Raw genomic sequence first — 89,259 nt, 5'->3', positions numbered from 1 at the left:
TTTACTTTTGGCGAAGCAAATTATAACCCTTTACCATGCTGCTCAAAAATCCATCGCGAAAGATCAACACGCCCTAGCATTAAGCACACCAATAAAAATTTTTCGTGACCGACTGCAGCCATTGGTAAATGCGGATGATGCTTATAAGTCAGCTAGATCAACATGAGGTAGGGTTTATACCCAATCAACCTGGAGATGCTTGATTTCAGCAAGCGTTACAGGCGTTTAGGCAAGGCATTGATGCAGATAATGGCTTTCCCCTTATCAAAATCACTTATTAGCGGTCATTTATTTTGCAGGGACAGATCTTTAGCTGGGGAAATAATTGGCCTAATTAAGCCACTTAAACCAATCAACACTTGAAGCTGTGTGCTGAAAGAAATCTCGGATATAAAAAAACCCAGCGAGGCTGGGTTTTTTAAAAAGAGAAGAATCAATTACTTGATCTTGCCTTCTTTGTACATTACGTGCTTGCGAACTACAGGATCAAACTTTTTGATCTCGAATTTCTCAGGCATGTTACGCTTGTTCTTGTCAGTCGTGTAGAAGTGACCAGTACCAGCGCTTGAGTTCAAACGAATTTTTTCGCGACCGCCTTTAGCTGCCATAATCTATCTCCTAAACCTTCTCACCACGGGCACGGATATCAGCTAATACTGTATCAATACCTTTCTTATCGATGATACGCATACCTTTAGTAGTAGTACGTAATTTTACAAAGCGGTTTTCGCTTTCAACCCAAAAACGGTGCGTTTGTAGGTTAGGTAGAAAACGGCGTCTTGTTCTGTTTTTCGCATGTGATACGTTGTTACCTACAGCTGGACGCTTACCGGTAACTTGACATACTCTTGACATGTCACTCTTCTCCAAATATAACTTTCTTGCTCGAGCAATATTAGTGCCTCGTGTGGCCGTCGCCCGAGGCACTACGAGGGCGCATTTTATACAGTAAAGCCCATATAAGATCAACACAATGTTCAAATCTGGTCGAATTTTCAGCTAAATCCACCCTCTTTCAGCAAAAGAAGCGGTTTCGCCGTCACCAACAACTAAATGATCTAATACTCTCACATCGATCAATGCGAGGGCTGCGACCAGCCTTTCGGTGATCCGTCGATCAGCCTGACTGGGCTCGCAAATTCCCGACGGGTGATTATGCACTAAAATAATCGCCGCTGCATTCGCTGTTAACACTTGTTCTACCACTGCACGCGGATAAACCGCTGCACAGTCGATGGAGCCATGAAATAACTCGACAAAATTGAGCACCCTATGCTGATTATCGAGCAATAAAGCAGCGAACACTTCATTTTTATAATCACGCATTTTCGCCATTAAATATTGCCGAGTAGCCTGTGGGCTGGTCAACGCGTCCTCTTTTTGCATTTTTTCTTCTAAATAGCGCCGACATATTTCAACCACGGCTTGCAGCTGCACATATTTTGCCGTTCCAAGTCCCTTGCCTTGGCAAAATACCCCTTGTTGAGCATTTAAAATTGCGCGCAGCGAGCCGAAATCATTCAGTAAATGGCGAGCTAACTGCACTGCATCAAGCCCAGCGCAGCCTGTACGTAAGAAAATCGCCAATAATTCAGCGTCCGACAACGCCTGCGCCCCTTTATCCAATAACTTTTCACGCGGCCGCTCGGCTGCGGGCCATTGCTTAATACCCATTTGCTCTCCCTGCACACTAAGGTGAACGAAATCACTAATCCCTTAAATCTAGTCGATGGCTATGATCCAAGTAGGGGAAATTGGCAATTAAGTTATGCTATCGTTGCGCTTTATTTTTTCTTGGGCTGAAACATGAACCTTCATAATAAAAATATTTTATTAGGCATTTGCGGCGGCATCGCCGCTTATAAGTGCGCAGAGCTGACACGTCGACTCAAAGATCATGGCGCCAATGTCCGTGTGGTCATGACCCAGTCGGCCAAGGCCTTTATTACACCGTTGACCATGCAGGCGGTCTCTGGCAACCCAGTGTCTGATAGCCTGCTGGATCCTGCTGCTGAAGCGGGCATGGGCCACATTGAACTAGCCAAGTGGGCCGATTTGATTTTAGTCGCCCCTGCCAGTGCCAACACCATTGCGCGTTTAACAGCTGGCATTGCCGATGATTTGCTGTCTACTTTATGCCTTGCCACGCCTGCGCCCATTGCTATCGCCCCCGCAATGAACCAGCAAATGTATTTAGCACCAGCAACCCAAGCTAACCTAACCACTTTAAAACAGCGTGGCACGTTGATCTGGGGGCCTGCACAAGGTCAACAGGCGTGTGGTGATGTTGGCCCTGGCCGCATGTTAGAGCCGGATGAGCTTGTCCAACATTGCCAGCAGCAACTTAACCCAAACCAAGACTATGCTGGCATTCGTGTATTAATCACCGCAGGCCCAACTCGTGAGCCAATCGACCCAGTGCGTTATTTATCCAATCACAGCTCTGGCAAAATGGGCTATGCCTTAGCCCAAGCAGCGCAACAAGCCGGTGCGACAGTCACGTTAGTGTCAGGCCCTGTTAACTTAACGCCACCAGCAGGCGTAGCAGTGGTCAATGTGATGAGCGCCCTTGAAATGCACCACGCCGCCACATCACGCAGTGCTGAACACGATATATTTATCGGCTGTGCGGCTGTTGCCGACTATCGCCCAGAATCAGTAGCAGATAACAAAATCAAAAAAAGTAATGATGAGCTAGTCGTAAAAATGGTAAAAAACCCTGACATTTTGGCCGATATCGCTAATAGTGAGCCGCGACCATTTTGTGTTGGCTTTGCCGCCGAAACCCAAGATGTGGAACACTACGCCAAAGACAAACTGACACGCAAAAAGTTAGACCTAATTGCCGCTAATGATGTAGCCAAAGCTGGCCAAGGATTTAACGCGGAGCAAAATAGTCTCACGGTATTTTCAAAAACAGACGCCATCCATATCCCATTAGCCAGTAAACTTGACGTGGCCAATGCGTTATTGAGTTTGGTTTTGATCCATTATAAAAAATAATAAGACAGCACAAATGAAACAAATAGAATTAAAAATACTCGACCCACGCATCGGTAATGAGTTTCCGTTACCTGCTTACGCTACGCCCGGCTCGGCAGGGATGGATTTACGCGCATGCTTGGACCAAGCGGTAACATTAGCGCCCGGTGATACGCAATTGTTGCCAACAGGGCTGGCAATCCACATTAACGACACCAGTCTTGCCGCCACCATTTTGCCGCGCTCAGGCCTAGGCCACAAACACGGCATTGTGCTTGGCAACTTGGTTGGGTTAATTGATTCTGATTACCAAGGACAACTAATGGTGTCGTGCTGGAATCGCGGTAAAACCACGTTTGTCATCGAGCCTGGCGAACGTATTGCACAACTCGTTTTTGTGCCTGTAGTGCAAGCACAGTTTGAAATAGTGGATGAATTTGCTAGCAGTGAACGCGGTGAAGGTGGCTTTGGTCACTCAGGCCGTCAATAAGCTTGTCGCTTAGAGTTAATTACGCACTAAAACGCATCGGTAAACACGCCTTTTAGGTAACAGTTTGGGTAAAGGAACATTCATGTCAGGAACCAATAAAACCAACCGCAAAGAGCAAATCTTACAAGCGTTAGCACAAATGCTTGAAACAGCGCCGGGACAACGGATCACGACCGCTAAGCTCGCTAAAGCCGTTGGTGTATCAGAAGCGGCTTTGTACCGCCACTTTCCTAGCAAAGCGCGTATGTTTGAAGGCTTAATCGAGTTTATTGAAGAATCGCTGCTGTCGCGAATAAACCTGATCTTAGAAGAAGAAAAAGACACGTTTAATCGTATTCATCACATACTGCACTTGCTACTTAGTTTTACCGAACGTAACCCCGGCATCACTCGTATTTTAACTGGCGATGCTTTATTGGGCGAAAACGAACGCTTACGTGAGCGCATTCAAGTATTGTTTGAAAAGCTAGAGATACAGCTCAAGCAAGTATTACGAGAAAAACGTTTACGTGACGGTAAGGGCTTCAACTTAGATGAAGGTATGTTGGCCAACTTGCTGTTGGCATTTGCTGAAGGGAAAATAAACCAATACGTGCGCACTCAATTTAAACGCAAGCCCACCGCAGATTTTGATGAACAGTGGGGCTTTATTCGCAATCAGCTACTCAACAGTTAATACCGCTATACTTAGCGCAGGGGTAGCATTGGCCTTATTTAACGCAAGGTACTGCATTACCTTGCGCTCACCGAATGATTAATCTGCTTCATAACAATTATAAAAAATGATTACCTTGGCAGAACTTGTTGCCTATTGTTTATATCATTTTTTGCGCTAATATACTGGCGAAAAATAAATCCCCAACCTTCTCCAAATTAAGGAACCATTTAAATGGACGAAATCATAAAAGAGTCTGGCTCTTGGTTGCAAAACAACCAAGGTCTACTAATTGAATACGGTGTAAACATTGCCGCTGCGGTACTGATCTTATTCTTTGGTTTTATCGCCGCTAAAATGGTTGCTGGCGGCTTAGCTAAAGTAATGGGTTCTAAAGGCCTAGACAAAACAATTGTTGATTTTGTTGCTGGTTTAGTTCGTTACGGCATCATTGCATTTGTCATCGTCGCCGCCCTTGGCCGTGTTGGCGTACAAACCGCCTCGTTCGTTGCTATTATCGGTGCCGCCGGTTTAGCGATTGGTTTAGCACTACAAGGCTCACTGTCTAACTTTGCATCTGGCGTGCTACTTATCCTATTTCGTCCTTTCAAGGCGGGTGACTACGTTGAAATTGCAGGCACTGCAGGTTCGGTAGACTCAATCCAAATCTTCTCTACCGTATTAACAACACCAGATAACAAGGTAGTTGTAGTACCAAACTCAGCTGTATTTGGTGGCAACATTGTCAACTACTCGCGCCTGCCTACCCGCCGCGTAGATATGGTGATCGGCGTTAGCTACAAAGCTGACCTAAAACAAACTCAAGATGTATTAAGAAGGATTGTAACAGCACATGAGAAAGTGCTAAAAGATCCGGCGCCGACTATTGAGGTTGTTGCATTGGCGGATTCATCCGTTAATTTCGTGGTTCGCCCTTGGGTGAAAACACCAGACTACTGGGCGGTTTACTTTGATCTCAATAAGCAAATCAAAATTGGCTTGGACGAAGCAGGTATCGAAATTCCATTCCCACAAATGGATGTGCATTTAAATAAAGTGGCATAAACCACTCCATGCCTGAAATAAAAAAGCCCACTAACGTGGGCTTTTTTATATTTTGGGTTATGGCCGTAATCGACTTTACTGCTGTTTGTAGACCATTGCTGACGAAGTATCATCGGTATCATGGGTTAGCGGCCCATCGGTACGACCTGCCGCAATCAGTTTATCGTCGAGTAATCCAACACTGTTAATATAGGTATTTCTGGTACCAGCAATATTAACAAATGACTTGGGATCCAAAAGCTGACCTTGCGGTAATACTTTGTAGAAGCCATCACCAGCGCTGAGCCAGCTATTACTATCAACCTGAGTAAAACCATTAATACCATAAAGGTAAAGATCTTGGTTTAACCAACTAAGCCCGCGCAGTAAGTCTTCCTTATTCAGGTCGAGAAAGTCATGAATATAGGTACGGTCTGCTAAATTGACGCGATAAAAGCTGATATCCCATTCGGTGGTATAATTATTACCGCTAGGGAATTTATCTCGACGACTATTGGCGCCGACATATAAGGTATTAGCCTTAATCAACGCATCGGCAATAACGTCACTTTCACCACTGTCGAGCAGCGTTTCAAACTCTAGCTCACCCGCGAAGTTGTAGCGTTTCAGTACAATGTGCGTATCCAGCAGTCTATCTAGATCGGGAGTAAATTTAGTTCCAAATCGGTGGTTATAAGCAGCTAATGAATTCATATTGCGACTGGACAAAGTAAAGATATGCCCTTGTTCATCAACAGCAATATGACTCAGGCCACCAAAGCTACCAACATAATAATCCCAAATAGAAACCACCTGACTCCATTGCTGAGCATAGTTTTCATCAAAAAGGCTCAATTTCAAGCCTTCGTAATTATACGAAACCAATAATTTTTCTTGTTGGCAATGTAGCTCCACATTACCAATATGACTGGAATAATTAATAAAATTAGTAAATGTTACTTTATGGTTCGGCGCCGGGGGGCGGGTATTTTCTTTAAGGGTAAACTCGCTGACCAGATACTCCTCCTTAGTAAAAGGAGGGAGGTAATAGTTTTCAGAATAAGGGTCGGTTAACAAGGTTTTATGCTCTAATTCACCCGCACGGGTGTACTTTTCTAGCTGAAGAGCAAACTCTTTCCCTTGTGAAGAATCAGCGCTATTTTCAACATACCTGGCTAGGCTATATTCACCCGAGTCATGGATACAAATATCTGCAAAACCCCCTGAAACGACCTCTTGCCTTAATACATTCTGCTCTTTATCCATTAAAGCAAAAAAGCCTTTACTATCTTTATAGTCATCTGAAGCAAGATATTGGCCTACGATGATTGACTGACCATCATTAAACTGCACCAATTTATTAATCGACGCATTTTTGCTCTTGCTAATATCACCAATTTTAACGAGTTGGTTATTGGTAAAGCCAGCATGCTCAATAAAACTAATTTTTGTTTCAATAGGAGGTTGCTCTGGGGTTGGGGTCACCGGAGCCGGTGTTGGCGTTGGCACGCTAGGCGGATCAGATGGTTTAGTCGGATCACTTCCCCCGCCGCCGCCACCACAAGCCGACAAAGCAAAGCACAGCGTTAATAAAAACAATGGTTTCATACTTCCCTCCACAATTAATGCCAAACAGCTGGCATAATAATGATATTGATTATCAGTTGATAAATTTACCCAAAATGCTCATTAATTGATACTTTTTTGCTCTCAATCTTACAATTTCTAACAAAAAATGTGGCTGGAAAACATCAGGCATAGCGCTTGAATCAGGTTACAAGATTTATCTGTTTGGCGCTTAACGGGGAGACTTAGATCGAACTGGACGAGCGGTATCAAGACTTGATGACAGCACCTTTGCTTTGACTGGATGCCATACCCTCGCTCATGTTTAAAATGACAAAGCCCACGCTTGTGAGCTTTTTGATATATTACAAGTTAACACATCGACCTAATGCACGCGAGGTGGGCCATTTCGCACCAACTCTTTGCCATTTTCATACACATCTTGCGATACCCAACGCCCTAACAACAGCTGATGTTGGCTATCGAGCACCGCAACAAAGGGTTTACCATCGGCATTACTCGTCGCTAACGCCACCCCTGCCACATCATTCAGCCCTAAGCTGCCACTTTCTACCGCTAGCAAAAACGCTTCTAACTCAGACAAGGTTTCAATCACATTTTGGTCATCAATCATTAAACTGCTCACTCTTTCGACTCGGCTCAATCGGCAACACTATACCGATAATAGGTAGGTTTAACAGACTACTGAAAATAATTTCATCTTTTATCCTGGTAATGACGTAGAGGTTTTTGTCCCCCTTTAGCGCAAATGTATAGCCGGTCCCAAATCTTCTCTAAGTGTTAACTTTTCATTAAAATTAAATTACTTAATTAGCAATAAACTAACTCTATTTTGAAGCCTTTCTAACTAGCACATAATGAAACATTTGCAAAACATATAATTCAAAACTACCCGAACGGGTAGTTTATGACTTACACGATATTGATATATTATTGACAACAAAATCTCAACATGGATATATCATGAAACTAACAAAAATTGCGAGTGCAATCCTACTGAGCTCAGCCTTAGCTGCGTGCGGCGGTAATTCTTCGAAAAGTACAAATGATGGCAACCCAGTCATCACCCCTAGCATTACACCTTCCGAGGAGCCAGCACCGGTCACTAATCAAAATATTGATGGTCAACTTGTGGTCCCCGTGAGCTTGACAACTAGCGCTCGCGCAGCAATAAAGCCTATCCAATCTCGTGATACTTCGTGTCCAGATGTTCCTGACGGCTATATGCCACTTAATGGTGCCACTGTACAGTTAAGGGATGTGGCAGGGAATACAGTTAGTGAAGATGTCATTACTGATATTTGTGGTAAATTCGTTTTTGTTGTTCCCGACAGCTTAGTTAGTAGCATAGAAAAAGTTGTCGCAAACAAAGAAGGCTTCCGACAGCTAATAAGTGATGTTGAAAACTTCTTAGCCAGCAATGCTTCAAAAGTCGTTTCAACGGTTGAGAATGATGCAAAATTTGTACTATCTGGTTTTAGAAAAACCAGCAACAACAGCATTAACTTCATTATCACTGACTCCAAATCCAAAAAAGCCGTATTAGGCTTACCTACGTCATCGTTTCAGTTCTCTCTAGACTCACAAGCTATTGCGGCGAAAAAGATTACCGGCTCACAAAATATCGCTGGTGACTCAACATCACTTGCCATTACTCTAGATGCTAGCGGTTCAATGAGTGTTCCAGTACTTGATAGCAATGGTAATTTCATTCCGGCCTCCGATTCGAATCCTCATACGCGTTACAGCCTTGTCGCCTCCTCTACTCATCAATTGATTGATATGACCAAGGCTAACGATCCTGATGCAGAAATTGCGGTTACTCTCTTCTCAACGACTATTTATTCAATGACAGACAGCACCATCGCGCAATATTTACAACTATTCGATAACAATGATACAGAGATTCAGTATTCTATAAACAGTACCACTGGATTTGTAAAAGATGTCCCAACACTGCATACACTAATTGATCTATATAATCCGCATTCAGATATCTATGACCCATACTTTACGCCTGTAGCCAGCCGCCATCCTGACCGCACCGACAATATTCACCATGCAAGTTGGTATCCTTTTGGCGGTGGAACTGCATTTTACGACAGTATTGATGCGGCTATTACACAATTAGCTAATGCTAATGTGGCAAAACCAATGATCGTTGCGCTAACCGATGGCTCTGATAATAATTCAAGCAATAGTGCAGATGATATTATTGCGAAAGCTAACCAATATAACATTCCCGTTAATATTATTGCCGCTAGCGATTCGTTTGATCAAACCAGTGTGGATGCAATGAAAAAAATTGCGAGCAACACTGGCAGTGAATACTTTGATGTTACTAACCTCGCTGATTTAGGTGGCTTCTTGTCAGGCATTTCGACTCGGGTCACTTTTAACTACAATGCAGACTTTAATGAAACCTTCGCTTCAGGCCAAAAACTAACTATCAGCTTAACTGCTAGCGATGGCAGTGTTATAACTTATCCAGAGCAGATTATCCCATAGTAAATAATAACTTAGTCATAATAACAAGGAGAGCAAGTGCTCTCCTTGTTATTTTTTCAGGGGCTTTCAAATCATTATCGCGATACGCTTTTAAAGACTCAATTAACGTCGCCATTTTTAGCTTTTGGCTAGCAATTCAATCTCAGCTCTACTTAAGCTTATCGCGATCAAATTGTGTATATTTTTTTACCGTAAAGTTGTTTTCAGAGATGACAACACAAAACGCATAGAGATATATCCAGCTCGCTTTCTTGGGAAGCATACTTGCCTTTTATATTAAGACCTCCATCTTATTCAATCAACTTACATATCAAAATGATTGTTTTTTGATATTTAAAAGGTAAGATTCTGTTTTTTACATTTTTGTGACTATTATTTTAAATGGAGTAACACATGAACCACAACTTAGTCTTTAGCACCTTAGCCTTATCTTTAGCGCTTACCGCCTGTGGCGGCGGAGGTGGTGGTTCAAGTGCAACCGATTCAAACCAAGGCACTACACCTCCCAGCGTCGCAACGCCAACACCGGTGCCAGATGTCACCCCAGTAAATAGCGTACAAGTAACAGTGATCGATGATTACCTACAAAACGCTCTAGTATGGTTAGATCTCAATGGCGACTTTATTTATCAAGCCGATGAGCCTTCAGCCACCACCAATGAAATGGGCCAAGCAACGCTAACCTACCCAGAGAATATTGACTGGACCGAATACCACCTTGTCGCCAAGGCCACTGCTGGTGCCACCATTGATACCCGTACTGGACAAGCCGTCACCCGTGATTATTACTTAACCACACCGAAACAAAAATCCGTCATCACACCACTCACCTCATTAGTGCAAGGTTATGTCGAGCAAGGTGAAACCTTAGAAAATGCTGAAAAGCTTATTTGCCAGCGCGTTAACGCTGAAAACTGCCGAATTTATGATGACTATATTGCCACCAAGGCGGATCAACTATTAGGCTACTCGCGTGCTTACATGCACATCATGCCCAATGGTAATAATAGCATCGATTTCGCAATAGCCCTTGATAATGCAGCCAGTGTCGATCTTGCCATGAATAATTGGCTGAAAGACAACAATCTCAACATTAATGGCGTCAACTGGGCAGCCCTTAACATTATACAAAACAGCCTTGACCAACTCGTTTTCAGTAGCCAGTTTAGTTCGGCATATAACAATGGTCGCAATATGGTGCTGTTACAGCTAGCAGGCGAGCTGCACAGTGCCGTTGCAGACAGCATTAAACTAGGCCTCAGACAAGACTGGCAAATCGCTGAGACGAACATCGGAACCTTTAACTGTACTAACGGCGGCACCCAAACTAACACCGGCGCAATCAATTCAGCAACCCAAGGTGGCGCAGGCGCGATTGTTGAGAAAGTCGTACAAAACAATTGCTCATTTTACCAAGGTGGCGAAGTGTTTAATTCAACTAAAGACTTCCAAAGCCAGTTAACCCGTAATGCACAAGGCAAGCTACTTAGCCAAACTAACACTTTATCGTTTACAAACAACTACACCGCAGGCCTAGCCGGTATTGCTAGCACACTCAAATTAACTGGTGAAGCAAACTATCAATCAGCAGGTGCTAACTACCAAACCAGCATCAATGGCTACGCTAAGCTGAGCTACAAAGGGGAAAATTATCATTTTTCATTCAGCAACCCTACAAACCAACCTTTAGTCATAAACGGCCAAATATCATCAGGGAAAATCATTATCCGTGAAAATAACCAAACCACCGAACTGATTATTAATGAATCAGGTTGGTGGCTTGATGGTGAAAAAGTGCATAGCCCAATCAGCTACTAATTCTAAAAAGCAGCCACTCCCGTTAGGCTTACCTAAGCTAACGGGATTCAACCTATAATGATAGAGCTAATGAGATTTGGCTTAACTAAAAGCCTTAAACGGCAACCCCCTCAAGTAATAAAGCATTAACTTAACTAATAAACAATGGGTTAAACAGGCAACACCGTTTAAGCTAGAGCCCCCTCAAACAACTTATCACTTTGGACGATAACAGCTCTCCCTGCTAATATTGGATAAGCTCAAACGAATATTTATTCACTTGGCTGACAGTAACAATCAGTGGCTCGTGAGTTGAAAGAATACTAGCAATGGAGAGTCGTGATGAAGTCGTTATTAATAGTCTTGGTACTCGCATTACAAGTTGGCTGTGCATCATATGACACCATGGAACAGCAACCTGAAATGAATAACCCACAAGCATGGCACGCTTATGGCGAAGAGCATGCAAATAAAGGCTTTATTCAACATTCAAAACAGGGCTTAGCAAAAAAATGGGGCGTTAGTATTAATACCCTAAATGACCAAGCGTTCAATGCTTATAATAAAGGCTACATGATTGGTAAAAAACAGTACTGCAGTCAAAATGCGACATGGTTGGGTGCAACTGGCCAAATCTATCGCGGTATCTGTGACGACATAGACCCTTTCTATCGCCAGGACTATATGAATGGCTTACGGTCTCATCTAGGTAGAATGTAACCCCTAGTTTAAATTCACTTATTACCTAAAAACACACAAGACTTAAACAAAAATCGGCCTCAGGCATAACCTGAGGCCGATAATGCAGGAAATATCAACTCGTCGACTTTTTCATTAACCGAATAGCCGAGCTAACTTATTCTTGTGCATACTCTTTAACTTGATAACGCTGACCAGCAATTTCGGTCCACCAGCCATATTGGTCAACTTCATAAACGGTTTCAACGGTGTTTTCAAAAACAGAGACTGAGCCAGAAGTAAACCGATGTTTGCCTGTTACAGGGTGAGGATATGGGTAATATAAGGTATCGGTATCTTTGCCTATTTTAAACAGATAAAGTTGGCCGTTGACGGTCAGTTTAATGATCCCTGTTGATCTAGCAGCAAAGTTTTTGTTGGCAGCATTATAGCTTGCTACGCTTTAGGCTTTAGCTTCTGTCGTGAAATCAACTCCTTCCGCGTAAGCATTGCTAGCAAGGTTATAATCGACTTGACCCGATTGCTTGAGTAAATCACCACCAAAAGCGCTATTTTGATAAGTACCTTTGTACTCAATCATGCCATTTTGCACCATGTCACGCTCTAAATACGATAAGGTACATTTATCAAATACTTCCGCGCCTGTTACCACAACCCCATCGACAGTATTAGGCACCTCACCCACTTGAAACGCTTTACCTGTGCTACCCGATTTTGCGCACGGAACTGAAATAGAAGTGCTTTGACGATTTAAGCCCATCTCTACCGCGGCAGTGGCTAATCTCTCTAAGCTGGCAGATAGCGTAACTAAGGCGATATCACGATTAGCTAAGTAATCTTCCGCCATCGCCGTATTCACTTGTGCGATACCGGCTTGGTCTAATACCACGTCAACTAGTTGCCAGTTAATACTGTCACTGTCTAATTGGTTGTCTAGCTGCCATTGAGCGAGGGCGTCATCAATTTGTTGTGCGTTATCAAGCGCTAAACTAAAGCTCACTTCACTGCTAGCGCCACTGGGCATAATATTCATGTAAGCGCGGGCATGGCCCAATTGCACATGGTCTTTATCAGCCACATAATCTTTAAATAAATCACATTGGTTTTGCCCTAAACGCTGACAAACCAAAGCTACCGCATCATCCAACAGCTGGCCTTGGTCAACATAACCTTGGGTCAAACTGGTTAATGGCGTGATCACGTTTTTCCCTTTTGGGGTGGTGAGGTAATAATCGCGCGTTACGGTTTTGCCGGTGCGCATATCCACGGTTTCACCGGCGATGGCTTTGGCCACTAAGTGATAGTCGTTAACGCTGTATTGTTCGGAGTAATCAAGGGTAGCGACCCCATTCGCGTTAGTTCTTGCCGATGGCTCGTTGGCATCAAATAAAAAGTCGCCGTCTAAATCCATCCATACCAAAGCATTGCTTAAATAATCACCAACAACCGTTACATTCGTGCGTAAAGTGTTCGCTGGCGGCTCGATTGTTGGCGCAACCGTTGGGGTAATGGCTCGCTCAGCACTGCTGCCGCTAGGTGAGCCCCACCGCCACAACCGACTAAACCGACTAAACCAGTAGCCAACAATAGCGCAATGGGGGTTAGTTTAAACGCCATACTATTTCCTTATAAAATATAGATGGCAAGATTACGGCTCGCCTTGTTCTTTAACTTGGTATTGTTCACGCGTTTCTTTGTAATCCTCTAAAAAACGATTTCGACGCCATTCATAGTCTTTTTCATTTCGAATAACATCTTTAACCGATTCCAAGTATTCATCCACATTCAGCTCTTTTTCATAAGGAATTTTATCTAAAAATGCCTCAAAGCTATGGGCTAACAGGCAGTAGCGCTTATTAAGCCAGTAATAAATGCCACCGGCCCCTTCGCCTTTTACCTTCATTAAAAAAATATTATTGGCATGACCGTCGGCGATAGGAATGTAGTCGGGGTCTAGCCCGTAATCTAAGGTATACTCGCTATATTGCTCGTTGAGAGAATCACGATCCAGTAATCCATTGCTGGGTTTTCCTGTCTCACGAAACGATGCAGCATAGAATACTCCTAGGCTTACACCGCCTGTTTCATAAGGCATGTCACTAAAGTTATTTCCGTCTGGATCGGTTAACGGGACAGTTGCGGGGCTCAGGTACGCAGCACCAAAGCGCAATAGAAAAGCCTTATAAGCATCTGGCAAGCTAGTGACAATACGCTTCTCAAACTCTGCAATATATGCTTCATCAATAACATGACAAAAACTGGTAATTTTAAATTTGGTCACATCTAACACTAGTCCTCTCCTACCTCTTCTAACTGACAATTACTATCTTTTTCAAAGTTGCAATTATCACTGAGCTGTTTGTAAATTGATTGGCCGCCAGAATGGGGTACTCCTACATGGCCTCGGTTGTTTATTAACGGATATTTAAATAGCTGTCCTATTGCGCTAAAAAACACTTACTAGCGAGATTACGGCTCGCCTTGCTCTTTAACTTGGTATTGCTCACGCATTTCTTTGTAATTCTCTAAAAAACGATTTCGACGCCATTCATAGTCTTTTTCATTTCGAATAACATCTTTAACCGATTCCAAGTATTCATCCACATTCAGCTCTTTTTCATAAGGAATTTTATCTAAAAATGCCTCAAAGCTATGGGCTAACAGGCAGTAGCGCTTATTAAGCCAGTAATAAATGCCACCGGCCCCTTCGCCTTTTACCTTCATTAAAAAGATATTATTGGCATGGCCGTCAGCGATGGGGATGTAGTCGGGGTCTAGCCCATAATCTAAGGTATATTCGCTATATTGCTCATTAAGGGAGTTGCGATCCCGTAATCCATTGCTGGGTTTTCCTGTCTCACGAAACGATGCAGCATAAAAAATACCTAAATCAACATCACCCGTTTCATAAGGCTTATCACTAAAAGGATGTCCATCAGGACCGGTTAATGGGACATTACTTGGCCTTAACGATGCCGCGCCGAAACGCAGTAAGAAAGATTTGTAATCTACGGGCAACTTAGCTCCTATTCGTTGCTCAAAAGCCTCAAGGTATTCGGCAGTAATTGCATCGCAATAGTTAATAACTCTGAATGGTTTAACATTAATCATTAATCTTCCCCAATTTCTTCTAATTGATAATCACTATTTTTTTCAAAGTTGCAATTATCACTGAGCTGTTTGTAAATTGATTGGCTGCCAGAATGAAATGCTCCTGCATGGCCTCGGTTTTTTATTAACGGATATTTAAATAGCTGTCCTATTGCGCTAATAAACACTTACTAGCAAGATTACGGCTGGCCTTGCTCTTTAACTTGGTATTGCTCACGCATTTCTTTGTACTGACTCTTCCATCGCTCTGCTCTTCGCTCAATCATTTTCTGATCCCCCTTAGCAAACTCTTTTAATTCAACCATGTATTCATCGAAAGTCTGCTCTTTTTCATAAGGGATTTTATCTAAAAATGCCTCAAAGCTATGGGCTAACAGGCAGTAGCGCTTATTAAGCCAGTAATAAATGCCACCGGCCCCTTCGCCTATGACCTTCATTAAAAAGATATTATTGGCATGACCGTCGGCGATAGGGATGTAGTCGGGATCTAGCCCATAATCTAAGGTATATTCGCTATATTGCTCATTAAGGGAGTTGCGATCCCGTAATCCATTGCTGGGTTTTCCTGTTTCACGAAACGATGCAGCATAGAATACTCCTAGGCTTACACCGCCTGTTTCATAAGGCATGTCACTAAAGTTATTTCCGTCTGGATCGGTTAACGGGACAGTTGCGGGGCCCAGGTACGCAGCACCAAAGCGCAATAGAAAAGCCTTATAAGCATCTGGCAAGCTAGTGCCAATACGCTTCTCAAACTCCGCAATATATGCTTCATCAATAACATGACAAAAACTGGTAATTTCAAATTTGGTCACATCTAGCACTCGTTTTCTCCGATTTTTCCTAATTGATAATCACTATTTTTTTCAAAGCTATAGTTATTACTGCGTTATTTGTAAATTGATTGGCCGCCCGAAAGATAAACTCCGACATAGCCGTACATCGCAACCAATAAAATTGCAAAAGGGAGGCCGAGGCCTCCCTTTTTTGATGATACAACTTTACAGGCTAATTAAATGCCGTATTGCTCGCGATAAGCCTTAACCGACTCAAGTGACGCCGCCATTTCTGGCTTTTCGCTTAAGTATTCAATCAAATCATTCAGCTCAATGATTGAAATCACTTTCGCATTGTAATCACGTTCAACTTCTTGAATTGCCGACAACTCGCCTTTACCTTTTTCTTGGCGATCCAGCGCAATCAACACGCCCGCTAATGACGCGCCGCACGCTTGGATAATATCCATCGACTCGCGGATAGCGGTGCCCGCCGTGATCACGTCGTCCACCAGCATGATACGACCGTTTAGATCCGCGCCGACTAATGAGCCGCCTTCACCGTGATCTTTCTTCTCTTTGCGGTTAAAACAGTAAGGTGTGTCTACTTGATAGCCATCAAACAACGCCACCGCGGTGGTGGTTGCAATCGGAATGCCTTTGTAAGCAGGGCCAAACAGCACATCGTATGCAATGCCTGAATCTTGCAACGCTGCTGCGTAAAAACGACCCAGCTTAGCTAAATCGCCACCGCTATTAAACAAGCCAGCGTTAAAAAAATAAGGACTGGTGCGGCCAGATTTTAAAGTGAACTCACCAAACTTAAGCACCTGTTTGCTCAGAGCAAATTCAATAAAGTCGCGTTGATATTGTTTCATCGATAAGTCCCCTTTAATTATTCTGCTAGTGCAGCTTTTTGCGCCGCCACTAAATCGTCAATGCCGGCTTTCGCTAACGCCAACATTTCCAGTAGCTCTTCATGGCTAAATGGCGCTTCTTCTGCCGTGCCTTGCACTTCAATCATCTTGCCGCATTCCGTCATTACCACGTTCATGTCGGTGTCAGCCGCTGAATCTTCAACGTATTCCAAATCACATAGTGCTTTACCGTCAACAATACCTACTGACACAGCCGCGATCATGTGCTTGATTGGGTTAACTTTTAACGCGCCCTTGTTGATGAGGTAGTTAATCGCATCGGCTAATGCCACAAAACCGCCAGTGATAGACGCCGTGCGCGTGCCGCCATCAGCTTGGATCACGTCACAATCGATAGTAATGGTGTTTTCGCCTAGGGCTTTTAAGTCAACCGCAGCGCGCAATGCACGAGCGATTAAACGAGAGATTTCTAAGGTACGGCCGCCTTGCTTGCCTTTCGCCGCTTCACGCTGGTTACGGGTATGAGTTGCGCGTGGCAACATGCCGTATTCAGCCGTGATCCACCCTTTACCTTGGCCCTTTAAGAAACGTGGCACCGACTCTTCGACACTGGCTGTACAGAGAACTTTAGTATTACCAAACTCAACTAATACCGAGCCTTCAGCATGCAAAGTGTAGTTACGAGTGATGGTTACAGGACGAACTTGAGCGGGGGTTCTGCCATTTGGGCGCATAGATAATTACCTAGATTAAAAAAACAGCCGCCATTATAAGCCCAAAGTAAAAGGGATCCACCTTTGCTGAGATTTTCTCCGTAGGTTTATATGAATGACTCATTGCGGCCCGTTCGAGTGACCATAGAAATACAGCTAAAAAAGCTGCTTGGATCGGGGTTAACTGCCACAGCTAACAAAAGCTCACTGACTAGGTTTTTCACTTTTTCCAGACTAATTAATCCATTCCTACTTCATATCAATCATGCGTTTAAGCGATATAAAACGAGCAAAAAACCCTTCGATAATTAGCCCCTCATACATAAACAAGCAGGGTTAAAATCAAAGTAAAGGCGACAAAACCAGAGAAGGGTTTGCGCGCTGCGTTTTTGCTCTTATAATTCGCCCACTGCAATTAACAAGAGACGCTTATGATCCACAGTATGACAGCCTATGCCCGCAAACAATTCAAGGGCGATTGGGGCAGCGCCGTATGGGAAATCCGTTCAGTCAATCAACGTTATTTAGAAACCTATATTCGTGCGCCAGAACAATTTCGTGGCTTAGAACCTGTGATCCGCGAAAAACTACGCAAACGCATGCAACGCGGTAAACTCGAAGTTAATTTACGTTTTGAAGCTGCACAGAACAACGCTGCCGAACTGCAAATTAATCAAGCCCTTGCCAGCCAAATCATTGAGCATGCGCAATGGGTAATGGAAGAATGTGGCCGTGGCCAACTTAACCCTATCGACGTACTGCGTTGGCCAGGCGTAATGGAAGCACCAGAGCAAGACGTTGACGCCCTATCAAAAGAGCTACTCGCCGCACTCGACACCACCATTAATGAATTTTTAGAAGCGCGTGCCAGCGAAGGTGCCAACTTAAAAGTATTCATCGAACAGCGCTTAGAAGAAATCAGCAGCCAAGCTGCCTTTGTTCGCACTAAAATGCCAGAAGTAATGGCATGGCAACGCGAGCGCCTTAGCAACCGCCTAGCCGAAGCGCAAGTAGAACTAGAGCCTGCTCGCCTAGAGCAAGAAATGGTGATGCTAGCGCAAAAAGTCGACGTAGCCGAAGAGCTCGACCGCCTTGACTCACACATCAGCGAAACCCGTAACATCTTGAAAAAAGGCGGTGCCATCGGCCGACGCTTAGACTTCATGATGCAAGAGTTTAACCGCGAAGCAAACACCTTAGCATCAAAGTCGATCAATGCTGAAATCACTAACGCATCGGTTGAATGTAAGGTATTAATTGAACAAATGAGAGAGCAGATCCAGAATATCGAATAGTTTTTTCACACGTCCAACAACATTCTTAAAGCCCTGTTATTTGATTGTAAATAAAGGGCTTTTTATTTTTCCCGTCCAAATCGGTTTACTGATGTCCGTTACCAGTTGCTATTTAAGTGGTGGGGTATTTTTGCTAAATAAAGTCAAAACCTTCACTATAAGCACTCTCTCGTATTCTTAACGCTTCAACGCTCTGTTTATCCGAAGGCAACCCCCCTCCAACATGCATCTTATAGCATTTTTCCGGCAGCGATATATTTTTGTGATAAGTAGGGTAGCCCTTGGATTTATAAAACGCCGCTATCGCTTTCCACTCTTCCAGTTTGACGTCTATTATGCCGGTCTGAGCTTCAATTTGAGACCCTGCTTCATTTATGTTCTTGTTATCCAACTTCTTTTCTTTTATCTCGCTACTATCGTGAACGTCAGAGTCAGCAAGTATATCCAAATCAAAACTCAAAAGTTTAAATGCTTCCCAGCCTTTTGGTGATTTACAAAATTCAGAGGGGTTACCTTGCCCGCCTCTAAATGCCGGATCTAATATTTTTTCTCTTACGAATTGACCTAAGACTTCAATTTGTTTTGATAGCGTAGGAGAGATATCTTGATTTTGAAAAATTCGAGAAAGATTAATATCTTTCTTCTGTTGGATTAATAAATATCTCAGGAATGCTAAAGTATAAGTGACCGCCTCAGCCTTAAAACCACTCTCGTCCTTGTACCAATCTGATTTAAAGATGGTTGAATCAGCACTTTTAAATAGTATTGCTTTTGCTATGAGCTCTCGATAAAACGCATGCTTAAACAGCGTTTCATCCTTGTTATACTCTTCAGAAATTACTTCACCAAGTAATTTCAAGTTAGCTTGAGCCCCCTTTTTCACTTCATTAGGTTTCATTCGCCATGTATTTTCAAACTTAGCCATGTCTGTTTTTGAAAACTTCTGGTTCTTTGGAAACTCAAGCATAAAGCGGTCTTTTTGTGCCTTGGTAAGAGCTCGAATTCTTGTCGTATATTGTCCCCTGGCACGCTCATAAAACCATTTAGTAGATAACCCTGTTTCACCCGCAGGCATAGGAATTGAAAGCGCTAACTTTTCTAAGTTTCTGTGGAATGGGCGATTTGATACTAAGTCTGACTTTTGAATAGAGTTTTGAGTGTTCGCATACTGACTTATTCGTGACTTTAGATTTTCGATTTTTTCTTCATCACGGATTACAGTAAGCTTCATTTGAACAAAAACCTTATCGAGGTCGATATCCTTATACAGCTTATCTCCGATTCCACCTTTTTCTCGTGGAGCAAAATAAATCGACGCGGTAGTCTGACCTCCATTTACTATTTGAAGGTTGTCGAGTTTAGAAATAACTTGAACACCACCAACATTAGCAAATTCCACATTAGTTGCAGTGCACGTTAATCCATTGTTATAAGCAAAAAAATTCTCAGGCTCCGTTAGCAAGGCCTTCCTAATACCGTTATTGACTGAAGACCGAAAATCTAGGAACGTTCGAACATTCGCTTCAAGCAAACGCTGTCCGAACTCATCATATATTTCGCTGAGAACTTTTCCAGGCATAACACACAAATAAGTGAGGGTGTTTTCATCATCCGTATTTGCGGGCAAATTATTGAGGCCATTACAAACACTGAGAAAATCTATTGAGAAAGGCTCGTTTTCTGTTCCAGATTCAGACAAAGTCTTTAACCTCTCTAAATCCCAAATTTCTATAGAAGTTGACTTTTCTCTTATTGGCTCAATAGCGACCTTTTTTACGCGGTCACTGAGTTTTCTTGTGCTAAGAACAACAACTCTAAACTTTAAAACGTTTGGCAAATAAAAACTCATAGAGTCAGCTATTACCTTATCTGTTGACTCCTCAAGCGCATCCAAAAAGCTCACATCATCTATCTTTTCTAAAAATCTGGAGACATTTTTACCCAACTTAATCAAGTCCGTTTTGGTAATAGTTTGAATATCTTCACTATCCTCAAAATCTGTAATAATGCCACTCAAGGTCTTTTCCAAGGGGTTCCAGCTATACCCATCTATCTTCATATACTTGTTTGAATTTCTGTATGGGTGGTACTCAATATTATCCAGAATTCCTGCTTCTGATATAGATTCAGAAATAAGCTCAAAGAATTTTTCTTCATCAAAACAAAGATTCTTCTCCGCTGATAACTTCACTCCATTTATTAACTCATTTTTAAACTGTAGTAGCGGTTCCATAATCAACGATCTCCCTTAATGTTTTTGAAGCCTTATATTTCTCAAGCGAATTACCATCGATTGTGTACTTAGCTTTCAATATTTTCTCATGAGGTAAATTTTCCGGGACTATTCTCGGAAAATCGTCAGTCACCTCATAAGCAGTCATGCTGATATCAATGAATTTTCTTGCCAATTCAGCATCATTTGCCTTGCCATACTTTTTAGCGATTTTATGCAAAAACTCAGATTTCAGGGCATCGTCTTCGTCAATTAGAGTAATGCATTTATCAACCAAATCAGCCACTGTCAGTCCGGACAATCCTAGGCTCTCATTTACCCTCAGAGTAATTAGGTAAAGAGAGTTCGTAACCTTTTGAAGCTGCTCTATTGAGGATATTTTGAGGTCATTGTTATCACCTACAATGCTTGTTTTTATCTCGAAAGCATAATCCCCGAACGTGAAGTCCTGCTTCTTGTTTTCTGGCCCAATCCAAGCTTTAAGTGCTTCTTCGGAACCGAAAAATTCAACGAAATGACTGTGGAATATAAACAGCTCCCCCCAAAATCCAATCAACTCCCTAAAGCCTAATCCAGATCTGGACGGCTTCAAGAACTCACTCCATGAGTAAATTCTCGCTATAACACTACGAAACAGGTTTAATCCGCCATATTCTGACGAGTATGCCGCGACATCCTTAGCAATTGTGCGGAACTTATCAAACATTTCTGCATCTAAAAGAGTACAAACAAGCCGCGTCTTATCTGAGATCTGATCTAATTGAATACTTAGGCAATCTAATCTATTGACAATATCAAAGTCGAAACTTCCATTCTCTTCTACAAAAAACAAAAAGTTTCCTTCTGCATTAACAGAAACCCAAAATCTAGCATCCTCTTTATACAACCTTCTAGCTGATGACGGATATGATCCTACATCGATCCCCTCCCAAGGGTTATCTTTGAAAAAATCTTGGTATCTATTCGTCATCTTCTTCGTACTCCATTACTTGCTCTTCATTTAACACTTTCCATATTTGATTTACCACGTAGGAAACTTTTGCATCTCTAGATATCCGATCAATTTCCTTCTTCGATTTTCCTTTTAGATTTTCATGCACAGGAAAAGAAATTGAGTAACTAATAGTTGGATCTTTGTGAGGAATACCCAGAATAACATCGTCATCTTTTTTGGCATTCTTTGGTAGCGTCCCTACGGCTAAAGTATAAATAATAAGTCCTGGCTGGCTACGCTCTGAGTTCCTAATATAATAAAATGAGTCAGACTCTTTTGTTGCATTATCCGGATTGTGTAAGAAATATTTTTCATCATGCTTGTCCCCGATCTCCTGCCTTTCCCAGCAAACAGTATTGCCGCTAGTAGACTTCAACAGTTTTCTTTTTGAGGGCTTTATTTCCGGCAGTCTTGGGTCTAAAGAAATCACGCTTGGCAATTCTGGATCACCATCCTGAACGGACTTCTGAGACCACCAAGTTTGTATTTCTTTATTAATATTCTTAACGCAGACAGTAAATTTAGGAAGATCTAATTTTTCTAACTTTGAAATATATTGCAATAATAAATCATCGGATACTTCACCTTCTACGTACTTTGTATTGGAAATAAAATCTCTAACGATAGAGTGATCAACATCGTAGAATACTGTTGAGCCATCTTTAGAGTCATATCTATTTAAACCTGCGTCAATTAGCTGGCTTATTAAGCTTCGGGCAACATCCATATTTTTCAGATTATTCTCATCTGAAACATAAAACTCATACTTCCTCAGTCTACGCCCAGCCAAATCTAAAGATCGCGTATGGCTATGAGCGGCATTCATTTTTTGTTTTGCTGTGATTAGCAACGCACCAGGGTGTTCTCTTACCTTGAGCCCGAACTCACCTGGAGTTTTCTTTTGCTCTGACATTCTTCCAAGCTCAAGATAAAGTTCGTCAATTGCGCCCGAGATAAATTCATACCACTCATAAGACTCCTCAGTAATGAACAACTTACATAGATCTTTGTATCCAGGTCTATATCCAAACCAGCGGCACATTTGCATTAATGTATCATAGGCTTTTGAGTTTCTTGTAAAATATGAAACTGTAAGGCCTTCTAGGGTTAACCCTCTAGAAAGCTTATGTCCCCCTATCACAATGGCCGACAGGCCATTCGCTTTATAAGATGAATAGTCTAAGTTTTCAGTAGATTTTCCGTGAACAGCAAATACCCTAGTCTTTCCGATAGCTCTTTTTAAATGCGGGTAAACATCTTCAAAAGTTTCGCTAACTTCGAAGAATTTGTTAAAACTATGTTGGATCTCCGAAATCGCTTCGCTCTTTACCAGAGCAGTCTCCAAAGGATATCCAAGTGCATAATCGGCTGCGTTGCGGATTTCATACATATACTCATCAACTAATTCGGCAATTTTATCTTGCAGAACGGTTAAGTGAGTCATGTTTATTAACATTGTATTATGAGCTTTTGGCACACCTCGAAGAGACCTCACTGCCACTGTGATCAGATAACACCTAATTGATTCTTTTAATGACTCAGGCAAAACACCAACAGGAGTATCTTTCTTACTTTTTGCAAGTAGGAGCTTTTCATTATCGTCAACGATGACTACTGGATCTCCTTTAGTGTCATTATTAGACTGGAAAAAGTGCTTTTGCCCCACATAGCTGTCAGGAGTTGGTATTCTGATCATAAAATCAGCTGGAAAGAGATCGTCACCGATATTTATATGTTCTTCGTCTGGATCAATAAATATATTTGCAAATGGAGTTGCGGTGTAACCAATATAAGTAGACCGATTAAAAAGAGATAAAATCTTTCTTATATTGTTATTGATTGCAGTAATATCACCTTTTTCGTGCTTGGTATTTATTGACGCATAATCAGCTTCATCATCAATTAACAAGAGTTGAGAGTTCAATTTTTGTCCTGCTTCAACATCTAGACTATGTTTTTCTGCGATCCATTCGTATAAATTATTTAGTACCGACGCCCATTTTTTTATAACAAAAACTATTGGAGCTTCTATTGAAAAATGAATGCCAAAACTATTGGCTACATTTTTTTTGAAGTCACCTTCTGTTGTTGTTAAGTACACAGCTCTTAAGTTTTCATCTCTGTATTTTCCAACTCCAATAGGAAGGCCGCTTTCATACCTCTTTTTAGACTCTCTACCGATTACCCCCTCATCTAACCGTTCTTGTGTCTGCGTTCTCAGCTCGTTTAGATGACCGCCTAATACGACAATAACTTTGTATCCAGAGTCTATGGCTTTATTTATTAAACCTAGATAGTTTTGCGTCTTACCAGACTGAACATTCCCCATTACTAGTCCTCGACGGTTCCACTTCCCCTCTTTATGTGGATCTCCTGAGCAATCTAGTATTTCATCAATAGTTCTTTCTGTTTCCTTGATAACGTCCAATGAACGACCCTGATCAATAAGATACTCTTTGTAGGCCTTCCAATAGTCCCACTCCAATTCTCCACGCTTATGATCTAACCACCTTTCAACTGTTGGGCTTGTTAAAATAATCGGGCGCTCGTCAATCTCTACATTTATATTTGTCTCGATTTTAAACTTTATCGTCTTCCAATCATCCTCACTAAACGTCTTATACTGTGGAAGCATCGATTTGAGCTGTTCAATAGTTTTTCCAATAAACTCCTCATCAACTTTTTCTCCAGATGCCTTAGCTTCGTTGAAAATTCTAAGAAGTGTATTAGTACAATCTTCGATCGCTACTTGTTCCATAGTTTTTTAAACCCTTCTAGTAAGTCGTCATAGCTAATATCATTCTGATTAATTTTATTGGGCTCTGAAGACATTTTTTCATAGATATGATGAATGGGAATTTCTTCTGATAAATGTTTAAAATACTCAATAAGATCAGATAACTGCTCTCTATCTAGAGTTACCAGCAGCTTCTTTAGAAGAGTGTTATCTTTAGATATTTCATAGCTAATGCTTTTCTCTCTTTCGTTTTCATTTACCTTCCAGAACGCATTAGCCTCTTCTAAACGCCCCCGATAACGATAAGTCTTTTGAGATCTTTTTATAGGTTCTCTAATCAACTGTTTTAGTTTCACTTTTACTTTATGAGGGATCTCAAGCGAGGATTTCTTAACATCTGTCGACCATTCTTCATCTAGGCTGGTGGGTACATTCACCTCAACTCTAGCCAACTTTCCAAGTTGTGATAGCCTAGTAAGGCCAAACCATCCCCCAGAGATAATTAGCCTGTTCGCCCTATAAACGTATAGCCCTTGACTAGCTGTAATTTGGTCTGCCCCACCTAAACTATCGAGGTCAGCTTTTGTCAATTTAGATTCATGAGGCAGTATGTGAACCCTCAGCTCAATACTTCCCCCCTTTTTAACTCTAAATTTTTGTGATGGGCCTTCTTGGTAACCGTTTCTATTTCTCAAAAATGGATCGAAATGCTCTAATTTTTGATAATTAAAATAAAAGCTTATCGCTTGTTTACCTTCCATAAATTTATGAAAATATAGTCGAACATAATTTTTTAAGCTGGCTAAATCTTGCCCCAAGATTGCTTGAAGTTCAGCTATTGGAAATCCATAATATTTACCAATGTTTTCCCATATTACAGCAGTTCCAGCTTGTCCAAGCACAATGTTAAACTTCGAGCACAACCCATCTGTTTCTTGCTCAGTGTGCTTAATTAATTTCCATGCATTCTTTTGCTCAACTAAATCTAAATCCCAAGTAGCACTCTGAACATTTGATTTTTCACACTTGCTAATAACCGTTAGCTTTCTCGCTTGAGAAAAACTAGCCATCTTCATCCCAGAACCAAACCGTCCTAAGTCAGACTCGCCTCTAATATCTGATGGATCTTTACAACCTATCCTCATAGAGTTGATTAGCGTATCTTCATCCATTCCGTAGCCATCATCTTTGATAACCAACGCCGCTTTTTCATCAACAACATCCATCTCTATAAAGATATTTTGAGACTTTGCCGTGACTGAATTATCGATGATGTCACTTATCGCAGAGTTTAGGTTATACCCTATTCTTGATAGCGTCTTTATATGGGATTTGGGGTTTGGCGATAGGTCAATATGTTCAGGCACGAGTAATTTCCTCCCAAGGAATATCCCAGTAATTCATTACCCTAGAAAGCGCCAAATTTTCCCTAAGTTCTAAACCGTCAGCCGATGCCGTTTCAGTCGCAATATTCAGCGCTGTTAGCCTGTCCTCTAATTCAGCTATTTTGTCGCAGTAATCTTCAAGCAAAAGATCCTCTTCAAAAAACTTTTCTATCCAAAAATCTATTTTTTTCTGATCAATGCTTGGGAAATTTCTCAAGCATGATTTTATAAGCTGTGACTCTTCTTCCTCCGATAAAACACCATCATTACAGGCGACGTATAGAGCTATCTTGATAATATTCTCCTCGTAAACCATGTTTATTAGCTCCTTCCTTATCCTTGTAAGCTAATTAATTGCATTCCCCTCGCTAAAATATCAGTCATCAATCACCCGGCATTTTATCTAGAACCTCTTTGACAACTTCAGCTATTTGAACGGCTAAATAAGGTGGAACGGCGTTACCCACTTGGTGATACTGAGAAGTTCGCGGCCCTTCAAAGTGGTAGTTATCTGGGAAAGTTTGCAGTCTTGCAGCCTCTCTTACAGTTAAACTCCGACATTGTGACGGATCATAATGGATAAAATAGTGACCATCCTTTGAAATATGAGATGTAATCGTCGTGCTAAAACGAGACTTTACCTGAACTCTGAAGCGGTCTGAGAACATTTTACCCTCACAACCATCTTTGACATTCTTATGGGCAGGAAGAAGCTCTTCAGGAAAGTCTCTTAATTTAGGGGAGATATCCAAGGCACTTGCGTGAGCCGAAGCATACAGATAACGATGCAAGTCACTTACCATATGAGATCTTGCTTCATGGCATGTTGCCACTTTCAGCCGGTTGTCGAAATACCATGATTTCATGACGCGCGGAGGTCTGTATCTCGTGGAAGAATTACCCATCGGAGTATTGCGTATGGTTGCTAGCGCACTCTTAATCTCCTTTTTGACGCTGACATCTTCCTTCTTTTTTGAGGATATCCACGATGTCTCACTTATACAAAGCAATGCTTCCTTCCATTCATCATAATCATCTTTTCGCCTAGAAATACTGCTTCTTATTTTGGGCATGCTGCTGATTATTTGCTCCACACTAGGAGGTTCAGACTTTTCAAGCGTTCCGGGCACTACGTCTATGTCAGCTCTTATGCCCAAGATAAACATTCTGTGTCGAGCTTGCGGTACACCATATTCTTCAGCCCTAACTATGAAGGATTTTGGTTCAATATCTTCGACAACTTCACCAGACTGAGACAAAGAGTAAAGCTTGTATTTCAGACCATTTTTATTTTTTTCAATAGCTCTTCGAGGGCTACGGAGATCTTCTACGATCTTATCGACTACAGATTCGCCATTAACCTTTGCTGAAAGTAGGCCCTTCACATTTTCCATGACAAAAACAGGAGGACGATGATCAATGATAATTTTGAGATATTCTTTGTATAAGAAGTGCCGTTCGTCTTCTTCAAACTCAGGATTGTTCATCATCCTAGAACGACCAACCAGAGAATAAGCCTGGCAAGGTGGTCCACCAATCAATGCCCACTTCTTTGATGATTTCAGTCTGTCACAAATAATCTGTTGAACTTCATCATGCGTGTCTTCACCTAATGAAATTTTCAGAGCTGTCGATTTGGCATGCTCCCAGTTGTGGCTGTTTTTTTGAATCAGCTCCTTTTTATTAATTTGCCCCTCTAAATATGCATAATAGTCATCAGGGACTAATGATCTGGGGTAGGATTTAAAAAAGTGCCTTAACATTAGTGTCTGATGAGCAAACTCATCTCTTTCAATAGATACGATAGTCTTGAATGCTCGAGAATTATTTGAATTGTGTAGTTCAGAAAATCCTTCCCCTAATCCACCCGGACCGGCAAATAGATCTACTACAGGGTATGTGATATCTTCTCTCTTCATTTCTAGCAGAATGCTCTTATCATTGGATTATTCATTAAATGTTTAAACCTAGTTAGGAATGCGCTCCAATAATTGATTTAACTCGCAGTCAAATAATTCGCAAAGCTTATCGAGTGCCTCTAAATCCACCTTTAGGGCGGTTTCTTTGTACAGTAGCGTGATGGTGGTACGACTTAGGCCGCTTTCTCGCATTACGTCGCTAATACGCATTTTTCGTTCGCCCATTAAACGGGCGAGATGGCAGCGGATCATGCTATCTCCACAGTGTTTTTTCTATAAACTTGGGGGTTTTATTGCTATTGCTTACCCTACCACGATTATGGTTATTCTCAACTTATTTGAGTTAAAGCCAAATAATTGGGTTCAACAGCTATTGGTGACTTGCTGGTTGTTGGCTACGCTCATTCACTCTAATCCTTAGCACATCTAAGCTCATGGTGCTTCATTCACTTGCCGCCTACGTGCCTTTTGAAATCCATTGGTATACAACCCAAGTAATAAATGCAGTTTGGGCAGAGTCGATGAGTGGCTAAATATGGTGAATTAAGGCTTTGCCCATACTGCCCCAAATGCCAAAAGGGTAAGTGGTGTGTTACAGCAAATGAAATGTGAGTCAAAGATTTAGAGTGACATTATAACTTCTTTATCCATTTAAGAATGAAAATATAGTTTCACTGACTCATTAAACGTTAAACGCCGATTTTTTCATAGCTAACTCGGCCCGACTGATCCCCAGCCGCTTAGCAACGGCTTGCCATTGCTTAACCGCATTTAATACTTCATCGTAAATTTGCGTGGCTTGGGTTTGAGATAGTCGGAAGAAGTCTTTTACGTCAAAGGCTAATTGGTAGTCTAAAGCGTTGTCTGCATCGGTAATGTTCAGATGCAGGCCATGCTTACCTACTATCGGGTTTAAGTCATAAGCGGGTGATAACTTCCACCCCTTCTTTGTTAATAAAAACCCATGGTTACGCAGGTGATCATCCGTATTGGACACGGCAATATTAAACACGATACGTCGCCATAACTGTGCTAAATCAGCTTCGGTTTGTGCACCAGAATTGGAAATAAATTCAGCAATTTCTAAATAGCTGGCACCTTGAGATTGTTCACCATCATAGTATTGCAGTTGAGTCATGGCCGATGAAAAATGCAGCCGCTGATCGCCGTCGCGGTCAAACCGTTTTGTTAAAAAGGTATGATGCCCAGAGGAAAACTGCCTAATCTCACTTGGAAACATGTCAACACCTGCCGCCAAAGCCAATTCATAACAGACCATCTCCCACGCCCCCACATCAAAGGTATCATTTAAGTTGGGAAACTTGGCAATCCACAAGTGGCCTTGTTCATCTGCCACACAAGCTTTGGGCCTTGCACCACCTAATGATGAGCCTGGAGAAATCAGCATCTTCAACCAGCGATAATACTCGTCACTGTCGATGTTATCGTCTTTTTCAATCTGCATTGCTGCGTGCTCTAGCTCTCGCAAAGAAGCCATTGGCGGCGCAGCAAACTCAGAGTTGTCATCTAAGAAAGCATCCGAGCCTGCTTGCTTAAATCGAATACCACCCATCCGGTAAGAGTCATGTACGCCCAACAGGTAATCCAACTCGTTTAATCGACTTGTTGCTCGAATGCCTTTGCGCGCTTCAATGGCCGCACGCCGCTGCATTAAAATACGTCCCCACCTATCAGGCGACGAATCAAGAAATGCACGGAAGTTTTTATCGGCTTCATCGTTGTAGAGTACACCGGAGTGAAGCGTCAGGATTGGATCAATTTGCAAGCGATAGGCTGAGGTTAAAAATGCTTTATCGTAAGCAAAACTAAACACGCCACCTCTGCTTGAATCGCTGTAAGAAAGCAGCCCTATTAGCAAAGGCGCTTCAATTGGCTGCCAGCCGGCATAGACTTCGACAATTTCACGGCTCATTTTGAACCTTCCAGCAATTTTATATTTTGCAACTTGATACCCACTTCATCATGGGCGGCCATTTCTGCAAAGTTGCTTTCCATGCCAAGGACGGCCATAACTTTTAAGTAAGTGCCTATGGCAACGCCAGGATCACCTGCGAAGACTTTGTTCACGGTTTTATGATCAAAGCCAGTACGCTCACACAGCAGCTTTTTAGTAAAACCACGTCGCTTCATCGCCAACAGCAAGTCTTCACCAAAATGAGTCAGGATTTTGCGCTGCTTTGGAAACAGTACATTGTGTAAATCACGCTTAGCCATATCATCAACAAAAGGGACTATATTCCCATTATTTAATCATTACTGGGAATATAGTCCTACTTTGAAGCCCAAGCAACTCCAATAAGTAAAATATGGGACTATATTCCCATTTTACTCATTATAATTGGATTAATATCCTACTTTTAGGTTTATTTTGCGCGTTGGCCAAGGCGATGATGTGAATCCCTGAATACTAAAGGACACCAAATTACACTTTTATGCGCATAAAAATGTAAAATTCCGCACTTTTCTGCGCGTAAAAGTGTGAAATGCAGGTTGAGTACTCGTCTATGCGTTTTACTGAACGGTATTTTTTGCTAACAGCATTTGACCTGTCTATAACTTCATAGTTTATCGTCATTAACGCCCTGGTCTGTTTAAGCCAGTCGCCCGATTGTAAAAAATTAACGGAAAGGACGTTTTATCTGTGTATCGCATTTCTGAGTTAGCTGAAAAAGTCGGGCTGTCGCGATCAACCTTACTTTACTATGAGAAGCAAGGCCTATTGCATGGCACACGCCAAGACAACGGCTACCGGCTTTATTCAGAAAAAGATGCTCAGCGGCTGCATTTATTACAGCAACTGCAAGCCGGTGGCTTAACGCTCAAGGAATGTAAGGCTTGCCTAGACAGCAAAGTAGAGCGCGAAGTGCTGAAGAGCCGCTTGCAACAATTGGAGCAAGATATAGCTCAAAAGCAACAGGCTCGAGATTTACTCGCCGCCTTGTTGGGTGAAGGCTCACTGCGGCCCTGGCATCAACTGACCGATAAATTAGCGCCGGATGTCCATCTGGATTGGTTAAAACAGCAAGGCTTTAATGAACAACAAGCCCTGCATTTAAAATGGTTGTCAAAAGATATGAACGAACACGATCAATATATGGCCGACTTTATGAGAGTATTCCAACGCTTAGAACGTTGGGGGCCGGGCTGCGATGCCGATACACTAAAAGCGTTATCAACGTTGCCAACAGCGCCAACCCAGATCATTGATATTGGCTGTGGCAAAGGTTTTTCAACCCGTTTATTGGCACGGCACACCCAAGCACAGATCGTGGCAGTAGATAACGAGCAAAGTGCACTGGATGAACTCGGTGAACGCCTTGCTGAGCAGGAGTTAGATACCCGCATTACCTTAAGCTGCGCCAGCATGACGGACCTGCCCTTTGCCCCTGCCAGCTTTGATTGCATCTGGTCAGAAGCGGCGGCTTACATAATGGGTGTTGAGCAAGCGTTAACCCAGTGGCGTAAATTACTGACTGATCGTGGCTATATGATAGTCAGTGATTTGGTATGGTTAACGGATAGCCCAAGCCAAGAAGCTATAGCGTTCTGGGCAGGTGAATACCCAGATATGCAAACCATCGAAAAACGCTTAGGGCAAATGCGCCAAGCTGGTTTTGATGTGATGGATCATTTCACTCTGAGTGAACAAGCATGGCACGATTACTATCAACCGCTCAAAGCACGAGTTGCAGAAATAAAAGCAAGCATGCCAAACTCAAGCGCCATTGCAGATATGGAGCAAGAAATTACGATTTATGAACGCTACCTAGGTGAGTTTGGTTATCAGATGTTTGTGCTACGCAAAGGGGCGTAACAAGTTGTCTTGTAGCAAAAAGTTGCGTATAGCCAATTAGATGGTACGGTTTGTTGTGGTGGCCACCCAGCTCAATTCGTCTTCTGTGTACAGCTCAGCGGCCAGATTTTCTTCAAGGAAAGCTGAGGTTTGGGCTTCGCCATAGAGTTTTATCATCGGGTAGTTCCTTTTTAGTATTGGGCCATCATAGGGTCAAAAGTAACACAGCCCAAGTGAGCCTGACTCCACACACTGAAGGCCTATAGTTTTTACTGAATATTCTCTATTCGGTTGCTGCACGGCTTTTATGCTCATAACAGTGTGCTTGAGTAATATACGATAGGCTCTTATTTCTCTTCGCAATTACGCCCACTCAATGTCCACGTATTGCTGCTAAATACTAAACTCAAATGTCTGAGTCAGCAGCAGTTGGATATTCGCCTTTCTTGGCAAACGTTTTTTATTTGCATAGCGCTTTGGGTCAACGGTGATAAATCCCCAAAACTGTAAAAAATGATTAATAAAGCGCGCTTCAATGCGCATGCTGAGGTGCTGTTGTGAGGTGTCATATGCATCGCGAGGGAACTGGCTCACAAGATCAGGAAAAGCGATACATACTTCTGCAATGAGTTGATCAATAGAACCGTGGCTTTGCAGTCGCCATAGCATAAATAACCAAAAGGTTCGTAAATCTACATTGTCTTGCCAGCTATCGAGATAGCCCCAGTTGTACTGAGTAATAGCAGCCTCTAACATGGGCTGGAAGAAGATGCTGAGACCATGGCTTTGATACTGCTTCTGCGCGGTTTTTTTAATCTGAAAGCGGCCATTTCGACGATAAATAATTCCAGCAATTTCAGCCAACACTCGCGTGTAATGAAGGGCTATAAACTTGTCCTCATTGCTACCCATATAGTCGCTAATACTTGGCTCCAGTTCATACTCTGCGACTGCAAACTCAGGCAGTAAACCACTGGCTTGCTTAACCAGTTTTGTAGGTAAATTACCTTTACTCGTCGCTTTAAATGAGCCACCTTGTTGCACGGCTTCATCTAAAATAAGCGCCAGATAACGCATCACGGGGCAGGAGGATAAGTCTACTGGTGTATTAATCGTCACCCCAATCAATTCGTTAAACGGGGCATAGAGCCAGTTAGCCATTTGTGTGGGTGAAAGACCACAAAAATCAGTATGAGGTTGGTTGTTCCTTTGTGCCATTTTACGCTGCGCCACCCGACTTAACTCATCTAGGGTTAGATTCGGGTTCATTGCTACAGTTTGCGCAATATCATCAAACACGTCAGCCTGTTGTTTAGCAGCATTATTCATACAACAACGCTGATATATTGTGCTACTTCCACATGGGCAAGGATCGTTTCGGCTTATCTTCATGCTAGGTCACTCTGCGCTATTTATTTTTTAACCGCAGCGTCATTATATCTGCTCAATTCACTATTCCAAGACTGCTTTTTATTCTAGATATGGCGCTATTTGAGCATGGCTTGCTACTGACCTGTCAACAAAATTGATAACTCCAAAGTATAACGGCTAAATAATATTAATCACTAAAGTGGTCAAGAATGGCAGACCCTTTAAGAACTAACTAATGGAAAAAACCGAGCTAGCCAAGTTATGAAAACTTGGCTTTATTAGCATTTACATTAAATCATTAATAGAACATGGCATGGCTTTACTCAGGCCATGTAACGCAAATATATCATGGCCGAGTACATCGGCATGATGGCGATTAACACACTCGCCAAAGTCTTGAGTAATGCCTTGGTATTGAAATCTGCGGCTGGGTAACCCCATCCAAGTTTCACGCTTTTGTCCTATTCGACTTTTCCCACTCCACAGTATGCGGTTTTTGACTGTATATACCTGACTGTGTTGGTTTTGGTAGTAGTGCTGGTTACCCTGCATTTGCTGATATAAGGCTAAAATTTCAGCCCGATTAAGATTTTTCAAGCTACTTTGTTTCAACCTTGAGCCCCAACCTAGCAATACTTTTTCCATAAAGTCTCGAGTAACATTACCTGGGCCATTTAGCCGCTTTTCTCCCGAGCTACCACCTGTTGTATCCGAGTTACCAACCAAGGTGGCATGACGTCCAGGCATGTAGCTCGTGTAATATTTAGTACTGGAATGCAGCCTTGGCATCCTCGCTTTAAAACCAAATGAGCGTTCGTCTGCGGCAAATAAACACACAATTTGTTTAACATTACTACGCAATGTTTTGTAATCTTTGAATGCATTCACACCACCCGGAACAGGGTCACAAGCAAATATATTGACTGGAATATTGCTGAGTTGAGGATCTTTGGCCATTCGGTTTGCTAGCTCAAAACAGCTAACCCCGCCGCGACTCCAGCCAACCATATTAACTTGAGTGATCGGGTTTAGGCGCCGCTCTGCGGTAATGTTACCACGCTGCAATGACATTGCATGCTTAAGATCTCCAGCCAGTTCTTTCGTATCTCTTTGCCATTCTTCGTATGCCGACGTAGTTAAACGTTGCCATAGGCTGGGTTTCTTTTCCGACAGCATATCTTCAGCACGCCTTTGATAGTTTCCCTTATCAACAAAGCCCCCCCGCAGAACATTTAAAACATGGTTCATGTTACTATCAATACCACGACCCATAGTTCCAAGGGTATTACCATAAGTGTCATCCTTGGTATGCTTCATCCATTCACTTTGGTTCCCGCTACCCACGCCGTCTACTTGTAAATAATCTAATGTTTCTTGACCCACTGCATTTTTGGCTAAGGTCGAAATAAGCTCACCTTCAAAATAGTTACGGTGGCCATGGTCATTGGCATTTGAGCCAGTACCACAAAAGAAAACAGTGAATATAGCCATGTTTGTTACCTCATCAAACCGAATCAGCAACAAGCATAGCAAGTGAAGAAATAGATTTTGTTAGCAATTAAGTCCAACTTGTTTGAATTTTACAATTTTTTAACTAATGTCTCATTTTTCAATGGCTTTCCCAATCAAACTAACCTTAACGGTGAGCCTTTCAAGCCCACCTTCTAATTTGTTTTTGATAACAAGACGAATCCAATGACGCAGCCAACTTACTGTGTTTAAATTTATCCATTCAATAGGACTTTATACTGGCTTAATCATGCACTTCCAACACCAATTTATTGACCTTAGTGACAAACGCAAGGTGTTTGCCATTGGTGATATTCATGGCAAGCTTGAACCACTCAAGCATGCTCTTACTCAAGTGCAATTTGATCCAACACAGGATGCACTTATCAGTGTTGGTGATTTGATTGATCGCGGCCCAGACTCCCCCAATACCCTGCATTATTTTGCATCACAGCCTTGGTTTTATGCGGTGGCCGGTAATCATGAACTAATGATGTCTAATGCTCTTAAGGTGTGGTGGCATGCAAAACGGGACGACACCCAGCAGCGCTATATTGATATATGGTTTAGAAATGGTGGCGATTGGGCGCGCAACCAAGATGACGATGAACTACGCGCGCTATTAGAAATAGTCGAAGCCTTACCTTGTGTCATTACTTGTCAGGTGCGGCACAATAAAACCATAGGTTTTGCCCATGCTCAGCCTCACACTCTCAACTGGCAAGAGATGCAAACTTGGCAAGGTAATATGTTAGATAATCCACGTTGGATCTGGGGACGAACCCGCATCAAAGGAGAGCCTAATAACCCTATCACTGGGGTAGATTTTACTGTCCACGGCCATACTATGAGTGAGAAAGCAGTATGCGTTGCCAACAGCTATTTCATCGACACAGCCTCATACAATGACTACCAAGGTGCATTCACTTTGCTAGAATTAAACAGCGAGCAATTAAGCACCATCACCCAGCTAAAGATCATCAAGATCAACAGAAAATAACAAAATACATAAACAAAAATTCACTTTCACTAAAATAGCGATAAAATTTGTATAGTTTTTGCTCAATAAGCAATCCCTGCTAAACTCAAAGGTACTCCCGTTATGGCTTTATAGGCGTGTAGTGGCATGGATGACCCAAACTTTAAAACGAGCTCAGAGCCAGACTATTTTTCTCCACGCTTTACTAATTTTAGTGATTCAAGATCGCACTTATTAGCGCAACTAAAACACCTTTTTGACTATGAACCTCAACAGCGTTTAAAACAGCATGCTGATGTCTGTCAATTCAGTTTCGGTTTATTAAGCCAATGTGCCAAGGTAGAACAAGTCTACTTAGTCCAGTTTTCAGGTATTGGCGGTGGCCAAATCTTAGCCCACACTGAAATTGGATCGCCTCAGGTAAGCCATATTATTGAACAAGAAATTCATTTAAACCTGTCAAATACCAACGCCCTCAACGCCCTTAATAAATTAAACATGTCAGCATCTTGGCACTGTATTAACTTACTAAATAACAATCTTTTTTTGCGTCCTTCTCTCTATTTACTCATCTGCGCCGAATTTGCTTCTCCCGCTATCGAGCAGCTAGCACAACATATACTCAAAGCGCGCTTAAATGCATTACTTGCCAATGGCCAATACCAATTAATTAGTCCTTCTGCTTATCAAGATTTGACGCTACAAGCTGTAAGTAATTCAGCCATGGATAAGCTTTCTGAAAAGCTTAGAGTCACCCTACAACCTTATCTTCCTGACGTTGAAAATTACGTCATTCTATTGAATGACAGTGAACCAAATATGTTCTTCACCAGTACAAAAGCACTAACTGCGCCTTTATATCTTTACCTAGCTGAGCTAGTGATTAAAAATGGCAAAGCACGTTTTCTCACCCCTTTAAGCTTTGCTCACTTGCAACATGCACAACAAAAACAGCCGCCTCTCTACACCCTTAAACATTCTTGGTTTGGCGCGCCCATTCTTTATGATGGTAGATTATTAGGAGTACTGGCTATCTGCAGCCAATCTCATACCTTTGGTATGCAAAGAGAAATACAAAATTTAGTGGTGTATTGTGCGCATTTGTCAGCCTTAACTTTGCAGCGTCAATTAACACAATATTCCTTGCAAGAAAATTTACGTTTTGACCGACAAATACAAAGCAAAATTAAGCAACTCAGCCAATCAAATAGGAAACTAGAGCAAGAGTTAAGACAATATCAAAGTATTAGAGAAAAACTGACTTATGGCGCTTTTCACGACCCTTTAACTCAGCTAGGTAACAGAGCACTGTTTATTGAAAAGTTAACGGTCGCATTCAAACGCGTAAAGCGTCATGTTGATGAAACTTTTGCTGTCATATTTATTGACCTCGACAAGTTCAAAAACATTAATGATTACTACGGTCATCACATGGGAGATCAAGTGTTGATTAGTAGTGCTCGGTTATTAGAAGGCTGTATAAGACAGAATGATGTGTTAGCACGCTTTGGTGGTGATGAGTTTGTTATTCTACTCGATAAAATAGCAGCGAAAGAAGACGTGATAGAAATCTCCCAGCGCATTGTCGCCGCGTTTGAAGCCCCAATGTCCCTTGGTCACGAGCTCTTAACTTGCAAGTGCAGCCTTGGTATAACGCAGGTTAATAACGAATACACCAGTGTCGAGCAAATTTTAGAGGATGCCGACAACGCCATGTATATCGCTAAACATCGTAAATCTCATGTTAGCTTTCACCAAGATAATGGACTTAATAAAGACAGCGCAAAATTGAGCAAAGATTTATTAAACGCATTATCTCATGGCGACATTATCCCGCACTATCAACCGATGATCCGGCTGCAAGATAACTCTTTAATGGGCTTTGAAGTGGTCGCTCGCTGGAGTGACCGTAAACATACTTTACGCAAAGCCCTAGACTTTATTCCTTTTGCCGAAAAATCGGGTCTTATTATCCAACTAGATTTGAACATTTTGCGTCAATCTTGTAAGCAGCTGTATCAATGGCAACAACTGAAGTTGCACCCCAAACACATTCGTGTCGCGGTCAATTTATCACCTAAGCACTTACTCAACACGGAATCTGTTAATACTCTTTTGGACATTATCCATCAAGCTAAGGTATCACCGAAAAATTTAGTATTTGAATTCAGTGAAAAAGAGTTTGTGCGACAAAATCAGTCTTCTTTTGAAGCTTTAGATAAGTTGCGCGCTGCGGGCATTTTAATCGGCATGGATGATTTCGGCACGGGCTTTAGCTCCCTTAATGCCTTGTTCGACTATCCAATTGATTTTATCAAAGTTGATCGTTCTTTCACCAGTCGAATGCTCAGTTCGAAAAAAGATTTATCACTCATGAGGGCGGTGCGCGATTTAAGTAATGACTTAGGTTTCCAAGTGATTATAGAGGGGATAGAAACGATACAACAGCATAAAAAATTAGTCGAAATAGGGTGTGAATACGGCCAAGGCTATTACATCGCCAAGCCAATGAAGCCCGGCGATGTGGAACATTTATTTGAAGCTTAGTCGGCACATCCATTCCAGACTAATTCGCCTAAAACTGCTAGCGGGTAAATTTCGACTTTAAGGTTTCAAACGAACTATCTATTTCTTTAATCGATTTAGCGGTCAAATTTTCTAACTCAGTACGCGATTCATTGTATTGCTGACGAACCGCTTTACTTTTAGCCTCAATGGCGTCGCGGGCCTCCAATTTTAATAAATGGGATTGCAGCTGAGCTTCATCTAATGCTTGTTCACCCTTGTTTTTGACATCTTTAGAGTGCTGATAATATTGCTCAACCACTTTACCTAATTCATCCCACTTATCACGTGCTTCCATGACCGCAAGATGCCCTTTTAGCTTAGTCTCATCGTAGTTTGACTCTAACGATTCATAGGCTGTTTTCAACTTATCAGACATGTTATCTAGATGCTTTTGAGTTTCACGCCACGACTGCTGACCATTTTCTTTCAGCTTGCCAGCTTCTTCGGCTAAGCTACCTTTCAAAGATTCGAGCTTTTCATTTACTGCTTTTAACGACTCTTTCGTCTTCATATGTTACTCCACTATTGTTGGATAATTTCAAAGACCACAATGATGTACTGATTAAGTTACAATCACTTACATCCAAGGTGACGTTACATAGCACTGATTAGGTTACCTATTTTAAAAGCAAACAAACAGCCATAATTAACTATTTTATCAAATTCTGGTTCATTAACCTGCAATTAGCAAAAAACCAATGACCAACAAATATCATTGCCCTGCAAGCTAAGCTTTTTCCGCGCCCTTTTTTTTGCTACATTTAGCCGCCTTTATGGCCCTTGCAGAGTATTACCATGTCACTTAAAGGTACTTTATATATTGTTTCCGCTCCCAGTGGAGCTGGTAAATCAAGTCTGATCAACGCATTACTAAATATTTCCGATCGCAAACAGCTGCAAGTGTCTGTCTCTCACACTACTCGAGACCCACGTCTAGGCGAAGTAAACGGCGAGCATTATCATTTTGTCGATCAAGCCGAATTTAAAGGAATGATCGCTGACAAGGCCTTTTTCGAATGGGCTGAAGTATTTGGCAATTTTTATGGCACTTCACGCCTAGCCATTGAAGACAGCTTGAATCAAGGGATTGATGTATTTTTGGACATTGATTGGCAAGGTGCTCGTCAGGTGAAAGCACTGATGCCCGAAGCAAAAGGCATTTTTATTTTACCGCCCAGTCGCGAAGCGCTAGAACAACGCCTATACCAACGTGGTCAAGACAGTGAAGAAACCATTAACAAACGTATGGCACAAGCCAAATCAGAAATGTCTCATTATGATGAGTATGATTTTTTAATTATTAATGATGACTTTGACCAAGCATTGGCCGAGTTTGATACTATTATTAAAGGTCAGCGCTTAGCGCAAACGCGCCAGAGTGCATTGCATAGAAACATGATTTCAGAGTTGTTAGCTTAATGTGTTAAGCTAACACACAATTAAGTGACACGTTTAGGCGAAAAGGATCTGGATCTAGCTCGTCTAAGCTTGTATAATTTTGCGTCGTTTTTTTTAATCCACGGAGTCCTTAGATGGCACGCGTAACTGTAGAAGATGCTGTAGATAAAATTGGAAACCGTTTTGATTTGATCCTAGTTGCGGCTCGTCGCGCTCGTCAAATCGCGGTACAAGGTAAAGAGCCTTTAGTTGACAGTGAAAATGATAAGCCGACAGTGATCGCTTTACGTGAAATTGAAGAAGGCCTAGTGACTTCTAGCACAATGGATATGCAAGATCGCCAAGAGCAACAAGAACAAGACGCAGCTGAAATGGCAGCGGTTGCAGCGATTGCAGAAGGTCGCGGTTAAGCACCTTTCTCTATAAAGCACCCGCCATGGGTGCTTTTTTGATCAAAAAGCTCACTATTCCACTCAATATTTAGTATCTTCACTTTATTACCTTTGCACTATCGGGGACGAGTTTGTATATCTTTGAAAGCTTACAAACACTGGCCGCAACGTATTTGCCGCCAGAGCAACAAGAAAAACTAAAACAAGTTTATATCGTGGCAAGGGATGCGCACGAAGGTCAATTTCGTTCTAGTGGTGAACCTTATATTACCCACCCTGTTGCTGTGTCCTATATTTTGGCTGAAATGCGCCTTGATTATGAAACCTTGGCCGCGGCGTTGTTACATGACGTAATAGAAGATACTGAAACCACGCAAGATGACTTAGCCGCCATGTTTGGCGACACCATTGCCGAGTTAGTGGAAGGGGTTAGTAAGTTAGACAAGCTAAAGTTTCGTGATCGCAAAGAAGCGCAAGCTGAGAACTTTCGCAAAATGGTTATGGCCATGGTGCAAGATATTCGCGTTGTGCTAATCAAGCTTGCCGACCGCACTCATAATATGCGCACCCTAGGCGCACTGCGTCCCGATAAACGCCGCCGCATCGCCAATGAAACCCTTGAAGTATTTGCCCCCATCGCCAACCGTTTAGGTATTCACAATATTAAGAACGAGTTGGAAGAGCTTGGCTTTCAAGCGCTTTACCCAATGCGCTATCGTGTACTGAAAGAATCGGTGCGCCGTGCGCGTGGTAATCGCCGCGAGGTAATGGATAATATTCATTCTGAAGTAGCGGGCCGTTTAGAAGATGTTGGTATTGAAGCACAAGTACTTGGTCGCGAGAAAAATTTATTCAGCATTTACAATAAAATGCGCAGTAAAGAGCTGCAATTCCATGAAGTGATGGATATTTACGCTTTTCGTATCATGGTGGACTCACTCGATACTTGCTATCGTGTGCTTGGTCAAATGCACAGTTTATTTAAGCCCCGCCCTGGCCGCTTTAAAGATTATATTGCGATCCCGAAAGCCAATGGTTACCAATCATTACATACTTCCTTAGTCGGCCCTCATGGTGTACCAGTCGAGATCCAAATCCGCACCGAAGACATGGATCAAATGGCCGATAAAGGGGTTGCTGCACATTGGTCTTATAAACAAAATGGCGAAGCTTCAGGTACAACCGCCCAAGTGCGCGCTCGTCGCTGGATGCAAAGCTTGATTGAGTTGCAGCAAAGTGCGGGCAGTTCATTTGAATTTGTTGAAAGTGTAAAAACCGAGCTGTTTCCTGATGAGATTTATGTTTTCACCCCTGAAGGTCGCATTATCGAATTACCTTTAGGTGCAACGCCGGTTGATTTTGCTTATGCCGTGCATACTGATGTTGGTAATGCTTGTGTTGGCGCGCGGGTAGATCGCCAGCCTTACCCACTTAGTCGTAAACTAAAAAATGGCCAAGCGATAGAGATTATTACCGCGCCGGGAGCCAGACCGAATGCCGCTTGGCTCAATTACGTAGTGACAGGTAAGGCTCGTAATACAATTCGCCAAATGCTGAAAAACCTACGTTTTGACGAATCAGTCGGCTTAGGTCGTCGCTTGCTAAATCATGCTTTAGGCGACAAGAGTTTGTCAGATATTGACCCGCAAAATATCGCGAAGGTACTGCAAGATACCAAGCAAGAGTGCATTGAAGATATGCTGGCAGATATCGGCTTAGGTAACGCCATGAGTATCGTCATTGCCCGTCGTTTACTTGGCAATGCCGATGAACTAACTTTAGCCGATACTGAACACGGTAAAATGCCAGTCAAAGGCGCTGATGGCATGCTAGTAACGTATGCAAACTGTTGTCGCCCGATACCTGGCGACCCTATCATTGCCCATATTAGCCCAGGTAAGGGGCTTGTTATCCACTTAGATACTTGTCGCAATATTCAGAACCATCTTAATGAGGTGGATAAATATATGGCGGTTGAGTGGGACATGAGTCTGGATACGGAACACGAGTACCGCACCGAAATTCGTGTTGAATTAATCAATCATCAAGGTGTGTTGGCTGACTTAACCAACGCGGTCGCTGCCACGGGTTCTAATATTCATAACATAAATACCGATGAAAAAGACGGTCGCGTCTATGTAGTCGATTTACTGATCACCACTAAGAACCGTATCCATCTAGCCAATATTATGCGTAAGATCCGTGTCTTGCCTGACGTAACTAAGGTGGCTCGAAATCGTAACCGCCCAGTTAAGAAGCACTAATTTAGAGAAAAAGTATGACTCCAGAGCGTTTTACCCGCATTGACCAGATGCTACAGCATCGTCAAACCGACCTCACCGTATGTATGGAAAAGGTTCATAAATTACACAACCTAGCCGCTATCGTACGCACATGTGATGCGGTGGGCATCAGCGAAGTTCATGCCATTTGGGATGATCCCAAAATGCGTTTATCGGGCCATACTGCAACAGGCAGCCAAAACTGGGTTCAAGTCAAGCCGCACAATAGCATCAGCGATGCAGTTAAAGCCCTAAAAGCTCAAGGCATGCAAATTATTGCGACAAACCTGTCTGATACAGCTGTTGATTTTCGTCAAATTGATTATACCAAGCCAACCGCTATTTTAATGGGCCAAGAAAAAGACGGCATCACAGCCGAAGCCCTCGCCTTAGCTGATCAAGATGTCATTATTCCTATGGTCGGCATGTGCCAGTCGTTAAATGTATCTGTTGCTACAGCATTGATGCTCTACGAAGCACAACGCCAGCGTGAGCTTGCTGGTATGTACCAACCAAAAACAGATCATATCGAGAAAAAAGAGCGTGACCGGATTATGTTTGAAGGCGGCCACCCTATTTTTGCTAAGCTGTGCCGCCAAAAAGATTTACCTTACCCAGAAATTGATGATGAAGGACAAATTGTCGCATCGGAAGAGTGGTGGCAGAAAGTACAAATGAGTAAAACAGCATGGACGGAAATCGATAACGATTAGAAATCGCTTTTTTGATGGAAACCTAAAGCCAGCGCTCAGTTTAACGCTGGCTTTTTTATGGGCGCTTAACACCATGGCTTACTAGTGGCTAAACCCGCCATGATGTACATGCACAGGACGCGAAGGATTATTACGCACATATCCCTCAGTAATCACCCTAGGTGAAACAAGTTCATGGTAATCATAATAATCCATTTGCCACACTTCGTGGTGATTACCCGCGTTAAACATAATGTGCTCACGTAACGTAAGCTCACGTGCAATATAGACCGCGATACCATATAAGTTACCAAAGGGTGGCATGGCGCCTACTTCGCAGTTCGGAAATAGCAACGCTAACTCTTCTTCTGGGAGCAATTCCACCGATTCAGCCCCCATCATTTTGGCAAAGCTAGTCGGCTCCCAGCGATAAGTCGCGGGTAGCACTAGCATCATACTAATACCATCGACATTGATAATAAGGGTTTTCGCAAAATCCATTCCGCTAATGTGGGTCATTTCGGCTATTTCTTTGGCGCTGTAAGCGGGTGAATGCTGCAACACCTGATAATGGATATGAGCTTGACTTAAATAATTGCTCAAACGTTGAATATACATATTACCTCCTTTTTAACCACCTCCTTATGAATAAAATTAAGCATCAAATTTAACTGATAATGCTAAAAAGCATGCCTGCATGCTTCTGACACCAAAGTACCGTTACATCTTGGTACTTTGGTGTAAGTATAGTAACTATGCCAGAATATGAGCACGTAATTTGCCAATAGCTTGCCCTTCTAATTGGCGAATCCGCTCATAAGAAACACCGTATTTTTCAGCTAACTCGTGGAGAGTAGCCTTGTTTTCACTGAGCCAGCGCGCTTCAATAATATCCCGACTACGATCATCTAACTGCGCTAATTTCTGATACAGCTTATCTTGCCCCTGTTGATGCTGATCTAAGTTTAGCAATTGTAACTCTGGCGATGCATCTGCAGCAGGCAAAGAGGATTCTGTGATCCCGAGGTAGCGATCCTCTTCGTCATCATCACTCAGTAGTAATGAGACATCTTGACTCGACAGTCGCATTTCCATTTCTCTCACTTGCGCAGGAGTAACATTAAGAGTATCAGCAACTTCTTCTACTTCATCTGCACTAAACCAATGTAAATCACGCTTAAACTTACGCAGATTAAAGAAAAGTTTCTTTTGCGCTTTAGTGGTGACAGATTTAATTATTCGCCAGTTACGAAATACATATTCATGAATTTCCGCCTTGATCCAATAAACGGCAAAGGACATTAAACGCACGCCCATTTCAGGGTCGAAACGCTTTACCGCCTTCATCAAACCAATGTTACCTTCTTGTACTAAGTCAGCTTGCGATAAACCATAGCCTTGATAGCCGCGAGCTATCATCACTACAAAACGCAAGTTTGACATAATTAACGCTTTCGCGGCCTCAAGATCTTGCTCTTTAGACAGCTTCTCTGCTAACTCACGCTCTTGCTCGGCACTAAGTATTGGTAAACGATTTACTTGATTAATATAAGCTTGTAAATCGGCCAAAGGACAAGTATTGGCTAATTGATACATCACAACTCATCTCCTCTAAAATCTTAATTAACCAGTATTAACTAGCGATACAAACTCTCAGCGCAACCCGTCAACCTATATTGTCAATTTGCCATTCTTCATTTAACAGTTGCTGTAATAACTTAGCTTTATCTTCACCTAACTGCTGATATAAATGAAGCTCAACTTCACGAACTACTTGCTGCTGCTGCTGACGGACCATTTGGCCTTGTTCTGTAATAATCACCACTTTAGCCGCGCGATTATCAGGATGAGGCACTAGTTTTACCCACTTTTTCTCAACTAATACAGCAACTGTTTTTTGAACTGCTTGTCGACTAATAGCCAAGTATTGCGCTAGTTCAGATAAGGTAATGATTTGTTGACTCGCTAAATTAAATACTGTCCTCTGTGCGAGCGTCATATCACAACCACGCGCGCGCGCTAACTGCGACATTTTTTCATCAATAAGCTGATGCTGCCGCTGAATTAAGTGACTAAGCATACGTTGTGCCATGTTACCTACCAAAGTTAGCTTAACCTACTTGGGCTCTCAACAAACAGATTAGAGCCCTCCCAACAAGACAACCTAGGTTGTCATATGAGATAATCTTAGTTCAAAAAACAAACAATATCTAGGGTCTGTTGATCTTTTCTGGTTGATTTTTGTTCGAGAGGGGACACCTTGTCTAAAAGCGTTTTGAGCAAGGCGAGCAGTGTGTAGCTTAGCATTCTAAGTAAATACTGCTCAACGATTGAGCAGAATCCGTAGGACAGCGTTTGTTGGCCATTTCTACTGCGTTAGCGCCTTTTCGCGTAGTTCACTATGCCACAAAGGTGCTGGCCACAACGAACGTTTTGTATAAATACCCAACAATTAGCAGCAAAAAAAATCACGAAAGATCAACAGACCCTAGTATCGAGTTAAATGAAGAAATAAAAAATTAGGAAGGAAATGTACATTTGAACAAGTAGCACGCCGAGGCGTGCTCTTGATCGATGCTCAACTTACAGCCAATCGGTCAACGCAATGCCGATGCCTACTGTGTTGTTGTATTGGTCATACTCAATCAGGTTATTACCATAACCTGAGAAAAATTGAACGTAACCCTTAACCCGAGATGTCAAAGGAAAACTCCAGCTCCCTTCTATCGCCCCTTTTGAAAAGCCACTCTCTAGGTTGTTACGACTCATCATGGAAAAAGTATGATCATGCCATTTATAAGCCGCCAATATTTTGCCATGGCCTAAATAGTCAGTAATGTCGTAGTTATTATCTTCTTCTCGGTCTTCTGGAATTCGCAGCCATGGCACTAACGCTAGCCCTAAGTTACCGCGCTCTAAAGTGACACTGGCCTTAACTCTATTCCAACTGCGGGAAAGCGGCTCACTACGACCATTAGACTGATGCACAAAGCCAATTTGCGCTACCTGAACACTCCAGCCGGCACCAAGCTGGTAATTTGGCCGCCAAGACAAAAACGCTTCAGGCTCATAATTGGTTTCTCGAAATGGTGATGATTCCGCTTTATTATATGCCTGCCAATAAGAAACTTGGCTGTAAGCGAACAGCAAGGAAGGACCGTACTGAGATTGAGCACTCCAAACTGGCATTTTAAAACTAAATTGAAATTTAATCTCAACGTCTTGTAGCTCACCATAATTAGCATAATTTTCAGCAGAGAGCTTATCGTTATAGTTGCCCAGCAAAATATAGGTAGGTTTATGGGCCGTAATTACAAATGGATTATCATAGGTTTCTCGCTCATCGGCCAAACGTTGCTCGAGAGCAGCATTATCAGCCCCGGTATCACCAACCTGCTCTGCGATAGCGGCAGTCGAAAGCATCGCAGCCGCTAAAAGTAGGTATTTCATAAACTTTCCCTGTGAGTTAAATAATTAAACGAGAGATTAGAGCAAGAGAACTATATAAACACAACTCTAAACATCAAGGCTAACAGCTAATCTCTCACTTATTTACTCACACAGTTCATCCCAGTCTGATTCACCTATCAACCAGCTTAAGCAAGTATAACGCTCTTGCACTATTAACAGGCTGATATTGGCAGGTAGGGCGCGAGGCTGATGCTTACCAAGGTGAGCCATTCGGTAATACTGGTCCGCAGTATCTAGCAGCGTAACTGGGTTTAATGGTTTTGCTCCTGCCAATAGTTCATCATAACTTTGCCACTGGATCAGACGCGATAGCTCAATAATATTGGCCCCTTCTGTTGCTTTCCCCAACTCAGCTAGGTGGCCGATTGCCCACAGCAATAATTTGATTGATTCATAGCGCCACATACAAACTTGCTTTTCTGCTGGCGTTAGGTGGGTTTTAGCAAGCCAATGCTGTTCTTTAAGGGTGAAGCAATGTTGCGCGCCTGTTCGTAAATACAAAGCATCGATCACGGCACTTGGCAGTTCTTCGGCGTGAGCAGTTAATAACATTAAGCTTTGCAAGCGATGCACTATGTCTGAAACGGATCTAAATTGACATTCTCCGGCATCAGGCAAGGAAGGCAAATTCTTATCAACTTTTATGCCTAGCTGGGTTAGCTGCTGCTCTGACAATAACTTTCTCGCCATGCTCGCTGGCATCGGGGTGATTCTTGGCATCATCCATGTTTTAAGTAATCCTAGCACTCTTTATCTCCTGATATTACAACGAGTGATGTAGCGCCATCGTGGCAACAAGTCCACTGCAATGGCATAGCTATGATGGTCGTGGATGACCCATTTAAAAGAAACGTCCATCATATTTGGCTAAGGTTTACGTGTCTTCGTGGTGAGGTAACTTCAATATAGGATCACCAAAAAGACCGATAAGCCCTGATAAATTATTATTATTTTTTTTATACTTTCTAATCCCATCATGTTGTAACAAAAATGAATTAATTAACCTATGATCAACTTCATATTCGTTGTTACCTACTGTTACAAATGATGCAGTTTGTTATTGCGATCATACTATGATTAAAGTCAAAACAACACTGCTGTTAGAAACAACAATAAAAAACTAATAAACCATTAGGAGATAAACATGTATAGAACAATAACAATGGCGATTCTCGCTGCATTGATCACGACCCCTGCGGCATCAGCAATGACAACCTGCGAAGATTTAGTGCAATGCCAACAAGCAATGCAAGAAAACATTTATCAACACTGGAAAGCACGTCACACCTATCCAGGCTCAACGGTTACAGTCATGGTAAACAATGATTTGATGGGAAATGTGGATGTTACAGTAGAGCAAAGCAGTGGTTTTGCTAAATTTGATCAATCTGCAGTTGAGGCACTAAAAAACAGTATATTAACGTTAGACCCCTCTAGCTTACCTGAGGAAGACTTAGCCAAGCTTAAAAAGTTTAAGCTTCGCCTCAGAGCAGAATAGTTCGAGAGATTGGTAAGATATTGTGACAATTTTTGCCGTGTTACCGCAAAACCAATGCCACTCAGAATAAGGCCTTTTAACTGGTTAGACGATGTACCTGATGCTAAATAATTTAGTCACTCGAAAGGGAGTAGCCCTATTCGAGAAAATAAAAAAGGGAGCTAAATAGCTCCCTTTTTTATTTCAATTAGCATCTGCTAACTTTGTCTTTAGTAGAGCTCAAAGAGCTCCATCTACACCCGCAAATATTCAAAAAACCTCAGAGGAAACAAGTTATTTCCTAAACTGTGCAGCTAGATTATCAGAGTTGAGCAAAATTCGTCTATGGCTTTATGCTGCAATTACGTTAACCGAAAAGCCAATCACGTCAATTTCTTAAAAAAACAAAAATAACCATTTAAAAACAAATAATTAATAAGAACAAATAATCTATATAAAGCGAAAAAGATAACGCTATCAACACCTATTTAAACTTATGAATGATAAGCCTCCTATAAAATGATAGCGCTATCTTTGTTGTTTTTATGCATTTTAATAACGTTAGAGCGGATGTTCTTGTATTATCTGTTTATATTTACAGGTATTTGGAACGCAGACGGTGAAACTAGAAAAGTTACCTCTCACGACATTAAAAGGTGTCGGCAGCAAACTTGCTGAAAAACTCACTAAGTTGGGGCTAGCTAATGTTCAAGATATGCTCTTTCACTTACCGCTACGTTACGAAGATCGCACTCGAATTTTTGCTATTCAAGATATGCTACCAGGCTTACATGGCGCCATTTTAGGCGAGATAAAAAGCACTCAAGTCAGCTTTGGTAATCGCCGCATCCTAACCTGTAAAATTAGTGACGGTACTGGCAGTGTGACACTGCGCTTTTTTCACTTCAACGCAGGCCAAAAGAATGCACTTAGCGAAGGAAAGTGGCTGCGTTGCTATGGCGAGTTTCGTCGCGGCAAGTTTGGTTATGAGATCACCCACCCTGAATATCAAGTATTAAATGATCCCGAACAACTTGAATGTGAAGAGGCGCTCACTCCCGTTTATCCCACAACAGAAGGACTCAAGCAAAACACCTTTCGTAGTCTTACTCATCAAGCCGTTGAACTATTAAAGCAGCATAATATAGACGAAGTACTGCCTGCTCAGCTCAATCACTATGCTTTTTCTTTGCAGGAGGCTTTAATTTACCTGCATCAACCTCCGGCCGATGCCGATCAAGACTTGATGGATGCCGGAGAGCACCCAGCACAACAACGCCTTATCATCGAGGAGTTATTGGCCCATAACCTCAGCATGCTCCTACTGCGACAAAAGTCCAGCCAAAATCAAGCGGCGTCTATTCAACAAGCTGGGCCTATTGTGGCTCAACTATTGGCGCAATTACCCTTTTCACCCACTCACGCACAACAACGCGTGGTCAATGAGATCAGCCAAGATTTACATAAAAGCGTACCGATGATGCGCTTGGTGCAAGGTGACGTTGGCTCAGGCAAAACCTTGGTCGCAGCTCTGGCGGCATTACAAGTGATTGAATCGGGCTATCAAGTCGCCTTAATGGCCCCCACCGAATTATTGGCCGAACAACATGCCAAAGTGTTCAGCCAATGGCTTGAGCCATTAGGTATACAAGTCGGTTGGTTAGCAGGAAAAGTAAAAGGTAAACAGCGCGAACAGCAACTTGCTGCCTTTGCTAATGGCGAAAGTAAAATGATAGTGGGCACTCACGCACTGTTTCAAGCTGAAGTTGAATTCTTTAATTTAGCCTTAATGATCATTGATGAACAACACCGTTTTGGCGTACATCAACGCTTAGCACTGCGTGAAAAAGGCACCTTTGGTCCTTATGCCCCTCATCAATTGATCATGACTGCTACTCCCATCCCCCGAACCTTAGCGATGACCGCTTACGCCGACTTAGATACCTCTATCATCGATGAATTACCGCCTGGAAGAACGCCTGTGTCCACCGTGGCGATCCCCGATACGCGGCGCGAGCAAGTGATCGAGCGCGTACGTCAAGCCTGTGAGAACGAGCAACGTCAAGCATATTGGGTGTGTACCTTAATTGAGGAGTCGGAAGCCCTTGAATGCCAAGCGGCTGAAGTCACCGCCAATGATTTGCAACTGATGCTGCCACAATTGCGTATTGGTCTGGTGCACGGCCGTATGAAGCCTGCCGAAAAACAGTACGTAATGGATGCTTTTAAGGCAGCAGAGCTCGACCTGTTGGTTGCCACAACAGTCATTGAGGTCGGTGTAGATGTGCCCAATGCCAGTTTGATGATCATAGAAAATCCAGAACGTCTTGGACTAGCGCAATTACACCAGTTAAGAGGCCGCGTCGGTCGTGGTGCCACTGCCAGCCACTGTGTACTGCTATATCATAATCCATTATCGGTCACTGCAAGCAAACGACTAGGGGTATTAAGAGAGTCCACTGACGGCTTTTACATTGCGCAAAAAGATTTAGAAATCCGTGGCCCTGGTGAATTACTCGGCAGTAAGCAAACTGGCTTAGCAGACTTGCGCATTGCAGACTTAAGTCGCGATCAGCGTTTAATTCCACAAGTGCAACAATTAGCTCAGCATGTTATGCAGCAATATCCAGAAACTGTTGATAAAATAGTCAAACGCTGGCTGGGACAGAAAGAAATTTATTCCCATGCTTAAAAAATTGTTAGCTGCGCCGCACCGTGGCAGCATAATCACGACAAGGTAATGTTTATTCAGTATTATTTAGTTTCATCGCAGAGCGAGATAAGGAAATCACTATCATGAACCCCACAGCACGCTTAATGGTGCGTATTGTTGCTGGTCTATTACTGCTACTATTAGTGATTATTAGCCTTGCCGCATTGATGTTTAATGCCAATGATTACCGCGCTGACATTAAGCAGTGGGCACTAACCAACTTAGGTTTTGAGCTGGATATACAAGATATTCAATGGAATATCTCCAAGCCGACTCAACTTACCCTTAATAACATCAAACTCACATTGCCACAGCACACCCCAGCTGAACACCCCGTCGCTGAAATTGAACAAATTTGGTTGCAGTTGAGTAGCTCAGGTTGGTTTAGCCGTGAGCTAGTTATTGAACAAGTGATTTTAGAACGACCAACATTATCCATTAGCGACAACTTACTACAGCATTTGCAAAGCGGTAACCCTAAGCCTACTAGCGCGAATGAGCCAAGTAACGTTGAACCATTACCTATTGCCTCATTACAAATAAAACAATTTAGTATAAATCATCTCGATTTAGCGGTGTCTTTGAGACAAAGCCCTGCGGTGACACTACACGATCTGACAATGCACTTGAATCAATGGCAATTAGTTCAAGATCACCAACTTCTCACCAGCAAAGGGGCTGTTGATCTAGAATTAGCAATTAACCAGATCGCGATCAACGCCTTTGCAGTGAACAATGTTTTTGTCTCGGCCCAACTGCAAAACCAACAGCTAGAAATTGACCAATTTAGTGCGAATCATTTGAAAGGTAAGTTAGTGGGTGAGCTAGCTATGAATGTTACGCCACCTTTGGCACTCAAGGTGAAACAATTTTCGCTGAGCGATTTAAACTTAGAATACAGCGAAAGCTGGCTACAAAACTTTCAAGCCAATGCACCGCAGCTGACAGCCAACACAGAATCAGACCAAAAAGTAAACCAGCCCGTCGAATCCCCTTTATTCGACAGCATCTTGATTGAGCAACTGGCATTAAGCGAGATTAGTTTTACTAGCTACGACAAACAACTCCCGCTGACCTTTAATAAGCTCAATCTCAACTTGAAAAATTTACCCATTTTAAGCACTGGCCAATGGCTCGATTTAAGCCAAGTGGATCAACTTAATAGCCAGTTTAACCTCAATATGCGTGAGTTCTACTACGCGGGAACCAGCATTACCGACTTAACCCTTAAAAGTCGAGTAAAAGGTGGCAAGTGGGAGTTTTATCAGGTCCAAGGGAATAGCTTTGATGGCCACTTTTCTGCGTTGTTTGATATTAGCCTACAGCGCTACCCCGATCTTCATATCAACCACCTCACTGCTCGCGACCTAGATATCGGGATCCAACCTGAATGGTTAGCCACAAAGAATGAAGAGCTGGCTGAGCCGAAAGATCTTTTGCTACCAATCAACAGCTTAGTCATCGACAAACTCGATTTATTTAATTTAAATCTGCTTTCTTACGCTGATGAACTGCCCCTCTCTATTCGGGGGATCAGTCTGCGCTTAGAGCAAGCGCAATTGATCAAGCAACGCCATTTATTAACCATACCACCGCAATGGTCGCAACAGGCAAGCTTTGAACTAATCGTCAACGAAGCGCTATATCAGGGCATGAAAGCCGATAAGATAAGAATTAAAGGCAAGCTAAACGAAGATTACCTGAATCCCGACATGCTACAACGGTTAATCCCCAGCACGCCGGTCAATGTGGAAGGTAAAATAATGGATAAAGCCCCCGAAAAACGGGTGATTAGGTTAGATTAAGGTCTGTGTAGCTATCAATTACTCATTGGCCACTGAATAGATATCAGTTAAAGGAGGCGGCTCCGACTGGGACTCTCTCGGTAAAATAATGAACAGGCCTTCAAAGTCTGCTGCATTTTGCTCACCGCTAATAATACTCACCGTCATTTTGACTTTGACCTTACAGCCTTTTTTTAGGCCTGCAAAACTGCCATCAATATGATCTTTTAAGATCACCGCTCTAGGCAGTTCAGTAACAGGTTGGCGATAAGCAATTTCAGCCTTAGCAACCACTATCTCACCATCAAAACCTTGCTCTTTCATTTTTAACCAACACAAACCCCACGCGGTTAAGGTAGCTTGACTATAAATACTACCAGCAAACATGGCATGTTTAGTATTCACATTGGCATGTAAACTGGCGCGAGTTTCAAAGCGCTCGCCCGTGTATTGGTAAACAGTAATACCCATTTTTTCACTAATGGGAATTTGCTCAGCCCAAACCCGCTCTAATGCTAAGCATAATTCAGGCACCCGCAGCAAACTTTTCGCAGGGGCGAGCTGCTTAATCATTTGCAGTAGTTGCGTACCTTCCATACGATGGGGTTCACGTTGCGCAGCAACATAGCCAAACTTTTCAAAAAAAGAGATCGCTTTGATTCGAGACAGCAACACAATGCGCTTTGCTCCTTCATCACGCGCAGCTTGTTCCAGAGCTTTTAACAACAAAGCTCCAATCCCTTTACCGCGATAAGAAGGCTCTACAGCCATGTAACGAATTTGCGCTTCATCGGAATCAGTAACATATACCCGCCCAACCGCCAGCGGTTTACCGTCACGATCTCGGATCATCCGATGCAAGGCATGGGGATCATAACCATCTTTTTCAGAGCCCATTGGCAACTGTAAAGGTGCGTTTAAGATCGACCAACGGAAATGAAAATATTCATCGAGTTCCGTTTTGGTAGTAGGCTCAAAAATATGATACAAGTAATATCTCCTGTGACTAATGCTTCTTATATTGCCTAGTCTTTCAGCAATATTCAATATCCGCTCAATTAGCTAGTTTTTAGCATTGCATATTCTGCCTACCACATTAATAATTAAACTTTATAAACAATAAGTTATAAAACAATAATCTCGCCACTTGGCATAAGGAGCCACTCTTGCTATCCGATTACGAGCTAATCAACCGTCTCAGCCAAGCCCAAGTGCGCCATTTAGTACATCAAGATGATAAGCAATGGGTATTATTTGAAGACCATGACTACTTGTGGCTAACCCTTGATACCGTCGTACAAAGTATTATGAGCAAGACCGAGCCAAGTAAACTGATGCTTGGCTATCATCATGCTTTGTTGCCGCATTTACCCCACCACTTTGAGTCTATTATTGAGCTAGGCTTAGGCGGTGGTAGCTTGATCCGCTATCTATGTGACAGGCAACCAGACCTAAAATACACTTGTATTGAACAAAGCCAGCAAGTGATTGATTGGTTTAATGACTATTTCAACCCAAGCCAATGTCAGGTAAAAGTCTTAGCCGCTGATGCCTGTGCCGCTATCACTGAACTGGCCCCTGCTGATGTCATGCTCTGCGATTTATTTAGCGATTTTGGCAGTCCTGCATTTCTCTTTGATCCTGCATTTTATCAAGCCTGTGCTAGCAAGTTTAGCGATACCTTAATAATTAATTTACTACCAAGGCAGCAAGATGAGCTTGACGCAGTGATCTTGCTCGTGACCCAACAATTTAAGCAAACACCGCAAGTAATTAAGGTTGAGAACATGCGTAATCATCTGATCGTGATTAATAAAGAAAAGCCGTACAAGATAGAGAAAAACTAGCGGCCTCGTTGATTCAAGAACGCTAGTTAAGGGTTGTTTAGTCTTTATTCGGTGCTAACCAACGATACACAATACCTGCTAAGATCGCACCAGCAATAGGAGCCACCCAGAACAGCCAAAGCTGTGAAACCGCCCAATCACCAACAAACAATGCCGGGCCTGTACTACGAGCAGGGTTTACCGAAGTATTCGTTACCGGAATACTCACTAAGTGGATCAACGTTAGCGCTAGACCAATAGGAATACCAGCAAAACCAGCAGGCGCTAACTTATGAGTCGCACCCAAAATCACAATGAGGAAGCCAAAAGTCATCACCACTTCAGTAACCAAAGCCGCAGTTAAAGTGTAACCACCGGGCGAATGCTCACCATAACCATTAGAGGCAAAGCCCGCACTTAAATCAAAGCCGGCTTGACCACTCGCAATCACATATAACACTGCAGCACCAGCAATTGCTCCCGCCACTTGAGCCGCAATATAAGGGCCTAGCTCTTTCGCCACCCGCCCATAAGCCGAATGAGACGGCAGGGTTTAAATGGCAACCCGAAATATGACCTATGGCAAACGCCATGGTGAGAACGGTTAAACCAAAGGCTAACGACACACCTAATAGACCAATACCAACTTCCGGAAATGCCGCGGCTAACACTGCACTACCACAACCACCTAAAACCAACCAAAACGTACCGATAAACTCGGCCGCCATTTTTTTAGAAAGATCCATTTTTCAACCCTTTAAGAAATGTTATATTGCCCAAACTTAGAGCAACTCATAAAACATTCACATTTTATTTACTAGACAAGCAGAAAATCCAATATGTTAACGCAACGCCCCAGACTAAACCGATAACGTTACACTTTTGCGCACTTTTGAAACCCTTTGTTACAAAAGGCAAGCAATTAAAATCATATACTTAGTGACACAAAAAACCGTAACGTGAAGCTGATCAAAGTTTTATATTCTCACACCTGCAAAATAGTGCCGATTGCTCTTTAGTTGCGCTTGGGCCGAGACAAGCTTTTTACTTTTTTGTCACAATTTCAAAATATACTTCATATAAGTGACTATTATTTCGTTATTTTCCTTATCATTCAGGTAACCACTTTATGCTTAACACTGTTAATCCAACTGAAACACAAGCTTGGCAAAAGCTGCAGGCCCACTTTGCACAAAATAACATTACGTTGGCACAAGAGTTCGCCCAAAATCCCGATCGATTTAAGCAGCTATCTTGTCAACTCAATGACGAATTACTGCTGGATTACTCTAAAAATTTAGTCACTTCGGAAACTCTAGCGTTACTAACCGAACTAGCACATGAAGTTGATTTAAAAAGCGCAATTCACGCCATGTTTAATGGCGACAAGATTAACCAAACAGAAAACCGCGCAGTTTTACACGTGGCTTTACGTAATCGCAGTAACAGTGAAATAAAAGTAGACGGCAACAATGTGATGCCAGAGATCAATGCCGTGCTCGCTAAGATGCAAGCATTCTGCGCAAAAGTTCACTCAGGTGAATGGCTTGGTTACACCGGAAAGCGTATTACCGATATCGTCAACATAGGCATCGGCGGTTCTGATTTAGGTCCTTACATGGTCACCGAAGCCCTAAACGCTTACAAAGTAGAAGGCATTAACGCGCATTTTGTGTCTAACGTTGACGGCACTCATATCACCGAAACGTTGAAAAAAGTAAACCCAGAAACCACTCTGTTTTTGATTGCATCAAAAACCTTTACTACCCAAGAAACCATGACGAACGCCCACACTGCGCGCGACTGGTTTTTAGCAGCGGCGAAACAGCCAGAGTTTGTCGCTAAGCACTTTGCTGCGCTTTCAACCAATGCCAAATCAGTCGCAGAGTTCGGCATTGATATCGACAATATGTTTGAATTTTGGGATTGGGTTGGCGGTCGTTATTCACTTTGGTCAGCCATTGGTTTATCCATTGCACTAACCATTGGCTACGATAACTTCGAGCAACTGCTGGACGGTGCTCATGAAATGGATCAGCATTTCTTAAATGCCGATTTCGAGCAAAATATCCCGGTTATTTTAGCTTTGCTTGGTGTTTGGTATAACAACTTTTACGGCGCCGAATCCGAAGCGATTTTGCCTTACGATCAATACATGCATCGCTTTGCCGCTTATTTCCAACAAGGTAACATGGAATCAAACGGTAAGAACTGCGACCGTAAGGGTAATCCAATTGACTATCAAACCGGTCCTATTATTTGGGGCGAGCCAGGCACTAACGGCCAGCATGCATTTTATCAACTGATCCACCAAGGCACTAAGTTAATCCCATGTGATTTTATTGCCCCGGCACAAAGTCATAACCCAGCAGGCGATCACCACGTTAAATTGCTATCTAACTTCTTTGCCCAAACCGAAGCACTTGCCTTTGGCAAAAGCCAAACGCAGGTTGAAGCTGAATTTCTTGCCGCAGGAAAGTCATTAGAAGAAGTGAAACACTTAGTGCCATTTAAGGTCTTTGAGGGCAACAAGCCAACCAATTCAATCATGGTGAAAAAAATTACCCCAAGTGTACTCGGTCAATTGATCGCCATGTACGAGCACAAAATTTTTGTCCAAGGTATTATCTGGAATGTGTTCAGCTTCGATCAATGGGGGGTTGAATTAGGTAAGCAGCTAGCTAGCCAAATTTTACCTGAGCTGCAAGATGACGAAAGCGTTAGCGCTCATGACGCGTCAACCAATGGTTTGATCAACTGCTTTAAAGCTTGGCGTTAATCGACTGCACGCAGCCCAATTAATGGGCTGCGTGCTATTTTTTTAGGCTTAATTAATATTGATTAACTTGCCTAGCCACATTTTTTAACATTAATGATTGTTAACTTAAGCGTATTTTTATACTTTTATTATCCTTAAGTAGTTTGGCAAGGGTAAAGATAATGAAGTATATCGCGAGGATAAGTTGGGTAATATTAATGCTACCCATTTTATTCTTTCAACTTGCCCATGCCAACCTACCACCCGAACACCAAACACCTAAGATAGATTTTTATACCGAACACTTCCCTCCCTTTGCGATTGATGATCAATTTGAAATACTCGGAGAATCAGTTGATTTAGTGAGAACAATGCAACGATTATTAGGCCAACCAGATACCATACGCATAAAACCTTGGGCCAGAGCTTACCAAAAGGTGTTACGAGAGCCGAACAGCGCCTTATTTCTAACCGCACGCACGCCGGCACGAGAAGCATTATTTAAGTGGGTAGGCCCATTAACCCGAGATAGAGTCTCACTATGTCAGCACAAATCAGATCAAAATAAGTATGACGATATCAACCTGCTGGATAAAGACATCCATATTGCTGTCACTCGTGGCTATCCAGAGCAAGCCGCTCTCGAAAAACTCGGTTTTAACCACATAAAGTTAACCAACACACCCAATAGCACTATCAACCAGCTATTGAAAAAACGGGTTACTTTGATTAGCTGTAGCCCCAAAACCTTGTGGGATTTATTGATTCAAAATGCCACCCCCACTGACGAGATCCACTTAACCAATATTGACCTTTATGAAGTTGAGCTTTACATCGCGTTCAACCATCAAACATTGGATAAAACGATACACGCTTGGCAACACGCTTTAGAGCTGTCTAAGCAAAGCCGAGAATATATTGAGCTAAACGATTAAGCACCCTCTGACCTATTTAGCCAGAAAAAGCATGCATTACGGCCACATTTCGTTTTCAGGGATAAAACGCAAGGGTATAGATTAAAAAAAACCGCATCGTTAATGCGGCTTTTTAGCACAGGCAGAAAGTGCAATTACTGCACTAAATCTTGCTCATCAAAAATACCTTCAAACAACGCACTACTTAGGTAACGCTCACCCGAGCTTGGCAAAATAACCACTATCACTTTATCTTTAAACTCTTCAAGTTCAGCTAATCGCGCCGCAGCAACCACTGCCGCGCCAGAAGAAATACCCGCTAAAATACCCTCTTCTTTCATTAAGCGACGCGCCATTTCAATAGACTCATCATTGCCAACCGTTTCAACACGGTCAATTACGCGCAAGTCTAAGTTTTTAGGAATAAAGCCCGCGCCGATACCTTGGATCTTATGCGGTCCAGGCTTCACTTCTTGACCCGCTAAGGTTTGACTGATCACCGGTGAATCTTCCGGCTCAACCGCAACCGAGATAATATTCTTACCACGTTGTTGTTTAATATAACGACTCACGCCAGTAATGGTTCCGCCGGTACCAACACCAGCAACAAATACATCCACTTCACCTTGGGTGGCATCCCAAATTTCAGGGCCAGTAGTCATAGTGTGAATAGCTGGGTTTGCTGGGTTTTCAAATTGCTGCAGTAACACATATTTTTCAGGATCACTAGCGGCGATTTCATTGGCTTTATCAATCGCGCCTTTCATGCCTTTTGCCGCTTCAGTTAGCACTAAGTTTGCGCCCAAGGCTTTTAGTAACTTACGACGCTCTAAACTCATTGAACTAGGCATAGTTAAGGTTAGCTTGTAACCACGCGACGCCGCCACAAATGCCAGTGCAATACCGGTATTACCACTGGTTGGCTCAATTAGCTCTTGACCGGCTTTTAGCTTACCTTTTTGCTCGGCGTCCCAAATCATGTTGGCACCAATACGACATTTAACAGTAAAGCTAGGGTTACGGCTTTCAACTTTGGCGTAAACATTCCCTTTAGTGACACGGTTTAGACGCACTAAAGGAGTATTACCTATCGTTAAAGAATTATCGTCAAACAACTTGCTCATCACATTTTCCTAATATTGTTAAATGCGTATCCATACTACGCTGAATTTACTCTTCTCTTTATATCAGAAATTATCAGTCTTGCTAATTTTATATTCTAATATCTTATAACCAACTCACACAGTGGTATCACATTATCTAAGTGGAGATTTTTCATTTCAGCACAAAAATAATTCACTCAATAAATACTTGTTTCACAACTCGGTTAGTCGCATATTGCGGCCCTAAGATAGAGGAGTAACCATGTCCGACAATTTGCTTAACATTTACCCGTTTGATTGGCACGGCATATTATTCTGCGTCATTTGTGCTGGCTTAATCGGATTTGAACGTCAATATCGTGGCAAGCCGGTTGGTATTCGCACTGCCTGCTTAATTGTACTCGGCACTTACAGTTTTTTAAAAGTGGGAATATCACTCTCGCCCCATTCTTTAGATCAAGCCAGAGTTTATGGTCAAATTATTACTGGTGTTGGCTTTTTAGGAGCTGGGGTAATGATGTCCCGCGATGGTCAAGTGATGGGCGTCACCTCTGCTGCCAGTATTTGGATGCTTGCAGCCATTGGCTTAATGATAGGTATCGGTTTTGAGCGTCAAGCGCTGATAATCACACTACTGGTATTACTGATACTGGTTGGCGTCGATTTGCTGGAAAACAGTTTTAAATTTATGCGCCAAGGTGTACATGCGCACTTCTATAGCCGAAAACGTAAATTGATTAAGGCCAAGCGTAATAGCCGAGCAAACACGCCGCAAGCACCAGAAGAAGTATAAAAATGTCAGCTAAGCTGTACCGAATAAATCAGCCGCGCTATGCTAGCGCGGTATTTATCTTTTATAGGCTCATCCATGTTTAGCTTTCCCGATTTAACCCAATTTGCCGCTGCGTATCCAACCTTAAGCGGCACTCGTTTAGACTTAGCCCATCGTATTGCCAAACAAAGCTATAACGAGACTTGTTTTTTTAACCAGCAACTCAATCAACATAAACTGGCACCAGAGCAATGGGCAATTGAACTAATACCGCAAAGTACGCCAGCGTGGATACATCAGATTGTTAAGTCAGCGAAAGAACAACACTACCAATTCGAAAATAGCTTAACACTGGCCGCCAGCTGCCTATCAATCGCCTTAGAGTTAAGCTATTTAACGGTTTGCGCTAATGAGAACAAAATTGCTAAGTCTCGCTTACAAAAAGATCAAACCAGCTTAACGCAATGGTTTGCAGACACAGACCAAGCTGATGAGGCGAGCATTAAACTCGCGCTTGATATCGCATTACTGCTGTACTTTCATCAAGTCTCACAAGTCATGTTTGGCCATGCCGCACTAGCTGAAACCACTCTGGTTGAACGTCGCGCCTTAATCACCGACGCGGACTTTAATGCCGGCACTATGTTTTGTCTGTGGCTCGATTACCACCAAGACAAATCGCGTATCCCCGCCAATGAAGCAGACGCTCTGCAACGCTTAGTAAACGCCGCTTACCTACTAAGTGTGATCGACAAAAGCCAAGCGAACAACAAAAATTCACTGCATTTTGCCAGCAACCGCGTGAGCTGCTTTGTTAGTGGTGCCATTGCGGGTTTACATGACATGGGTAAAGGTGAGCAATTTTCTGCTGATGAAGACACACTGCAACAACAAACTGCTGAGCTCAGCCAGTGGATTGAAGCCGCGTTGTTAGACTCAAGTTTGGGCAACTTTGTCGGCAATGAAGCTGAACTAGAAGCCGATGAGCAAAAATTACAAAGCGAAACAGCCACCAGCCGCGCCGAGCTAAAAGCGGGAAAACTGCAAGGACTCGCGTTCTAACCTCATTAGTTTAACCCGAGTTCTGTTTAAGCCAGTAGCAGCCAAATAAAGCATGTTTTACGGAAAATTTCGTTTTCAGGGATGAAAACGCAAAGCGTATAGGGACATATTCACAGCGTTTTTGCAGGAAAACATGCTATTTCGCTTATCCAACAAGATTCAAGTTAATTTAGTCAACCTCATTCGAGCTGGCGTATTGCGACAAAGCAATACGCCAGCTCATGAGATTTTTCCTATTGCCAGTCCCCCAAACAATTAAAAAAGAGACATCTCACAAATATTAGCGATTTAAGCGCTATAGAATGATGTAGCCCATACTTTAACTGTATGCTTAATGACATATTAAATCGGAAAACCAATACTACAAAAACCACTAATATAACGAGGTTTTTGCTCATGATGGCATCGATTCCAAGTAAAAGATTTTTATTTTTCACAATCCTGTACAGCGCTTTAACAGCACCCTCGGTGCAAGCTGCCAATGATATTAAGGGCGTCAATTTACTTCATACCGCTAAGTGGAACGCCGCAACAGATAGCTTTGGCTCTAGCTTCAACGCTTCGGAGCCATTAGTTCAAAATGAACAGATTCAAGTACAGTTTACTTTAGCGAAAAAACAAGAAGGCAAAGGTTGGCCATTTGTTGAGTTGGTTTGTGCCACAGCCACACCACTAACAGGGGTAGACCGAGTAGAAATAACCTACCGCGCAGAATCAGATGTCGCGGTAAAATTTTCTCAGTCTGATTTTGGTGCCAAGGGCGACGGCTCTTACGCACATTACCAAACGGTGATCCCGGCATCCACTGACTGGGTAACAACACAGCTGCATGCCAGTGATTTTAAACAACCTAGTTGGGCGCCAGAGAGCGCAAAAGACATCCCATTAAACTTAAGTAATGTGCAAGATATCTACCTTTCCCCCAAGCTAAATTTTACAACAGGTGAAACAAAAACATTGTGGATAAAGAGCCTTAAGGTGCTGTAGTTCCATAAGCAGAGATTCTAGCTTCAACTAAAAGGCAACCTGAGTACAGGTTGCCGAAAAAGCCATACTAATTAACTTCGGTTTTGCTTAAGTCTATTACGAGTGAATAAAGTATATTTTACTTATCCAGAACTTGGGTTAATTAAACTTTAAACCTTCCCACCGAAAGCTCAATAGTGCTGGCCAGCTCCTTAAGCGATAGTGCTTGCTCCACCTCATTTTGGCATTATCTGCTAACGAGTAAGACACTTCACGTGCAGCTTCTGTGTTGCGACTAATTTCTTCCGTCACTTTTGCTTGCTCTTCCGCCGCAGTAGCTATCTGCGTTGCCATATCACTGATTTCAGTGATTGAAAGGCTAATATTTCTTAGGCTCTCACCTGCTAAGTTGACATCATCGACACTCTGTTGCGACATGCCATAGCTACCTTTCATCACAGAAACAGCCTGCTCTGTAGATTGCTGTAATGCTTCTATCATGGCTTGAATTTCATTGGTAGATTTATGGGTACGCTGAGACAATATCCGAACTTCATCTGCAACCACAGCAAACCCTCGGCCCTGCTCACCCGCTCTGGCGGCCTCAATGGCAGCATTTAACGCCAACAAATTAGTTTGCTCAGCAATATCACTAATGGTCGAAATAATACTACTAATCTCCTTAGCGTGCTGATCTAACTCTCCAATAATCGCAACCGAGGTATTCACCTCTTCAGATAAGGCAAGAATAGAATGTTGGCTTTTTTCCATTTGGTTTAAGCCTGTTCGACTGAGTTGAACTGATAAATTAGCACTTTCTGCAGCACTATCAGCATTACTCGCGATTTGCATTGTCGCGGAAACCATTTCCGTTACCGCTGTAGCCACCTGAGTTATCTCATCTTGCTGATGAGTTAGTCGCATGGGCGTTTGTTCAGAAACATTAGCAGTTGAAACGGCGCGTTCATTAAGCGCGTGAGTCACTTGCGATAATTTTTTCACCATCACATGGATCCGCTCTACAAAAGCATTGAAATTAACGCCTAGCCTACCTACTTCATCTTGGCTCTTAGTATTAATTCGAGCAGTTAAATCGCCCTCGCCATTAGCAATATCAGCCAACGCATTTGACACATCAATCAGTTCTTTAAGCAAACGACCAACAACTAGAGAAACAATTAACGCAACGAGAATAAGCGTTATCACACCCATGCCGATTTGCTCATAGAGTAAACGCGTTAATGGTGCAAGTAAGGGGGATTTATCTAGCACCGACACTAGATACCAATCTGTATTGGGTACTTTACGAGCTAAAACTAAACTTTGCATACCCTGAACTTCTAGCTCCGCCACATTATTAGTTTGAGACAGTTCGCTCACTAAACTATGGGTTAAATTATTCGATACATCACTTAGTTGCTTCAAATTATACTGATGATCCTGATACGCAATAATCAGACCGGAGCCGTCCACCAAGATTGCTTGACTGTCACCTATCATTGGTATTTTTGCTACATCTTGTGATAATTTATCCAAGGCCAAATTAGCCCCTACCACACCGTAGAACTTCCCATCAATTTTCACTGATGTGGCCACCGCCACCACTGTTTTTTGCGCCGTAACACTAACAAATGGCTTGCTAATAACAACATCATTTGTCGATTTTGCAGACTTGTACCAACTGCGTGTTCTCGGATCAAATCCTTCAGGGCTGGTTAATTTTGGATCATTTCGGAACATCTCTCCTTGTTCCGTGCCATAGTAGGTCAGGATAAAATCACCCGATAGCAACGTTTGTTGTAGGTGAGAATAGACTCTGTCGGGAGGCATGCGCTCCGCGGCTAATTGCATACCTTTAATCGCACTGCGCTTACTGTCTAACCAGTTCGCAATACCAAATGCGTAAGCCGATAGCTGGTTGTGGCTTTCATTTTCAATAGATGCTAACTTCTGGGTCGCCGCCTTAAAGTAGCTTACTGAAATCAAAACTCCGACAGTCGCCAATAACACAAGTAGCACCATCGTCACCATTTTTGCTTTTAACGAACTAAGCATCATTTTTCCTTCATACGCAGCTATACGAACAAAAATTACACCTTAAACCATGCAACAACACACCTACCAACATAAAAATCAAGATAGTAGAAAAATGTGAGTTTACAGATGAAAGCGCTATGGATAGAACAATAATTATCGACTTAAGACCTTTTGAATAAGACAAAGTGTGCAACCTCTTGACATTATTCTCATCGCTACCTAGTCTGCTTATCTCTCTAATCAAGGTGGTCTGTGATGGAAATAACTTACAACTTAAAATCGGCGTCGGAGCGCCGCACCGAACCATTTAAGCCAGATGAAAATGTTGGCTTTGGTAACCTCAGAACCGAGCATATGTTTCTCATGGATTACCGAGACGGCGAGTGGCGTGATCCACGCATTGTGCCTTACGGGCCATTTGAAATGGCGCCAGGAGCAATGGCGCTGCATTATGGCCAATCAATTTTTGAAGGGGCCAAGGCCTTCATGCATGAAGATGGTGAAATTTACACATTTCGCATCAATAAAAATGCCGAGCGAATGAATCGCTCTGCCGATATCCTTTGCATTCCTCATCTCGATGAACAAATGCAAATTGATGCCATTAATGCCTTAATCGACGTTGATCGCTTGTGGTTTCCAATGCAGCAAGGCGCATGTTTGTATATTCGTCCATTTATTTTTGCCACAGAAGACCGTCTCTCCATTGGCGCCAGCAAAAGCTACACTTTCTGCGTAGTGTTAAGCCCAAGTGGTGCTTACTACGCTGCAGGTGTTAACAAGGGCATACGATTGCTGATCAGTAAAACATTCCATCGCGCAGTTTCAGGTGGCACTGGGGCATCAAAAGCAGCAGGAAACTATGCGGCATCGTTGCGAGCAGGCCAGGCAGCTGCTGAATTTGGCGCATCCCAAGTGCTGTATTTGGATGCCAATAATCAGCAAATTGAAGAAGCTGGCGCAATGAATCACTTCCATATTCTGAAAGATGGTACCGTGATCATCCCGACCTTTACCGACACAATTTTAAAATCCATCACTTCGCAATCCATCATGGAATTAGGCGAGCAATTGGGTTGTGAGGTGCGCCAAGAAACCATCATGTTAGATCAGTTTATTGCTGATATAGAGTCAGGTGAAATTATTGAAGCAGGTGGTTTTGGCACCGCTGCCGTAGTCTCTGCCGTTGGCTCTTATATTTTTGAAGATGGCCGCGTTGTTACTGTTGGTAATGGTGAGGTTGGTGAGCATGTGCAACGCATTTACAAATTGTATACCGACATGCAAAAAGGCTATGTCCAAGCCCCTGAAGGCTGGTTGCAAAAAGTCGAACGCATCGCCTCTTAGGCTCTGCTGCAACAAAATAAAAGGCGCTAAGGCAACAGCCTCGGCGCCTTTTTGTTGCTGTCAGTTCTTTAAACTACAGATTACGAGCAGGCAGCGTTTTACCATGAGTGGCGTATAACGCTAAACCGGTAAACACTAGACCGCCCACTAAGTTGCCTAAGGTTACTGGAATTTGGTTCCAAACTAACCAATCCACAATGGTAAATTCAGCGCCTAACATCATTCCTAATGGGAACAAATACATATTCACCACGGCATGCTCAAATACTAAACCGAAAAAGATAAAAATAGGAAACCACATAGCCAACACTTTGCCACTGACCGATTTTGATACCATGGCCCCCACGACCCCTAAGCACACCATCCAGTTACATAAAATCCCCTTCACGAAGACAGTGATCCAACCGTTTAAGCCGTGTTCCGCAAAACCTAATGAGCGGGCAGTTGAGGCTTTAATAAACGCTTGCCCCACTGCACCGGGATCCATGCTGAAATTCATGGTAAAAGTTAACGCGACTAAAAAAGCCACACTGACTGCGCCAATCAAGTTACCCAACGCCACCAGTAACCAGTTGCGTAAAACACCGGCCTTAGTCACACCAGGGCGCTGTTCAAATAAGGCCAACGGCGCTAACGCAAATACACCAGTTAATAAGTCAAAGCCCATTAGATTCAAAATCACAAAACCAACGGGAAACACCAGTGCCCCAGTAATAGGAATGCCGGTTTGCACGGCGGTAGTAATCGCAACAGCAACAGCAATGGCTAAAATAGCCCCCGCCATGGTGCCGCGAATAATGGTGTCGCGCGTTGACATAAACACTTTGCTTTCGCCAGCATCTATCATGGTTTGTACAAATTCAGCAGGTTTAACGTATGACATAAATCATCCTTGCGCTAATAATTAAAAAAAATGACATAATGTAAGGCTTTCAAACCACCAGCACAGTGCTAGTAAAACCGGAAAGCCCTGTGGTTATGTCAGCTTTTGGCTATGCCAGCACCTCAACCACCCCGTTTTTAACCCGAGTTTGATAGGCTGGAACGGCTATTTCCGCATTCTCTAAACATGATCCATCAGTCAAGTTAAAACGCTGTTTCTTTAATGGCGATGCCACCCACAACGCATCGCCATGCTGACAAATAACGCCACGTGATAGCACATTCGCCTGACCAAACGGATCCATATTGTTTAGGGCGAAAATTTGCTCATCGTTATAAGGGCGAAACAATGCCACCTGTTTATCATTGACGAGAGCACATACCCCCGTGGCAGGATAGATTTTGCTTAACTCACACACGCTGAACCATTTGTTATTCTTACTCATACAGTTTCTTCCTCTAATGCGTTATCCAGCTGAATACGGTAAGTTGGTACTTTTTCGGTAATAAAGGCGGGGCGTTTTTGGCCACGCTCTGGCACAAACTGCACATTGTCATCACTTAAATCTGAGTTAATAAAGTGTGCGAAACGAGCTAGCTGATCTTTATCCGATAATGTTTTTGCCCATTCACATTCATAACTCGCTATTAGCTTGCTCATATCGGCTTCAAGCTGTTGATTAATTTCTAACTTGTCATGAACGATGACATCACGCAGGTAATCAATGCCACCTTCTAAATTATTCAGCCACACCGAAGTACGGGTAAGCTTGTCGGCGGTGCGCACATAGAACATCATGAAGCGGTCAACGTATTGCAATAAGGTGGTTTGATCGAGATCAGATGCCAATAACACCGCATGCTGTGGTTTCATACCGCCATTACCACACACATACATGTTCCAGCCCGAATCGGTGGCGATGATACCAAGATCTTTACCTTGTGCTTCGGCGCACTCACGGGTGCAGCCAGACACGCCAAATTTCATCTTGTGCGGGGTGCGAATGCCCTTGTAACGGTTTTCAAGTAGCGCTCCGAGGCCAACACTGTCTTGCACACCAAAACGACACCAAGTGCTACCGACACAGGTTTTCACCATCCGCAATGCTTTGGCGTAAGCTTGGCCAGTTTCAAAGCCTGCATCGAGTAAAGTTTGCCAAATGGCCGGTAAGTCTTCTTTACGGGCACCAAATAAGCCAATGCGTTGTGCGCCTGTTACCTTGGTATATAAATCGTAATCTTGCGCGACTTGCGCCAGTACAGATAAGGCTTTTGGTGTCACTTCACCAGCTGACATCCGTGGGATCACCGAGTAGGTGCCGTCTTTTTGCATATTGCCCAAGAAGATATCATTGGTGTCTTGTAAACCATTATGCTCTGGCGTTAGCACATACTCGTTCCAGCATGATGCCAACAACGAGCCAATTGTCGGCTTACAGACTTCACAGCCGTAGCCCTTACCGTATTTAGCCAGCAGCTCAGTAAAGGTTTTAATCCCTTCAATTTTGATTAGGTGGTATAGCTCTTGGCGCGAATATTCAAAGTGTTCGCATAAATGATTTTTAACTTCAATACCTTGTTTGGCTAATTCAGCGTTCAGCACTTGTGAAATAAGTGGTAAACAACCGCCACAACCTGTACCTGCTTTGGTCACTTCTTTAATTGCTGACATAGTGGTATGGCCGTCAGCCACCGCGGCCGCGATATGACCTTTACTAACATCAAAACAAGAACAAATTTGCGCACTCTCTGGCAGGGCATCCGCACCTAACTTAGCACCACCACAGCCATCGCGAGACGGTAAAATTAGGCTATCTGGGTGTTCAGGTAATTCGATATCATTAAGCTTGTATTGTAATAAGGTGCCGTAATCAGAAGCATCACCCACCAGCACCGCACCCAACAGCTTTTTACCATCTTTCGAGACAATAATTCGTTTGTACAGATCTTGGCTTTCATCACTGTAGACATAACTGCGACAACCCGGTGTACGACCATTGGCATCACCTATACTGCCGACATCGACCCCCAGTAATTTAAGTTTGGCGCTCATGTCAGCACCAGCAAACTGGTTGTCGTTACCTAACAAGGTATCGGCGGTGACTTGCGCCATTTTGTAGCCTGGTGCCACTAAGCCGAAGAATTGCTCTTGCCATGAAGCACACTCACCAATTGCAAATACATCAGGATCAGAGGTAATACACTGATCATCAATCACAATACCGCCACGGCGACCAGTGGCAAGGCCACACTGTTTCGCCAGCTTGTCTTGCGGCCGAATACCGGTACTGAACACGATAAAATCCACTTCTAACTCAGTACCATCGGCAAACTTCAAGGTATTACGGGCGGTCGTGCCCTGAGGAATAATTTCTAAGGTATTTTTACTGGTGTGAACTTGTACGCCTAGGCTTTCAATTTTACGGCGCAGCATCTTGCCGCCTTGCTCATCCAGCTGCTCTGCCATTAATACAGGCGCAAATTCAATCACATGAGCTTGGATGCCCAATGCTTTTAAAGCGCCAGCGGCTTCCAGGCCAAGTAACCCCCCACCCACTACTACACCGCTTTTGCTGCGACGGGCACAGGCTTCAATAGCGTTCAAATCTTCAATGGTGCGATAGACAAAACAGTCTTTGCTTTCGTTGCCTTTGATCGGTGGCACAAACGGGTACGAGCCCGTTGCCATAACTAGTTTATCGTAATAAACCGCACGCCCCGTTTGTGTATGAATGACTTTTTCGGCGCGGTTAATGGTAATGGCACGCTCGCCAATTAACACCTTAACTTGATGCTTTTCATAAAAACCTTCTTTTACCAACGAAAGCTCTTCTGCTGTATGGTGAGAAAAATAAGACGACAAATGCACGCGGTCGTAAGCCACGCGTGGCTCTTCACACAACACAGTGATATCAAATTGGGATTGCGGGGATTTTTCGATTAACTCTTCAATAACACGGTGTCCCACCATGCCATTGCCGATAACTGCCAGTCTCATTTTGTCCATTGCTGCCTCAATATTTTCTGCTTATGGCTGCAATGTAGTAATAATAAAAAATAGCCAGTTGATATAAATCAACTGGCTATTTAAACATCCCTAAAGAGGTATAAGATATGTTACAGGTGAGATCTATTTAGCGGCTAAAATTTGCATTAAATTACAAATAAATAACAATTGGGCCAGTAAAATGATGCCCTTACCAGCGACAATTAGATGCCACCTCAGGCACTCAAAGGTATTTTAAGCGCCCATTTTTTTCTTCATTGCAGCGACATTACGTTTGAAGTCTTGCAATCTCTTGTTCGTCATTTCTGTCGCGAAAGGCAGTTTTACATTCAATGGGTTAACTTGACGACCGTTGATATGAAACTCGAAATGCAAGTGTGCTCCCGTTGAGCGTCCTGTATTCCCCGTTTTCGCTACCATTTGTCCCATCGAAACACGCTCACCTTTACGCACTAAAATTTTGCTTAAGTGTAGGTAGCGAGTGGTGTATTTACGGCCATGCTTCAATACTAGGTATTTTCCGGCAAAGGGGTGGTTTTCAACCCGTTCAACCACACCGTCACCAATAGAGTAAACTGGCGTGCCAATAGGTGTCGCCCAGTCCGTGCCATAGTGCGGACGAATTTTACCCGTCACCGGATGCTTACGTTTTAAGTTAAAATGCGAGCTCAAGCGAAACTTACCATTGAGAGGACTTTTACGATAAGCCTTATTTAAACCACTACCGGCCTGATCATAATAGTTGCCATCATCATGTAAAAAAGCACTATAAGTGGTATTACGGCTCTTAATTATTACACCTAATACTTCATCTTGGTAAAACTCTCCTTTCACACGTTGCTCGTTAACCAATACGTAATATTTGTCGCCCGCGCGCAAGTTTCTAAACTTAAGTCGGTTTTCAAGTAATTTTGCAATGTGAGTAATACTGCTCATGCTGAGAGAATTTTTATTCGCACTAATATTAAATGAACCATGAATATCACCCGCAATCACCCGTTCAGACCATTCACCAGGGTCAGTAAATAGCTCGGCACTGAAACCATCCTCGGTCGCGGTAAAAGTCAGCTTGTTAGCAATGTCGATACCAAGATCTAACTTAGATAAACGGCCTTTTGCATCCAAGGTAATGTTGAGGGTTTGCCCTGGCATCACATTACCTAAACGCAGATCTTTTTCATCCGCCACTAACAATTCAGGTAATGCACTATAAACATTTAGCTCACTTAAATATTTGCCGACCGTATCGCCCGGTTGTAGCGTAACAAAATGCTCTGACACGCCAGACATATCAGGGAATTCAGCATGGGCTTTTATTACTTCATTAGGATCTTGCGCAACCATGTCCGTTTGTTGCTTTAATATACGGTCCATATCGAGCTCAAGAGGTCTAACGACACCATCAGCCTTGGGTGGCGCATCGCCACTTGGCCAAGCAATAAACACAGCAACAAAGATAACAACCACTATGAAAATGGCCATCAAATGAAATCGGGGCAGTCGAGATAGAATAGAAGGCATGCTCATCAATGTTATAGAGTAACAAAAACGAGCAGTTTATAAGAATTTTCATTCAGAATATAGCGTAATGTAACAACAAGGTGCTAAGTGCTGTGAAAAATAAAACTAACCTTAGCCCAGCAATGTCTCCGAATATTAGCCTATGCTTAATACTTCGATTGTTAAAAAACTCAATAAAGACAAAGCAGTATATTTGCATTCATTACAAACAATGAGTTACCCGCGGCTTTTCCGATGTTTTTAGCTGTTATTAGCGAGTTGAACCGAAATCAAGTAATGATTATAAAGTACTGGAGAGAGCGGATTTTTTATTCGTTTAATCACTCAACCCTTTGCATCCTTTTGTCATATGGGGCCCACCCTTCTGCGGTCCCATTTTTTTTACCTACTCAATTTTTTGGTTGTTTACCAAAGGTAACGCGGTTACGACCATCGTGTTTTGATTGGTATAACGCTTTATCAGCACGCTCAAATGCCACATCAACCGTCTCTTGCTCACTTTTTATGGCAATGCCTATACTTATCGTCATTTTCCTATCCAGCATGATGTTTTGCCAATGATACAGCTCTACTTGATTACGGATCCTATCGGCTGTACTTACAACTTTGTCGGCTTCTGTTTCCGTCAATAGAATAACGAATTCTTCTCCACCGTAGCGAGCAACAAAATCACCTGAGCGTACGCTTTGTTGCAGAATAAGCGCTAATTCTTGCAAGACGGTATCACCGACTTGATGGCTAAACTTATCGTTAACCGATTTAAAATGATCCGCGTCTGCGACTAAGATCGCGTAAGCACCTTTTCGCTCGCTAAAAGTAACATCCAACCAACGACGATTGTATAATCGCGTTAACGGGTCAATATAAACGTCTTTTTCAAGCTGACTCACCACCTCTTGCTGGCTTAAGGCTTGGTTTTTCAACGCCGCGTTTTCTAAACGTGTTTTCTCAAAATCCAGTTTCGGTTCCCAACGTTTAAAACGGCGTAAACAATGTAATCCTAGTTCACTAACCGGCACCTTACTTAACAGCTCTATGGCAATAGCATGAGCCTGTTTTTCACAGGTAAGCGCTTGTTGATATTCACCATTTTCATCATAAGCGAGGCTTAAGGCTTCATATAATTCGCATTTAAGCATCGGCAAACTCAAATCACCGATATCAATTAACGTTTGCTTAAGCAATAAGATGGCTTCATTTGCTCGTCCAATCAAGCTATAACAAAGCCCTAGCTCAAGCGAAATTTTATTACTAATCCATTTGAGTTTGTGTCGGTCACTGGAAGTTTTGGCTTTCTCTAGTAAATTTATTGCGATATCGACTTGCCCCATGCCACGACAAATTTGGCTGTGGTAAACAAATAGTTCCGCCATATATGCATCCGCAAATTGGCCATCTAACAACGCTTGGGTTTCACACTCAGTCAGCAACTGACGCGCATCTTCATACAAAGTAAGCGCAATCAAACATGATACTTCACATAGGTTAATTCTTAGTTTTAACTGTTTTGATTGAATGCCCTCATAATGATCTCTGCCCTTATTATAAAATTGTAAAGCGCGCTGATGATCACTCACTACTTCAAGTAACTGAGCAACGCCGATCAAGCCTTCCACAAAATGATCAATATCGCCCATGTTTGCTGCTTCAGCAGACATGGCCAGCCAAGTATTCATAGCGTCTTCAAAGCGAATATCATCGGCATAGCGCTGAGCTAAATGATTCTGTACCACCAGCAGCTCGCCCTGTTCTACAGAATTGATTAGCTTGGCTTGTGCGGTTTCCAATAGGTGAATAGCTGTTTCAATTTTTCCAGAGCCATAGTAAATGTCCGATAAAGTCCGTAGCCCTAATGAACTCTTTTTCGCATCGTCGGCGTTTTCATCTATATATTGCTGACAAAGCGCGATGGCTCTAGCCTTATCACCCTCTGCCAATGCTTGGCTAGCTTGGCTGAGCGCGCTCATTGAACAAGTCATTGCTCACCCCCTTGTGTTGATGCGGCCAAGCTCAGAAAATCAGATACATTAAACATAGTAACAGTGGCAGCAACTTCAGCTTTGACAGTTCGCCACCAAGGGTATGCAACAAGCAATTGCTCGATATGCAGGCGTAACGACTCTCGCTCAGACAAATTGGCAGCCATTAAAAGCGCAATGCTTTGCATGCCCCAAATCACCCCTCGATCCGTTTCTTGTAACAAACTATGCAACAAAGGCACAGCATGATCACACTGTTGCTCACTGGCAAATTCGATCTCAAACACCACTAAATCAGGCTCATCCAATCGAGTTCGACAACTAAATAGCCAAGCGCCACGTTGCCGCATTTGCGGGTAGTGTTGAATTTGACTAACAAAGTCCCCGACATTCATTCTCTTTATTAGCTGCTTCGAGCGCAGATCTAGTTGACCCCTTGAAGACAGAAACTCATCACTGCCTTTTGACAGCGACTGCTCTCTAATTAAATTAAGATCATAACGTCGATAATCTCGGTAATGTTGTAAGGCTTCTTTATCTTGGCCCAAGCGTCGACAAATCTCAGTACGTTCCAGACAAATCTGAGACAGTAATTCACCTTGGTCAAAACCTTGCGCTAGCCGCTCAGCAGCTTCCAGATAATCATTAGCTTGACTAAGCTGGCCTTGTTTTTTCGCCACCCTCGCACTTGAAACAGAGGCATGGGCAGACATCCAAGCCAAATTATTTTCTGTCGCGATTTGTAAAGCTTGCTTAATTTCGCTTCCTGCTTCCTCTGGATGACCAGAATAAAGTAAAGCTAACCCCCTAAAGTCATGTATTTCTGCATGCCATGTTTGATCGGGGCAATCTGCTAAAAATTCATTACAGCGCGCTAAAATTGGTAGCATTTCGACATATTTTTTCTGCAAAAACAAAGACCATGCCAGCAATATAGAAGATTTTCCCGCAATCCATTTATAGTCTCGTAAAATGGAAGCATCGAGGGCAAATTGTAAAGCAGATTCGGATTGGGCCAAATTTCCCGTAATACGCCACACATTGCCCAAGCCAATTAACGCTTCCAGCTGTAACTCAAATTCATTATGTAAAATCGACTTTTCTAGCGCTTGATTCCAATAGTGTTGCGCCGAGCGATAGCGCGCTAGCCCCCAATTTAAGGTAGCAATTCGGTGCTGCAGTTGAGTTAAAAACTGAAACTCTAACTCTGGTGTGAGAAGTGATTCGACACGGCTACAAACCCTTAGCCCAGCCTGATAATCCATAGTATGCCAATATACTTCAGCCATTTTTAGTAAGACCGCGACATAGCCCTGATCGTCTCGGGTTTGGCGCATATCTTCAACTAATGAAACAACTCGAGCTAGCGCATCCTTAGGGCTTTCACTTATTAAGCTATCAATAATAGCCAACTCAACCTTAATGTGTTTTTGTAATTCTTGTAAAATGATAGACATAATTACCCCGAATAAAACCCTAGGGTCTGTTGAACTTTGCTGGTTAATTTTTGTTCGAGATAAAAGCGTTTTGAGCAAGGCGAGCAGTGTGTAGCTTAGCATTCTAAGTAAATACTGCTCAACGATGGACAAAACGCTTTTAGCCGAATCCGTAGGACAGCGTTTGTTGGCCATTTCTACTACGTTAGCGCCTTTTCGCATAGTTCACTATGCCACAAAGGTGCTGGCCACAACGAACGTTTTGTATAAATACCCAACAATTCGCTGCAAAAACAATCACGAAGATCAACAGACCCTAGTTACTTCTTGTTAGCTTAGTAAATCATTGAGGAATATCATTAAGCTCTATCACCTTATTATAAGGTTCACCTTCTAATAAGGCTTGGTAAATAGTCGCTGAACGGCCCTTTCCGGCCCACCATTTACGTTGTTCCTCAGTTGGGCAAGCTAGTGATGTGCCAACTAATCGCTGAATGTTATGGCCCGAAAAAGCAGACAAGTTACTGTAATAGAGACTGAGTATGGCGTCATAAATGTTCATTTGTTGCTGCTGAGAAAACCGTTTAGCCAGCTGCCAAAACGTTTGTTGTGGCGCTCTCGTTATCTGACATTTAGTATTCGTCGACACCACTGGCGCTGCTGAAGGGGGGCTATCTGTACTCGTTTGCTCGGTCAAATTGGCAAGCAAAATCGGCCTAATCACTCGGTAAGCCTTTAGCTGATAACGCTGTGTATCAAAAGCTAAAGTAGGATGGAATACCTCGAACATATACTGATTAGTACGACGTTGCTGCAACCAAGTCACCTTACCTGATGCACTCTCGACTAACGCAAACATCATTTCCATTGCTAGGTTTTCATCGCCAACGAAATTAATTCTGGCGACAAAAGGAGACGACCGAACAACTTTCTGTAAACTAACAAACCCGTCCCCCTCAACTTGCGCAGGGGTCGCTTGATCTGGATCGCCCACAGGCATAAATTCGCTGTATTTAGCTTGCGCCAACAAGCTAACGAAACTAAAACTAACTATCAGTAATAACACAACTAAACGTAACAATTGAATATCCTTATTCTTCATCATACGTAAACGCTGCCTAGCTTAGCATTTAGGGCTCGATATCGGTTTTATATAAGGCTAGGCCGCGCGCTTGATAATTTTTCAATGCTCCAGGATGGTCTGAATCGCAAGTGTGGACCCATACTCTTTGCGCCTGCCAAGCCCAAGCCTGAGCAATCGCCTCACTGAGTAGATAACCACCTATGCCTTTACCAATAAATCGTGGTGAAAGGCCAAAATATCGAATTTCAACGTCTTCCTCCTCTTTATGCAACTCAAAATATCCCGCAGGAGCGCCCGAATAATATAAAACCCAAGTTCTTAACTGGCCCGACTCAACATGTTTGCGCCAATCGGAGTCACTCCAGTTTAACTTATCAGTCCACTGCCATGCGGCCCCGACTAGCTGGTATAAAAAACGATTGTATTGATATTCTGCGACCTCTACCTCAACTAAATTTAAAGGTAAGTCAGCAGGAGCTGGCTTTGATTTCAGCTCATCAGGATGTAAGGATTCTAAATACCAAATAGTTGCCATAAAACAGCCTAGCAAGTGAGAAAGTAAAGTCTAATCATAACATTATTGCTCGTTCAGTCACTCCTTTATACTGCCTTTCTGGCCCTCAACGTAGTGCCTAGCAACAATAGGAACCACTGGCTTAAGGGGCAAAAATCTTTATAATATGCCGATTTAACTAGGTCAATTTAATGCTCTTTATTTGCCCGTTATGCCAAGCTCCCCTTTCTCGCGAACATAGCAGCGCACGTTGCCCGCAAAATCACTGTTTTGATTTTGCCAAAGAAGGGTATTTAAATTTATTACCGGTGCAGAAAAAGAATTCCATTGACCCTGGCGACAATAAAGCAATGATGCAGGCACGTCGTGATTTCTTAAATAACGGTTTCTACCAACCTTTAGCAAAGCAAGTAGCAGACTTAATCAATCAGCAAAGCGCCGCCCAGCAAGAGAATATTCAGGCCCTCGATCTGGGCTGTGGTGAGGGATATTACAGCCAATATTTCGCCGTAAACGCGAATCCCAATATAAATTGGCATGGTCTGGATATATCAAAAACTGCGATCCGCTATGCCGCCAAACGCGCTAAATCGATTCAATTTTGCATCGCCAGTGCCTTTGACTTGCCTTTTGCCGCGCAGCAATTTGACTGCATTACTCGTATTTATGCTCCATCTGATGCCAATGAATTACAACGAGTATTAAAAAATGACGGCTGTATTATCAGTGTCAGTCCAGGACCAAGGCATTTATTCCAGTTAAAGCAAGCTATTTACGATACACCAAAGCCTCACCGTGAGGCGCCATCAGAAATAGAAGGGTTTATAGTAGTAGAGCAAGTTCAACTAACCTACCCCGTGACATTAACGCAAAGCCAAGACATCGCTAATTTGCTAGAAATGACGCCTTTTGCTTACAAGTTAACGGCAACGCAAAAGCAACAACTGAGCAGTCAACCGCTCATGTTGGACTTAGACTTTAAAATAGAAGTGTTTAAAAAGCAGATTTAAGCCTTTCAAATTGATGATTCACTACCTCAACTAAAAACTGGGTTGCTGTGAAAAGCCGCGCCTAGCCAGGGATGCAAGTTTATCATCCCATAACCAAATATTGTCAGGGGTTAAATGAACCCCACCAACCCAATAATCCAGCTCGATGATATCTAATAAGTGGCGACGACCCGTTAACACCTGCTCACCTAACTCAGTGATACTAACCGGACATTCCCAACTTGGTTTAGGCCAATGAATGACTCTGGCCGCATTTAAAGACAATAAACGTTGAAAGAATACTGTATCAGCCATAAATCGCCTTGCTTCTTCAACTTGATAAAGTCTAAACAGCTCTTTTGGATCCGAACAACCTTGCTGAATATTTTTTAAGGCTATTTGTTGCGCCAAGCCCAAGCCATTAAAGGTAGAAGGGTATTCTTGTAGCAAGCGCCTTACTGCACCACTAAGGTAAGGCAGTGCACTGGTGTCTAAATTTAACAAAGAAGATAACAATTTAGGGTTTTCTTGGGTAAACACCTGCCAACCATAACTGGCAACATCTAACATTTGATAACATAAGGGCTGCTCTTCATTGAGCAAACAAACCAGCTCGGTCGCGGAGCATTCTGATAAATACTTATCAACACAGATAACGCTGATCTCAACGGTTAGCTGTGGCTGCTTGTTAAACCAATCTAAAATCTGCAACATTTGCAGTTGATCGTATAGATCAAACTCAAACCAAAGAATGATTTTTTTGTAATAGTTAAGGCGCTGTAATTGTTGATCACGGGTCCGGAAACTACTGAGCACCTGGTCATAATCTCCCCACCCCATTTGCGCTATATACTCGGCTCGTACGCCTGATAAGGCTTCAAGAGAAAGACCATGAGGAACCGGCCCCTCATGTAATAAATCACGCCAAGGCAGATAATCACCGATAATGCCAGCTTGTCGCATTGCATCAACTGCGCAATCACCATTAGTAATGTTTAAAGTCCTAGACATAAATTCCTCTTACCGTTATCTCGCATATCAAAGATAGCAGCTAAATCTGCTTTTCTACCTTTAATTGAGAATCATTTTTTGCAAAAAAAATTGATTATGGTCTGTTTATTATCAGTACGTAAGCTCGGCTGATGATAAAAGCACTTTATTCATACTAGCCCCCTCATATAGCCAATCAACTTGAAGATGCATGTTTCAGAGCGCCACCGTGTTTTCAATACTAGGCACGCTAATGCAAGAATGTAGGCACCTTTTAAATTAGCATAACAAGGTAGTGGAAACACGGTGGCGTTCCCAAAGGGCCTTAATAAACATCCTATTTTTTAGAACCTTTCACTCCAAATATTCTGCTTTTGTTCTAAAACAATTTCAGCCATGATATAAATTAGAATCGTTATTATTTGATAAATGGAACAAGCCGTTGTTAAAGAACTCAACTCAAGGTTATGGATGGGTGACGATCATCATTCACTGGCTAGTTGCGTTAGCTGTGTTCAGCTTATTCGCATTGGGCTACTGGATGGTTGATCTAAGTTACTACTCTGACTGGTATCAAACCGCACCTATGTTGCACAAAAGTTTTGGTATCTGCTTATTCGCGTTAATGGTATTTCGTATTATTTGGCGTCTAACTAACCCCAAACCCAAAGGCTTATCCAATCATCAAACTTGGGAAAAAACCATCGCTAAACTAGGCCACTTTGCTTTATACGCCATATTGTTTGTGCTGATGATTTCTGGTTATCTTATCTCCACCGCAGACGGGCGCGCTATTTCTGTGTTTGGTTGGTTCGATGTACCCGCACTACTATCGGGTTTACCCCAGCAGGAAGAAATAGCTGGTGATATACATGAAATTTTAGCTTGGAGCCTACTCGTACTCAGCGCAGGCCACGCACTGGCGGCTTTAAAGCACCACTTTATTGATAAAGACTCTACCCTCAGCCGGATGTTAAAGCCGGTGAACTCTACAGAAACAAGGAAACAATAATGAAAAAACATCTTACTGCTGCCATCTTATCGGCTGGTTTATTTGCTGCTGCAACGCCGGCATTAGCCGCAGACTATGCGATCGACACCCGTGGTGCCCATGCTTCGGTCAACTTTAAAGTAAATCACTTAGGCTACAGTTGGGTAGTGGGTCGTTTTGACACTTTCTCGGGTGACTTTAGCTATGACCAAGAAAACCCAAGCGCGGCTAAGATTGCAGTAACAATCGACACGAAGAGCGTAAACTCTAACCACGCTGAGCGTGACAAGCATATCCGCGGTAAAGATTTCTTAGAAGTGGACAAATTCCCAGAAGCTAAGTTTGTCAGCACCAAGTTTGACTCAACAGATGGTCAAACCGGTAAACTACATGGCCAATTTACACTGCGCGGTGTAACCAAAGACATAGTAATTGACGTAACTAAAGTTGGCGAAGGTAAAGACCCATGGGGCGGTTACCGCGCTGGCTTTGAAGGGGCCACCACTATCACGATGAAAGACTACGGCATCCCAATGGACTTAGGGCCACAATCAGCAACGGTTGAGCTTGAGTTTCATATCGAAGGTATTAAAAAATAATTCAGTGATTACCTGAATTTACCTAGCATTAAATGATATGAGGTGCCCTTTGTCGGCACCTTTTTTGTATTGCAAAACACATTAAATCGTTCATATTTTCAGCAAACACTGCTATCTTCAGAGCATGGAACAGTTAGAATTTTTTCAAATACAAAGCCCTTGTCGCGGGATCTGCCAAACAGATAACCGCGGCTATTGCATGGGCTGCATGCGCAGTCGTGAAGAAAGATTTGGTTGGCTACAATTAAGCCCAACTGAGCAGCGAAATATAATTCGGTTATGCCGTCAAAGAATGATAAGAAAAATCAGAGCTGAGCGAGCATTGGCCGCTGAGAATAAAAGTGGTGAACAAATGCCACCACAGGGAGAGCTGTTTTAAAAAACCGTTATGGTCTGATTTCAATTTCGGTACCATCAGGCACTAATTGCCAAATTTCTGCCATGTGATCATTCAGTACCGCAATACAGCCATCGGTCCAATCCCGACCTTTATATTCATCCTCAAGGTGTCCCTTACCATTGGGTAAGCCATGAATAAAAATGGCGCCACCAGGTTCATAACCCTTCTGGTTGGCATAAGCCAAATCTTTTTCGTTCGGGTAGTTGATATGGATTGAGCGAAAGAAGTTACTTTCCGGATTGCGGTAATCTAACGTATAGCGTCCCTCTGGAGTACGTTTATCCCCTTCCCATTTTTTATGGCCTTCGGGACGTTTCCCAAGAGAGATATCGTATTTTTGTAAAATCCGACCATTATCCAATAAATATAAAGTGCGCGCGCTTTTTATCACCAGCACCTTATCAACCTTGCTGGCCAGTGACAAAGGCGAAAATAGGCTTAACGCGATTGCAACAACGATAAATTTAATGATGGTGGTGTTCATGGTGATGGGCATGCTCATGTTGGTGTTTTTTTAATAAACTAGCAGGTATTAACTCAGCTAGAAAAGCTCTTGCGCCGCGCTTAAATAAAGACACAGCAAACAACACGCATATTACCGCCAAACTAATATATTCCAACCAATCCTGCGCCCAACTGTGATCATGCTCTAACCAAGGCAACACGGTTACTTCTGCATATTGATTCAACACCCAGCCGGCCATAAAAGCAAAAGCCGCAATGGACCCAAACAAGGTAATCGCCACACGCTTGCCTTGTAGTTTTTCAATGAAGCTAAACAGCGACAAATTAATCGTCGGGCCTACTAATAACAACGCAAGCACCGCTCCCGGTGACACGCCCATCAACAATAAAACGGCGGCAACAGGTGTTAGCCCAGTGGCACATAAATGCATCGGTAAGGCCAAAACAATAACCAGCAAAATTTGCAACCATAAGTGCTCAGCGAACATCTGCCATCCCGGCGTTGGCGCCAATGTTGCTGCTACAATCCAACCCACAATAATCCAAGGAGCCGTGTGATCAATTAAGTGTTCATAACTGTGTTTTATCGCCCCTAACAAGCGAGAGCCTTGGGCTTGATTCACTTCCATAACAGCTTGAGAATGAGACATGTCTTCCTGCTTTTGCAGCCAACGTCCCACCAACACGCCAATAATCAGGATCAACAACAGTGCCAACACCAACCGGAGCATTACCCATTGCGAGCCCAACAATGGCCAAGAAAGTAATAACGCATCAAAACTCAGAATGGGCGCGGCGATTAAAAAAGACAAAGCAAAAATTTGACTAGAGCCTTGCGCCTGTAAATTCTGATACATCCGCGCTGCATCCGGTACACAAATAGGCACAGACAAACCTAAAAAAGCCCCTTTTATGCTGTCAGTCGAGCCCGGATGACGATTAAGCTGGGTTAACCATCGGGCTGGCATGCGCAAATAGTTGAGTAAATAAGTAATGGCATAAGCCAGTAATAAGGCGGGTGAGCTATGTAATGCCAAACTGATAAACCGCTGTAACGCCAGCGCTGTCTCATGACCATGGCCACTCAGGCTTTCACCTTGCCACATTTGGGCACGATCCCAAATAGAGTCCATATGCACATGATTGTGTGCCACATAACCGAGCCAATGAGGAAGTAGCACCGCCGCTAAACACAACAAACCAAATAAGGTTCCTAAGCCAGCCATACGCTTTTCCAGCACTTCGTCCATCGCTTTGTTTTTGTCTTGATAGGGGCGATGAAATACCACATGTAAAATCGACCCTGTGACCAACGCTTGGAACCATGCCAGCCATTCATTACTCATATGCGGAATAACCTGACTGCCAAAATAGCTTCCCGCTAACGTAGCCAAAGACATTGCTGTTAACACCGCAATCGGCAACATACGACCATACTGTGGCCGTAATAACCACCACACCGTCAACCCAACAGGCAAACGGTGCAAAATAACCCCTAGCGCCAATAACCAAGCGGTATGAGACTCATCAACCACCAACGCTCCGCCATCGGTCACCGCATGTAGCACTAATCCGCCTACACCAAAAAGTAAGGTGTAGTTATGGGCTTGATTAGCAATACCATGGAAATATTTTTCGACCAAGCCTGGGCCAAATAGACCCAAGGCAACAAAAACAAATGAAACCAAACCACCGTGATATAAGGCTTCTGGTAAAATATGAAACAGCACTAAGCCACTAATAGTGACAAAAATAAACGCATCTAATAGCGAAAACCAACCCTTACGTTGCTGTATAGATTGACAAATAAATGGCCCCATAAATAAGGCAATAATACTTAAGATCACTAACATGGATGCATAGCTCTAAAAATTGGAACGTAATAATATAACAAATAGCGCTAGGATGACTGCTTTTTCTATCAAATTAAACTGGTTTTTTTGTATAACTCAACCAGTTTTAAAGGCTTGTTTGGACAAGGCAGACCTCTAATAGTTTTTCAGCGACAGTGACGCTTTCTTGTACGAATATCTGCCTCATTGAAGCAGCAGTTATTAAACACTCATATATTCGTCCAGCTGGTTTGAATATATGCCCAAGCAACTTCAAGATGCTTGTTCAGCGAGAGTATATTTGGGTATATACCTAATCAATCTGGAGATGCATGAAACATGCACCTTCAAGTTGACTGGGTATATTGAACTCTGTGAAAAAGCCCCCATATCTTTAGATGAAATATGATTAATATAACGCATAGCCAAGCTTTATTCATTTTTAGCTACAATGACAGATAGTTAGCCATTACCAAGAGAGCAAGACAATGAAACACAATCTTCTTGCAGCATGTTTACTCGGCCCAGCATTATTGCTTAGCGCTGGAGCCCTTGCTGAATCTCACGAAAGCGAAGCGGTCGCACAATTGATAGAACAACGTCATCAACAAGGCCCTAAGCAAATTCTAGAAAAAGTGACCGAGCAATACAGCGGCGTCATCACCAACTTTGAACTTGACGATCAACAAGGTGTTTTAGTTTATCAAGTAGAAGTGATCGATCTCGCCAATAACGTGAAGCGCCACTTGGTATATGATGCTCAAACCACTTTATTCATCAGTGGTAAAGAAACGGCTATGACAGGTTGGTTTAATGACAACAAAAACATTACTGCCATTGAAGAAATTCAAGAAACAGGCTTTTCTATGATAAAAGCACTGGAAATAGTGCAATCGCAGCATCCAGGCTTTCTTGTTGATGCCGAGCTAGAGAACAAAAAGGGCATCAATTTATTTGAAATTGAGTTAGCCACGCCAGAAGGCAAACAAAACTGGTTAGTTGATATTTCAACCCAAGATCTCATCCCAGTTTACCGTAAATAAGCGATCTGCACTCCAAGGACCTAAATGAAAATCCTCACCGTAGAAGACGACATAACTACCTTAGAATACATCCAAAAAGGCTTCCAAGAACAAGGTCATACAGTTGATACCGCCATTGAAGGTCCCGATGGCTTATTTTTAGCAACAACACAAGAGTATGATTTAATTGTACTTGATCGCATGCTGCCAAAAATGGATGGACTTAAGCTTCTGTCAGCCTTACGTGCCACAGGCGATCAAACCCCGGTTATATTTTTAAGTGCCTTAAGCCATGTTGATGAGCGCATAAAAGGGTTAAAAGCCGGCAGTGATGATTACCTAACTAAACCTTTTTCTTTTCAAGAGCTATTAGTTCGCGCTGAAATCTTGATGCAACGCAAGCAACATCAGCCACAACAAATTACTGAGTTAAGTATTGAAGACCTAGTGATGGATTTAGTGGGTCACAAGGTCATGCGTGGTCAGCGTGAAGTAAAGCTGCAGCCGAAAGAGTTTCAGCTACTGCGTTATTTACTCGAGCATCAAGATCAGGTGGTTTCACGCACCTTATTATTTGAATCGGTGTGGGATTACCACTTTGATCCAAAAACCAATGTGATCGACGTACATGTCGCCAAATTGCGTAAAAAGCTAGAAGAAGAAGGTGAAAGCCAACTGATCCATACGGTTCGCGGTGCTGGCTATGTTGTCCGAGCACCTTAGTATTTTTACTCGCACCTCTATTTGGCGCTTTACCTTAGCCTTTACCCTACTGGTGCTTTTTATCAGTGGCGGTATCTTGGCGATGGTTTATCACTTTTCCATTGCTGGACAGCAAAGAGAGCAAAATCAAAGGTTAACATTAGCTGCAGAGGGTTTTATTTCCCTCGCAAATGCTAACAGCATGACCACACAAAGCTTTATTCAATCGGTAGTGGAGCGTGCTTCACAAACCAATAATATGGTACTCGCCTTAAGGCGCAACAACCAAGTATTTGGCAACCTTAACCACTTGCCGCAAAATATTCCCCACTACCCTGCGGTTTTACACTTTCCCATTCTTGCCACCAATTACTTAGGTGAAATGGAATTAAAGAAAGTAATGGCCACGCGATTAAAAACCCCCTTTGGCACCTTACTGGTTGGCCTGATAGATGATAGCCAAGATGCGCTAGATCAAAGCTTTAGCACCGCTAGTTTAAGCGCCCTTGGCGCGGGGATGATCTTTACCTTAGTGGTTGGTTTTATCTTTAACTCACGCGTGTTACACCGCGTAAGGCAAATCAACCGCTTAACCGCAGAGGTAAAAGCAGGCCGCTTACAAGCACGCTTGCCTATCAGCGATGAGTCCGATGAATTTGATCATATCGCCATGCAAATCAACCAAATGCTTGATGAAATAGACGAACTTATTGGTTCGGTATCGAGTGTGACCGATAACATTGCCCATGATTTGCGCACCCCACTGTCGCGCCTTCGGATCCGTGTCGAAGATAGCCTTAGCCAGCAATCGTTAACGGACGAAGACTTAGAGTGGCGCAATTTATTACTGCAAGAGCTTGATCACATTATGGATACCTTTAATGCCATGTTAGAGCTGTCGCGATTAGAGAAAGGCGTCTCAGGCACCGAACATAAAACCTGTAATTTAGCCTCGATATGCCAAGATGTACAAGATTTGATCCAACCTATTGCTGAAGATAAAGAGCAAAAAATCACCCTGACAGTCCACGACACTTGCCAGCTCACTGGTGATCCTAATTTATTGTTTAGGGCGATTTATAACCTCGTCGACAACGCCGTTAAGTATGGTCCCGACGGAACTCAAGTCGACGTAACGATTGCGAGTAACGGCATTACCATAGCGGATAATGGCAACGGCATCCCTGAAGAAGAATTTGATCGGGTATTTAGACGCTTATACCGCTTAGACAAGAGCCGTAACAGTAGCGGTTTTGGCATGGGGTTATCAATTGTAAAAGCCATTGTTAGCTTGCACCAAGGCCAAATCCATTTAAGTGACAATCAGCCGGGCCTAAAAATTGATATCATCTTCCCCCCTGAAGTACTGCTTTCGCAAACAAGCTAAGCGGCCCCTGCCATCGCAGTTAATCAAAATGTAAACTGCAAAGCCTTATTGAAAAAAGCGCACGAACGCACTATTACTTAACAATCATTGCTTAACAATCATTACGTAATTTTAGCCACCAAAAAATACGCGTTCAACTAAGTCAACTGAGGGGCATAGATGAAAAAAGGCACGGTCACTCGAATGGCCATTTTGCGCACTGCGCTAGATCTTGCCAGTCAACAAGGCCTTAATTGCTTGACCATAGGCAATCTAGCCAAAGCCCGCGGCATGTCAAAAAGCGGGGTTTATGCCCACTTTCAATCAAAACAAAAACTGCAACTCGATCTGCTGCAATATGCACAACTGGTGTTTAATGAACGGGTGATAAGACCGACAAGACACTTAGAGCACCCTATCGAGCGCTTAATCAGTATTTGTGAGCACTGGTACCAATGGAACCATAGATTCAGTGGCGGCTGTTTCTTTATTGGTGCTGTGGTTGGGTTTGATGATATCGGCGGGGCAATAGAAAACGAGCTAAAAATACAACAGCAAACTTGGGGCGATCACCTTAAGCAATGCGCTCAGCAGGCAATTAACCTCGGCTTATTTAAACCAGACCTTGATTTAGATTACTTTGTTTATCAAATAAATAGCCTGTATCTTGGTGTTTGCTGGTTTGATTGGCTGGCGCCAGAGACGGCAAAAGCCCATTACCAGCGCGCACTCGCAGAGCTGCTCCAAAGCTATAAACAATAATGCCCTAAGAGCCTACTTCTTACCGTAGCCAGATTGCTTTAATGTTTTGCCCTGGCTATTAACCCAAGCATCTAACCCACTGCGCGCGTTACCGGCAATAAAGCAAGCCGCCATACTGGGGCTAGTAAACTCTACTTCCTTATCAAACAATAACAACTCACCTTGTTGCACCACCGTGCCCTGAGCGAGCAGCTCATCACGTAATTTTTTAATAGCGGGTCGTAACGAGCCAACATTTGAAAAGTTAGCGGTAGAGCCACGTAACACGACAAAACTCGGCTTAGTCACAGGGCCTTTCGGGTAGCCATTGGCGAGGGCATCTTTACTTTGGAAGTGATAACTTTCTTGCTGTGCGGGTTTGAGGGTTTTTATTTCTTGCTTTAAGGTAATCAGCTCATTGTACAAATCAATCGGAATAACAACAGCTTGACGCACGCCATTGGCATCAACCAAAAACTGAACTGAATTACTCACAGCAACCTTCCTTGCAGTCTAAAACAATAACCGTTGTGACACGGCAAAATATCGCCATTAAACGCGCAGTATATCTTGCTGACGTTTACTTTTTAATGACAATTGAGTCCAATATTACAGCAAGAAAGGCTGCAAGCAGCAAGATAGCGAAAGAGGATAAAAGTCAAAACTGTGCGGTGATAAAAGCACTTTTTACAAGAATGGCGTCTAGCTCACGTTCAGCTTAGGCTATTTACGCAGCCAAATTTTCTCAACTTGATGCCCCTCACCTTTGGTCAAAATCAAGTTGGCGCGTTCACGAGTTGGACTAATATTTTCAACTAAGTTAACGCCATTGATCTCATCCCAAATCCGGCTCGCCGTTTTGCTGGCTTCCGACTCAGAAAGGTTAGAATAATGATGGAAATATGCATTGGGGTCGGTAAAAGCACCGCTTCTAAATTTCAGAAAACGCTGTATATACCAATCTTTCAACTGCTTTTGTTCAGCATGTACAAACAGTGAAAAGTCAACAAAATCAGATACAAATACGCGGTGTAGCTGGTCAGGATAATCCATGCCGCTTTGCAACACGTTAAGTCCTTCTAAAATCAAAATATCGGGTTGTTCAACTACTTGATATTCACCCGGAACAATGTCGTATTGTAAATGGGAATAAACCGGCGCTGTCACCTTCGGCTGACCAGATTTAATGTCAGACACAAACTTAACTAAACTGCGAATATCATAACTGGCAGGAAAGCCTTTTTTCGCCATCAAGCCACGCTGCTCTAACTCTTGGTTTGAGTGCAAGAAACCATCAGTGGTGACCAACGCAACTTTAGGATGATCACTCCAACACGATAACAAAGCCTGCAAAATACGTGCAGTGGTACTTTTCCCAACGGCCACGCTACCGGCAATACCAATAATATAGGGCACGTGGAAATCGGTTACGCCAAGAAATTGCCCCTGTACCGTGCTGCGCTTTTGTCTCGCTTCAACATACAAGTTGAGTAATCGCGATAAAGGTAAATAAATATCCACTACTTCTTGCAGTGAAATATCTTCATTTATCCCTTTCAGCTTAGCCAAGTCTTGCTCAGACAAAGTCAGTGGAACGTTATCTCGCAACTCAGCCCAGCTTTGGCGGGTAAACTCTAAATAAGCAGAGTGAACGAGATCCTTGTTGTCTAGAATTGGCATGGCATATTTCCTGTCAGGCGAGGGCGCAACATACAATAGACTGTATATCGATCACAAGGTGTTTAAACATGCCTAACCCTTAATACAGTGAAAAACGCCAGCAAGGTTAACAAGGTACAAGCTATAAAAACAGAGTAGAACCCAAAACTATCAGCAATAAAACCCGCCATCACACCACTTAAAACACCACCTGTTTTAATAGAATTAGCATAAAGTGTGGTTACTTGGCCGATTTTATCTGGCTTTAGATCTTGAAAATAAGAAATTCCAAGCGCGGAAGTAACGCCGACAAAAATGCCGTTAAAACACTGTAAGGCGATAAATCCCCATAAGCTTTCATTTAGCAAAATGCCAATATAAAAAGCCGTGCCCGCCAACACCGAGCAACAAATTAGCTTATGCTTGCCAAAACGTAATGCATAGGTTCCCGCCATCAACATAACTGGAATTTCAAGTAGCGCCGCACCACCCATCATCATGCCTGCTAACTCAGGCGCCAACTGTAACTCTTTAGCGATATAAAGCGGCATACTAATTAAGTACATGTTGTTTGCGGCATACATGAATACAAAAGAAGCCGATAACAACAGCAAGTCTTTATCACGCCATAAACTTATTTTTTTATCGCTTGCATGGCTACTAGGGGGCACAGGCTCAAGGCTCGGTAAACGAGCTAACACCACCAATGTCAACAAGACATACATCAAGGCGGCGAGTAAGAATAGGAAACGAAAACCAAAACCATCGGCAATAAAAAAAGCTAAAGGCGGACCCGCTACCCAAGCTAGGGCTATTTGCGCTCTTAATACTGAGCTAAATTTTTCGGCATTTTGTTTGCGGCGATCGAGAATTTCTCGCGCTAAAGCAAACATTTGTGGCAGTGCGGCCGAAGAGGTGCTCATAAATAACATCGCACTGGCAAGCAACACATAATAGTCACGACTAAAAGCAAAAATGGAAAAGCCGATCACCCCCATTAAGTTACATATGAGGATCAGCTTTTTCCGGTCTATACCACTATCAGACCAGTATGCAATACCTTGGCTTACTAACACACCAGAAATAGCCAGCGCTGCAAAAAAGCCACCGAGCAACGCCGGACGCACGCCAACTTCATCGTTCATAAACAGACTCATGGTCGGAATAGTGAATGAGCCAGCCACCCCGACGACAAAGCAACTAAACAATAAAGCCAATGAAACAGAATCAATTTGGTTATTAGGAAAAAGCGAACGGCAGTATTTTTTAATCACAATTGCGCTCAATGAGAAAATGATAGCGAGGGAACAATTTTACGGCTTTGCCTATAAAAGTGCACGAAAGCATTGCTTTGTTTGATAAAAATAAGAGCCAGAAAACTGGCTCTGAAACATGCATCTTCAAGTTGATTGGGTATAGTCTACAGATTAGATAACACGAGAAAATTGTTGCTGACGAGCACGCTGACGTAAATAAAGGTCAAAACACATGCAAATATTGCGGATCAGCAACATCCCTTTAGCCTCAACCTTTATCGCGGCATCAGTCACCGACACTAAATGGTCCTCAATAAAAGGCGTGAGTAACCTAATATCATCAGCAAAATACTGTTTGAAATCGATAGCAAATTCTTGCTCAATACTGGCAAACGACAAACTAAAATTACATATCAATTGTTTGATCACCGCGCGACGAATTAAATCATCTTGGCTCAGGGCAACCCCTTTCCATTGTGCCTGCTGCTGTTCATCAAGTTGCTGATAATAAGCCTTTAAGTCTTTTTGATTTTGTGAGTAACAGTCGCCCACTTGGCTGATTGATGAAACGCCTAATCCCAATAAATCAGCATTGCCTTGGGTGGTATAACCTTGAAAGTTACGATGCAAGACACCCGACTTTTGTGCTTGAGCAAGCTCATCATCAGGCTTGGCAAAGTGGTCCATGCCAATAAAAACATAACCTTGCCCTGTTAGGTATTCGATGGTGTATTGCAAAATATCCAGCTTTTCTTGCGCGCTAGGCATGTCAGCTTCTTTTAACTT

At 42.8% G+C, this 89,259-nt stretch carries 80 protein-coding genes and 1 pseudogene (1 of these 81 cut by a window edge); 33 read left to right on the top strand and 48 right to left on the bottom strand.

The annotated features are described in order from the left end of the window. Positions 1-437: 437 nt before the first annotated feature. The 3 genes from rpmG to radC form a co-directional block, all read right to left on the bottom strand. Positions 438-608, bottom strand: a complete 171-nt coding sequence (rpmG, locus tag K1M91_RS10280; RefSeq protein ID WP_232801664.1) for a 50S ribosomal protein L33 — start codon at positions 606-608, stop codon at positions 438-440. Between the two features lie 10 nt (positions 609-618). Next, a complete protein-coding gene (gene rpmB, locus K1M91_RS10275; protein WP_232801663.1) occupies positions 619-855 on the bottom strand; it encodes a 50S ribosomal protein L28 in 237 nt (78 codons plus the stop codon). A gap of 144 nt (positions 856-999) precedes the next feature. Further along, positions 1,000-1,674 carry a DNA repair protein RadC gene (gene radC, locus K1M91_RS10270; RefSeq protein ID WP_232801662.1) on the bottom strand — a complete coding sequence of 225 codons (675 nt, stop codon included), beginning with the start codon at positions 1,672-1,674 and terminating at the stop codon, positions 1,000-1,002. Between the two features lie 132 nt (positions 1,675-1,806). Between radC and coaBC the strand changes: the two genes are divergently transcribed. The 4 genes from coaBC to mscS all read left to right on the top strand — a co-directional run bounded on the left by coaBC (position 1,807) and on the right by mscS (position 5,192). Then, complete coding sequence (gene coaBC / locus K1M91_RS10265) at positions 1,807-3,003, top strand: bifunctional phosphopantothenoylcysteine decarboxylase/phosphopantothenate--cysteine ligase CoaBC (protein WP_232801661.1); 1,197 nt, start codon at positions 1,807-1,809, stop codon at positions 3,001-3,003. Between the two features lie 13 nt (positions 3,004-3,016). Beyond that, on the top strand, positions 3,017-3,472 hold the full coding sequence (gene dut / locus K1M91_RS10260; RefSeq protein WP_232801660.1) for a dUTP diphosphatase: 456 nt from the start codon (positions 3,017-3,019) through the stop codon (positions 3,470-3,472). Between the two features lie 82 nt (positions 3,473-3,554). Continuing rightward, complete coding sequence (slmA, locus tag K1M91_RS10255) at positions 3,555-4,148, top strand: nucleoid occlusion factor SlmA (RefSeq protein ID WP_232801659.1); 594 nt, start codon at positions 3,555-3,557, stop codon at positions 4,146-4,148. 213 nt (positions 4,149-4,361) lie between these two features. Continuing rightward, positions 4,362-5,192: a small-conductance mechanosensitive channel MscS gene (gene mscS, locus K1M91_RS10250; protein WP_232801658.1), complete on the top strand. Its 831-nt coding sequence runs from the start codon at positions 4,362-4,364 to the stop codon at positions 5,190-5,192. Positions 5,193-5,267: 75 nt separating this feature from the next. Here mscS and K1M91_RS10245 read toward each other — a convergent pair whose 3' ends face one another. Further along, complete coding sequence (locus K1M91_RS10245; RefSeq protein WP_232801657.1) at positions 5,268-6,779, bottom strand: hypothetical protein; 1,512 nt, start codon at positions 6,777-6,779, stop codon at positions 5,268-5,270. 343 nt (positions 6,780-7,122) lie between these two features. Beyond that, positions 7,123-7,371, bottom strand: coding sequence for a hypothetical protein (locus K1M91_RS10240; protein ID WP_232801656.1), 249 nt, complete (start codon positions 7,369-7,371; stop codon positions 7,123-7,125). A gap of 350 nt (positions 7,372-7,721) precedes the next feature. Here K1M91_RS10240 and K1M91_RS10235 point away from each other — a divergent pair, with 350 nt between their 5' ends. The 3 genes from K1M91_RS10235 (at position 7,722) to K1M91_RS10225 (ending at position 11,783) form a co-directional block, all read left to right on the top strand. Further along, the gene (locus K1M91_RS10235) at positions 7,722-9,266 is read left to right on the top strand and encodes a hypothetical protein (RefSeq protein WP_232801655.1); all 1,545 of its coding nucleotides are present in this window, start codon (positions 7,722-7,724) and stop codon (positions 9,264-9,266) included. A gap of 393 nt (positions 9,267-9,659) precedes the next feature. Continuing rightward, complete coding sequence (locus tag K1M91_RS10230) at positions 9,660-11,084, top strand: hypothetical protein (RefSeq protein WP_232801654.1); 1,425 nt, start codon at positions 9,660-9,662, stop codon at positions 11,082-11,084. Between the two features lie 321 nt (positions 11,085-11,405). Then, positions 11,406-11,783, top strand: a complete 378-nt coding sequence (locus K1M91_RS10225) for a DUF2799 domain-containing protein (protein ID WP_232801653.1) — start codon at positions 11,406-11,408, stop codon at positions 11,781-11,783. Positions 11,784-12,204: 421 nt separating this feature from the next. On the opposite strand, the gene K1M91_RS10220 is transcribed toward K1M91_RS10225, so the two are convergent. The 7 genes from K1M91_RS10220 to rph form a co-directional block, all read right to left on the bottom strand. Beyond that, the gene (locus tag K1M91_RS10220) at positions 12,205-13,173 is read right to left on the bottom strand and encodes a hypothetical protein (protein ID WP_232801652.1); all 969 of its coding nucleotides are present in this window, start codon (positions 13,171-13,173) and stop codon (positions 12,205-12,207) included. Positions 13,174-13,211: 38 nt separating this feature from the next. Further along, positions 13,212-13,379 (bottom strand): hypothetical protein, encoded by a 168-nt coding sequence (locus K1M91_RS10215; RefSeq protein ID WP_232801651.1) that lies wholly within the window; start codon positions 13,377-13,379, stop codon positions 13,212-13,214. A 31-nt stretch (positions 13,380-13,410) separates the two neighbouring features. After that, a complete protein-coding gene (locus K1M91_RS10210; protein ID WP_232801650.1) occupies positions 13,411-14,052 on the bottom strand; it encodes an SMI1/KNR4 family protein in 642 nt (213 codons plus the stop codon). A 179-nt stretch (positions 14,053-14,231) separates the two neighbouring features. Then, positions 14,232-14,873, bottom strand: a complete 642-nt coding sequence (locus K1M91_RS10205) for an SMI1/KNR4 family protein (protein WP_232801649.1) — start codon at positions 14,871-14,873, stop codon at positions 14,232-14,234. A 179-nt stretch (positions 14,874-15,052) separates the two neighbouring features. Then, positions 15,053-15,697: an SMI1/KNR4 family protein gene (locus K1M91_RS10200; RefSeq protein ID WP_232801648.1), complete on the bottom strand. Its 645-nt coding sequence runs from the start codon at positions 15,695-15,697 to the stop codon at positions 15,053-15,055. Positions 15,698-15,885: 188 nt separating this feature from the next. Then, positions 15,886-16,527 carry an orotate phosphoribosyltransferase gene (gene pyrE, locus K1M91_RS10195; protein WP_232801647.1) on the bottom strand — a complete coding sequence of 214 codons (642 nt, stop codon included), beginning with the start codon at positions 16,525-16,527 and terminating at the stop codon, positions 15,886-15,888. Positions 16,528-16,544: 17 nt separating this feature from the next. Continuing rightward, positions 16,545-17,261, bottom strand: a complete 717-nt coding sequence (rph, locus tag K1M91_RS10190; RefSeq protein ID WP_232801646.1) for a ribonuclease PH — start codon at positions 17,259-17,261, stop codon at positions 16,545-16,547. A gap of 410 nt (positions 17,262-17,671) precedes the next feature. Here rph and K1M91_RS10185 point away from each other — a divergent pair, with 410 nt between their 5' ends. After that, complete coding sequence (locus tag K1M91_RS10185; RefSeq protein WP_232801645.1) at positions 17,672-18,535, top strand: YicC/YloC family endoribonuclease; 864 nt, start codon at positions 17,672-17,674, stop codon at positions 18,533-18,535. 133 nt (positions 18,536-18,668) lie between these two features. Here the strand turns inward: K1M91_RS10185 and K1M91_RS10180 are convergent, their stop codons facing one another. The 9 genes from K1M91_RS10180 to K1M91_RS10140 all read right to left on the bottom strand — a co-directional run bounded on the left by K1M91_RS10180 (position 18,669) and on the right by K1M91_RS10140 (position 30,038). Continuing rightward, complete coding sequence (locus K1M91_RS10180; RefSeq protein ID WP_232801644.1) at positions 18,669-20,768, bottom strand: AIPR family protein; 2,100 nt, start codon at positions 20,766-20,768, stop codon at positions 18,669-18,671. Continuing rightward, the gene (locus K1M91_RS10175) at positions 20,746-21,738 is read right to left on the bottom strand and encodes a PD-(D/E)XK motif protein (protein WP_232801643.1); all 993 of its coding nucleotides are present in this window, start codon (positions 21,736-21,738) and stop codon (positions 20,746-20,748) included. The genes K1M91_RS10180 and K1M91_RS10175 overlap by 23 nt, the downstream gene beginning before the upstream one ends. Beyond that, positions 21,728-24,520 (bottom strand): Z1 domain-containing protein, encoded by a 2,793-nt coding sequence (locus K1M91_RS10170; RefSeq protein ID WP_232801642.1) that lies wholly within the window; start codon positions 24,518-24,520, stop codon positions 21,728-21,730. The genes K1M91_RS10175 and K1M91_RS10170 overlap by 11 nt, the downstream gene beginning before the upstream one ends. Next, a complete protein-coding gene (locus K1M91_RS10165) occupies positions 24,508-25,866 on the bottom strand; it encodes an ATP-binding protein (protein ID WP_232801641.1) in 1,359 nt (452 codons plus the stop codon). Before K1M91_RS10165 ends, K1M91_RS10170 begins: the two co-directional genes overlap by 13 nt. After that, entirely contained in the window at positions 25,859-26,200 is a 342-nt protein-coding gene (locus K1M91_RS10160; RefSeq protein WP_232801640.1) for a hypothetical protein, read from the bottom strand. Before K1M91_RS10160 ends, K1M91_RS10165 begins: the two co-directional genes overlap by 8 nt. Before the next feature lie 67 nt (positions 26,201-26,267). Continuing rightward, positions 26,268-27,803, bottom strand: a complete 1,536-nt coding sequence (locus K1M91_RS10155) for a DNA cytosine methyltransferase (RefSeq protein ID WP_232801639.1) — start codon at positions 27,801-27,803, stop codon at positions 26,268-26,270. Positions 27,804-27,851: 48 nt separating this feature from the next. Next, positions 27,852-28,055, bottom strand: a complete 204-nt coding sequence (locus K1M91_RS10150; protein ID WP_232801638.1) for a helix-turn-helix transcriptional regulator — start codon at positions 28,053-28,055, stop codon at positions 27,852-27,854. 430 nt (positions 28,056-28,485) lie between these two features. After that, complete coding sequence (locus K1M91_RS10145) at positions 28,486-29,736, bottom strand: HipA domain-containing protein (RefSeq protein ID WP_232801637.1); 1,251 nt, start codon at positions 29,734-29,736, stop codon at positions 28,486-28,488. Further along, positions 29,733-30,038, bottom strand: a complete 306-nt coding sequence (locus tag K1M91_RS10140) for a helix-turn-helix domain-containing protein (protein ID WP_036984862.1) — start codon at positions 30,036-30,038, stop codon at positions 29,733-29,735. The genes K1M91_RS10145 and K1M91_RS10140 overlap by 4 nt, the downstream gene beginning before the upstream one ends. Before the next feature lie 427 nt (positions 30,039-30,465). Here K1M91_RS10140 and K1M91_RS10135 point away from each other — a divergent pair, with 427 nt between their 5' ends. Continuing rightward, positions 30,466-31,638, top strand: a complete 1,173-nt coding sequence (locus K1M91_RS10135; RefSeq protein WP_232801636.1) for a MerR family transcriptional regulator — start codon at positions 30,466-30,468, stop codon at positions 31,636-31,638. A gap of 372 nt (positions 31,639-32,010) precedes the next feature. Here K1M91_RS10135 and K1M91_RS10130 read toward each other — a convergent pair whose 3' ends face one another. Together K1M91_RS10130 and K1M91_RS10125 are read right to left on the bottom strand one after the other, a co-directional pair. Further along, positions 32,011-33,009, bottom strand: coding sequence for an SEC-C metal-binding domain-containing protein (locus K1M91_RS10130; RefSeq protein WP_232801635.1), 999 nt, complete (start codon positions 33,007-33,009; stop codon positions 32,011-32,013). 264 nt (positions 33,010-33,273) lie between these two features. After that, entirely contained in the window at positions 33,274-34,479 is a 1,206-nt protein-coding gene (locus tag K1M91_RS10125) for a hypothetical protein (protein WP_232801634.1), read from the bottom strand. Between the two features lie 268 nt (positions 34,480-34,747). Here K1M91_RS10125 and K1M91_RS10120 point away from each other — a divergent pair, with 268 nt between their 5' ends. Together K1M91_RS10120 and K1M91_RS10115 are read left to right on the top strand one after the other, a co-directional pair. Beyond that, positions 34,748-35,497, top strand: a complete 750-nt coding sequence (locus K1M91_RS10120; protein ID WP_232801633.1) for a metallophosphoesterase — start codon at positions 34,748-34,750, stop codon at positions 35,495-35,497. A gap of 126 nt (positions 35,498-35,623) precedes the next feature. Next, complete coding sequence (locus K1M91_RS10115) at positions 35,624-38,023, top strand: GGDEF domain-containing phosphodiesterase (RefSeq protein WP_232801632.1); 2,400 nt, start codon at positions 35,624-35,626, stop codon at positions 38,021-38,023. A 37-nt stretch (positions 38,024-38,060) separates the two neighbouring features. Here K1M91_RS10115 and K1M91_RS10110 read toward each other — a convergent pair whose 3' ends face one another. Beyond that, complete coding sequence (locus K1M91_RS10110) at positions 38,061-38,555, bottom strand: hypothetical protein (RefSeq protein ID WP_232801631.1); 495 nt, start codon at positions 38,553-38,555, stop codon at positions 38,061-38,063. Between the two features lie 284 nt (positions 38,556-38,839). Here K1M91_RS10110 and gmk point away from each other — a divergent pair, with 284 nt between their 5' ends. The 4 genes from gmk to trmH all read left to right on the top strand — a co-directional run bounded on the left by gmk (position 38,840) and on the right by trmH (position 42,829). Continuing rightward, positions 38,840-39,463, top strand: a complete 624-nt coding sequence (gene gmk, locus K1M91_RS10105) for a guanylate kinase (RefSeq protein ID WP_232801630.1) — start codon at positions 38,840-38,842, stop codon at positions 39,461-39,463. Between the two features lie 113 nt (positions 39,464-39,576). After that, positions 39,577-39,852, top strand: coding sequence for a DNA-directed RNA polymerase subunit omega (rpoZ, locus tag K1M91_RS10100; RefSeq protein ID WP_232801629.1), 276 nt, complete (start codon positions 39,577-39,579; stop codon positions 39,850-39,852). Positions 39,853-39,965: 113 nt separating this feature from the next. Then, on the top strand, positions 39,966-42,098 hold the full coding sequence (gene spoT / locus K1M91_RS10095; RefSeq protein ID WP_232801628.1) for a bifunctional GTP diphosphokinase/guanosine-3',5'-bis pyrophosphate 3'-pyrophosphohydrolase: 2,133 nt from the start codon (positions 39,966-39,968) through the stop codon (positions 42,096-42,098). Between the two features lie 14 nt (positions 42,099-42,112). Beyond that, positions 42,113-42,829 carry a tRNA (guanosine(18)-2'-O)-methyltransferase TrmH gene (gene trmH, locus K1M91_RS10090; protein WP_232801627.1) on the top strand — a complete coding sequence of 239 codons (717 nt, stop codon included), beginning with the start codon at positions 42,113-42,115 and terminating at the stop codon, positions 42,827-42,829. An 81-nt stretch (positions 42,830-42,910) separates the two neighbouring features. On the opposite strand, the gene K1M91_RS10085 is transcribed toward trmH, so the two are convergent. From K1M91_RS10085 to K1M91_RS10060, 5 genes are all read right to left on the bottom strand, one after another. After that, positions 42,911-43,426: a YbaK/EbsC family protein gene (locus tag K1M91_RS10085; protein WP_232801626.1), complete on the bottom strand. Its 516-nt coding sequence runs from the start codon at positions 43,424-43,426 to the stop codon at positions 42,911-42,913. Positions 43,427-43,561: 135 nt separating this feature from the next. Next, positions 43,562-44,404 (bottom strand): RNA polymerase sigma factor RpoH, encoded by an 843-nt coding sequence (gene rpoH / locus K1M91_RS10080; RefSeq protein ID WP_232801670.1) that lies wholly within the window; start codon positions 44,402-44,404, stop codon positions 43,562-43,564. A gap of 70 nt (positions 44,405-44,474) precedes the next feature. After that, on the bottom strand, positions 44,475-44,900 hold the full coding sequence (locus K1M91_RS10075; protein WP_232801625.1) for a helix-turn-helix domain-containing protein: 426 nt from the start codon (positions 44,898-44,900) through the stop codon (positions 44,475-44,477). A 491-nt stretch (positions 44,901-45,391) separates the two neighbouring features. Continuing rightward, on the bottom strand, positions 45,392-46,258 hold the full coding sequence (locus K1M91_RS10065) for a phospholipase A (protein WP_232801624.1): 867 nt from the start codon (positions 46,256-46,258) through the stop codon (positions 45,392-45,394). A gap of 102 nt (positions 46,259-46,360) precedes the next feature. After that, positions 46,361-47,026, bottom strand: coding sequence for a DUF4272 domain-containing protein (locus K1M91_RS10060; protein ID WP_232801623.1), 666 nt, complete (start codon positions 47,024-47,026; stop codon positions 46,361-46,363). A 397-nt stretch (positions 47,027-47,423) separates the two neighbouring features. On the opposite strand from K1M91_RS10060, the gene K1M91_RS10055 reads away from it, so the two are divergent. The 3 genes from K1M91_RS10055 to K1M91_RS10045 all read left to right on the top strand — a co-directional run bounded on the left by K1M91_RS10055 (position 47,424) and on the right by K1M91_RS10045 (position 52,274). Next, positions 47,424-47,777 (top strand): TonB C-terminal domain-containing protein, encoded by a 354-nt coding sequence (locus K1M91_RS10055; RefSeq protein ID WP_232801622.1) that lies wholly within the window; start codon positions 47,424-47,426, stop codon positions 47,775-47,777. 598 nt (positions 47,778-48,375) lie between these two features. Beyond that, positions 48,376-50,448, top strand: a complete 2,073-nt coding sequence (recG, locus tag K1M91_RS10050; RefSeq protein WP_232801621.1) for an ATP-dependent DNA helicase RecG — start codon at positions 48,376-48,378, stop codon at positions 50,446-50,448. A gap of 104 nt (positions 50,449-50,552) precedes the next feature. Then, a complete protein-coding gene (locus tag K1M91_RS10045) occupies positions 50,553-52,274 on the top strand; it encodes a hypothetical protein (protein WP_232801620.1) in 1,722 nt (573 codons plus the stop codon). A gap of 18 nt (positions 52,275-52,292) precedes the next feature. Here K1M91_RS10045 and K1M91_RS10040 read toward each other — a convergent pair whose 3' ends face one another. Next, positions 52,293-53,243: a bifunctional GNAT family N-acetyltransferase/hotdog fold thioesterase gene (locus K1M91_RS10040; RefSeq protein ID WP_232801619.1), complete on the bottom strand. Its 951-nt coding sequence runs from the start codon at positions 53,241-53,243 to the stop codon at positions 52,293-52,295. A gap of 176 nt (positions 53,244-53,419) precedes the next feature. Between K1M91_RS10040 and K1M91_RS10035 the strand changes: the two genes are divergently transcribed. Continuing rightward, on the top strand, positions 53,420-54,100 hold the full coding sequence (locus K1M91_RS10035) for a hypothetical protein (protein ID WP_232801618.1): 681 nt from the start codon (positions 53,420-53,422) through the stop codon (positions 54,098-54,100). A 37-nt stretch (positions 54,101-54,137) separates the two neighbouring features. Here the strand turns inward: K1M91_RS10035 and aqpZ are convergent. Further along, positions 54,138-54,825: pseudogene (gene aqpZ, locus K1M91_RS10030) on the bottom strand (aquaporin Z). A 383-nt stretch (positions 54,826-55,208) separates the two neighbouring features. Between aqpZ and pgi the strand changes: the two are divergent. Further along, a complete protein-coding gene (gene pgi, locus K1M91_RS10025) occupies positions 55,209-56,858 on the top strand; it encodes a glucose-6-phosphate isomerase (RefSeq protein WP_232801617.1) in 1,650 nt (549 codons plus the stop codon). Between the two features lie 161 nt (positions 56,859-57,019). After that, on the top strand, positions 57,020-57,772 hold the full coding sequence (locus tag K1M91_RS10020) for a transporter substrate-binding domain-containing protein (protein ID WP_232801616.1): 753 nt from the start codon (positions 57,020-57,022) through the stop codon (positions 57,770-57,772). Positions 57,773-57,906: 134 nt separating this feature from the next. Here the strand turns inward: K1M91_RS10020 and cysK are convergent, their stop codons facing one another. Then, entirely contained in the window at positions 57,907-58,875 is a 969-nt protein-coding gene (gene cysK, locus K1M91_RS10015) for a cysteine synthase A (RefSeq protein ID WP_232801615.1), read from the bottom strand. Positions 58,876-59,116: 241 nt separating this feature from the next. On the opposite strand from cysK, the gene K1M91_RS10010 reads away from it, so the two are divergent. The 3 genes from K1M91_RS10010 to K1M91_RS10000 all read left to right on the top strand — a co-directional run bounded on the left by K1M91_RS10010 (position 59,117) and on the right by K1M91_RS10000 (position 61,675). After that, positions 59,117-59,647 (top strand): MgtC/SapB family protein, encoded by a 531-nt coding sequence (locus tag K1M91_RS10010; RefSeq protein ID WP_232801614.1) that lies wholly within the window; start codon positions 59,117-59,119, stop codon positions 59,645-59,647. 75 nt (positions 59,648-59,722) lie between these two features. Beyond that, complete coding sequence (locus K1M91_RS10005; protein WP_232801613.1) at positions 59,723-60,688, top strand: hypothetical protein; 966 nt, start codon at positions 59,723-59,725, stop codon at positions 60,686-60,688. A gap of 396 nt (positions 60,689-61,084) precedes the next feature. Next, on the top strand, positions 61,085-61,675 hold the full coding sequence (locus K1M91_RS10000; RefSeq protein ID WP_232801612.1) for a carbohydrate binding domain-containing protein: 591 nt from the start codon (positions 61,085-61,087) through the stop codon (positions 61,673-61,675). A 138-nt stretch (positions 61,676-61,813) separates the two neighbouring features. On the opposite strand, the gene K1M91_RS09995 is transcribed toward K1M91_RS10000, so the two are convergent. Beyond that, on the bottom strand, positions 61,814-63,709 hold the full coding sequence (locus K1M91_RS09995) for a methyl-accepting chemotaxis protein (RefSeq protein ID WP_232801611.1): 1,896 nt from the start codon (positions 63,707-63,709) through the stop codon (positions 61,814-61,816). Positions 63,710-63,946: 237 nt separating this feature from the next. On the opposite strand from K1M91_RS09995, the gene K1M91_RS09990 reads away from it, so the two are divergent. Then, complete coding sequence (locus K1M91_RS09990; protein WP_232801610.1) at positions 63,947-65,038, top strand: branched-chain amino acid aminotransferase; 1,092 nt, start codon at positions 63,947-63,949, stop codon at positions 65,036-65,038. Between the two features lie 73 nt (positions 65,039-65,111). On the opposite strand, the gene K1M91_RS09985 is transcribed toward K1M91_RS09990, so the two are convergent. The 8 genes from K1M91_RS09985 to K1M91_RS09950 form a co-directional block, all read right to left on the bottom strand. Then, positions 65,112-65,921 carry a formate/nitrite transporter family protein gene (locus tag K1M91_RS09985; RefSeq protein ID WP_232801609.1) on the bottom strand — a complete coding sequence of 270 codons (810 nt, stop codon included), beginning with the start codon at positions 65,919-65,921 and terminating at the stop codon, positions 65,112-65,114. Between the two features lie 109 nt (positions 65,922-66,030). After that, entirely contained in the window at positions 66,031-66,366 is a 336-nt protein-coding gene (gene nirD, locus K1M91_RS09980; protein WP_232801608.1) for a nitrite reductase small subunit NirD, read from the bottom strand. Beyond that, the gene (gene nirB / locus K1M91_RS09975; protein ID WP_232801607.1) at positions 66,363-68,927 is read right to left on the bottom strand and encodes a nitrite reductase large subunit NirB; all 2,565 of its coding nucleotides are present in this window, start codon (positions 68,925-68,927) and stop codon (positions 66,363-66,365) included. The genes nirD and nirB overlap by 4 nt, the downstream gene beginning before the upstream one ends. A gap of 234 nt (positions 68,928-69,161) precedes the next feature. After that, the gene (locus K1M91_RS09970; RefSeq protein WP_232801606.1) at positions 69,162-70,448 is read right to left on the bottom strand and encodes a peptidoglycan DD-metalloendopeptidase family protein; all 1,287 of its coding nucleotides are present in this window, start codon (positions 70,446-70,448) and stop codon (positions 69,162-69,164) included. Between the two features lie 389 nt (positions 70,449-70,837). Next, the gene (locus tag K1M91_RS09965; RefSeq protein WP_232801605.1) at positions 70,838-72,427 is read right to left on the bottom strand and encodes a GGDEF domain-containing protein; all 1,590 of its coding nucleotides are present in this window, start codon (positions 72,425-72,427) and stop codon (positions 70,838-70,840) included. After that, positions 72,424-73,884 carry a hypothetical protein gene (locus tag K1M91_RS09960; protein WP_232801604.1) on the bottom strand — a complete coding sequence of 487 codons (1,461 nt, stop codon included), beginning with the start codon at positions 73,882-73,884 and terminating at the stop codon, positions 72,424-72,426. Before K1M91_RS09960 ends, K1M91_RS09965 begins: the two co-directional genes overlap by 4 nt. Positions 73,885-74,206: 322 nt before the next feature. Then, a complete protein-coding gene (locus K1M91_RS09955) occupies positions 74,207-74,968 on the bottom strand; it encodes a hypothetical protein (protein WP_232801603.1) in 762 nt (253 codons plus the stop codon). A 25-nt stretch (positions 74,969-74,993) separates the two neighbouring features. Next, complete coding sequence (locus K1M91_RS09950) at positions 74,994-75,482, bottom strand: GNAT family N-acetyltransferase (RefSeq protein WP_232801602.1); 489 nt, start codon at positions 75,480-75,482, stop codon at positions 74,994-74,996. A gap of 170 nt (positions 75,483-75,652) precedes the next feature. On the opposite strand from K1M91_RS09950, the gene rlmA reads away from it, so the two are divergent. After that, positions 75,653-76,471, top strand: coding sequence for a 23S rRNA (guanine(745)-N(1))-methyltransferase (gene rlmA / locus K1M91_RS09945; RefSeq protein ID WP_232801601.1), 819 nt, complete (start codon positions 75,653-75,655; stop codon positions 76,469-76,471). Between the two features lie 30 nt (positions 76,472-76,501). On the opposite strand, the gene K1M91_RS09940 is transcribed toward rlmA, so the two are convergent. Beyond that, a complete protein-coding gene (locus tag K1M91_RS09940) occupies positions 76,502-77,461 on the bottom strand; it encodes a hypothetical protein (RefSeq protein ID WP_232801600.1) in 960 nt (319 codons plus the stop codon). Between the two features lie 421 nt (positions 77,462-77,882). Between K1M91_RS09940 and K1M91_RS09935 the strand changes: the two genes are divergently transcribed. From K1M91_RS09935 to K1M91_RS09925, 3 genes are all read left to right on the top strand, one after another. After that, on the top strand, positions 77,883-78,452 hold the full coding sequence (locus K1M91_RS09935) for a cytochrome b (protein ID WP_232801599.1): 570 nt from the start codon (positions 77,883-77,885) through the stop codon (positions 78,450-78,452). Then, on the top strand, positions 78,452-79,030 hold the full coding sequence (locus K1M91_RS09930; protein ID WP_232801598.1) for a YceI family protein: 579 nt from the start codon (positions 78,452-78,454) through the stop codon (positions 79,028-79,030). Before K1M91_RS09935 ends, K1M91_RS09930 begins: the two co-directional genes overlap by 1 nt. 124 nt (positions 79,031-79,154) lie before the next feature. Continuing rightward, complete coding sequence (locus K1M91_RS09925; protein ID WP_232801597.1) at positions 79,155-79,409, top strand: DUF1289 domain-containing protein; 255 nt, start codon at positions 79,155-79,157, stop codon at positions 79,407-79,409. A gap of 7 nt (positions 79,410-79,416) precedes the next feature. Here K1M91_RS09925 and K1M91_RS09920 read toward each other — a convergent pair whose 3' ends face one another. Together K1M91_RS09920 and K1M91_RS09915 are read right to left on the bottom strand one after the other, a co-directional pair. After that, the gene (locus tag K1M91_RS09920) at positions 79,417-79,932 is read right to left on the bottom strand and encodes a L,D-transpeptidase family protein (RefSeq protein WP_232801596.1); all 516 of its coding nucleotides are present in this window, start codon (positions 79,930-79,932) and stop codon (positions 79,417-79,419) included. Beyond that, complete coding sequence (locus K1M91_RS09915; RefSeq protein ID WP_232801595.1) at positions 79,895-81,748, bottom strand: permease; 1,854 nt, start codon at positions 81,746-81,748, stop codon at positions 79,895-79,897. The genes K1M91_RS09920 and K1M91_RS09915 overlap by 38 nt, the downstream gene beginning before the upstream one ends. A 467-nt stretch (positions 81,749-82,215) precedes the next feature. Here K1M91_RS09915 and K1M91_RS09910 point away from each other — a divergent pair, with 467 nt between their 5' ends. The 4 genes from K1M91_RS09910 to K1M91_RS09895 all read left to right on the top strand — a co-directional run bounded on the left by K1M91_RS09910 (position 82,216) and on the right by K1M91_RS09895 (position 85,579). After that, complete coding sequence (locus K1M91_RS09910) at positions 82,216-82,770, top strand: PepSY domain-containing protein (protein ID WP_232801594.1); 555 nt, start codon at positions 82,216-82,218, stop codon at positions 82,768-82,770. Between the two features lie 24 nt (positions 82,771-82,794). Continuing rightward, positions 82,795-83,472: a response regulator transcription factor gene (locus K1M91_RS09905; RefSeq protein ID WP_232801593.1), complete on the top strand. Its 678-nt coding sequence runs from the start codon at positions 82,795-82,797 to the stop codon at positions 83,470-83,472. After that, positions 83,453-84,838, top strand: coding sequence for a HAMP domain-containing sensor histidine kinase (locus K1M91_RS09900; protein WP_232801592.1), 1,386 nt, complete (start codon positions 83,453-83,455; stop codon positions 84,836-84,838). Before K1M91_RS09905 ends, K1M91_RS09900 begins: the two co-directional genes overlap by 20 nt. 159 nt (positions 84,839-84,997) lie before the next feature. After that, entirely contained in the window at positions 84,998-85,579 is a 582-nt protein-coding gene (locus tag K1M91_RS09895; RefSeq protein WP_232801591.1) for a TetR/AcrR family transcriptional regulator, read from the top strand. Between the two features lie 12 nt (positions 85,580-85,591). Here K1M91_RS09895 and K1M91_RS21395 read toward each other — a convergent pair whose 3' ends face one another. The 4 genes from K1M91_RS21395 to hemN all read right to left on the bottom strand — a co-directional run. Beyond that, positions 85,592-86,053, bottom strand: a complete 462-nt coding sequence (locus tag K1M91_RS21395; RefSeq protein ID WP_232801590.1) for a DUF4357 domain-containing protein — start codon at positions 86,051-86,053, stop codon at positions 85,592-85,594. Positions 86,054-86,281: 228 nt separating this feature from the next. Next, the gene (coaA, locus tag K1M91_RS09885) at positions 86,282-87,238 is read right to left on the bottom strand and encodes a type I pantothenate kinase (RefSeq protein WP_232801589.1); all 957 of its coding nucleotides are present in this window, start codon (positions 87,236-87,238) and stop codon (positions 86,282-86,284) included. A 62-nt stretch (positions 87,239-87,300) separates the two neighbouring features. Further along, on the bottom strand, positions 87,301-88,491 hold the full coding sequence (locus K1M91_RS09880) for a sugar efflux transporter (RefSeq protein ID WP_232801588.1): 1,191 nt from the start codon (positions 88,489-88,491) through the stop codon (positions 87,301-87,303). 153 nt (positions 88,492-88,644) lie between these two features. Further along, positions 88,645-89,259: the final stretch of an oxygen-independent coproporphyrinogen III oxidase gene (gene hemN, locus K1M91_RS09875; protein WP_232801669.1), read on the bottom strand. 726 nt of this gene lie beyond the right edge of the window; only the last 615 of its 1,341 coding nucleotides appear in the window; its start codon lies beyond the right edge, outside the window; it ends in the stop codon at positions 88,645-88,647.

This window comes from Motilimonas sp. E26, assembly GCF_021278025.1.
GTDB lineage: Bacteria > Pseudomonadota > Gammaproteobacteria > Enterobacterales > CBDFNC01 > Motilimonas.
Note: the sequence above shows the minus strand (reverse complement) of the source record. Positions and strands in the feature narration are given on the sequence as shown.

Bases quoted from the DNA above. Each gene is read 5' to 3' on its own strand.
- rpmG (WP_232801664.1), bottom strand. From the start codon at position 608: ATGGCAGCTAAAGGCGGTCGCGAAAAAATTCGTTTGAACTCAAGCGCT.
- rpmB (WP_232801663.1), bottom strand. From the start codon at position 855: ATGTCAAGAGTATGTCAAGTTACCGGTAAGCGTCCAGCTGTAGGTAAC.
- radC (WP_232801662.1), bottom strand. From the start codon at position 1,674: ATGGGTATTAAGCAATGGCCCGCAGCCGAGCGGCCGCGTGAAAAGTTA.
- coaBC (WP_232801661.1), top strand. From the start codon at position 1,807: ATGAACCTTCATAATAAAAATATTTTATTAGGCATTTGCGGCGGCATC.
- dut (WP_232801660.1), top strand. From the start codon at position 3,017: ATGAAACAAATAGAATTAAAAATACTCGACCCACGCATCGGTAATGAG.
- slmA (WP_232801659.1), top strand. From the start codon at position 3,555: ATGTCAGGAACCAATAAAACCAACCGCAAAGAGCAAATCTTACAAGCG.
- mscS (WP_232801658.1), top strand. From the start codon at position 4,362: ATGGACGAAATCATAAAAGAGTCTGGCTCTTGGTTGCAAAACAACCAA.
- K1M91_RS10245 (WP_232801657.1), bottom strand. From the start codon at position 6,779: ATGAAACCATTGTTTTTATTAACGCTGTGCTTTGCTTTGTCGGCTTGT.
- K1M91_RS10240 (WP_232801656.1), bottom strand. From the start codon at position 7,371: ATGATTGATGACCAAAATGTGATTGAAACCTTGTCTGAGTTAGAAGCG.
- K1M91_RS10235 (WP_232801655.1), top strand. From the start codon at position 7,722: ATGAAACTAACAAAAATTGCGAGTGCAATCCTACTGAGCTCAGCCTTA.
- K1M91_RS10230 (WP_232801654.1), top strand. From the start codon at position 9,660: ATGAACCACAACTTAGTCTTTAGCACCTTAGCCTTATCTTTAGCGCTT.
- K1M91_RS10225 (WP_232801653.1), top strand. From the start codon at position 11,406: ATGAAGTCGTTATTAATAGTCTTGGTACTCGCATTACAAGTTGGCTGT.
- K1M91_RS10220 (WP_232801652.1), bottom strand. From the start codon at position 13,173: ATGGATTTAGACGGCGACTTTTTATTTGATGCCAACGAGCCATCGGCA.
- K1M91_RS10215 (WP_232801651.1), bottom strand. From the start codon at position 13,379: ATGGCGTTTAAACTAACCCCCATTGCGCTATTGTTGGCTACTGGTTTA.
- K1M91_RS10205 (WP_232801649.1), bottom strand. From the start codon at position 14,873: ATGATTAATGTTAAACCATTCAGAGTTATTAACTATTGCGATGCAATT.
- pyrE (WP_232801647.1), bottom strand. From the start codon at position 16,527: ATGAAACAATATCAACGCGACTTTATTGAATTTGCTCTGAGCAAACAG.
- rph (WP_232801646.1), bottom strand. From the start codon at position 17,261: ATGCGCCCAAATGGCAGAACCCCCGCTCAAGTTCGTCCTGTAACCATC.
- K1M91_RS10185 (WP_232801645.1), top strand. From the start codon at position 17,672: ATGATCCACAGTATGACAGCCTATGCCCGCAAACAATTCAAGGGCGAT.
- K1M91_RS10180 (WP_232801644.1), bottom strand. From the start codon at position 20,768: ATGGAACCGCTACTACAGTTTAAAAATGAGTTAATAAATGGAGTGAAG.
- K1M91_RS10175 (WP_232801643.1), bottom strand. From the start codon at position 21,738: ATGACGAATAGATACCAAGATTTTTTCAAAGATAACCCTTGGGAGGGG.
- K1M91_RS10170 (WP_232801642.1), bottom strand. From the start codon at position 24,520: ATGGAACAAGTAGCGATCGAAGATTGTACTAATACACTTCTTAGAATT.
- K1M91_RS10160 (WP_232801640.1), bottom strand. From the start codon at position 26,200: ATGGTTTACGAGGAGAATATTATCAAGATAGCTCTATACGTCGCCTGT.
- K1M91_RS10155 (WP_232801639.1), bottom strand. From the start codon at position 27,803: ATGAAGAGAGAAGATATCACATACCCTGTAGTAGATCTATTTGCCGGT.
- K1M91_RS10150 (WP_232801638.1), bottom strand. From the start codon at position 28,055: ATGATCCGCTGCCATCTCGCCCGTTTAATGGGCGAACGAAAAATGCGT.
- K1M91_RS10145 (WP_232801637.1), bottom strand. From the start codon at position 29,736: ATGAGCCGTGAAATTGTCGAAGTCTATGCCGGCTGGCAGCCAATTGAA.
- K1M91_RS10140 (WP_036984862.1), bottom strand. From the start codon at position 30,038: ATGGCTAAGCGTGATTTACACAATGTACTGTTTCCAAAGCAGCGCAAA.
- K1M91_RS10130 (WP_232801635.1), bottom strand. From the start codon at position 33,009: ATGAAGATAAGCCGAAACGATCCTTGCCCATGTGGAAGTAGCACAATA.
- K1M91_RS10125 (WP_232801634.1), bottom strand. From the start codon at position 34,479: ATGGCTATATTCACTGTTTTCTTTTGTGGTACTGGCTCAAATGCCAAT.
- K1M91_RS10120 (WP_232801633.1), top strand. From the start codon at position 34,748: ATGCACTTCCAACACCAATTTATTGACCTTAGTGACAAACGCAAGGTG.
- K1M91_RS10115 (WP_232801632.1), top strand. From the start codon at position 35,624: ATGGATGACCCAAACTTTAAAACGAGCTCAGAGCCAGACTATTTTTCT.
- K1M91_RS10110 (WP_232801631.1), bottom strand. From the start codon at position 38,555: ATGAAGACGAAAGAGTCGTTAAAAGCAGTAAATGAAAAGCTCGAATCT.
- gmk (WP_232801630.1), top strand. From the start codon at position 38,840: ATGTCACTTAAAGGTACTTTATATATTGTTTCCGCTCCCAGTGGAGCT.
- rpoZ (WP_232801629.1), top strand. From the start codon at position 39,577: ATGGCACGCGTAACTGTAGAAGATGCTGTAGATAAAATTGGAAACCGT.
- trmH (WP_232801627.1), top strand. From the start codon at position 42,113: ATGACTCCAGAGCGTTTTACCCGCATTGACCAGATGCTACAGCATCGT.
- K1M91_RS10085 (WP_232801626.1), bottom strand. From the start codon at position 43,426: ATGTATATTCAACGTTTGAGCAATTATTTAAGTCAAGCTCATATCCAT.
- rpoH (WP_232801670.1), bottom strand. From the start codon at position 44,404: ATGTATCAATTAGCCAATACTTGTCCTTTGGCCGATTTACAAGCTTAT.
- K1M91_RS10075 (WP_232801625.1), bottom strand. From the start codon at position 44,900: ATGGCACAACGTATGCTTAGTCACTTAATTCAGCGGCAGCATCAGCTT.
- K1M91_RS10065 (WP_232801624.1), bottom strand. From the start codon at position 46,258: ATGAAATACCTACTTTTAGCGGCTGCGATGCTTTCGACTGCCGCTATC.
- K1M91_RS10055 (WP_232801622.1), top strand. From the start codon at position 47,424: ATGTATAGAACAATAACAATGGCGATTCTCGCTGCATTGATCACGACC.
- K1M91_RS10045 (WP_232801620.1), top strand. From the start codon at position 50,553: ATGAACCCCACAGCACGCTTAATGGTGCGTATTGTTGCTGGTCTATTA.
- pgi (WP_232801617.1), top strand. From the start codon at position 55,209: ATGCTTAACACTGTTAATCCAACTGAAACACAAGCTTGGCAAAAGCTG.
- K1M91_RS10020 (WP_232801616.1), top strand. From the start codon at position 57,020: ATGAAGTATATCGCGAGGATAAGTTGGGTAATATTAATGCTACCCATT.
- cysK (WP_232801615.1), bottom strand. From the start codon at position 58,875: ATGAGCAAGTTGTTTGACGATAATTCTTTAACGATAGGTAATACTCCT.
- K1M91_RS10010 (WP_232801614.1), top strand. From the start codon at position 59,117: ATGTCCGACAATTTGCTTAACATTTACCCGTTTGATTGGCACGGCATA.
- K1M91_RS10005 (WP_232801613.1), top strand. From the start codon at position 59,723: ATGTTTAGCTTTCCCGATTTAACCCAATTTGCCGCTGCGTATCCAACC.
- K1M91_RS10000 (WP_232801612.1), top strand. From the start codon at position 61,085: ATGATGGCATCGATTCCAAGTAAAAGATTTTTATTTTTCACAATCCTG.
- K1M91_RS09995 (WP_232801611.1), bottom strand. From the start codon at position 63,709: ATGCTTAGTTCGTTAAAAGCAAAAATGGTGACGATGGTGCTACTTGTG.
- K1M91_RS09990 (WP_232801610.1), top strand. From the start codon at position 63,947: ATGGAAATAACTTACAACTTAAAATCGGCGTCGGAGCGCCGCACCGAA.
- K1M91_RS09985 (WP_232801609.1), bottom strand. From the start codon at position 65,921: ATGTCATACGTTAAACCTGCTGAATTTGTACAAACCATGATAGATGCT.
- nirD (WP_232801608.1), bottom strand. From the start codon at position 66,366: ATGAGTAAGAATAACAAATGGTTCAGCGTGTGTGAGTTAAGCAAAATC.
- nirB (WP_232801607.1), bottom strand. From the start codon at position 68,927: ATGGACAAAATGAGACTGGCAGTTATCGGCAATGGCATGGTGGGACAC.
- K1M91_RS09970 (WP_232801606.1), bottom strand. From the start codon at position 70,448: ATGCCTTCTATTCTATCTCGACTGCCCCGATTTCATTTGATGGCCATT.
- K1M91_RS09965 (WP_232801605.1), bottom strand. From the start codon at position 72,427: ATGACTTGTTCAATGAGCGCGCTCAGCCAAGCTAGCCAAGCATTGGCA.
- K1M91_RS09960 (WP_232801604.1), bottom strand. From the start codon at position 73,884: ATGTCTATCATTTTACAAGAATTACAAAAACACATTAAGGTTGAGTTG.
- K1M91_RS09955 (WP_232801603.1), bottom strand. From the start codon at position 74,968: ATGATGAAGAATAAGGATATTCAATTGTTACGTTTAGTTGTGTTATTA.
- K1M91_RS09950 (WP_232801602.1), bottom strand. From the start codon at position 75,482: ATGGCAACTATTTGGTATTTAGAATCCTTACATCCTGATGAGCTGAAA.
- rlmA (WP_232801601.1), top strand. From the start codon at position 75,653: ATGCTCTTTATTTGCCCGTTATGCCAAGCTCCCCTTTCTCGCGAACAT.
- K1M91_RS09940 (WP_232801600.1), bottom strand. From the start codon at position 77,461: ATGTCTAGGACTTTAAACATTACTAATGGTGATTGCGCAGTTGATGCA.
- K1M91_RS09930 (WP_232801598.1), top strand. From the start codon at position 78,452: ATGAAAAAACATCTTACTGCTGCCATCTTATCGGCTGGTTTATTTGCT.
- K1M91_RS09925 (WP_232801597.1), top strand. From the start codon at position 79,155: ATGGAACAGTTAGAATTTTTTCAAATACAAAGCCCTTGTCGCGGGATC.
- K1M91_RS09920 (WP_232801596.1), bottom strand. From the start codon at position 79,932: ATGAGCATGCCCATCACCATGAACACCACCATCATTAAATTTATCGTT.
- K1M91_RS09915 (WP_232801595.1), bottom strand. From the start codon at position 81,748: ATGTTAGTGATCTTAAGTATTATTGCCTTATTTATGGGGCCATTTATT.
- K1M91_RS09910 (WP_232801594.1), top strand. From the start codon at position 82,216: ATGAAACACAATCTTCTTGCAGCATGTTTACTCGGCCCAGCATTATTG.
- K1M91_RS09905 (WP_232801593.1), top strand. From the start codon at position 82,795: ATGAAAATCCTCACCGTAGAAGACGACATAACTACCTTAGAATACATC.
- K1M91_RS09900 (WP_232801592.1), top strand. From the start codon at position 83,453: ATGTTGTCCGAGCACCTTAGTATTTTTACTCGCACCTCTATTTGGCGC.
- K1M91_RS09895 (WP_232801591.1), top strand. From the start codon at position 84,998: ATGAAAAAAGGCACGGTCACTCGAATGGCCATTTTGCGCACTGCGCTA.
- coaA (WP_232801589.1), bottom strand. From the start codon at position 87,238: ATGCCAATTCTAGACAACAAGGATCTCGTTCACTCTGCTTATTTAGAG.